Source organism: Reticulibacter mediterranei (genome assembly GCF_016587455.1).
On sequence record NZ_BNJK01000002.1, the window covers coordinates 1,149,849 to 1,265,191 of the forward strand.

Annotated in this window: 111 protein-coding genes and 3 pseudogenes (2 of these 114 cut by a window edge); 50 read left to right on the forward strand and 64 right to left on the reverse strand. The window is 50.6% G+C overall.

The window, feature by feature from the left end:
* The 11 genes from K3T83_RS43515 to K3T83_RS57455 form a co-directional block, all read right to left on the reverse strand.
* Window positions 1-474, reverse strand: partial view of a tetratricopeptide repeat protein gene (locus K3T83_RS43515; protein WP_220209399.1) — the beginning only. The gene continues 657 nt to the left of window position 1, outside the view; 474 of the gene's 1,131 nt are visible here — the first part of the coding sequence; its start codon is at window positions 472-474; its stop codon lies off the left edge, out of view.
* A gap of 20 nt (window positions 475-494) precedes the next feature.
* Window positions 495-821, reverse strand: coding sequence for a hypothetical protein (locus tag K3T83_RS43520; protein WP_220209400.1), 327 nt, complete (start codon window positions 819-821; stop codon window positions 495-497).
* Between the two features lie 89 nt (window positions 822-910).
* Window positions 911-2,302, reverse strand: a complete 1,392-nt coding sequence (locus K3T83_RS43525; RefSeq protein WP_220209401.1) for an MFS transporter — start codon at window positions 2,300-2,302, stop codon at window positions 911-913.
* A gap of 67 nt (window positions 2,303-2,369) precedes the next feature.
* A complete protein-coding gene (locus K3T83_RS43530; RefSeq protein ID WP_220209402.1) occupies window positions 2,370-3,425 on the reverse strand; it encodes a DUF2332 domain-containing protein in 1,056 nt (351 codons plus the stop codon).
* A 23-nt stretch (window positions 3,426-3,448) separates the two neighbouring features.
* Window positions 3,449-4,615, reverse strand: coding sequence for a hypothetical protein (locus K3T83_RS43535; protein WP_220209403.1), 1,167 nt, complete (start codon window positions 4,613-4,615; stop codon window positions 3,449-3,451).
* Between the two features lie 13 nt (window positions 4,616-4,628).
* Complete coding sequence (locus K3T83_RS43540) at window positions 4,629-5,144, reverse strand: hypothetical protein (protein ID WP_220209404.1); 516 nt, start codon at window positions 5,142-5,144, stop codon at window positions 4,629-4,631.
* 57 nt (window positions 5,145-5,201) lie between these two features.
* Window positions 5,202-6,065 carry a class I SAM-dependent methyltransferase gene (locus K3T83_RS43545; protein ID WP_220209405.1) on the reverse strand — a complete coding sequence of 288 codons (864 nt, stop codon included), beginning with the start codon at window positions 6,063-6,065 and terminating at the stop codon, window positions 5,202-5,204.
* A gap of 35 nt (window positions 6,066-6,100) precedes the next feature.
* Complete coding sequence (locus K3T83_RS43550; RefSeq protein WP_236065202.1) at window positions 6,101-7,027, reverse strand: radical SAM protein; 927 nt, start codon at window positions 7,025-7,027, stop codon at window positions 6,101-6,103.
* On the reverse strand, window positions 7,027-8,049 hold the full coding sequence (locus tag K3T83_RS43555; RefSeq protein ID WP_220209407.1) for a sugar-binding transcriptional regulator: 1,023 nt from the start codon (window positions 8,047-8,049) through the stop codon (window positions 7,027-7,029). The genes K3T83_RS43550 and K3T83_RS43555 overlap by 1 nt, the downstream gene beginning before the upstream one ends.
* A gap of 44 nt (window positions 8,050-8,093) precedes the next feature.
* Window positions 8,094-8,987, reverse strand: a complete 894-nt coding sequence (locus tag K3T83_RS43560; protein ID WP_220209408.1) for a class I SAM-dependent methyltransferase — start codon at window positions 8,985-8,987, stop codon at window positions 8,094-8,096.
* 118 nt (window positions 8,988-9,105) lie between these two features.
* A complete protein-coding gene (locus tag K3T83_RS57455; RefSeq protein ID WP_268963566.1) occupies window positions 9,106-9,240 on the reverse strand; it encodes a hypothetical protein in 135 nt (44 codons plus the stop codon).
* A 178-nt stretch (window positions 9,241-9,418) separates the two neighbouring features.
* On the opposite strand from K3T83_RS57455, the gene K3T83_RS43565 reads away from it, so the two are divergent.
* From K3T83_RS43565 to K3T83_RS43575, 3 genes are all read left to right on the forward strand, one after another.
* The gene (locus tag K3T83_RS43565) at window positions 9,419-9,625 is read left to right on the forward strand and encodes a helix-turn-helix domain-containing protein (protein ID WP_220209409.1); all 207 of its coding nucleotides are present in this window, start codon (window positions 9,419-9,421) and stop codon (window positions 9,623-9,625) included.
* Window positions 9,626-10,619: 994 nt separating this feature from the next.
* Window positions 10,620-12,014 (forward strand): helix-turn-helix domain-containing protein, encoded by a 1,395-nt coding sequence (locus tag K3T83_RS43570; RefSeq protein ID WP_220209410.1) that lies wholly within the window; start codon window positions 10,620-10,622, stop codon window positions 12,012-12,014.
* Between the two features lie 340 nt (window positions 12,015-12,354).
* Window positions 12,355-13,698, forward strand: coding sequence for a helix-turn-helix domain-containing protein (locus K3T83_RS43575; RefSeq protein ID WP_220209411.1), 1,344 nt, complete (start codon window positions 12,355-12,357; stop codon window positions 13,696-13,698).
* A gap of 25 nt (window positions 13,699-13,723) precedes the next feature.
* Here the strand turns inward: K3T83_RS43575 and K3T83_RS43580 are convergent, their stop codons facing one another.
* On the reverse strand, window positions 13,724-14,707 hold the full coding sequence (locus K3T83_RS43580) for an LLM class F420-dependent oxidoreductase (protein WP_308441722.1): 984 nt from the start codon (window positions 14,705-14,707) through the stop codon (window positions 13,724-13,726).
* A gap of 740 nt (window positions 14,708-15,447) precedes the next feature.
* Between K3T83_RS43580 and K3T83_RS43585 the strand changes: the two genes are divergently transcribed.
* From K3T83_RS43585 to K3T83_RS43605, 5 genes are all read left to right on the forward strand, one after another.
* Window positions 15,448-16,635, forward strand: a complete 1,188-nt coding sequence (locus tag K3T83_RS43585) for a hypothetical protein (RefSeq protein WP_220209412.1) — start codon at window positions 15,448-15,450, stop codon at window positions 16,633-16,635.
* Window positions 16,636-17,045: 410 nt separating this feature from the next.
* Window positions 17,046-17,540: a hypothetical protein gene (locus K3T83_RS43590; RefSeq protein WP_220209413.1), complete on the forward strand. Its 495-nt coding sequence runs from the start codon at window positions 17,046-17,048 to the stop codon at window positions 17,538-17,540.
* A gap of 643 nt (window positions 17,541-18,183) precedes the next feature.
* A complete protein-coding gene (locus K3T83_RS43595) occupies window positions 18,184-18,549 on the forward strand; it encodes a YciI family protein (RefSeq protein WP_220209414.1) in 366 nt (121 codons plus the stop codon).
* Between the two features lie 3 nt (window positions 18,550-18,552).
* Window positions 18,553-20,244, forward strand: coding sequence for an MFS transporter (locus K3T83_RS43600; RefSeq protein WP_220209415.1), 1,692 nt, complete (start codon window positions 18,553-18,555; stop codon window positions 20,242-20,244).
* Between the two features lie 95 nt (window positions 20,245-20,339).
* Window positions 20,340-20,726 (forward strand): VOC family protein, encoded by a 387-nt coding sequence (locus K3T83_RS43605; protein WP_220209416.1) that lies wholly within the window; start codon window positions 20,340-20,342, stop codon window positions 20,724-20,726.
* Between the two features lie 127 nt (window positions 20,727-20,853).
* Here K3T83_RS43605 and K3T83_RS43610 read toward each other — a convergent pair whose 3' ends face one another.
* Window positions 20,854-22,392: an AAA family ATPase gene (locus K3T83_RS43610; protein ID WP_220209417.1), complete on the reverse strand. Its 1,539-nt coding sequence runs from the start codon at window positions 22,390-22,392 to the stop codon at window positions 20,854-20,856.
* A complete protein-coding gene (locus K3T83_RS43615) occupies window positions 22,392-25,139 on the reverse strand; it encodes a TnsB C-terminal domain-containing protein (RefSeq protein WP_220209418.1) in 2,748 nt (915 codons plus the stop codon). Before K3T83_RS43615 ends, K3T83_RS43610 begins: the two co-directional genes overlap by 1 nt.
* Before the next feature lie 1,909 nt (window positions 25,140-27,048).
* Between K3T83_RS43615 and K3T83_RS43620 the strand changes: the two genes are divergently transcribed.
* Window positions 27,049-27,489, forward strand: a complete 441-nt coding sequence (locus K3T83_RS43620; protein ID WP_220209419.1) for a hypothetical protein — start codon at window positions 27,049-27,051, stop codon at window positions 27,487-27,489.
* Between the two features lie 9 nt (window positions 27,490-27,498).
* A complete protein-coding gene (locus K3T83_RS43625; protein WP_220209420.1) occupies window positions 27,499-27,795 on the forward strand; it encodes a hypothetical protein in 297 nt (98 codons plus the stop codon).
* Window positions 27,796-28,622: 827 nt separating this feature from the next.
* Here K3T83_RS43625 and K3T83_RS58230 read toward each other — a convergent pair.
* The 4 genes and pseudogenes from K3T83_RS58230 to K3T83_RS58235 all read right to left on the reverse strand — a co-directional run.
* Window positions 28,623-28,994 (reverse strand): annotated as a pseudogene (locus K3T83_RS58230) (transposase); the annotation flags it as partial.
* Window positions 28,995-29,031: 37 nt separating this feature from the next.
* A complete protein-coding gene (locus K3T83_RS43635; protein WP_444544570.1) occupies window positions 29,032-30,660 on the reverse strand; it encodes an ISL3 family transposase in 1,629 nt (542 codons plus the stop codon).
* Between the two features lie 259 nt (window positions 30,661-30,919).
* A pseudogene (locus K3T83_RS43640) lies at window positions 30,920-32,091 on the reverse strand (IS3 family transposase).
* Window positions 32,092-32,142: 51 nt separating this feature from the next.
* The gene (locus K3T83_RS58235; protein WP_373324682.1) at window positions 32,143-32,502 is read right to left on the reverse strand and encodes a transposase family protein; all 360 of its coding nucleotides are present in this window, start codon (window positions 32,500-32,502) and stop codon (window positions 32,143-32,145) included.
* Between the two features lie 254 nt (window positions 32,503-32,756).
* On the opposite strand from K3T83_RS58235, the pseudogene K3T83_RS43650 reads away from it, so the two are divergent.
* Window positions 32,757-32,951, forward strand: a pseudogene (locus tag K3T83_RS43650) (Hsp70 family protein); the annotation flags it as partial.
* A 115-nt stretch (window positions 32,952-33,066) separates the two neighbouring features.
* Here the strand turns inward: K3T83_RS43650 and fxsT (K3T83_RS43655) are convergent.
* The 4 genes from fxsT (K3T83_RS43655) to K3T83_RS43670 all read right to left on the reverse strand — a co-directional run bounded on the left by fxsT (K3T83_RS43655) (window position 33,067) and on the right by K3T83_RS43670 (window position 37,232).
* Window positions 33,067-35,583: an FxSxx-COOH system tetratricopeptide repeat protein gene (gene fxsT / locus K3T83_RS43655; RefSeq protein WP_220209424.1), complete on the reverse strand. Its 2,517-nt coding sequence runs from the start codon at window positions 35,581-35,583 to the stop codon at window positions 33,067-33,069.
* 118 nt (window positions 35,584-35,701) lie between these two features.
* Complete coding sequence (locus tag K3T83_RS43660; protein ID WP_220209425.1) at window positions 35,702-36,283, reverse strand: hypothetical protein; 582 nt, start codon at window positions 36,281-36,283, stop codon at window positions 35,702-35,704.
* Between the two features lie 61 nt (window positions 36,284-36,344).
* Window positions 36,345-36,785, reverse strand: a complete 441-nt coding sequence (locus K3T83_RS43665; protein WP_220209426.1) for a hypothetical protein — start codon at window positions 36,783-36,785, stop codon at window positions 36,345-36,347.
* A gap of 303 nt (window positions 36,786-37,088) precedes the next feature.
* Complete coding sequence (locus tag K3T83_RS43670; protein ID WP_220209427.1) at window positions 37,089-37,232, reverse strand: hypothetical protein; 144 nt, start codon at window positions 37,230-37,232, stop codon at window positions 37,089-37,091.
* A 273-nt stretch (window positions 37,233-37,505) separates the two neighbouring features.
* On the opposite strand from K3T83_RS43670, the gene K3T83_RS43675 reads away from it, so the two are divergent.
* Window positions 37,506-38,003, forward strand: coding sequence for a pentapeptide repeat-containing protein (locus K3T83_RS43675; protein ID WP_220209428.1), 498 nt, complete (start codon window positions 37,506-37,508; stop codon window positions 38,001-38,003).
* Window positions 38,004-38,181: 178 nt separating this feature from the next.
* On the opposite strand, the gene K3T83_RS43680 is transcribed toward K3T83_RS43675, so the two are convergent.
* The 3 genes from K3T83_RS43680 to K3T83_RS43690 all read right to left on the reverse strand — a co-directional run bounded on the left by K3T83_RS43680 (window position 38,182) and on the right by K3T83_RS43690 (window position 41,338).
* Window positions 38,182-38,340 (reverse strand): hypothetical protein, encoded by a 159-nt coding sequence (locus tag K3T83_RS43680; protein WP_220209429.1) that lies wholly within the window; start codon window positions 38,338-38,340, stop codon window positions 38,182-38,184.
* Between the two features lie 452 nt (window positions 38,341-38,792).
* Window positions 38,793-40,052 carry a beta-ketoacyl-[acyl-carrier-protein] synthase family protein gene (locus tag K3T83_RS43685; RefSeq protein WP_220209430.1) on the reverse strand — a complete coding sequence of 420 codons (1,260 nt, stop codon included), beginning with the start codon at window positions 40,050-40,052 and terminating at the stop codon, window positions 38,793-38,795.
* Complete coding sequence (locus K3T83_RS43690; protein ID WP_220209431.1) at window positions 40,049-41,338, reverse strand: beta-ketoacyl-[acyl-carrier-protein] synthase family protein; 1,290 nt, start codon at window positions 41,336-41,338, stop codon at window positions 40,049-40,051. Before K3T83_RS43690 ends, K3T83_RS43685 begins: the two co-directional genes overlap by 4 nt.
* A gap of 987 nt (window positions 41,339-42,325) precedes the next feature.
* Here K3T83_RS43690 and K3T83_RS43695 point away from each other — a divergent pair.
* The 5 genes from K3T83_RS43695 to K3T83_RS43715 all read left to right on the forward strand — a co-directional run bounded on the left by K3T83_RS43695 (window position 42,326) and on the right by K3T83_RS43715 (window position 48,419).
* On the forward strand, window positions 42,326-42,802 hold the full coding sequence (locus K3T83_RS43695; protein WP_505912370.1) for a hypothetical protein: 477 nt from the start codon (window positions 42,326-42,328) through the stop codon (window positions 42,800-42,802).
* Window positions 42,803-42,964: 162 nt separating this feature from the next.
* Window positions 42,965-44,020, forward strand: coding sequence for a hypothetical protein (locus K3T83_RS43700; protein ID WP_220209433.1), 1,056 nt, complete (start codon window positions 42,965-42,967; stop codon window positions 44,018-44,020).
* 1,884 nt (window positions 44,021-45,904) lie between these two features.
* Window positions 45,905-46,969, forward strand: a complete 1,065-nt coding sequence (locus K3T83_RS43705) for a WD40 repeat domain-containing protein (protein WP_220209434.1) — start codon at window positions 45,905-45,907, stop codon at window positions 46,967-46,969.
* A gap of 41 nt (window positions 46,970-47,010) precedes the next feature.
* On the forward strand, window positions 47,011-47,223 hold the full coding sequence (locus K3T83_RS43710; RefSeq protein ID WP_220209435.1) for a hypothetical protein: 213 nt from the start codon (window positions 47,011-47,013) through the stop codon (window positions 47,221-47,223).
* Between the two features lie 956 nt (window positions 47,224-48,179).
* Window positions 48,180-48,419, forward strand: a complete 240-nt coding sequence (locus K3T83_RS43715) for a hypothetical protein (protein ID WP_220209436.1) — start codon at window positions 48,180-48,182, stop codon at window positions 48,417-48,419.
* On the opposite strand, the gene K3T83_RS43720 is transcribed toward K3T83_RS43715, so the two are convergent.
* The 5 genes from K3T83_RS43720 to K3T83_RS43740 form a co-directional block, all read right to left on the reverse strand.
* The gene (locus tag K3T83_RS43720; RefSeq protein ID WP_220209437.1) at window positions 48,389-48,697 is read right to left on the reverse strand and encodes a hypothetical protein; all 309 of its coding nucleotides are present in this window, start codon (window positions 48,695-48,697) and stop codon (window positions 48,389-48,391) included. The two genes, K3T83_RS43715 and K3T83_RS43720, sit on opposite strands and share 31 nt — an antisense overlap.
* Before the next feature lie 34 nt (window positions 48,698-48,731).
* Window positions 48,732-50,063, reverse strand: coding sequence for a DUF4158 domain-containing protein (locus K3T83_RS43725; RefSeq protein ID WP_220209438.1), 1,332 nt, complete (start codon window positions 50,061-50,063; stop codon window positions 48,732-48,734).
* A 448-nt stretch (window positions 50,064-50,511) separates the two neighbouring features.
* A complete protein-coding gene (locus K3T83_RS43730) occupies window positions 50,512-51,675 on the reverse strand; it encodes a diacylglycerol/lipid kinase family protein (protein WP_220209439.1) in 1,164 nt (387 codons plus the stop codon).
* 416 nt (window positions 51,676-52,091) lie between these two features.
* Window positions 52,092-53,006, reverse strand: coding sequence for a cation diffusion facilitator family transporter (locus tag K3T83_RS43735; protein ID WP_220209440.1), 915 nt, complete (start codon window positions 53,004-53,006; stop codon window positions 52,092-52,094).
* A 49-nt stretch (window positions 53,007-53,055) separates the two neighbouring features.
* Window positions 53,056-55,884, reverse strand: a complete 2,829-nt coding sequence (locus K3T83_RS43740; protein WP_220209441.1) for a cation-translocating P-type ATPase — start codon at window positions 55,882-55,884, stop codon at window positions 53,056-53,058.
* 397 nt (window positions 55,885-56,281) lie between these two features.
* Between K3T83_RS43740 and K3T83_RS43745 the strand changes: the two genes are divergently transcribed.
* Both K3T83_RS43745 and K3T83_RS43750 read left to right on the forward strand, forming a co-directional pair.
* Complete coding sequence (locus K3T83_RS43745; RefSeq protein WP_220209442.1) at window positions 56,282-56,434, forward strand: hypothetical protein; 153 nt, start codon at window positions 56,282-56,284, stop codon at window positions 56,432-56,434.
* 13 nt (window positions 56,435-56,447) lie between these two features.
* Window positions 56,448-57,389 (forward strand): universal stress protein, encoded by a 942-nt coding sequence (locus tag K3T83_RS43750; RefSeq protein ID WP_220209443.1) that lies wholly within the window; start codon window positions 56,448-56,450, stop codon window positions 57,387-57,389.
* 197 nt (window positions 57,390-57,586) lie between these two features.
* On the opposite strand, the gene K3T83_RS43755 is transcribed toward K3T83_RS43750, so the two are convergent.
* Together K3T83_RS43755 and K3T83_RS43760 are read right to left on the reverse strand one after the other, a co-directional pair.
* Window positions 57,587-58,438 (reverse strand): MBL fold metallo-hydrolase, encoded by an 852-nt coding sequence (locus tag K3T83_RS43755; protein WP_220209444.1) that lies wholly within the window; start codon window positions 58,436-58,438, stop codon window positions 57,587-57,589.
* 180 nt (window positions 58,439-58,618) lie between these two features.
* Complete coding sequence (locus tag K3T83_RS43760) at window positions 58,619-59,296, reverse strand: hypothetical protein (protein ID WP_220209445.1); 678 nt, start codon at window positions 59,294-59,296, stop codon at window positions 58,619-58,621.
* A 372-nt stretch (window positions 59,297-59,668) separates the two neighbouring features.
* Here K3T83_RS43760 and K3T83_RS43765 point away from each other — a divergent pair, with 372 nt between their 5' ends.
* A complete protein-coding gene (locus K3T83_RS43765; protein ID WP_220209446.1) occupies window positions 59,669-60,613 on the forward strand; it encodes an alpha/beta hydrolase in 945 nt (314 codons plus the stop codon).
* A gap of 255 nt (window positions 60,614-60,868) precedes the next feature.
* Here the strand turns inward: K3T83_RS43765 and K3T83_RS43770 are convergent, their stop codons facing one another.
* The 4 genes from K3T83_RS43770 to K3T83_RS43785 all read right to left on the reverse strand — a co-directional run bounded on the left by K3T83_RS43770 (window position 60,869) and on the right by K3T83_RS43785 (window position 65,159).
* Window positions 60,869-61,219, reverse strand: a complete 351-nt coding sequence (locus K3T83_RS43770) for a hypothetical protein (protein WP_220209447.1) — start codon at window positions 61,217-61,219, stop codon at window positions 60,869-60,871.
* Window positions 61,220-61,639: 420 nt separating this feature from the next.
* Window positions 61,640-62,623 carry a universal stress protein gene (locus tag K3T83_RS43775; RefSeq protein ID WP_220209448.1) on the reverse strand — a complete coding sequence of 328 codons (984 nt, stop codon included), beginning with the start codon at window positions 62,621-62,623 and terminating at the stop codon, window positions 61,640-61,642.
* Window positions 62,624-63,007: 384 nt separating this feature from the next.
* Window positions 63,008-63,202, reverse strand: coding sequence for a tetratricopeptide repeat protein (locus K3T83_RS43780; protein WP_308441733.1), 195 nt, complete (start codon window positions 63,200-63,202; stop codon window positions 63,008-63,010).
* Between the two features lie 622 nt (window positions 63,203-63,824).
* Window positions 63,825-65,159: a pentapeptide repeat-containing protein gene (locus K3T83_RS43785; RefSeq protein ID WP_220209450.1), complete on the reverse strand. Its 1,335-nt coding sequence runs from the start codon at window positions 65,157-65,159 to the stop codon at window positions 63,825-63,827.
* 849 nt (window positions 65,160-66,008) lie between these two features.
* Here K3T83_RS43785 and K3T83_RS43790 point away from each other — a divergent pair.
* From K3T83_RS43790 to K3T83_RS43800, 3 genes are read left to right on the forward strand one after another with little or no spacing between them, the layout of a single operon-like run.
* Window positions 66,009-66,266 carry a hypothetical protein gene (locus K3T83_RS43790; protein ID WP_220209451.1) on the forward strand — a complete coding sequence of 86 codons (258 nt, stop codon included), beginning with the start codon at window positions 66,009-66,011 and terminating at the stop codon, window positions 66,264-66,266.
* Window positions 66,267-66,275: 9 nt separating this feature from the next.
* Window positions 66,276-66,683, forward strand: a complete 408-nt coding sequence (locus K3T83_RS58800) for a tyrosine-type recombinase/integrase (RefSeq protein ID WP_505912371.1) — start codon at window positions 66,276-66,278, stop codon at window positions 66,681-66,683.
* 6 nt (window positions 66,684-66,689) lie between these two features.
* The gene (locus K3T83_RS43800) at window positions 66,690-67,169 is read left to right on the forward strand and encodes a site-specific integrase (RefSeq protein WP_308441734.1); all 480 of its coding nucleotides are present in this window, start codon (window positions 66,690-66,692) and stop codon (window positions 67,167-67,169) included.
* Window positions 67,170-67,344: 175 nt separating this feature from the next.
* Here K3T83_RS43800 and K3T83_RS43805 read toward each other — a convergent pair whose 3' ends face one another.
* The 3 genes from K3T83_RS43805 to K3T83_RS43815 form a co-directional block, all read right to left on the reverse strand.
* Window positions 67,345-68,055: a hypothetical protein gene (locus K3T83_RS43805; RefSeq protein WP_220209454.1), complete on the reverse strand. Its 711-nt coding sequence runs from the start codon at window positions 68,053-68,055 to the stop codon at window positions 67,345-67,347.
* 700 nt (window positions 68,056-68,755) lie between these two features.
* Entirely contained in the window at window positions 68,756-68,995 is a 240-nt protein-coding gene (locus K3T83_RS43810; RefSeq protein WP_220209455.1) for a hypothetical protein, read from the reverse strand.
* A gap of 47 nt (window positions 68,996-69,042) precedes the next feature.
* Window positions 69,043-69,348 carry a hypothetical protein gene (locus tag K3T83_RS43815; RefSeq protein WP_220209456.1) on the reverse strand — a complete coding sequence of 102 codons (306 nt, stop codon included), beginning with the start codon at window positions 69,346-69,348 and terminating at the stop codon, window positions 69,043-69,045.
* A gap of 507 nt (window positions 69,349-69,855) precedes the next feature.
* Here K3T83_RS43815 and K3T83_RS43820 point away from each other — a divergent pair.
* The 4 genes from K3T83_RS43820 to K3T83_RS43835 all read left to right on the forward strand — a co-directional run bounded on the left by K3T83_RS43820 (window position 69,856) and on the right by K3T83_RS43835 (window position 74,649).
* On the forward strand, window positions 69,856-70,125 hold the full coding sequence (locus K3T83_RS43820) for a hypothetical protein (RefSeq protein WP_220209457.1): 270 nt from the start codon (window positions 69,856-69,858) through the stop codon (window positions 70,123-70,125).
* A gap of 149 nt (window positions 70,126-70,274) precedes the next feature.
* Window positions 70,275-70,889, forward strand: coding sequence for a hypothetical protein (locus K3T83_RS43825; RefSeq protein ID WP_220209458.1), 615 nt, complete (start codon window positions 70,275-70,277; stop codon window positions 70,887-70,889).
* A 645-nt stretch (window positions 70,890-71,534) separates the two neighbouring features.
* Window positions 71,535-72,038, forward strand: coding sequence for a toll/interleukin-1 receptor domain-containing protein (locus K3T83_RS58245; protein WP_220209459.1), 504 nt, complete (start codon window positions 71,535-71,537; stop codon window positions 72,036-72,038).
* A complete protein-coding gene (locus tag K3T83_RS43835; protein ID WP_220209460.1) occupies window positions 71,995-74,649 on the forward strand; it encodes a tetratricopeptide repeat protein in 2,655 nt (884 codons plus the stop codon). The genes K3T83_RS58245 and K3T83_RS43835 overlap by 44 nt, the downstream gene beginning before the upstream one ends.
* A gap of 349 nt (window positions 74,650-74,998) precedes the next feature.
* Here the strand turns inward: K3T83_RS43835 and K3T83_RS43840 are convergent, their stop codons facing one another.
* Complete coding sequence (locus tag K3T83_RS43840; protein ID WP_220209461.1) at window positions 74,999-75,814, reverse strand: alpha/beta fold hydrolase; 816 nt, start codon at window positions 75,812-75,814, stop codon at window positions 74,999-75,001.
* A gap of 143 nt (window positions 75,815-75,957) precedes the next feature.
* On the opposite strand from K3T83_RS43840, the gene K3T83_RS43845 reads away from it, so the two are divergent.
* The 4 genes from K3T83_RS43845 (at window position 75,958) to K3T83_RS58805 (ending at window position 78,729) form a co-directional block, all read left to right on the forward strand.
* Window positions 75,958-76,224: a hypothetical protein gene (locus K3T83_RS43845; protein ID WP_220209462.1), complete on the forward strand. Its 267-nt coding sequence runs from the start codon at window positions 75,958-75,960 to the stop codon at window positions 76,222-76,224.
* A 437-nt stretch (window positions 76,225-76,661) separates the two neighbouring features.
* Window positions 76,662-76,952 carry a hypothetical protein gene (locus K3T83_RS43850; RefSeq protein ID WP_220209463.1) on the forward strand — a complete coding sequence of 97 codons (291 nt, stop codon included), beginning with the start codon at window positions 76,662-76,664 and terminating at the stop codon, window positions 76,950-76,952.
* Window positions 76,953-77,297: 345 nt separating this feature from the next.
* Window positions 77,298-77,762 carry a hypothetical protein gene (locus tag K3T83_RS43855; RefSeq protein WP_220209464.1) on the forward strand — a complete coding sequence of 155 codons (465 nt, stop codon included), beginning with the start codon at window positions 77,298-77,300 and terminating at the stop codon, window positions 77,760-77,762.
* A gap of 595 nt (window positions 77,763-78,357) precedes the next feature.
* On the forward strand, window positions 78,358-78,729 hold the full coding sequence (locus tag K3T83_RS58805; RefSeq protein ID WP_505912372.1) for a pentapeptide repeat-containing protein: 372 nt from the start codon (window positions 78,358-78,360) through the stop codon (window positions 78,727-78,729).
* Window positions 78,730-78,949: 220 nt separating this feature from the next.
* Here K3T83_RS58805 and K3T83_RS43870 read toward each other — a convergent pair whose 3' ends face one another.
* Complete coding sequence (locus K3T83_RS43870; RefSeq protein ID WP_220209465.1) at window positions 78,950-80,134, reverse strand: IS256 family transposase; 1,185 nt, start codon at window positions 80,132-80,134, stop codon at window positions 78,950-78,952.
* A gap of 158 nt (window positions 80,135-80,292) precedes the next feature.
* Complete coding sequence (locus K3T83_RS43875) at window positions 80,293-80,841, reverse strand: hypothetical protein (protein ID WP_220209466.1); 549 nt, start codon at window positions 80,839-80,841, stop codon at window positions 80,293-80,295.
* A gap of 1,455 nt (window positions 80,842-82,296) precedes the next feature.
* On the opposite strand from K3T83_RS43875, the gene K3T83_RS43880 reads away from it, so the two are divergent.
* Genes K3T83_RS43880 through K3T83_RS43890 form a run of 3 tightly spaced genes read left to right on the forward strand, consistent with a single transcriptional unit; the run spans window position 82,297 to window position 84,756 of the window.
* Complete coding sequence (locus K3T83_RS43880) at window positions 82,297-82,956, forward strand: macro domain-containing protein (RefSeq protein ID WP_220209467.1); 660 nt, start codon at window positions 82,297-82,299, stop codon at window positions 82,954-82,956.
* A gap of 25 nt (window positions 82,957-82,981) precedes the next feature.
* Window positions 82,982-84,022, forward strand: coding sequence for a toll/interleukin-1 receptor domain-containing protein (locus K3T83_RS43885; protein ID WP_220209468.1), 1,041 nt, complete (start codon window positions 82,982-82,984; stop codon window positions 84,020-84,022).
* Entirely contained in the window at window positions 84,019-84,756 is a 738-nt protein-coding gene (locus K3T83_RS43890; RefSeq protein ID WP_220209469.1) for a hypothetical protein, read from the forward strand. Before K3T83_RS43885 ends, K3T83_RS43890 begins: the two co-directional genes overlap by 4 nt.
* 615 nt (window positions 84,757-85,371) lie before the next feature.
* Here K3T83_RS43890 and K3T83_RS43895 read toward each other — a convergent pair.
* The 7 genes from K3T83_RS43895 to K3T83_RS43930 all read right to left on the reverse strand — a co-directional run bounded on the left by K3T83_RS43895 (window position 85,372) and on the right by K3T83_RS43930 (window position 91,513).
* On the reverse strand, window positions 85,372-85,566 hold the full coding sequence (locus tag K3T83_RS43895) for a hypothetical protein (protein WP_220209470.1): 195 nt from the start codon (window positions 85,564-85,566) through the stop codon (window positions 85,372-85,374).
* A 242-nt stretch (window positions 85,567-85,808) separates the two neighbouring features.
* Window positions 85,809-86,282 carry a serine/threonine protein kinase gene (locus tag K3T83_RS43900; protein ID WP_220209471.1) on the reverse strand — a complete coding sequence of 158 codons (474 nt, stop codon included), beginning with the start codon at window positions 86,280-86,282 and terminating at the stop codon, window positions 85,809-85,811.
* Window positions 86,263-87,162: a protein kinase domain-containing protein gene (locus tag K3T83_RS43905; protein WP_220209472.1), complete on the reverse strand. Its 900-nt coding sequence runs from the start codon at window positions 87,160-87,162 to the stop codon at window positions 86,263-86,265. Before K3T83_RS43905 ends, K3T83_RS43900 begins: the two co-directional genes overlap by 20 nt.
* Window positions 87,163-87,248: 86 nt before the next feature.
* A protein-coding gene (locus K3T83_RS43910) for an IS3 family transposase (protein ID WP_373324744.1) occupies window positions 87,249-88,366 on the reverse strand; the annotation gives its coding sequence in 2 pieces (ribosomal slippage) (window positions 87,249-88,097 and window positions 88,100-88,366; 1,116 coding nt in all).
* 240 nt (window positions 88,367-88,606) lie between these two features.
* Window positions 88,607-89,071, reverse strand: a complete 465-nt coding sequence (locus tag K3T83_RS43920; protein WP_220209474.1) for a hypothetical protein — start codon at window positions 89,069-89,071, stop codon at window positions 88,607-88,609.
* Between the two features lie 725 nt (window positions 89,072-89,796).
* A complete protein-coding gene (locus tag K3T83_RS43925; protein ID WP_220209475.1) occupies window positions 89,797-90,075 on the reverse strand; it encodes a toll/interleukin-1 receptor domain-containing protein in 279 nt (92 codons plus the stop codon).
* Window positions 90,076-90,616: 541 nt separating this feature from the next.
* On the reverse strand, window positions 90,617-91,513 hold the full coding sequence (locus tag K3T83_RS43930; protein ID WP_220209476.1) for a LysR family transcriptional regulator: 897 nt from the start codon (window positions 91,511-91,513) through the stop codon (window positions 90,617-90,619).
* 157 nt (window positions 91,514-91,670) lie between these two features.
* Between K3T83_RS43930 and K3T83_RS43935 the strand changes: the two genes are divergently transcribed.
* A complete protein-coding gene (locus K3T83_RS43935; protein WP_220209477.1) occupies window positions 91,671-92,300 on the forward strand; it encodes an LUD domain-containing protein in 630 nt (209 codons plus the stop codon).
* Between the two features lie 443 nt (window positions 92,301-92,743).
* On the opposite strand, the gene K3T83_RS43940 is transcribed toward K3T83_RS43935, so the two are convergent.
* The 5 genes from K3T83_RS43940 to K3T83_RS43960 form a co-directional block, all read right to left on the reverse strand.
* Window positions 92,744-92,974 carry a hypothetical protein gene (locus K3T83_RS43940; RefSeq protein WP_220209478.1) on the reverse strand — a complete coding sequence of 77 codons (231 nt, stop codon included), beginning with the start codon at window positions 92,972-92,974 and terminating at the stop codon, window positions 92,744-92,746.
* A 41-nt stretch (window positions 92,975-93,015) separates the two neighbouring features.
* Window positions 93,016-93,234, reverse strand: a complete 219-nt coding sequence (locus K3T83_RS43945; RefSeq protein ID WP_220209479.1) for a phosphotransferase — start codon at window positions 93,232-93,234, stop codon at window positions 93,016-93,018.
* A 203-nt stretch (window positions 93,235-93,437) separates the two neighbouring features.
* The gene (locus tag K3T83_RS58255) at window positions 93,438-93,593 is read right to left on the reverse strand and encodes a pentapeptide repeat-containing protein (protein WP_220209480.1); all 156 of its coding nucleotides are present in this window, start codon (window positions 93,591-93,593) and stop codon (window positions 93,438-93,440) included.
* 46 nt (window positions 93,594-93,639) lie between these two features.
* Window positions 93,640-93,876, reverse strand: a complete 237-nt coding sequence (locus K3T83_RS43955; protein ID WP_220209481.1) for a pentapeptide repeat-containing protein — start codon at window positions 93,874-93,876, stop codon at window positions 93,640-93,642.
* Window positions 93,877-94,164: 288 nt separating this feature from the next.
* Window positions 94,165-94,479, reverse strand: coding sequence for a toll/interleukin-1 receptor domain-containing protein (locus tag K3T83_RS43960; protein ID WP_220209482.1), 315 nt, complete (start codon window positions 94,477-94,479; stop codon window positions 94,165-94,167).
* A gap of 545 nt (window positions 94,480-95,024) precedes the next feature.
* Here K3T83_RS43960 and K3T83_RS43965 point away from each other — a divergent pair.
* Window positions 95,025-95,279 carry a hypothetical protein gene (locus K3T83_RS43965; RefSeq protein WP_220209483.1) on the forward strand — a complete coding sequence of 85 codons (255 nt, stop codon included), beginning with the start codon at window positions 95,025-95,027 and terminating at the stop codon, window positions 95,277-95,279.
* 504 nt (window positions 95,280-95,783) lie between these two features.
* On the forward strand, window positions 95,784-96,053 hold the full coding sequence (locus K3T83_RS43970; protein ID WP_220209484.1) for a hypothetical protein: 270 nt from the start codon (window positions 95,784-95,786) through the stop codon (window positions 96,051-96,053).
* Between the two features lie 100 nt (window positions 96,054-96,153).
* Here the strand turns inward: K3T83_RS43970 and K3T83_RS43975 are convergent, their stop codons facing one another.
* The gene (locus K3T83_RS43975) at window positions 96,154-96,558 is read right to left on the reverse strand and encodes a tetratricopeptide repeat protein (protein WP_220209485.1); all 405 of its coding nucleotides are present in this window, start codon (window positions 96,556-96,558) and stop codon (window positions 96,154-96,156) included.
* A gap of 84 nt (window positions 96,559-96,642) precedes the next feature.
* Between K3T83_RS43975 and K3T83_RS43980 the strand changes: the two genes are divergently transcribed.
* On the forward strand, window positions 96,643-97,011 hold the full coding sequence (locus K3T83_RS43980) for a hypothetical protein (protein ID WP_220209486.1): 369 nt from the start codon (window positions 96,643-96,645) through the stop codon (window positions 97,009-97,011).
* Between the two features lie 281 nt (window positions 97,012-97,292).
* Here K3T83_RS43980 and K3T83_RS43985 read toward each other — a convergent pair whose 3' ends face one another.
* The 4 genes from K3T83_RS43985 to K3T83_RS44000 form a co-directional block, all read right to left on the reverse strand.
* Window positions 97,293-98,444, reverse strand: coding sequence for a hypothetical protein (locus K3T83_RS43985; protein WP_220209487.1), 1,152 nt, complete (start codon window positions 98,442-98,444; stop codon window positions 97,293-97,295).
* Between the two features lie 39 nt (window positions 98,445-98,483).
* Window positions 98,484-99,548, reverse strand: coding sequence for an IS630 family transposase (locus K3T83_RS43990; protein WP_220209488.1), 1,065 nt, complete (start codon window positions 99,546-99,548; stop codon window positions 98,484-98,486).
* Window positions 99,549-99,620: 72 nt separating this feature from the next.
* Entirely contained in the window at window positions 99,621-99,863 is a 243-nt protein-coding gene (locus K3T83_RS43995) for a hypothetical protein (protein WP_220209489.1), read from the reverse strand.
* A gap of 240 nt (window positions 99,864-100,103) precedes the next feature.
* The gene (locus tag K3T83_RS44000) at window positions 100,104-100,790 is read right to left on the reverse strand and encodes an endonuclease/exonuclease/phosphatase family protein (RefSeq protein ID WP_373324683.1); all 687 of its coding nucleotides are present in this window, start codon (window positions 100,788-100,790) and stop codon (window positions 100,104-100,106) included.
* Window positions 100,791-101,341: 551 nt separating this feature from the next.
* On the opposite strand from K3T83_RS44000, the gene K3T83_RS44005 reads away from it, so the two are divergent.
* From K3T83_RS44005 to K3T83_RS44015, 3 genes are all read left to right on the forward strand, one after another.
* Window positions 101,342-101,503 (forward strand): hypothetical protein, encoded by a 162-nt coding sequence (locus K3T83_RS44005; protein WP_220209491.1) that lies wholly within the window; start codon window positions 101,342-101,344, stop codon window positions 101,501-101,503.
* Window positions 101,504-101,912: 409 nt separating this feature from the next.
* Window positions 101,913-102,314, forward strand: coding sequence for a Het-E N-terminal domain-containing protein (locus K3T83_RS44010; RefSeq protein WP_220209492.1), 402 nt, complete (start codon window positions 101,913-101,915; stop codon window positions 102,312-102,314).
* Between the two features lie 99 nt (window positions 102,315-102,413).
* Window positions 102,414-103,328: a hypothetical protein gene (locus K3T83_RS44015; RefSeq protein WP_220209493.1), complete on the forward strand. Its 915-nt coding sequence runs from the start codon at window positions 102,414-102,416 to the stop codon at window positions 103,326-103,328.
* Between the two features lie 48 nt (window positions 103,329-103,376).
* On the opposite strand, the gene K3T83_RS44020 is transcribed toward K3T83_RS44015, so the two are convergent.
* Entirely contained in the window at window positions 103,377-103,916 is a 540-nt protein-coding gene (locus K3T83_RS44020; RefSeq protein ID WP_220209494.1) for an LITAF-like zinc ribbon domain-containing protein, read from the reverse strand.
* Window positions 103,917-104,179: 263 nt separating this feature from the next.
* Between K3T83_RS44020 and K3T83_RS44025 the strand changes: the two genes are divergently transcribed.
* The 7 genes from K3T83_RS44025 to K3T83_RS44055 all read left to right on the forward strand — a co-directional run bounded on the left by K3T83_RS44025 (window position 104,180) and on the right by K3T83_RS44055 (window position 110,429).
* Window positions 104,180-104,671, forward strand: a complete 492-nt coding sequence (locus K3T83_RS44025; RefSeq protein ID WP_220209495.1) for a DUF3761 domain-containing protein — start codon at window positions 104,180-104,182, stop codon at window positions 104,669-104,671.
* Between the two features lie 228 nt (window positions 104,672-104,899).
* The gene (locus K3T83_RS44030; protein ID WP_220209496.1) at window positions 104,900-105,712 is read left to right on the forward strand and encodes a YccF domain-containing protein; all 813 of its coding nucleotides are present in this window, start codon (window positions 104,900-104,902) and stop codon (window positions 105,710-105,712) included.
* A gap of 70 nt (window positions 105,713-105,782) precedes the next feature.
* Window positions 105,783-106,058 carry a hypothetical protein gene (locus K3T83_RS44035; RefSeq protein ID WP_220209497.1) on the forward strand — a complete coding sequence of 92 codons (276 nt, stop codon included), beginning with the start codon at window positions 105,783-105,785 and terminating at the stop codon, window positions 106,056-106,058.
* A 201-nt stretch (window positions 106,059-106,259) separates the two neighbouring features.
* Window positions 106,260-106,703, forward strand: a complete 444-nt coding sequence (locus K3T83_RS44040) for a helix-turn-helix domain-containing protein (RefSeq protein WP_220209498.1) — start codon at window positions 106,260-106,262, stop codon at window positions 106,701-106,703.
* Window positions 106,704-106,830: 127 nt separating this feature from the next.
* On the forward strand, window positions 106,831-107,196 hold the full coding sequence (locus K3T83_RS58260; RefSeq protein ID WP_220209499.1) for a transposase: 366 nt from the start codon (window positions 106,831-106,833) through the stop codon (window positions 107,194-107,196).
* Window positions 107,157-107,393, forward strand: coding sequence for a hypothetical protein (locus K3T83_RS44050; RefSeq protein ID WP_373324745.1), 237 nt, complete (start codon window positions 107,157-107,159; stop codon window positions 107,391-107,393). The genes K3T83_RS58260 and K3T83_RS44050 overlap by 40 nt, the downstream gene beginning before the upstream one ends.
* A 288-nt stretch (window positions 107,394-107,681) precedes the next feature.
* Window positions 107,682-110,429, forward strand: a complete 2,748-nt coding sequence (locus K3T83_RS44055; RefSeq protein WP_220209500.1) for a COR domain-containing protein — start codon at window positions 107,682-107,684, stop codon at window positions 110,427-110,429.
* A 9-nt stretch (window positions 110,430-110,438) separates the two neighbouring features.
* Here the strand turns inward: K3T83_RS44055 and K3T83_RS44060 are convergent, their stop codons facing one another.
* From K3T83_RS44060 to K3T83_RS44070, 3 genes are all read right to left on the reverse strand, one after another.
* Window positions 110,439-110,657 (reverse strand): hypothetical protein, encoded by a 219-nt coding sequence (locus tag K3T83_RS44060; protein WP_220209501.1) that lies wholly within the window; start codon window positions 110,655-110,657, stop codon window positions 110,439-110,441.
* Window positions 110,658-110,805: 148 nt separating this feature from the next.
* Window positions 110,806-111,021, reverse strand: coding sequence for a hypothetical protein (locus K3T83_RS44065; protein WP_220209502.1), 216 nt, complete (start codon window positions 111,019-111,021; stop codon window positions 110,806-110,808).
* 124 nt (window positions 111,022-111,145) lie between these two features.
* Window positions 111,146-111,316 carry a hypothetical protein gene (locus K3T83_RS44070; protein WP_220209270.1) on the reverse strand — a complete coding sequence of 57 codons (171 nt, stop codon included), beginning with the start codon at window positions 111,314-111,316 and terminating at the stop codon, window positions 111,146-111,148.
* 297 nt (window positions 111,317-111,613) lie between these two features.
* Between K3T83_RS44070 and K3T83_RS44075 the strand changes: the two genes are divergently transcribed.
* Window positions 111,614-112,159 carry a DUF262 domain-containing protein gene (locus tag K3T83_RS44075; protein ID WP_220209503.1) on the forward strand — a complete coding sequence of 182 codons (546 nt, stop codon included), beginning with the start codon at window positions 111,614-111,616 and terminating at the stop codon, window positions 112,157-112,159.
* The gene (locus K3T83_RS44080) at window positions 112,156-113,682 is read left to right on the forward strand and encodes a hypothetical protein (RefSeq protein ID WP_220209504.1); all 1,527 of its coding nucleotides are present in this window, start codon (window positions 112,156-112,158) and stop codon (window positions 113,680-113,682) included. The genes K3T83_RS44075 and K3T83_RS44080 overlap by 4 nt, the downstream gene beginning before the upstream one ends.
* 192 nt (window positions 113,683-113,874) lie before the next feature.
* Here K3T83_RS44080 and fxsT (K3T83_RS44085) read toward each other — a convergent pair whose 3' ends face one another.
* A protein-coding gene (gene fxsT, locus K3T83_RS44085) for an FxSxx-COOH system tetratricopeptide repeat protein (RefSeq protein WP_220209505.1) crosses the window boundary here: on the reverse strand, window positions 113,875-115,343 show its end. Its footprint extends 1,825 nt past the window's final position; the window shows 1,469 of its 3,294 coding nt (coding positions 1,826-3,294); its start codon lies off the right edge, out of view; the stop codon is at window positions 113,875-113,877.

Genomic DNA, 115,343 nt, shown 5'->3' on the forward strand with positions numbered 1-115,343 from the left:
ATTATTGAGCAAAGAACCGCTCTGAGGATGGTCTCCCGTTGCATCCTGTTGATAGATGAGTAGCGCACGCTCATAGAGTCCCTGCGCTTCCTGGTAACGGACCTGTTCCGTATAGAGAAAGCCCAAATTGTTGAGGCTCTGAGCCACAAGGACATGCCCAGCACCCAATGTCTGCTCGCGCATGACTAGGGCGCGGCCATACACCTCTTCTGCCTGTGGGTAATTTCCCTGCTCCTTATACAGTAATCCAAGCGCATTGAGGGTTCGAGCCGTCTCGGGGTGAGCAGCACCTTTCACTTGCTCATAGAGATGGAGAGCAGAAATGAGATAGCTTTCTGCCTGAACATAATATGCAGAGTTATAGCAGGCGACTCCTTGCTGATGGAGGGCTACGGCAGCCAGAAACACATCCTGTGGCCTCGGCCAGCACAGCAAACCGCTGCCGAGTAAGAGTAAAACTGAACGACGATTCATCTACGTTCCTTCCGTTTTGACTAGGAGCTTTTCTCAACGACAAGATTCACCAACCATCCAGGGCGAGATGTCAGGCTCCGTTTTGCCAGATCAAAGGTCAATGTCAAATCACCAGGCCACTCGAATATGCCTGAGTGAGCAGGTGCATCTCTCTTCCTATAAAAATAGGTACTCCAGATGAGGTCTCCAGCTTGCAAATGCTGATCAGCATACAGAAGATCCACTTCCAATCCTTTCGCTGTTCGTTGGAGTCTCTGGATACGTCCTACCCGAACCTGCTCAGTAGGTCGGTCAAAACAGACAACCACCATGCCTTCCGCTGGTGTATGCACGGGCTTGAGAGCCATTGTTCTTCTCCAACTACTGCATGTCGTGTCGCTCTCACGCAGAGATGAGAGCGATAGAGCAAATGAACAGACTGATGAGATAGCTCACATCAATGTGGTGGCAGAGATACCTGCTCGTTATGACCCGCCTTCACTGGCAAGAGCGCGGCTCCCGCCAGCAGACTTGCCGCCGCCCCTGCTGCAAAAACGAGAGCGAATTGTCGGGGAAAGGTAGTCAAGATCCCACCTCCAATCTGAGGAGAGACAATCAGCGCCAGGAAAATAGCATCTTGCAAGACGCCCAGAAATTTGCCGCTCTCTTTGGTCGTCGGCAATACTGTCACTGCCAACGTCACATTGACGCCTGCATGCATGCCAAAGCCTGTGCCGAAAACTGCTGCCGCCACCAACATCACAGGCCAGCCAGGAGCCAGCGCCAGAATCCCTACACCAATCGCCATGATGACTGTTCCGCTGATGCCACACCACTTGCGCTGCTTCATTCCTTTGCACCACCAGCCTACAATGAGTGCGGTCGTCAATAAGAGCGTAGTGGAGAGCAGTTGAAAGAAGCCCAACCGTGAGGCCGCTATTCCCTCGCCCACGTGCAATCCATCGCGCAAATAGCTGAGGAAAAACGATCCAAGCAGGGTATAGGCGAGAAAGGCGAACAAGCGAGAGGCGAGAGGCCAGACAAACGCCCTGGTGCGTAATGGCTCCAGCATCCCCACGAGAAAGCGTCCCAGACGCAATGGAGGTGGAGGCTGGATCAGAGGTTCTTCTCTCAAGATGCACAAAAACAGGATGGTAAATAGCATTGAGAGGCCGATCAGTAGTAGATAGCCCTGTGACACTACTCGCGTATCAGTGACATGGGCCACCAGATTGACGCCCAGCACACCACCCACCATTGGAGCCATCCCATTGATCGTCGAAGCAAAACGACGCAATCGAGGAGCCATCTCAGGGATTAGGGCTGTAGAAACAGCAAAGACCGTATCCACCCCTACTTGAGAGAGTATCTGACCCAGGCATAGCATAAGAATGCGGCTCGCCAGTGCCATTATGCCCCAACCGATCACTGCACTGATCCCCCCGATGATCATCCAGGTGCGTCGTCTGCCCAGCCTCCACGTCGTTCGATCAGAAATGGCCCCGAACAACGGGGTCGCGATGAGTCCTGCCACTGCTCCTGCCGATGCCACCAGCGCAAAGGACGTATAGAAATGTACAGGATCAAGTTGTTTGACGTGTAACGGTAAGATCAATTGCTTAATGCAAATGGAAGAGAGGCCACCCACCATACAAATCAGCGCATAACACAGCAGATACCCCTTGCTGGTTCGCGGCCCCTGTGTTCTGACGTGCTCATGCGGTTCAGCGCTCCCGGTTCCTTGCATCTTCTGGTCTGCTTCGGGCGGCACGGTTGCCTCTTGCCTACTGGATTGTGCAGCGGTCTGTTCTGCCTCTTCCTCTGACGGATCACGCAAACGTTCGGCCATGATCACTATTCCCTTTCATCCTCTGCCAGCAGTGGGAACGGGTCTCCACCGCTGGCACGCCTTCTTCTTACCCCAATTGCTCCACCGGAACCCGCCAGCACATGGAATCCCCATGCACTTCGCAGGTCGCCAGCCACCGATGAAAAAAGAGGTCACCTCCCCGGTAGATGAAGAGTTCCAGCCTCGGCTTGTCCCATTTGTCTTTCTCAATTTCCAGAGAGATCTGAGAAATGGTGCGTTCCTTTGAGGCCGCTTTCAAAACATCCTCAACACGTGGCAATACAGAAGGGTCGTCTTGTCGGAGCGCATAACTATGGAGAATACACGTTGTTTGCTTTTGAGGGATCTGCTCGATGATATCTGGCAAGCAGGTGGCTGCATCTCCTTGCAGGATGGAAACGGCTGGCAATTGCTGGGCTTGAGCAATCGCTTCTTTGAGGATCACATAGCGCCCTCGTTCTTCCGGCCAGATCGCACCCAGGAGCGTGCGCACATGTGCAGGAGAAGCAATATCGATGGGAAACAGATCAATGCCAAACCGCTGTGCAATGACTGGCATCTTTGTTGGAAGAGGAGGGAGCAATCCCCCTGTCAGTGTACAGGCAATTTCCACAGATGAGTTGCCGATACACGCTTCATTCCCAGGTCCCTCAGCAATGCGATACCGATAGCTGTAGTGATCTGCCAGCAGGTTGAGTCCTGCACTACACCCCAGTTCCACCAGGGAGATCGGCTTTCTCCCGAACCAGCGAAAGACCATATCAAGCGCTGGCAGCCAGTTCGCACAGCGCGTAATTTCATTGGTTTGCAAGCGGAAATGAGGCAAGATTGCCCGTAGCTCTTGCTGATGCATCAGGCAAAAATGCCGAAAGGCTGGATACGCGTCGTGTGCTGGTTGGGCAACATCGGTCATATAGGGGTAATACTTGGCGAGTGGATGCTGCCGATCACGCAGCAACAGCGCATTGACCGCCGCAAAAAAGGTAATAGGGCAGGGCTGATGCCGTTGCACTAATGCCTCAAATGCCATAATGTCCGGGTCTTGTTCCATCTGCTTGCTCAGATGATCGTAGAGAGGGGAAAGTTGCTCCATCATCTCTACGATAAAGGAATTCCACGACATCGGCTAGTTCCTTCTTTCTCAGGTTATTTGAATAGGGACGCGTTCTGAAGTGTCTTGCCATTGAGGATGCGTTGAAGCGACTCTAGAGGGGTGCCTCCGCCGAGTATCAGGCGTATTGGCTTGCCCTCCTTCTCTGCCGCTTCGATGACCTGAAGAGTTGAATCTATTTCTTTTCTCAGTCTCGCGAGGTGATGCAATTGCAAGCGTACCTCTTCTTCCCGTTCTTGGTAAGCACGAAGTTGCTTTTCAACTTCTTGGCTGCGTTGAAGCTGACCAATCAAGGCATTGAGAGGACCAGCAAGCTGCATCAATGATGATTCAAATTCAACAGGCATGCGTACAGAGAAATCGCCTTTGTTCGCTTGAATAATGACGTGAGCAGTTTTCTCTAATTGCTGTGCCTGCTTCTTTGCCTTCTCTTTCTCTTCTTGCTCCCTTAGAACCATGTTATGTTCAAATTGCACCATTTTTGCTGTATAATTCGCACGATCCTGACTCTCTCGCGTCGTGAAGGCAAGTGAAAGAATATTTGCCAGCGGAAAGGAATGAGATTGCACAATCCGAATAAGGACTATCCACAGACTCGACGCCAGTAAAGTGTTTAGCTCTGGAGTATGGTGTCCAAAGAAGATCTGAAAAAACGAAAAGGCAAGATTGCATATCAAGGGAACGAGAATCCAGGGAGCCGGGAGAGCGATCCCAAATATCATTTCCGAAAAAAAGAGCATATACAGAATATCTTTATCATCCAGGCTCATTCCATGCGGCGCTTTTAAGATAGAAAGATACATCCCTATATTGATGGAGACAGCCAGCGTAATGCCGCTGACATTCACCCCCCAATAGGCACCTTTTTTTGTTTTGCCCAGATGATTCATGAAAATACATGCGACAACGACCGCTGATACCTCAATCGCTGTCCAAAAAATCTGGGGATTGGTTCCGATCTGACCCATGATCCCAACGCCAACCATGATCGGAAGTAAGAAGAGAAGAAGAAGACTGAGAGATCTTCCTCTCTGTGCAGCATTGCGTTGGCGATCCGTTGCCTCTGCACCTGCATCGGGCGGAGCAGCAAAGCGAAACCACCAGGCGAAAAACTGCTCATACCTCCGAAATCGATGCTCTCCTATACGCTCATGCGCCCATTGGGCGGTTGAGCGAGATGTTGGCTTATGTACCGTGTTCATCTACATTTCCTTCTTATTCAACTAACCCATGGTTTCGCAAATCATGCAAAATAGCTTCAGCTTCCTCTGATCGCAAATTCCTGAGTTGCGCGATCTTCCAAATGCTCCTCTTTCCATCGATAAGTTGAAATACATTGATGTTTTTACGAGAAAGCATCAGGCTTTCTTCCAGGGTCAGATTTCTTACTTTGCGAGGTGCAAAAGACGCTGAAAGAGGAGCATTCTTGTTCTCAGATCTATCAAACGGTGTTGGCTCTCTCGATTCAGCACTGCCAAATCCAAGCGTCCATGTAATTTCTTGTCGAAGCTGGTAGAGAAGATTGAGGGCTTGCTGGCCCTCAATCTTCATCCCCAGTTCTTGATTGCTCAGCAAACAAGATTGAATGATTCCTTCCTTCATCTGAACTTGAGCAATACATCGTCCTCGGAATGCTCGTTGTTGAAGCATGAAAGTCGCTTCAAGCGTTCCCGTTTTTTTTTGCTCGGTGAGCAAATCAATGAGATCATGGAGTGGAAGTGAACTCTCCATCGAGTTGCCAGCAGCCTCATCCCTCACATGGACTGTCCTCCTTTTCCTTTCATTTCTCTATTCAGGGCGCATGGCAGTGACCATCAGCCCATAGGTAAGACACCCGAAAGCGGTCGCGTTGATGTCGGCAAGCATGTGTTCAATGACCAGGGGAACCGTTTCGCCCTCAGCCAGCGCCATGTCGTCGAGCAAGCCCTGCTGCAACGCGAGGTAATAGGTGAACTCGCAGAGCCGCAAACAGGTCATCCATGCCCCATTGGGCTGCGACCCATCAAAGACAAAGGGCGTGAGACGAATCTGCTGAAACCCAGCCTCACGCAGCAGATGAGGCAAGACCGGCGTGATCCCTAATGTCTGCCCACCATCGGACGAAAAACCATAGCCGCGCTCATGCATCTTGCGGTTCAAGCTCTGCTGAAGACGGGCGAGGCTCTGGCAGGTGGAGATGACCAGCCCATCGCTTTCCACCAGACGGATCATGCCGCCAGGCCGCAGCAGTCGCACACCTTCGGCCAGCAACGCCTCCCATTGCGACCGGCCCTTGAGGATGCCAACTAGAAAGCGAGCGTTGATCGCATCGAAGGCTCCATCAGCAAATGTTAAGGGTTGGGTAATATCCATCACCTCAAAAGAGGCATTGGTGCGCAATTGGGTACGAGCAAGGGCATTGGCATACTCGATCATTGGGGTGCTGATATCGACGCCAGCCACCTCCACCTCCCGCTTACGTAAGGCAAAGGCCGCATCTAACGCCCATCCCCCAGGACCACAGGCCAAATCTAGCATGTTCTTGAGCGGCTGTATCTCAGCAATGCCACCTGCCAGTGGACCACCCATACTGGCAGTGATGGCTCGGTCCAGGTTGAGAAGCCGAACCAACTCACTTGGATCTTCAGGGTCAAGAATATAGCCATTCTTCATGACAACCTCCTACGTTACTCCATTGCTCTACCTTCTCAAGAAGTGCCTCTCGCATCAAAAAAAGCTTGCATACCACCTGGCCCTTGATACAGGGCGATCCCACCAACCAGCCGGTCTGGATCTGAACCAGCTGGTCTTTTTTCCAGCAGTGTCTCTTGCTTGGAGAGACTCGCAACAGCAAGAGCAGACGACCAGAAGACGTGTCCACCTTTACTTGTAGCAAGAGCCGCAAGGCATTGCATACGTGCCTCGTCTTCATAGCGCGTCCAGGTGGGGGCATGTGCCGACCAGGGAACGACGACCAGACGCCCCGGCGTTGTGCTCAATGCTTCCTTCGGCACGAACCGGACGAAGCGTTCCTCTGCATCAGAGTAGAGAGGACCGAAAATAAAACCCTCACAGCCTGCTTGTATGGCCTCATCAAAGAGCCGTTCGTACTCAGCATCGGGAATATGTGGCAGCACCGGACGCACAGCGACAAGCGAAGGCACGCCAATGCGCTTGAGGCTGCGTATGGTGAGCATCCGTTGGGCAGGCGTCGGCGTGTGTGGCTCGACAGTGGGTGCCGACTCCCAACAACTCAAAGAGACCAATGCGCTCAGGACCAGATGTGAGGCCAGATGTGTGCGTACCTCTGCCAGTCCTCTCAGCGCCTCTCCTTCGATGCAGGCTTTGGTACTGAGATTGAGATGCTTGCCCAGCGCACACAGGCCGTGCAGTAGCTCGATCCCGCGCTCTGGATAGGCAAACGGATCGCTATCGTAACCCAGTTGAATCGTGTGAAACGCGGCATGATGCAGGAGCGCGAACGCTTGAAACTGCCGCAAGATCTCCTGGGGGGTGACGCGTGGCGGTCCCACTTCCCCACTGCGGGTATAACAATACTTGCAACCGAATGGACAGGGAATCCCAACGGGAACCAGTACCCGTCCCTTTTCCACGCGAAATTGAAGCGTTCCCATTAGCATCCTCCTCTTTCGTTCAAAAAGAAAGCCGTCATTTGATCGGTAATGAAAACATCCACGAAGCCTGTATTGATGATCGCTTGAATTGCTGATAAGCACGCTCGACTTGCTCCTGCAACGAGGATGGTGAGAGGGTGGCGTGTGAGATGCGGGATCTCTAGCCCTGTCACCGCATAGGGAAGCAGTTCATGGAGAGAGCGTCCCGCTGCATCAAAAAGCCAGTGATTCACTTCGGCCACTGGATGAGCCTGCTGCAAGGCCATGATCTGCTCTGAAGACAGCATGGCTTGTTTCACCAGATCATGGTCCAGATCGACCGGACCAACTTCCATCAAGAGCAGGGTGGCTTGCTCCAGAACGGCCAGCACGTCTCTCACCAATGGCAGGTGGTGGACCTGTTCCCGTTGCGCTTGAGTATGGACAAGCGCAGGAATAGGCAGCCAGGCAGAGCGGCCTCTATAGGCATTGCCAATGATGTCGGCAATGACATTGGCATCTGCTTTGGGCAAAGCACGAGTCTCTGTAAAGCCCGTGGTAGAGACCACCCGGACATCAGGGAGGTATTTGCTCGGCATGAGACGGTGATGGAACTGCTTCAAGATGCGCTTCCCGTTGGTGACAGCCAGCACATCCCCGTGCTGCAACTGGTCATCCAGATAGAGGGCGGTCGCATCGGCGAGGGCCGTCACGACCTCCTCGTTGGCCTCTGCGTTCTCAACGTAGCTGCCTGGCACCAGAATGACCTCCTGACAGCCAAGACGAAAACGCAGATCACGGGCCAGGGCATGAAGATAGCCGACCCGCTCTTCTGGCTGCACAGCAATACGCACGATCCCTCGATCTTCTGCTTTGTGCAGCGCTTGGCTGATAGTCTGTCGCGAGCAAGACAGAAGGCTGGCAATGTTCTCCTGGGTCTTGCCCTCGATGTAGTAGAAGGTAGCGACTTGGCGCAGAAAGCGCTCATCAACCAACAGACTCCCTTCAGACAGATTTCCCAGTCTCGCTCTGTGCTCGTGCATACCTTTCTCTCCTCTTTCTGATTGAGATGCAGTGGTGAGAACTGTCAGAGAGCGATCAGTTCTCGCCTTTCCGCCTCAGCAGATGTCGTGGCGCGAGCAGGAGCAGACCCCCACACCTGTAAGCCAAAGGCCATCTGCGCAAAGTGTTCGTTTCTCATATCGAGTTGGATCTGCTCATGCAACGCTTCATATTCGGTCTCCTCCATGATCCCAGTGCGCAGCAAAGCGGGCTTGAGCAAGGCTAAGCGTATTTCTAGATCCTGGCACAGGGCCAGGTGCAACGGAGCGTGTGCCGAGCTATCCAGATGGAAGGATCGACTGGCAACGTCACAGAACCCGGCTTGCTTCAGCAGCCCAGGGAGCACCGGACAGATCCCTACCGAGTACCGATCCACTGCATAGGTGTGCCGTTCATCGGCCCGCAGACGATAGAGACTCCTGTAGATCTGTTGCAGGGCCAGGCTGTTAGAAACAGATACCTCCTCCTCCGCGAGACAGAGCACCCCACCTGGGCGCAAGAGACGCCTGCACTCGACAAGCACCTGGGGCCAGGAGGCACGATCGAGCAGTTCAGAGAGGAACCTGCCGCTGATCAGGTCGAACGTGCCATCAGGAAACGCGAGTGGAGGATGCAGCACATCCATCATGGTAAAGGTGACGTTAGCGAGCATCTGAACCCGTGCGCATTCACGCGCATACTGGACCCGCTCCCTCAATGAGTCTACCCCGATCACGCGGATCTCAGGATGCTCAAAGGCGACGGTGGTGGCCCATTGTCCCGGACCACATCCCAGATCCAGCACCATCTTGATGGGGGATGTCTCAATCACATTGGGCCACAAGCCGCCTATCACCTCTCTCAACACCTCCTCCCAATTGATGCAGCGGGCCATCTCAGCCACATTCTCAGGATCGATCAGTCGTGTGCGTTCTTTCATACATTCCCTCTGCTACATGGACGAGATGAAATAATCGTCAGGAGGTTTCCCCCCGTTACTTGTGTCAACCGTTGTTGGAAACGGATGAGCCGCTCCAGTTTGGCAGTAAAGTGCTTCATTACCTTACATTATTGTCGATAGGACTGATCAAGCTCTCCACATCCTTCCACTCCTCTTTCGGAGCAGCAATGGTGATGGCCTTTTTGCTGTGTTGTTTCTCGCCGTTTGCTTCCTTTTTCTCTTGCGGCTTCATCTCACCCTTTCCACTTATTGCGATAGGGCCTCTGTTCGCTTCTCCTCAACCAACCGATCAGATCAATGAACGAGAACCATTCAAGATTGCTTAGTCAAATGAGATTACTTAGATTTGCTTAATTTTGTCACTACCCTATTTTTGCTAGAATGAGCGCGAGAAATGAGAGAGCAAAAGCATGATTCGTTTAAGAGTGAAAGAAGTGGCCGAAGCGCATGGCCTGAATATGAGCCAACTGTCGCGCAGATCAGATGTGAGCTTTAGCACAGTGAAACGCCTCTGGCGTAATCCCCACCGATCAGCCAGTACAGAGATCTTAGAGAAGCTCGCAGCGGCTATAGGCGTCAGTATCCACGATTTGATCGAGGAGCTTCCAGACCCATAATGCTTCCTGGGTTCACTCCCAAAATAGAGAGACAGAAGAAGCTCATCCGCTTGGTATTCCCCGACGAGATCGATCAATTGCTCCCGATACAGTTCAATCTGGTGATATTGCTGCCTCCAGATCTCGTGGCGCGCGCTGACATAGAGATGTGAACATCTGTTATTGATTCTCTGGTATTCACGTATGATAGCTTCCTGCAACTCATCAGGAATGCAAGAACTCTGTTGCACGTCTTGTTTTATCACCCCGATTGCGAGGTGGAGCATCCAAAGAAGGAGGGATCGCCAATCCTTGCAGCAGCACTCTCCCCCTGTCCGATTACATCTTTTTTGCCCAGGAAATGATGCACTTGTAGATAAAGCATGACACGTTTCCATGTTACTCTTGCCCTTTTCATAATAGCTCTTACTCAACAGAGAGATTTTTCTTCGTTTTGCATAGCATCCTGCGATTAGGAAATGATGAAACCAATGCAAGATTCACAGGGAAAAAGATAATTCTCTATCTCTGTCTCTGGTGCAAGCATAGCATCTTTTTCTTCATAGAAAGCGTATTTTTTCTCTAACTGAACTTACAAGTTCATTATTGTTGGTTAAGGATAACCCTTCAAAAAAGCGATCACTGGTATTGCACGAATATCCAAGAAATGTTTGTACCGTCCGTTGTCTCAAGCTGTGCAAATATGATGCTGTACATCGTATTGAAAGCGCGGCCAGGCAGCGAACAGGTGTGAAGCCCACGCCTGGCTATGCAGTCGTAGGAAAGCAATACGGTTCTATGGGGATAGAGAACCGAACACATCACTCTCCTTGTCGCTTGCGCCTACAGAAGCGACAAGACCCATGAAGTATAGTACTTTACCTTCAATGGGAAATACAGAGCAAAACCGTGCATTTTTATTACAACCATGCAAAACCGCGCAAAAATCTTGTAAACCAATGTCAATGATGGTACGATGTTCTTGACGCAACCAAGTAGAGAAGAGAGGTTGGTTATGCTACGGGCAAAGTTGATTGAGGCACGCGAAAAAAAAAGGCTGACACAAGATCAGCTTGCAGAACAGTGCAACGTGGATGTTGCCACCATACGACGCTGGGAACATGGTGAATCGATGCCGCAAGGACGGAACAAGTGGCGACTCATGGAAGTTCTAGGAGCATCGTCAGAGGACGATTTAGGTTTAGCTCGCCGTCGTCAGGAGAAAAAACAGGACCAGGACAACCATACCGCGCTCGCTTCGCTCTCAAGACAGGGGGTGACTATTCGCCTTATAGCGTTAGTAAATGGAAGAACAACGATATCAAGCCGGGAAATCATTGATCTTGGCTCAAAGATAGAGCAAGAACTAGAAACCATGAATAATAAGATTTCACGCCGGGAAGCAATGCAGGAAGCGGTATTCGCGCTCATCGGTCTGCCGCTGGCATTGCATCACCTCTCGCCAACCAACATTGTCGAAGAACCAACCGAGGAGATTCTCAGGCAATGCACTGCTGGCATCACTGCATGTCAGCAACTCATCAAAGGCAATGCGACGGAAATTGCAGAAGCATCCCGAGCGCTTTCTTCCTATCTGCCATCATTGAAAGCTATCGTGAAGAACTCATCGAAGCATAGGACGGTTGCAGCTCGTCTCGTGACACAGGCATACATCCAAAAAGCAGGCATTGCCATCCACCTGTATGATTCTAGGCAAGCCGTGAAGTACGCAGAACAAGCCATGTTCTATGCTGGGCAAAGCAATGATAAGATCATGGAGATTGCAGCCTCGTCCAGACTCACCTGGATGCTTTTTGGAAACCAGCAGCATCGGCTGGCGATGCATCAAGCACTCGCAACGGTGCATCTCTCAAAAGAGGCAGAGCAAGCAAAGATCAAGATACCGGCCTTGATGCAAAGCGCTCTTTATGGTGATGCAGCTCTCTATCAAGCAGTTAATGGCGAACGAGCCAACGCTGAACGTGATGTCCATCTAGCGAGTTTATATTATCAGTACGCTCGGAAAGATGAACCAATTTATTTAGCGTGGGACAAGGATCTTTTGGTCCTTTTTGAAGGGCGAACACGTTACTTCAATGGAGATGCAAAAGCCGCCTACGAGACGATCTCGCAGGTGATCGACCCGGACACATTCCAGCTCAAGACAACATCGTTCTCGAAGGACACGCGCCCCCAAGCAATCAACTTTTTGACTCAGGCTTCGCTGAAACTGCCAAAGAAAGATAAGGAACATTCGGCAAAGCTCTGGGAAGCAGGATTAGAGGCAACGCTGACGCTCAAGAGTGAGCAGCGATTTGGCGAGGTACTCACTGCCTATGAGATGATGAGTACCCTTTGGCCCGACGACAAATACATAGCAGAACTCAGACAACGCATTATTCATTGGTAAGCTACTGGATACAAAGAGGAGCGGCCTCTTCTCGATGATTGAATGAGCAGTGCGCTGGTATCCTTCTACTCGTAGGTGTTGTAAACATAGTTCAGTGTCACGAGAACGTTTCCACTTTTTGCTACTATCAAAATGCATCACTTCCTTATATAGAGCGGCAAACAATAGTCTTTTGTTTTTGTAATCTCGGCACTCCTTCAGTGCATGAGTATAATGCTTTGTCTTTTCCCCTGAACCTGCAAGTTCACTTGTCGTCGAAAAGATAACTTCAGGCATTCTTTTCCTGTATACTAAAAGGCAGTAAGAGCAAGAGCATGGCGAATGGCATGTGGAGGATATAATGACAAGTGAGATGATCTTTTGGGGAGAACAGGGAGCATATGGTCCTTTTCCCATGCAAGCAGATGGCTGGCCGCACGCAGGTGAGGTGATTCGACATTACCGGCGTAGGAAGAACATGAGCGCCGAAACACTGGCTCAACGCTATGGGCAAGCCATTCACACACCTATTACTGCCAGATGGATTTTCAAAATGGAACGGCAAAACAAAGTCCCAACAGATATTACTAGGCGTCGCATCCTGGCTGAGCTTCTTGAGATTCCTGCCTGCCTGCTTGGTCTGGCGTCACTCAACATCGTGCTTTACCGCCCCCCTACCGCCACTCAGACGCCTCCCCTACTCACTTACACCCATCTTGACCTGGAACGCCATCAGAAAGATGCCCAGTTGTTCTGGAAATTGCATTATGCACAAACCGCCCATGATGTCCTTCCTGATCTCAAGGAGGCGATTAGTACATTGGAAGTCATTCAACAAACGGCAAAAGGGGACCTGCGCCGGCAAGTGAGCGAGATCCTCAATAGTTACTACCGCCTGGCTGCCACGCTTGAGCGAGATCGAGGCAATTTTGAGCAAGCATATCTGTTTGCCAACGAAAGCGTGCGCTGCGCAAAAATCGTGGGTACAATCATGGGGAATGATCCATCTGCGCGGTATTTGCTCGCTGCCTCGCACTATACTCGTGGCATTGTCAATCTTGCCTGGGGAGCCTTTGGCAATCACATTAAACAGGGAAGAGTCTTTCTTTCCCAAGAAAAGCTCGACGCAGCCCTCATGGACTTTGAGCGTACTCTCCCTCAAGCCAGTCCATCCCTCAAAGGTATTCTCTACTGCGAGATGGCGCGTGCCAAAGCACTGAGTCGGAGCACGCCAATGGATGAAATGATCGCTCTCAAGCTGATAGAACAGGCAGAACCCTTTGTGGGTGTGCAGAGCCGTGACGATTTCTATACTCAGGTTCTGCTTCATGGTGACGTGCAAGGGATGGATGCCCGTCGTCTGCACTTAGGTCGAGCAAAAATCTTTCTCGCGTTGCAGCGACCGGAAAAGGCCATCGACGAACTTGATGACCTGGAACAACTCAAGCCTGGAGTAATGCATACCCGAAGACGAGGCTGGGCACATATTTTTTACGCACAAGCCGCTTTCGACCAGGGAGATTATCACACAGCCACCGAGAATGCCCTCGGTGCCTTCTGCGAGTGTCAGCAAGTACATGCCACTGCCCATCTGGGACGGGTCAATGCACTCTATAACAAATTGCGCCTGAGTCCCTACAGCAAACACATAGAAGTCAAGCAGTTAGGAAAACTCCTTGCCCAGGTCTTTCCTCCGCAATCTTAATTGAAGGATTGCCTCCACTTACGTCTCATCTCTGTGTGGATGGCAGATGGTGAACACCCTTTTCCAGGTGAGCAGCTTGTGCCAGCAGGTGTAACGATTCCAGATCGTGAGCATCACGCAGGAACACAATCACTTCTTGCACTCCCATTTGCTCCAACTCCTCAAGTCGCCCACGAACCGTTTGAGGGCTGCCCAGGAGCCCTCGTGTACGCACATGCTCGACAGAAAACTTGCTGTGAGCGCGGGAGACCTGCTCTTCAGCTTCGGCGTCAGTAGGTGCCAGAAACCCATTGACATAGATGGTGCGTTGAATCTGGTGATACTCTCGGCCAATGGCATTGCAATATGCTTTGAGGAGAGCGAATTTGTGTGCCAGCTCTTCGGACGAAGGATGCGTGAAATTACAGGCATCGGCATAACGAGCGATCAGCTTGAGTGTGACCTGTTCCCCCTTGCCGCCAACAAGAAGCGGAATATGCGGGCGTTGCACTCCTTTGGGCTGGTTGATCGCTCCTCGGATCTGATAGTAGTTGCCTTCAAATGTCGCCTCTTGTTGCCTCCACATAGCTTGAAGAATCTGGAGGGTCTCTCGAAGCTGGCGCAGGCGCGTAGGAGGATCCGGGTGGGGATAGCCATAGGCATGATACTCCCGTTCGTACCAACCTGCTCCAATCCCACAGACAAGTCGGCCATGACTTAACACATCGACGGTACTTGCCATCTTTGCCAACAGAGCCGGAGGGCGAAAACTATTGCAGGTCACAAGTTGCCCAATGTGGATGCGGCTGGTATCGCGAGCGAGTGCGGCGGTGGTGGTCCAACACTCAAAATAGAGGCGTTCCTCTGGATGAGGTGCGGCATCCGAGAAGAGGTGATCGCTGAGCCAAACTGATGTAAAGCCTAACTTTTCTGCTTCCTGGGCCACCCGCGTCATCGTCTCATAGGCGACTATCGCGTCGATCTGCTCGATTTGCCATTCTTGTGGGAGTTTGATGCCAATTTGCAACACGCCTCTGTTCCTCCATGAAACGAAACGCTGATTTTCTAGTAAAGAAAATCGGTAGTTTTTCGATGGTATCCTTGTCACTTTCTTGCCTTGTCCATGTGTAGTATAACATGTATAGTCGTCAATAGAGCAATGGCGCATCCATGAGGACAAAGGCACTCATCACCCAGATCTCCACCTTCTTCTTGACTGCCACATATGGTACAAGTAGAACTCAATCAAGTGATCTCTCATTTCGTTGGAAGGGACCACAAAGCAGAAAAGATCAGCGTCTCCTAGCAGAAGCAATTGGTACGTAGCTGCACGCGTTTGTTCAACAGGAGTGCATCTCTTCCCATCCTTCAAGCGCATATTCTGTGTTGCCGAGCGAGCAGAAACACGTGAATCCGCTGCGATGAGGGGGAGAGCAGAGAACATCTTGCTGTCTCTCGTCTGAGGCTTGCCGCTCTCCCTCTGAAGCGTGTTTCAGGCGTCACCATCAGAAACGTTGCCGTCAGCCCGGAGCTACTGATGGCGTAGCCGTTGTGCATGGAGGTGTTAGTCACCACCACATTGCCGCACTCCCCTCGCTTCATCCCAGATCCAGTTCTCGACTCCACAGACGAAACGTGCCCGCTGTGGAGAGAAATACTGTGATTGTCGTCGGGATCTGCGTGACATCAGGGGGCTTTTGTGCTATGATTTCCAGAATTGAGGTGATACAGATGAATATATCAAATATTATGTAGTAGGAGGATTACAGTATGCCAATCGAACAAGTCGGATACCGTAGACTGTATGATGCGATGGGTTGCTCAATTCAAGGGCGCGATGAAATACACATCACGTTTCCTTTTGAGGGAATCTTCCAGGTAGAAATCTATATAGGTTCTACACCAAGATTTGGCATTAGCACTGAAACAAATGATGACTACTATGCTTATCCTGGAATTGTAAACCATAAAAATCCCCCTTCATACTATGAGGATGTAACACAATCATCGTATCCTCGCCACTTCTTTACTGAAATTTGCTGCTTTCGCGATATAGAAATAAGCGAGGCACTTTCCAAAGCATTTCATTGCCAGAATAAGAGAGCAAGAGCTGAAGTCCTCAAAATTGTAGAGAATGATGCTGCTGTCTATCGTCGTATTGCTGATCTTGTCGGTGGTATCATTGGCCTCAAATTTCATCGGCAATTTGTCATGGAACTATTAAATGAAAACTTTGTGGCTATCCTCGATGATAGTTTTGTGATGTCTATCATTGGTACTACGGTCGAACGTTTAGCACCCGTTCAGATGAGTGCTCAAGGAATTGAGCAGATGGAGCATTTCTCATCACTGCTTACTAAGAGCGGTGTCAAAAATGAATTGGCGCAGCAGTGGAAGGAAACGATTTTAGGATGGTTGATGAGAGCATGGGCAGAACGAGACACTATTTCAAAATTTAATGCTCTCTTTACTGCGCTTGAAATGCTTCTTAAAGGTGTAAAAAGTAAAATGCCTTTGGACATGAGGCAAAATGCCAAAGAGATACGAAGTTTAATTACTAAGCATGGTGGAGAGAAACAGGAACAATTGCTTGTTTTTTTTGACCAGCTTATGAGCAAGCAAAGTCCACCGCTCATGAAGCGATTTGAAACACTTGCTACTCAAGCAAATATGACCACAAAGAATATCGATATAAAAGCGATTTCTCACTTCAGAGAAATGAGAAACAATTCAGTTCATGACGGGGAAAACAACACACAGGTAATAGTAACAAATCCATCCATTGGAGATGAAGAAATACACGCATTTGAGGATATTGTTGAAAAATATATAAATTATGTGCTATTTGAAGATTCAAATATCTATCAGAGCCATTGGCGGACGAAACCACTCGAACCTAAATGGGAAAGAGCACACCTAATAGTAAACCCTCGCAAAAGCGGAGATATGCTAAGTTGAAGCGGTAATAGCGCTAATCCTCTGGCTTCACCACAAAAGCAATTGAAAAATTTTTTTGACCGTGATTTAGCTAAGATATTAGATGAAGTTGAGAAGATTTGCAGTAAAAATAAGGGAATTGATTAGTGCCTCATGCATAATAGAGACGAGGGGTATGAATATTTCTAATGAAAGAATAGAAGCTTCGAGGGTAGGCCGCATGAGTATTTTGCAGAAATAATACCATTCTTTGTTGATGTCCTTATCAATTACCTAAATGCATATAGATTTTCTGATACTTCAATACCTCAATAGATTTCATTGATAAACTTTCTACTGAAATCCAGCTAATTGCTCTTAATAACAGATTATCTAGATGAGATTACGGTGCAAAGCGTTGGCTCTTTGCAAACAGAAAGGGAAACCTTCATATGCGAGATGATTTTTCACCAAGGACCAAAGATGTTTTGTTCAAACGGGCGCGAGGCAATTGTTCCAATCCCTCATGTCAAAAAGAAACATCTATGGCCCATTCTGATGAGAACAAGGCGGTAAATATCGGCTTTGCCGCCCACATAACTGCTGCGGCTCCAGGAGGCGAGAGGTATGATCCGACTTTATCCGCTCAGGAAAGAGGATCAGCTCACAACGGCATTTGGCTTTGCGGAACGTGCGCCAAACTCATTGACTCAGACTCACAGAAATACACAATTGAGCTACTGCGAGCATGGAAAATCATTGCAGAAACGGGTAATGAACATGAGGCAGCAAAGTTGGCGGTTTTTAGCAAAATAGAAAAGATGATGCCAGAGTTGCTAGAAGAGATGCGTAACGACTTAAAGGGCTATCCATTGAAGAGAGAATTTATTTTGATGCGCAACAAGAGGCAGGGATATGTGCAAATTTACCCATACAGTGGCAAATAAGGACCCACATATGCTTCAAAATGGAAGCGGCATAATATCCTTCACAGAGGGATTTAAGTTAAAAGGAAAAAGCTCTCGCCAGTTCGGTCGGCTTGGGAAGAGCGATCATACCTACGTGGCGGCTTGACGTGTACCATTTGCGCGAGTAGAAACATCATCGCATCATTCATACTTCCTCCCTCATAAACATCGAAGAAGGAACTGCCAATTTATCCTTCACGAAACAATCTGAGTAAGGAGTAGAAGGATCTTTCTCTCGCCTATCAACTCAAAATGGTCTGTGAAGGATATTTTGTCACACTCATGCGGAGTGTTTGGTAGAGGTAGGACGAGGATCACTGGAAAAATCTATCGATTGCGAGATGGAACTCCTCTTTTTCTCTTCGGCGTGCGTTACTGTTTCTCTCCATCAGGTTAGCAGAGAAGAATGCTCGGAGGCGAGGCCCATTTGTCTGCGGATGTCGAGCTTCATGGGACAGATCATGCTTCTCCTCGTGTCTCCTACGTTCTCCAGTTTGCCACGCGACATCCATCTTCGGAGCATTCATGTCCTTTTCAGACCGTGTCTGTTCGTCGTTATGTATAAAGGCGGAATGCTTCACATCCTTTGAAAAGCCATTTCAAGAACGGAAAGAAAGAGACGATGAAATACCTTTTGTTGTTTTGTGCCAATCAAGAAGAGTTGGCAGCATGGCAGGCGTTCTCTGAGGAGGAGCGCATCCAGTCACGAGCCAAGACCCGTCAGTGGATGCAAGAGCATGGCCCTTCCCAGGTCCGATGGATCTATGGACTCCATCTGCCCCATACTGTCACCAGTGTTCATGCTGACGCGAAAGGCAAACCACTCGTGACTGATGGCCCGTTCCTTGAGGGAACGGAAGTGATTGGCGGGGTGGCTGAGATCGAGGTAGCCAACCTGGATGAGGCGTTGCAATTCGCCAGGGCATGGGCAGTTGCTCACGCACCGGACCATCCTGTGATCGAGATCTGGCCCATAGTAGAGGAGTAACCAGTGCCTGACGAGCAAAAAGGCATGCTTCCTCCCGTCAAATACTGGGAGTTTCTGCCCACGCTCAACGCTGTGTTCCGCGAAGAGGCGGGGAGAATAGTAGGATGGAAGTCTCTGCCAGAAGAAAGTGAGAAACCAATGAAGCGTGCTTCGGTTCAAGAAAACCGTTTTGAGCAACAAGAGCTGCGAGCAACGTGGGGAGCCTGGGTGGCACTCGTCATTGTAAGCATGGCGGTCTTCCTGGACGCAGTTGACGTGTCTATCGTGAATGTGGCCCTGCCCGCGATCAAGCTCGATCTCCAGTTGACAACGATAGAACTTCAATGGGTTCCAGGAGCCTATATCCTGACTTATGGCGGCTTTATGTTGCTGGGAGGACGTGCTGCTGATCTGTTTGGTCGTCGGCGCATATTTCTGCTTGGCGCGGCCCTCTTTGGCTTCGCCTCACTGGTAGGTGGACTGGCTCACGGCGGGTGGGTGTTGATTCTGGCACGTGGAGGGCAGGGTATAGGCGCAGCCCTGACAATGCCAGCGGCAATATCTATCATTACCACCACATTTCCAGAAGGGAAGGCACGCAACCAGGCGTTGGGCATCTTTATCGCCACAGGAGGGGCGGGCTTTGCCGGTGGGTTAATCCTGGGTGGGATATTCACCACATTCATCAGTTGGCATTGGGTGTTCTTTGTCAATGTCCCTGTCTCCCTTTTGATCCTTTTGCTCTCCCCCGTTGTGATACATGAGGGGAAACAGCAAACAGGGACGCGCTCCTACGATCTAGGAGGCGCTCTCACGGTCACGGCAGGGTTGCTGCTGCTAGTCTATGCAATGACTCAGGCCAATGAGGAGGGATCAACTCCATTGAAAACGACAGGGCTGTTCGCTCTGGCACTCGCCTTCCTGGTGGTTTTTCTTCTCATTGAATGGAGGTCCAAAGCTCCCCTGCTGCCCTTGCGGCTCTTCCGGTCTCGGACATTGGGCGCGGCGTGTATAGTCTCGTTTACGATGGGCTCGTACTTTAGCTTCTTGTTCATCTACACGCTCTACCTGCAAAATGTGCTGCACGTCTCTCCCCTTGACACGAGTCTGACGTTGTTACCAGCGGCCATCGCTGCCATTCCAGTTTCCCAGTTTGTCGCCCCCTGGTTCATGAATCGGCTGGGCATGAAGCTCACTGCGGGACTGGGCATGCTCGGGTTGGTGAGCGGCATCGTGCTCTTTTTGAGAGCGGGAGAAACCTTCGACTACGTGGGACTCATCTTGCCAGCCACACTGCTCACTATGCCCTGTGGCATGGCACTGTGCCTGCCCACACTGCCAGCAGCAGCCACAAGCTCCGTGAAGCAGACGGAACAGGGTCTTGCCTCTGGTCTGCAAGGAACATTGGGACAGGCGGGTGCGGGGTTCTTCCTGGCACTCGCGGCAACGGTGGTCACTGCCTGGACACCTTCAGTACATCGTGTTGGAGGGCCTTCAGCTTTATCGGTAACGGCTCAACTGAGTGGTTTACACGCCGGGATACTCGTGATAGCAGCAGGTGCAGCACTGGGGGCCATCGTTGCCATCGTTGGCATTCGGTCGCAACCTGTCATAACACTGGATGCGCCTGATGAGGAACACGGTAGCATCCCTGGCTTACTCGAAACGTGTGAGGAGGAATGTGGAAGTCAATCCGTTTGTACTCAAGAATCTTGATTTCCTCTTTGTCTGGACACAGAGAACCCTGTAGGCGGATTCTGAAGCATCATGCAGAGGCGTCGGCTATCGGCGCGCAACAGAAAGGACACATCATGGGACAACCAGTAGTACATTTCGAGATTATCGGGAAAGACCCGGAGAAGCTCCGTCGCTACTACGGAGACCTCTTCGGATGGACGTTCGACATGCGCACACCGGTCTCGGAGGCGGTCTCCGAGCCAGGAAACTACGGCTGTGTGGACCACAATACGACGAGCGATGGCGTCGGCATTCCAGGCGGCATCGGTGGGGGAAGGGATTACGAAGCGCATGTTATCTTCTACGTCGGCGTTCCTGACGTAGAGGCTGCGCTCCAAAGAGCCGAGAGCCTCGGCGGGACGCGTCGGATGGGTCCTAAAAAGAACCCGGAGGGCACCCTTGCCGTAGGTCACTTCACGGACCCGGAGGGCAATTTGATTGCCGTAGCCGGGCCGATGTAGCCATCGAGAAGGCACCCGTCCCTGATGTCATCGTAGGGACGGATGCCTGGTTTGATTGATGTGGACCACCTGTCGATCTCGACGAGAGAAATGATCAGCTCGACGTCAGAGCAGAAGGCTCCCTTTCTCATGGGGAATGATCTTTTGCTACGTCTCCGACAGCATATCGTTTAGGAGATGGTTCTCCAACGGATCTTCTGCGCTTTGGCTTCGGTTTTGAGGGAGCTTCTTCGGTCTCATCCTGTTTTGCCTTAGCCTTGTTCTCGACCGTAGCCGGTGCGATGGTCTGCGCCTCGCCTGATGTCACTTCCGCTTCCGCACTCTTCTTGCGCCGCCCGCGTTTAGGCGGGGCAGGGACAGGTGAAACATCTGGGGAAGCCTCTTGTGTGCTTTCCTGCTCTGCAGGAGTGATGAGCGTATTCGTTTCGCTCTTCTTGCGCGATCTCGTCTTTTTAACTGGCGGCTCTGCAACCTCCGGTGTGGGAGTTGGCGCGTCAGATGTTCGAGGTCCACTACGTTTCTGTGGCTCTGGCGGATCAACTGGCATTGATGATGGAGAGGACTTGCATGGAGGAAGGGGTGGGATAGGAGCAATCAGTTCACCCCCTTGCAAGATTCGCCACAGATGCTCCCGATTGCTTTCCGTTTGTTCGAGCTTCTGCTCTCCTTCCGAGGCGTCAAGGGCCATTTGCCGTAAGATGTCCGTTGGCAGCATATGATCGTGCAGACAATCTAACGTGAGAGTCTCCCGGCCTTCATCGAAGGCGGCGGAGACCGCACGCGTCAACCAATCCTTCAAGACCCCGATAGCGCCAATACAGCCCTCGTAGAAATACACCCAATATGATCCGACAAAGGCTTCCACATCACAGAGCAGCGGCACTTGTTCTAACAGTGAGACCAGGGCAGACTGGAACTCCAAACAATCTGCTTCCCGTTCAAGCCGATAGCGCGAAAAGTGGACCGGCAAACAGCGTCTGCCGATCTGCCCATTGAGTTTTCCAGCATTGAGCAAATCGTAGGTTCCCACCAGGATGTGGATAATCTGTGCAGTAGAACTGAGTGATTTGAGCCACTCTAACTGTTCCTGGAGCGTGGCACCATTTGCCCCACTGCCCCCGGAGAGCATCTGATGCGCTTCATCGATCATCACCACTTGTACCCCATGTCGGGGCATGGCCTCTTTCGTTGCCGCTTTTAGTTCAGGCAAATCATTGGACTCCGCCGCTTTGCCGCGCAAGGGTCGCCGTTTGACTGGCTGCGCCTCGCCGTGAATATCCATATGCAGGCGCTGCTGATAGGTTGGTTCTCCCATGAGCGTGAGTGCTGCGCGATAATAGTCGCCGCGATCAAAGACGGATCTATCTGGTTGGTCTGCCTCGATTACCAGGATCGGTGTGGGTACAGGTGGCCGAGGGCGAAGAAACGCCGGAGTGGACGGGACTCGTAGCTCCTCACCCAGCTGCCGGACCACGGTTTCAATCATTTTGCTTTTCCCTACCCCGGTGGGACCATACACGAGCACGAAGGTAAACCCGGCTGGCTCACGTACCGCCCGCATAATCTTGCGGTGGGTCTGTTCCAACAGATGATGCGTGACAGTGACCTGTCGGAACCGGGCTTTTCTCTCTTCAATGGAAAGATGGTGAATATCGCGTAGGTCCATTAGCGATACTCCCCCAAACGTTTCAAGCGTGACACATCGACTGGTTGAGAGAGGGCAGCGAGTTTAGCTACCTCTTTGACCGCTTCTGGCGGAACTACCGGCAGCGGTATCATCCCACCGAGTGTTTGCGGGTGCCCAGATTGACCAGCAATGAGAGCGAACACCTTTTTCCCTTCCAAATCGCTCCAGCGCTGCCGGAGCAATTCCTCATGAGTTCCTGCTTTGCTCATATGCTCCGCCAAGCGAGCAGCAGAGATTTCTGCACGTTTGCCATCTCGTCTGGCGCTTTGACGCAGTTCTTGCGTGGCAAGAAAGAGTTCCCGCTCCGTGTGTCCTTCCAATGTCACATACGACGAGCGACAGGTGAGCCACTGGCCCTGGACCTGCGCGTAGACCGTAGAGATATCAAAGGGGTCGAATCTGATCGGAACAGAGGTTTTCACGACTTCTCCACTGCGAAACGCATTGTTCCAGTAGTAAAAATGGTTCACCTTGATCCCACTGCCCTTCTGGATCATAGCTGTCCCTTTGGCCGTTGTGGGACAGGTTTCTTTCAAAAAGCGATCAGTGTAGGCTACGCGAACATGCTCTCGCTCACCGCCCTGCCGCATACCCCACAGGTACGCCGCCTGGGGAGACATCCCCAGACTGCTGTGCTCATTCTGGTCATAGATCACATAGAGATATTCGACCAGGTACGTGTAGAGATCAGGGAGCGTCCAGAGGGCGTGCTCGCGTGGGTCAACAGCCCTGGTCATCAGGCGTGCGCGTTTGGCCGCCTGTGTGTTGCCAAGCAGCGAGTAGACGAATTGTTCGTTCGTCGTGTTGAAGAGTCTCTCGATGACCGACCCAAAGTGTGGCTGTGCCCACGGGCGGTACTTCTTGGTGCAACGATATTGCGCCAGCAAGCTCTCAAAGTAGACGCTGTGAAATTCCTTTCCTCCATCAACGATGATGGACTGAGGAAAACGCTCAAAGCGCTGCACGCAAATGCGCAGTACCATCATCACGGAGCGATAGGAGGGAGGGTCGAAGGTCAGGTAGGCGGCAAGGAGGCGCCGGGAGTAGGCATCCATCATGAACGTGACCCAGGGCTTGCCCAGAAGTTGACCAGTGGAGGAAGAGCGTACCTCAATATCTAATTCGGTATGATCGATGTGGACAATTTCGAACGGGCGACGGCCATGCCGGGGTGTATCGTGTTGGAGTTCCCAATACCAGGGCCGTTCGCGGTACGCAGCACGCGCACCCTCCCTGGCTTCCGTTTGCTCAGGCCCGGATCGCTCTTTGATGCGGTCATAGAAGGCACGAGCAGAAAGCGCCGTGAAGTTGCGCTTCTTGCATTCTTGTTCGTAGGCGCGATACACGGCGGCAGCGGGAGCCTTCCGGGGCGTCTCAAAAAGCTCAGTAATGAACGTATCCATCAATTCACGCGGTTCGGTTGGGGCTTTGGGCGTCCGATTGCCCTGGGCTGCCTTGCGCGAGAGCAAGCCAACATACCCACAGCCCAGCGTTGCTTCTGCCGAACGCCAGCGCGCTACCCAACGATGCAAGGTGCGAGGCGGCGTCTTTGCATAGGTCTCCTTCTCCCCCTGTAGATAGGCGACAACCTGGGCATATCGCTCATTGGCTTGGCGCAGATCCTCAGGACTAGCCAGGGATAAGCGACGATCTACTTCGGGAGACGTAATGGGAAGCTCAGAGGTAACGCCCAGGGGCTTGATCTCCCCGGTATCCAGTGCACGGAAAAAGAGGGAAGAAGGAATCTGGGCTGGCTGCCCTTTTTCTGATAACAAGGTCGTGGTCGTCTCGCCTGGATTGATGAGGGTCCAGCACAGTCCGTCCCACAAGAGCGGGGTGTTGGGGATCAAGGGAGGCGTCACTTCTGGCAACGGGCTACCCACCCGGGAAGCGAGGGTGGCGGGTAAGCGGTGCGCGTAGGCTCGTGCCTGGTCAGCAGAGAGATAGAGACGGACGTGCCGATGTTCAATCAGGGGAGCCGCATACAAATCAGCATACAGCAAGTTCTGGGCCAGCAGAGCGTAGATATCATGAGGGCGGGCTCCTGACCCATCGCCAACCAGAGCCGCAAGTGGCAGCCCGGGGATCTCCTGGATACGTTGCAAGACGTATGCATGCACTTGCGCAGGGACAGTGAGAGGAACACTCAAGTAGTCCTCTAAAAAGATGAGGTTGTCGATGTAGGTCGGGTCCAGTTCCGCTGAAGATCGCACCTGAAAGGGGAGTCCCAGAGGGATAGTGGCCTCTTCTGCTGGAGGACAGCGCCAACCTCCTCCTTCCACTGGTTGATAGCGGGTGGGGGAACGCTGGGCTAAACGGTGTAAATCGGACTCGCTTTTCCATTCTTCGAAACAGACAGATCCCTTACGCAAAACCAGAAAATCGGGTGTGTAGTAGTGCCCCTGCATCTTTCCTGTGTGTGTGCCTGGATAGCACAGTTTGAAGGTGTCTGGCTGGTCAAAAAATTCGAGCACCTCTGGGTCTTGATCCATAACGAGGATAGCCCACAACTCCACTTTGTGGCTCTCAAATTGGATGGTGACGCCCATTTTTCGAGACGGATAGGTCCCGCTCACATTGCCCGCACGCGAACTGACACGACGAACAGGAAGTCTGCCACGAATGGTGGCGAGATAGTCGTGGGTGGCTGACGGAAGTGCGAGCGCACGACACCACAGCTCAAAGGCTTCTGGCGTCATCCTCGTGGTAAGCTTCTGGTGGGTCAACGGTGCCTCTCTCTGGCGTCCTGTCAAATACCATTTCGCGCTACGTTTGGGGCAAGGTACAGGGCTCGACCTACGAGATGGACACATTCGAGAGAGTGAATACATCACAAGCATAGCGTATTTTGGAGAGAAAAACAATCCCTGTGAAGCATATGATGGCAATATGAAGCATATTGTGGCTGCGAAAACGAGATGCCGTATGATGGTTTGGAGAGAAAAATATCACACAACGACCCACTGCCATGATATGCCGCGTAAATCAGAATCACTGTCACGCTATCCTACAAATTGTCGAGAGATTGTATGCAGACCGCTTGCTCTCAATTGGCCTCTGGTCTAGATCTGCCGCCACTATATGCCTCACAGGTAGTGCCTAAAATTCAAATTAAGGGTAAAATCGCAATATGGAATGGAGGGCGGCTATCAACCTCTAAGGTATCATTATGAAGAACATGATAACCTGGATGATAAAATCACAATCCTATGCAACCATAACCTTATTACAAGGATTTGGGATAACACCAATGTTAAAAGATACAATTTTACAGAAGACCTAGTAGATTATCTCATTCGGATCGGTTGATCCTACTTTCATTGAAACATAGGTACTGGATAAAGTAATGCATGATACACTGAACTTACTACTATCGTTACCCACACAAAGCTGCTTTACTATTGCCTGTTGGCTCCATACAAAATATTAGCGCTCTCATAGCGGGAAAACGCAGAATGCCATAGATTATATGTCCTTTGATGTACGGATAGCAAGGAGCCTAGAATCGTTCACGAAAGGCGACCACTGCTGCTCGATGTGGGAAGCCGAGAGCGGCAAGCGCAGACGCACCTGTTCGGGCGCGGCTGGTCGATCATCACCTCTTCTCCTGCCTTTCTCTTTCTTCTCTTATCATACAGAAGAAGAGAACGCTTCGGCAAATTTTGAAAATTTCAAAATTTGCCGAAGTGCTTGGGGCAAGAGGCGTGTTGGGTGGTCTCAACACGGTGAGGAGAACATGATCAGCGTTGGTCATGCGTCCAAAGTTACAATTATTTTAACTTTGCTCTGCACAACAAACCGTTTCCCGATGAGCACTGAGGGATGAGCCATGTGTGCTGCCGCTGCTTGTGGTATGCGCCTTCACCAGAGAGTCATGTGAAGACCCCAATCGGACGCAATGTTTGCGCAAGCCGAATCCTTCTCACGTTTTGGTACACGTACTCCTTTTCTTTACGGCAAGCACCCACTATACTTTTAAGGAGATCCGCATCACATGGGACGTGCAGAGATAACTGAAGGGGTGGGTCGTGTGTGCTTCGAGCGCACGTGCCACTCCTCTCCCTCATCTTACTGTCAAGAGGGCGTCATGTCATACGGTTGTATAAAAGCTAAACGACAAAGAGGAGTGAGCATGGGCATACAGCTATCGATTCATCTTGTTTCCACCCAGCCCAGGGGAGGTCTCTCTCTCTCCAATGTAGTAGGTGCTGGGCAACCTGCTCCACTCCAGCCACGTCCTGTGTCAATTCCCGTCCCTGCGAGCGATTCACGATTGATCCATACGTGAGGGCTACGCCATCGGACTGTGCTCTTTCTTCTCTGAGAAATGACTTCTCACAAATGGAGAGACGTTTCTCTTTGTTTTGGGCAATTCATGTCTTCTCAAGCAGAAGAACGAGCCACTCTCCTGGCACTCGTGGAAAAGCTCTGTTGCTGGACAAGAGATCTGGGAGATATCGTGTGAGAAGCGTTCTGCATCCCGAAAAGAGAGCGAAGGGCATAATGCCTGCAAAGCGAGCAGGAGATCATCTTTAGAAACCGAAGTTGGAGAAGCTCTTCCGCTCACGTGCTTAGGAAAGCAAGCACAGATTACACCATGATGAAAGAACACACTGAAAAGGGAGGTATCATGACATGCAGCAAGACACATTCCCCCTTAGCATCGCTCCATCGCACAGGAGCTTCGCCACTCAAGAGAGGCACAATGGGAAGAAGAAGCCCTACGAGGCATTCGACACGGCAGACAAGCCATGCCCGTACACAGAATTCCGTTGCGTCTCCCAGCCCTCACAGTCTCCACAATCCCGGTTCTTCCTGGGGGCCGTGTTTCGTATCGATGAGGACACCGCTTTGACCCTTCTGTACAGCTTTCTGGCTGTTGAGATCAGAGGAAGAAACTTGAAAGCCGTCCGACAGGCCGTGCAGAATGGCTGTTGTTCGTTTCTCCAGGAGTTTGACGAAGCGACCTTTCATTTACCGCACAGTGACGAGCCTGTGATTGAATCTCTCCACTTTCTTACTGGTCAAAAACTTGATGGCATTCTCTCCGCGTACAAAGCGGGGGCGTCATCGTAGGAGAGCGCTATGGGTGATGATCTCTTTGTATGGCTTGACCCGCTGTTTGCTTTCATTGATCCACTCGTTGGGCTGACCAAGGAGGATGTTTCCCTGTTTCTTGCCCAGAGTGATACTGTTCTGGCATCCCCGCAAGGGGGCGCGAGGCTACCAATGGCGACCCTGCGTCCCTTGACTGAGGAAACCTATAAGGAGATGTGCATGTTGCGCTACAAACACCATCTGGGACAGATAACGTTCCTAGAATTGCTGGAGCAGTACGAGGAGATCTTAGGCATCTCTTCCCACTCCATATCAGAACAATGAATCGCTCGCACGTGCATGGAAACTGTATCTGTGCGGTCGCTGTTTTCGTGGGACCGGGTGAATGTTACATTCACAGGTATCTCGTTCTTTAAGATACGTTGTCGAGGGATTAGCGGGAGAAAATGCGCCAATCTCTGGTGGGAGTCCGAACAATATGAGAGGAGGAGATGAGGAGCCTCGTTGGGCTCGCTTTCCCTCTGCTGTGATGGATGAGCGTGAAGTGAGACCTGCTGAAAGGAGAAAGAGACAAGTCGGAGTGTCGAACGAGAAGCGAGGCCTCTTTTCGGCAGAAGGAAAGTGGATGTGAAGCTGCGAACCGGTGGAGGCAGCGTGAGCGGAAAGGAGGGCCGCTCTCAGTGAAGCGAGCAAATGAAGAGGAATAACCTGTTCCTCTTGTAGCAGGCTTTGTCACAGGGAGCATCGTCAAGGCGACCAAGGTGACAAGGGCTGAAAAAAGATCAAGTCCCTGTTTGTTATTCGTATAGCCATAGAATGCATCAACAAATTTGGGTCGTTATACACAAGCGTTCTTATCCACTTATGAGTTATATGGTTATCTCTGTAGTCACAAGTAAGGAAGAGGAATCTAAGGAGCGCTCCCCATCGCTGCCCACGTGTTCTCGACGCGTCACTAGCCCTCTTGCGCGACTTCCTACCTGCTGCAAGCACGTGGCGAGAAGTGGTCTGTGACCTTGACCCGTTTTCGTAGAGCCTCCAACGATTTGGAGCTGAGAGGATGGAAGACGTTTTGACGTGACGTCACGTTGACGTTGCTATTCTACCAGAGTAAATATACTACGTCAAACAGTACGTCATGTACGCTGATCTCAAATTTGCTCGTATATGAGCGGACTTACATAGCCGAGAGTGGAATGTCGTCTTTGCCGATTATAGTAGACTTCCAAGTACACAAAGAGCGAGCGTCTAGCTTGCTCTTGAGACGAATAAATGCTGCTGCCCATGCATTCCTCTTTAAGTGAACCGAAGAAGGATTCCATCGCTGCGTTATCCCAACAATTGCCTTTCCGAGACATACTTACTACCATTCCCATTTGCTCAAGTTGTCGGCGATAGGCCCGGCTCGTGTATTGGCACCCTCGATCACTGTGATGCAGCAGCCCCGCTTTGGGGCGGCGTCGGAGCACAGCCATCTTCAATGCGTTTGCTACCAACTCTTCATCACAACAGGTTGACCTTGACCCGTTTTTGTGGATCTCCCGCAACTTTCGTGCTCGGTTAGGCAGCTTGTAAAAATCGTTGGTGTAACAAGGCAAACTTTTCACGGCCATACATGCTGCGCTTGACGTATTTAAGTTTATTGACCTGCCCTTCAACAGGTCCATTACTGTAAGAAAATTGAAGAGCGCCTTTCATCGCAGAATATTCTCTTTTCAAGCCTTCAGCAAAGGTCTGCAGATCAGGGACCTTGCTCTTCTCACATGCTTGTAGCCAGTTATCCAAGAGATCAGCTTGTTGTTCTCGTACCATCTCGAAAAACCGTTGTACCAGTTCATAAGTGGTATTGAGAGCTTCTACCTCACGAAGAAAGGCAAGCTTCTGTTGTTCTTGCACATTGAGACTGCCAGGATCACGTAACAGCAGCCAAGTGAGATGTCGAGGAGACTCTAATGGCTCAACCACCAGAGACAGGCTCTCTCCTTGTGCTGTTTCCATCATCTCTTCTGTCGAGAAAACCACTCCTTGTTCTGCCTGCACAACATCGAAGAATGCCTGACGTTTAGCTATTTCCTGTTGCGAAGAGTTGCGTCCCGGTTTCTCCAGATACTCTCGCAGCCAGGTGTTGACCACTTTGTATCCATGAGTAAATCCTTGTTGGCAAATCTCCTGCCAGAGCAAGCTGGCATTCTCACATCCTTCCTGCACACGTTGTTCTAGATACGGAAGGTACGGCTCCAGTCGAACGATGCGCCGACTTCTGTGAGCCGATCGTTCTGGGAAGGCTCCCGCGTAGACGAATTTGCGGACGGTCGTTGGACTCATCTGGAGTTGCTGCGCAATGGCGGCAATACTATTGCCTTGTCGGTAAAGTTCCACCACCTCTTCATACCATGCTTGACGCCGTAAGCGAGCTACCTGGGAAGCGGCAATTTCGCTGCTACTACGCTTTTTCTTGTACCGCGCACGAACAATGACTCCAGCGTCTTTTTGGCGCTGCTTCAAGCTGGCATGATTTCGGTTGACAATGCGCTGGACTACTTCGCGGACATTTTTGAGCACGTGCCACCGATCGAGCACTTGTTGGGCCTGTGGAGCGCCTTCTGTTGCCCCGCGCATATATTCACTGGATCGATCTCGACTGATAAATTCGATGCCGGGATGCTCTACCAGCCACTGGGAAAGGGTTTCAGCCGTGCGCTCGGGGAGCAGATCGATTGGACGATGCGTGGACAGATCAACGATGATCGTGCCATACGTTTGCCCACGGCGGAGCGCAAAATCATCCACGCCAATGGCCTTGGGTGTCTTTGTAATGGGCAGTTGGCCGCCTTTGACCAGCCGTAAAAGGGTATCAGGACTAGTGAGTATTCCAGCATCTAAGAGCAGACGAGCCCCTGCTTCCCCGCTCAGAGCGAGAGAGAAGGCATACAGGAGCCGAGTCAGCCTCACCGTTCGCTGGGCTGAGACTGCAACCAGTTCCGGCAACCGTTCCACAAACGTCTGACGAGGACAGTCTTCATTCTGACAGCGAAAGCGCCTGACGGAGAGTTGGAGGTGTACTGAGAGACCACTACTCGGGAGATCATAAGGTGAACGCATGTAAGAGCTATGAAGACGCTTGCTCGTCTTCCCACAAGAAGGACAAATGGCAGTTTGACTAGTAGAGACAGCAGTAATGGTCAGCATGCCCTCAATATGAGTGGTTTGCTGGATCTCAAAACCTGGAAGCAGAAAGGGAATATGGGACAAGATAACCACCTTGAAGCAATGTTTGATCGAAAATGTTCCTCTATCTTTTTTACGAATCAGGGTTGTATTGGAAGCACGAAAGTTGCGGGAGATCCGTTTTTGTAGAGTCTCCACTGATTTGGAGCTGAGAGGATGGAAGACGTTTCTACGTCACGTCACGTTAACGTTTCTATTCTATCCTAGTAAATATATTACGTCAAATGTTTCGTTTCGTTTGCTGATTTCCGAGTTGCTCATACATGAGCGGACTTACATAGCCGAGAGTGGAATGGCGTCTTTGCCGGTTATAGTAGATTTCCAGATACTCGAAAAGCGCTTGCCGAGCCTGTTCATGGGATGAATAGACGTCACTCCCCATGCATTCCTCTTTGAGAGAACCGAAGAAGGACTCCATCGCCGCATTATCCCAGCAATTGCCTTTGCGCGACATGCTGGCCATGATCCCAGATTGCTCTAACCTCAGACGATAAGCTCGTGAAGTATATTGGCTGCCTCGATCACTGTGATGCAGCAGTCCCGCTTTGGGGCGGCGTCGGAGCACAGCCATCTTCAAAGCATTTTCTACCAGTTCTTCATCACAACAGCCCGACATGGACCATCCCACCACAGCCCGCGAATACAGGTCCAAGATGACAGCAAGGTAGAGCCAACCTTGCATCGTAGGAATATACGTGATATCTGTTGTCCATTTGGTGTTCGGTTCTATTGCTGTAAACTCACGATTTAAGACATTGGGAGCAACTGGATGAGAAGTATCTCTCCTGGTAGTGAGCACGCGGTGCCGTTTGCGCCTAGCACTTATTCCTGCCTCACGCATGAGTCGGGCCACTCGTTTGCGAGAGATTCTTCGCCCCTGGTCCTTCAATTCAACATGGATGCGTGGACTCCCATATCTGCCTCGATGGGTCACAAAGACCTGCCAAACCTCTTGAATCAGCTGAGCATCTTCTCGTTGGCGCTGACAGGTGGAACGCTTGCGCCAGGCATAAAAGCCGCTTTCCGAGATTCCAAGCACTTGACACATGACCACGATGGGAAATTCTTGCTTGTGTTGTTCGATGAACTGATATTTTATTTGGATTCCCGCGAAAAGATGCTCACTGATTTTTTTAATATATCCCGCTCCTGCTGGACCCTTTCGAGTTCGCGTTTGAGGCGGCGATTTTCCTCTTCTAACGGCGTTTGATGTCCACTCCCTGGAAACGCATCTTTCCCGTGATGAGTCAATTCCTTGCGCCATTGGTGAATCGAGGTGTCCGAGATACCCAGCTCGCGGGCGACTTGCGTGATGGGCTTGCCACTGGTTTGAGCAAGCCGCACAGCCTCCTCTTTGAACTCTCGCGTGTAGGTTTTTTGAACTTTTGCCATGCTGATCCCTTTCCTTCTTTGATAAAGTATATCTCAGCTTTGTTGACTCTATCAATTCGGGGTAGGATCATAGCAAACAATTTGAGGACGGTTCGTAGTCGTTTCGCCTGCCTTCCATAACGTGGAACTACTTCTGGCAAGGGTTCCACAAACGTTTGCTGCCGACAGGTGAGATTCTGGCAGCGAAACTTGTAAAAACAAGCGAACTGTTTGTCCGCTAATAGGCAGATCGGCAGGGCAACGAGTGTAATAGCTATGAATCCGGTGGGACTCTTGTCCACAGGTGGGACAGCATGCTGTTGGAGCGGTAGCGCAAGCTGTAATAGTGAGGATGGTCTCGCTATCGGAGATCTCTTGCACCTCAACGCCAGGTAAAGAAAAAGGAAGCATAAGAAAAAAGGAGAACTCCATTTCAGTGAGTGTTTATCGAGCATTTTGCTCTTCTCCTTTTTCTACGAACCAGGATTGCAAAATCCCTGGCACGAAAAGTGGCGATGAACCAAATTTCTGGTTCTCCGTCATCTTCTGTGCAGGATGAGCTTATGAGAACTTTCTCTCTTTCGCCGTCCGCTTCCAGAGCAGATCCGTTTTTTTCAGCATACTGTTGATGAGATTTTTGCACAGAAGATGACGGAGAACCAAATTTCTGGGTCCAGTATAGTATTTTGCCAGCACCACGAGGTGTACCACAAATCGAAGTAACTTTTGATATAGATCTCAATGGCATCTTCACTATCGTTGTCAAGGACAAAGGTACTGGGAGAGAACAAGGGAGACAAATAGGATTATATACGCAACACGCATTATCCCATGATTTTCCACCGCTTATTGAAGAAATCAGAATGAAATTAGAAGAAAACCAAAAAACGCGTTCATTCTCTGCTTATCCGCATTATGAGATTGAGGAGAAAAAAAGAAAGTTCAAGATAGGTAAAGGTATCAAAAGTTGGCTCTTACAAATGGAGTCAAGGTCATTTATGGATTCTTGCCTGCCTCCCGTTGCTTCAATGCTTGTTGCAGCTCATCCAGATGCTTTAACGTACTCAGTGTCGTGGGATGGTCAGGACCGAACAATTTTTCCCTGTGAGCAAGAACCTGTTTGTAAAGGGTTTCTGCTTGCTCATACTTGCCCTGATCCTGATAGAGAAGCGCTAAGTTGTTCAAACTCATAGTCGTGTTAGGGTGATCCGGTCCAAGTGTATGTTCTCCGTAGAGGATTTCAGCCTGCTCATAGATCCGCAAGGCGCGTTGGAAAAGTGATTCAGCCTGCTCGTACTTACCCTGATCTTGATAGAGCCTTGCTAAGTTGTTCAAGCTCATAGCAGTATTCAAGTGAGTTGGGCCAAGTGCCTGTTCGTAGATGTGCAAGGCAAGCCGGAAGAGTGGTTCAGCCTGCTCGTACTTACCCTGATCTTGGTAGAGAAGCGCCAGATTGTTCAGCCCCATAGCGGTGTTGGGGTGATCCGGCCCAAGTGTCTGCTCATAGAGATGTAAAGCTCGTTGGAGAAGCGATCTGGCTTGCTCGTACTTGCTCTGATCCTGGTAGAGAAGCGCCAGGTTGTTCAAAATGGTAGCGGTATCAAGATGATCCAGGCCAAATGTGTGTTCGTAGATCAGCAAGGCACGCTGGAAGAGTGACTCGGCCTGCTCATACTTGCCTTGGTCCTGGTAGAGCAGGGCCAGATTGTTCAAGCCACTGGCTGTGTTGGGATGATCAGGAGCAAGTGCGTGTTCCTTGATGTGAATAGCTCTTTGGTAGAGGAGATCAGCTTGCTCATATCTACCACGAGCATAGTAGGGACCTGCCAAGTTTTTCGTGCTTGTGGTGGGATCGAGGTGGTCGAGGATAAGCAGGTGTTCATAGGTGTATAAAGCGCGTTGGAGGAGTGATTCGGCTTCAGCGTATTGAGCGCGATCATTTAAGTACCTCCCTGTTGTATGGAGAAGCCATGCTCCTTCAATAGATTCTATCTGCCACTGCTTGATCAGTTCTGCGCAGACAAGAGCATGTGGCAGATAGCGTTGACATTGCGGCCATGTCGTCGGCTCCACCACAGGAAAAACATAACTGACGGTTTGTATGGCCCACTCTGCCCAGTGGCGTTGCTCATCCTGACTCATCGTACTCTTGAGAACCGCCTGCACCAGCCGATGCATAGAGAGGGTATGATGATCAGGACTCCGTCGTATCAGTGAAAACCGGCTGAGTTCTCCAACGACTTCACGCAGCAACGTTGGGTCGTGGGCAAGTGGTTGCAGTGCGGGACCAAGCTTGATGGCTCCTTTCACAATCATGTCCTCGGGAATATCATCGGGTGCAAGAAAAGCACAGAAACGCAGCAGTGAAGAAGCTAAAGCATTGTTCTGCTCAACTTTCTCGAACGAGAGGGACCAACTCGTTGCTACCGGGTCTGGATGATCGCTTCCATATCTTCCTCGCCGCCGTAACAAATCGGCTTGCCTGTGCTCAAAAGCTTCCAGATATTCGGCGAGCGTGCATGCATTCTCCTCAATGTATGCTCCTGCTTGATCCAGTGCCAGTGGCAGTCCCCCCATCATCAGGACAATATTTCTCGCTTGCTCTCGTTCCTGCTGGTTGGCTTGGTCAAGGGAGGCATCGCGAGCAAGTAATTTGGTTCGCCGCAATAACATAACGGCTCCCTCTTCAATGTCCATCTCTTTCACTTCAATGCTTCTGGCAAGCGGTCCCGCTGCCTGCTCGCGGGTGGTGAGGAGAATATGACCGGTCCCCGTTGTGGGCAAAAAGGTGTAAGCCATATTCAAATCATCGGCGTTATCCAGGATGAGAAGCCAAAGATCGTGTTCAGCCAACCAGCCTTTGACGCGTTCAATGACCCTGGCTTGTTCTGGCTCTCCTGACTCTGGCAACTTCAAGAGAGCAGCAATGGTCACATAATCGGCGATGAACGTCTCGCGGCTGGCTGCATTCACCCAGAAAACATAGCGATACTCCTGGCGATGACGATAGGCATACTCTACTGCACACTGCGTTTTTCCTACACCACCAAGCCCATTGATCGTTTGCGGTTGAGCCAATGCAGTGGTCTTCCCTGATGTGAGATTGTCGTAGATCTGCTTGAGCAAGCTTTCTCGTCCTGTGAAAAAGGGAGATTGGTGATACGGAACATTCCATACCTCAGGGGAGTGTTTCTTTTGTTTGTCAATCTCTCGCAGTGAGGAGGCCATTGGTGGAGTTTCTGTTTGCGGTGGCGACGAAGAGTGTTTTTCTTCAGAGAAGTCTTTGTGCCATCGCAGTAAAAAACCATATAGCGGGGCAATAATGGCAATTAAGGCTCCAATAGTGCCTACTGCCGTAGACAACAGACTGAGCCCCCAGAGCTGCCAGAGCCAATAGCTCACCAGCACAACAACAATCGTCAAAACAGCAATGGCTCCATAGATCAAGATAGAAAGCCGGACTCGTCTGTTTTTAGATTGAGGTTGTTGCGATGCCATTTGTTGCTTGCTCATGCTGGTTGCCTTGCGTCTTAGATTAAGAAATATTTTCTGTAAAATGATGCAGGAAGTATGCAAAATACCCTTCACAGGACAAAATAGAATTGATACCTCAGCATCTCATGCAAATCACTTACACAGGTAAAGGGGAAAATGGCAGCGCACCATAGTGCTTGTACTTTGCGTGATTATCCACGTAGGTCAACAGCCTATCAATAGGATCCAGACGTATCCAACCTCTACGCTTTTTCCAAGATTGAGATAATGGTCGGTATCTTTTTGGATAAAGACGCTGCCGTTCTGCATTAACCATATCCTCAATTGGAACGGCAGGTTGTGGTATGTACGAGCGATCCATATCTGCAATAAGACTAAAATGTTCGGGAACTGCATGATAATATGCATAATGTCCTTTTTCCCCTTTTACAAAATGGTGTTTTGCAAAGGGAAAAGTCGCTCTTGCTACGCTTAATGGTCTTTTATCGCCTATGTAAAAGACAAGGGAGCAGCAAAATTGTCCTCCTACTCGTGTCACACCTAGAATGACTATGTCTGATGGATGATTACATTTCTGGATATACCTCCCAGTAATCATGTTCATATGACAAAAGCTTAATATGTAGGGATTGTGCCATATAAATGGATCATATTGGAAATAATCAGTAGCGTAGCCTTGAACCTTCCTATGAAAGTGGAACAAAAGATACCCACGCATAATTAGGCCCTCCCTCGCTTGAAAAATAAGTCTCCACTACAGATCACCAGCCAAGAAATGACTATACCGTTTGTGGTATCCCACAGATACTCTCCTCATGTGGGAGGTTGGACTTCTGGTTCACCAACAGCATATCGTTTGGGCTTTGGTTCCCCGACGCGTCTTTGCGCTTCGGTGGAGGCTTTGGGATGAGACTTTCAGCATCCATCTGTCTTGCTGCTGTCTCGCCGTCCCGTGCCTCTACTTCCACACTCTTCTTGAGCCGCCCACGTTTGGGAGGTGCAGGTGCAGCTTCTCCTCCTGATTCAGCCTGGGACACACTTCCTTGTTCCGTAGGGGTGGCAGGCGTCTTCGTTTCGCTCTTCTTGCGCGATCTCGTCTTTTTGACTGGCGGCGATGCCTCCTCTGGTGTGGGAGCAGGCTGTCCATAGACCCCGACCACGACGGCGAGCCGTTTCCCTGTTTGCTCCCCTTGTGACGATCCTGTCACTTCATCACCCATTGATCCTGCTCACTCCTTCGTTCCGGCACAGGGTATTCCATTCCCCTTCTGAAGTTGTTTGCCTGAAGCACTCGGCTTCCAGAGAAACGCCCTTCCTTCTTGATGTTGCCTAGTATACTACATCAATAGAGGATTCGCATATACTGGGATACTCATAGTCATAGACGAAGAGATGTCACGCTTCCCAAACGGCAACAAGCGCGTGCAGGGCATGAAGATGAATCGAGAGCATCGTGTTTCCTAGAGCAGCAGTGGTTCACCTCTTCCCGCTCTTGCCACGCCTCTTGCTTCTTGCCCCCGATTTCAAGGCACTTGCAACACAATACTCCGTTTTATTTTCTCGCTCGCAGTGGAAACGGCTGGAGGATGAATCTCGATCTGATGACGCTGGGCCAGCAGACTCCCATCGAGGGGAGCGAAGAACAGGAGGCCACATAGGAAGTCCATGATCGACCTCATTCCACCCTGATGCATCTTGGGGTGATCCATCCGACAGCGAGCAAGTGCCATCGTCGCCCATGCAAAACATCCACGAATTGCAAACTCACCTCAAGGAACTGCTTGCCATGGAGCAGAAAGAGGCTCTGGGAGTGGAACCTCCTCTTTCCCGGCTTCGAGAGGCTGCCAACGCTCATACTTTAGCAACTCAGGCCCTCCCAGCTTGCCTTGCAGCGAAGGTGCCAGTATACTACGGGCATATATGCTGCAAGGAGGGAACCGATGGGCAATCAGGAGCATGTTGATCGACTCAGGGAGGGAATCACGTCGTGGAACCGCTGGCGAAGGCGAGATCGGGATGTACGCCCTGATCTGAGTCATGCCGATTTGATCCAAGCCAATCTGAGCCATGCCGATTTGATCCAAGCCAATCTGAGCCATGCCAATCTGCGCGAGGCCAACTTGGAGAGTGCCGACCTGCTCGCCGCCAACTTGCGCTGTATAGATCTGTTGAGAGCGAACCTGAGCCATGCTAACCTGTATAAAGCCAATCTGAGCCATGCCAATCTGCTCAGTGCGAACCTGAGCAAGGCAGATCTGCGCTATGCCTCACTTCTTGAAGCAGCCTTGCAGGGGGCCGACCTGACAGGAACCTTTGTTTTCGCTACCAACTTCCAGGGGGCTGACCTACGGAATATCCCCTGGCTGCTCATCATGGAACTCACACTCCAACAGGGCACAAACTTCGCTAGCATCCAGTGGGACCGCCCACCTGACTAAACAAGCAGGCTCTCACAACAGAGGGCCTGCACCATTCATCTGGCTCTTGTTGCTTCCCTCGCTCTGCTTCTTGGACATACTCATCCATCCATGCGTCACACGCATACATCAGCTCGCCAGCACGCACCATCACGGTAGCGGCCCGTTGGCTCTAGCAGGCGGAGCGGAGCGCTCCTTCTTATCTGCGCCTCCGACGCTTGCGTGCAGGTATCTGCCCTTCCACCTTGATCGTGCTTTTTGAAGTCTCCTGGGTTGCGGTCGTCAGATACCAGGTACGATACTTGAGGGCCAATTTGAGTGCAGCATCGGTCTGGGGAAGATCGGCGGCTTCGATCACAGCAACTTGCCGTCGATCTCAGTAGCCAATAACCTGAAATCTGTACATTCGCCTCAATTCTGCACATCGGAACAAACTTTCCTGAAAAAGCTGCTCCTCATCGAGGGTGAAGCAGAACGTGTCAGACATGGAACTGCTTGTGACCTCAACAACCAAAGCGAAGTAATCCGCTCTCGTCGTCGGGAAGTCATCAAAGACTCCATCCCTCGTCGTGACAATCATGTCTAGTGCCTGGAATTCTGGATCTCCCGCAGAAATCGTACTCAGCCATTGACATGTTCTGCCATGAAATGTGCCCTGAAGAGGAACATACGTGTATTCCTCTTCAGATACGGCTTGCTCATAAGGACCGCCCTTCGTTCCCTTCTTACGAGAGTTCCGCGTTCATTATTTGTATTGTTGAGCATCATTTCTGCGGAGAACCATCAAACCGGGGGAAGATCAACGAGAGATCATTGCTCAGGTTTGCTTATCAGCAGATTGCCATGCATTCCTCCTAATCCACTGGCAAAGATCAGCGCATGGTGGAGAGGAGATGCGGCGCGTTTCCCGATGCTCGCCTTCTCAGAAGAAGAGCGTATGTCATCAGTGAGAGGAAGCATCTGGCGATCACAGGCCAACACTGCAATGGCGACATCGGTTGCTGTGGCAGCCCCTTGCAAGTGGCCCAGGATCGTCTTAGGCATGAGCATGGGAAGAGGACGGTCAAAAATCTTCTTGACAGCAGCCTCTTCTGCGCTATCCTCTTCTGGCAGAGCGGGACCGGCAGGCAAGAGGAGATCAACAGCTTCCGGGTGAATATCGGCCTGTGCTAAACACGCACGAATGGCCCGTATACGTCCCATTTCTAGCTGTTTGCTTGCTTCACCGAGAGGAGACGGGTCTGTGCCTCTCCTCCATCCACGAATCTCAGCCAGGATAGGAACTCCTCGCTGCTTGGCATGCTTGCGCTCTTCCAGGACAAGAAAGGTACTCCCTTCGCCAATCAGCATCCGGGAGTGGTGGTGAGCTGAGAGGTGAGCGGCCTGAGCTGCGTTCTCGCGCTGAGTCGTTGGTTGCAACATCTGAGCCGAGTGATACGCCGCCCATACCAGAGGGGTGAGTGGAGCTTCCGTTCCACCAGCAATGACGATTTCTGCATCTCCCCGCACTATCGCTTTGGCCCCTTCTATCAGCGCATGCGCACCACTGGCCCGTTCAGAGACAAATGTGCGCATGCGTCCTTGCACTCCAAAGAAGATGCCGATGTGCCCTTGAGGACCAGCCGGGAAGCTCGCCGTCATGCCATACCGATTCAGTGTCTCCACTCCTTGTGTCCACATCTTTTGCATTTCGCGCTCGGCATAGGTCCATCCTGCTGCGATGGAGGCGACGGTGAGGGAGACACGTTCTGGGGAGACAGGTGAGTTTGCTGCTCGAAAATCGCCTGGCAACTTCGCCATATCAAGAGCATCAAGCACAGCAACTAAGGCCATTTGAGAGCAGCGATCCGTTTGTTCGAGCAGCGAGTCCGTCAGCACACGTGGCTCACTGAAGACAGGCACCTGACCAGCTACCTGACAGGCAAAGCCGGATGGATCAAAATACGTTTCCGGGTCAATGGGAGCAAGGTAGCTGTGACCGGAAGAGATGCCTTTCCAGAGGGCATCCGTTCCTCTTCCCGCCGGGGTTAGTGTTCCAATTCCGGTGATAGCAACGCTTCGTTGGCTCATACAGACCTCTCTGCTTTTTGCATGACTAACGTGGCGTGGGTGCCAGAAAATCCACTAGTGATGACGAGCGCATTTGTTCCAGTAAAGGGGCGAGCATGATTGGGGACATAATCGAGATCGCAGAGGGGATCAGGCTCTTCGTAGTTGATGGTTGGATGGATCATTCCTCTTGTCAGGCTGAGTGTAGCGACTATCGCCCCAAAGAAACCTGCCGCTGAGAGACCATGACCAAGCTCTGATTTGGTTGAACTCAGAGGAACCTCATAGGCATGGTGTCCAAGCGCACCTTTGATGGCACGCGTCTCTGTTTGATCGTTCTGGTTTGTTGAACTGGCGTGAGGGTTGATATAATGGATTGCTTCTGGAGTGATTCCGGCCTCGTTCATCGCCTGGTGAATTGCTCTGGTTAAGTGTGGAGAGGTGGTTGGCTTGAGGCTAATCATATGAGTTGCATTGCTGGTCAGGCCAAAGCCGGTAATTTCGGCGTAAATAGGCGCTCCACGAGCAATAGCGTGGTCTCGCTCCTCAAGGAGAAAGGCTCCCGCCCCTTCCCCCATCACAAAGCCGCTTCGCATCTTATCAAATGGGCGTGAAGCGCGGTGTGGTTGATCGTTGAAGCCCCGGGCTAGGCAACGAATAATGTCACAGCCCCCATACCGCGTTGGAGACATGGGAGCTTCGCTGGCGACGGCAAGCATGAGGGTCGCCTCATCATCTTGTATCATTTCATAGGCATGTCCAATGACATCTACCCCGCTCGCACAAGCTGCGGTGATGGTGTCACATGGTCCATGCACCTCTAAGAGGTGCGCCAGCATCATTGCCGGTGTATGGTAGAGCCAGTCAAGATAGAATGCAGGTGGGATCTTCTCTGGATCAAGCGCCTGGGTTCCATTGTGCGTTGCCAGACAATAGCTTGCCTCAGTCGTATGTGCAGCTCCTATCGCGGTGGTAAAGGCGATGCCCCAATTATCACGCATGATTGCTGATGCTCCCTCAAGCTGTGCATCATGGACAGCTTGTAATGCTGCACTCACTGCAAACTGCACGCAACGATCACGTTGACGGATCGGCTCAGGCAACTGCTGCGCTTCATCGAACTGCTCCACTTCTGCAATGACCTGAGAGGCAAACTCACTCCCAAGATGCTCGAAGAGGTCACTGTGCGTGATATCCTTGAGCGACTTGACGCCAGAACGCCCAGCAACCAGTCCCTCCCAAAAATCGTCCACCGTGTTGCCAAGCGGACTCACGACACCCATACCTGTGATAACGACGCGGCGCATTGGTTTTTCTCTTTCTCCTGGCTCCAACCAGGCTCGCCTTGTGCTTCGGTCTCTAGTCTTCGACGGTGAGAGCATTCTACAAGGGACGTTACAACTGGTTATGTGGTACGAGAGAAACAGCGACGCACAAAGGTCATACCAACATGTCTACTCTACGGCAGGTAGACAGGACGTACGACGAAGCTACAGAAAAACGTCCTACGTTGACACACGCTCTTCCAGGAAAGAAGCCAGCGTTTCTCAAAAAAGGAGAGAAGAGAAAAGAGGATTTCATCTGCATATGATCCGTTTCGGTCGAAAAATATTCCTTTTCCTGATTTATTACCGCAACGGCTTGCGTTCTGCTTTCCCCCTCTCCAAGTATACCCATAGACGAGCTTTAAAGTCAATTGCTCAAACACTGCTCAGGAGACGCCTCCTGGAGTAAAACTATAGAAATTATGTCATTTTGTATCATTGTTTTTTATGCCAGGAGAGCAGCTTCCTCCTGGCATGAAATGGTGCCTTTTCCTGGTCAAAACATGCTCTTTGCTACATTGAATGCTTGCTCGACTGCTAGTGAAAATGGTTCTTCTGTGCGAGTGAAAAGCTCTAAATTCCTTCGTGAGAATAAACTTGTTATAGTGTATTCTGAGAACAAGCGAGAGTGAACACAGTATCTCAGCAGTATTTTTTTAATATAATCTTTATAGATGTTTGTCTCTTTCCTCTGTTATTATAAAGGCAGAATCGTTGCTAAACCTATTCAAGTGCAACTACAGACACGCTCTAGAGTACAGTTATCTACAGTTCTCAATGAAAAGATGACGAGATTGTTGTCATTGGTGAAATCTTCTCGATAGCAAGAGATACGGCGAGGATTCCTCAATAGCAACAAGAGACGTGAGAGGGGAAATGGAGACTGTGACTGTACTCTCTTTGTGAAATTTTCTCTATCACCATCTTTTGAATGGAGAGCGAGGAGTGTACACGCTCGATCTGAAAACAATGCGGCAAATCATGCAAAAGCATAAACAAACGGGACATCTCCACACTGATCTGCCGTCAGGAGTTCCTGGCCTACGCGGTCCTTGCCACGTCGATATCATGCTGGAAGCTGGAGCTGTGGTCTCCTGTACGATTAAGAGTCTTCGCGGTGTTCTTCTCACAGGAGACAAAGCGTATCAGGAACTAGCGCGTCTGGGACGACTCCACTGGACCTTTGTTCCATCAGTGTCTCCTGTTGGGCGTCCTGGCTTTGCTTCCCAGACGATGGGAAGACACACGACGCCTCGCCCACGCAGGGCGATGGTGGTGGAGCAATGGCAGATGCAATCCTGGCAACGTTTGCATACATTGGTCTATGGATTAGTCGATGGGGCAAGAAGCGCGGCAGAAATAGCGGATGTGCTCATGGTCCCTTCTGAAACTATCGAAGGCATTCTGCGTGATTTACAGGCGATGAAGGTAATTATAATGGAATAGCACCGAAAACGGGGAGAGCGACAGGAAGAGGGGAGAAGATCCGGTCTTTGCAAGAACAGGAATATGCATTGATCCTCTTCTTCTCTTTGTCTTTCTGCCTTCTTCATGAGATGGCACCTCTCTCTAGCAGTGAAAAATATGTTTCAATACAGAGGTTCAAGTATGAATAACATGCCCACTTTTCCTGGGGAGGTTTCACAAGAAGAGCCACAAGCCGCTTCTTCTTTCCCTTCCCGGGAAATGAGCGACGAAGGGATCGCTCGACTGCTTCACGTGTGGTATCGGATGACCTCCCCTCCTGAGCCAGGGGAGTCGGCATCGTTTGAAGAGCGGGAGGTATTTCGTCGTGGACGAACTGGCAGTCAGATTAGTATTGTCCTGTTCATTCTGGTCTTCATTTCCTATCCGGCGGCCTTTGCTGGATCGAACTCGTTGCTGGCGATGATCCTGACTATCGATCTCTTTATCCTCGCATTGGCACTGTTCCTCAATCACCTGGGAAGATGCAATCTGGCGGGAATCCTGGTGGTCCTTGCGTTCACTGCAAGCCCTACTGTCAATATTATCACGACTCCAGGGGGAGTGAACACGAGCGCTCTCCCTATTTTTGGCCTTCTGGTGTTTCCATTAATGTGCGCGGTTTCCTTTCTGCCGTCATGGTGGGTGTTTGTGATTGCTACGGGAAATTGCCTTTTTGCATTCTCTGTCTTGAGGTTTTTGCCGAGTTCAGGAGAGTTACACGAAGTCCTCAAAGTCGCCTTTCCTGGTATCGTCACTCCAATTGTGCTCAGCCAGGTCATTGTCTCACTAGTGGCTTTTCTGTGGGTGCATGGAGCGACACAAGCGCTGCTTCGAGCAGAGCGTGCCGAAGAGATTGCCAAACTCGAACATGATTTGGTGCTCCAGAATGCAGAAACGGTTGCGGAACAAAAGCAGCAGTTAGATCTGAGCATTCAAAGTATTGTGGAAACCCATGCACGCGTGGCAAATGGAGACTTCAATGCACGTGTTCCTCTGACCCAAGAGAATGCACTGTGGCAGATCTCAGGCTCTCTTAATAACTTGCTGTCTCGTCTCCAGCGCTTGCGGCAAGAAGCCGAAGAGATACAACACATGCAAAGAGCGCTGAAAGAGGCAAGAGAAGAGGTTGCTCTGTTGAGACGACTTGTTGGCAAGGAAGCTCCCTCAAACGAAGCAGGTTGGAACCGTATCGAGTAACACAGACGTGCTGTCTCTCGCATTGCTATGCCATTGGGTGGGTCATGTTCTCGGCATTGAGAGGAGGCGTGCATGGTTGTTTCTCCTCGTTGTGTCCATAAACAGCTTTCTATCATTTCATGGGCGTAATGAACGAGGTGTCTATCGAGATGGGTCGTATCGTTGCCCCACAGTGGTCTTGGCCTATGTTCGTGGAGTGGCCTGCCCGACGCAGGGAGCGCACGAGACAGGATAGCTCGTGGTGGACACTGGCACAGGAGGTCACTCCAGAAAAAAACAGCAGGAAGAGCACAGAGAGAGCAAACCGATCAGCACGAAGCAAGAGGAATGCTCAGGATGGCTCACTCCCGCTGGAAGATCACGCAAGAGATTGCTGAAGCGTGGAGCAACAAATTTTGAAATTTTCTAAATTTGCCAGGTTTCGCTTCATCCTATGTACCAACGTTTGATCTTTCAGGAGGAATGTGTCACCTCTCTTCGACGTTGACGGCCTTTGACGAGAGGTGAGCGGCAAGGGCGATGCGACTTCCTACAGCACCTCTGAATGAAACGATGATGCTGGCTGAGGCCCTGGCTCGCAGAGAGACAGCTCTGCTCCGTTTGGCGTGCCACCTCTGAGAGGTGTCGCTCTTGAGAGAATCCGGCAAAACCGTTACACTTAATAAAAAAGGTAGGAAAAGCAGAGAGAGCGCAAAACGATCATCACGAAGGAAGAGGGATGCTCAGGATAGCTCACTCCCGCTGACCACTAGCTCTCGACCCATCACTAGCCCTCCTGCGCGACTTCCGACCTACGACAAGCAGGTGGTGAGGAGCGGTCTGTCTTGATAGTGAGGAATGTTGAGATGGTGTTTTGAGGAGGAACATGCGTCTCATCTGACTCAGCCGGAAGTCGCTAGATACCTGATTGAGACGACGAAGGAACTGGCTCATCTGCTTGGGATCTCCCTCGTTGAAGGGAGAGGCGAGAGCGAAGATTGAGCCGAGAGCGAGGAGGGCGTGTCTGGCGCTCTCCTCGTCACCTTTATCTGAGTGCTTCTTTCTGAGCAAGCGTTCCCAGCCAAATGCCGTTCATTAAGACCCTCCACGATCCTGCCTGAATTGGAGAGGCTGTTCAGCAGGGAGGCTCTCCAGTTGGTCACAGGTCACTAGGAGCAAGGGAGGGCAAGCCGAAGCGGGAGAGGATCTGAAGCATAAGCTCCACTGGTTGCGATGGGGAGGGTGCTGCCGGACCTGCTGCGTCTGTTGGTTGGGGAGCAACGGTCGGTCCTGTTTGGGGAAGCTTTCTTTGATGGAATCGTGTTTGTGGCGAGACACAAGATGTCCCGTCGTATGAGCCTATGTGCTGCGAGACTTTCAGCCCTGTTCTTCTCGCGCTTGCCACACCTCTTCCTTCTTGCCCCCGATTTCAAGACAGATGCAACCCAATACTCCATTTTATTTTCTCGCCCGTAGTGGAAACGGCTGGAGGATCAACCTCGATCTAATGACGCTGGGCCAGCGGTCCACTATCGAGAGGAGCCAAGAGCAGGAGATCATATCAAATCCGTTTAGATAGTGTAGAATGAAGGCATGGCAAAACGAGTGACAGTGACAACCGAATAACGAAATCAGGGACTGGACTGATGACAACAATAGCCCATACACCCGCCAATGCTAACAACTGAGGCAAATACAACATCCTTTCATTCAAACAAATTCAAAGAACATAATCCAACATTGGGGGTATGAGCAGCAAAAAGATTACTCCACGAGTCCCATTATACACAGGGAAATAGCGCGAATGAACCATTTAATTCTGTGATTGACACTTCTTGGCAGGTGTGGAAGAAGAATGTAGTGTACGAATGTTTCAAATCTACAACTATTGAGAGGAGAAGATCCATGCTCTTCTATTTGCATCCCACGTGCCACGAAGCGCTTACCCTGGTCCACTCCCATGCGGGTGGCTCTCATAGGCTCACGCGCTGGTCCCTGGCGACAACTCCTGCCACTCCACTTTTCCAACGCTTCATTTCCTGGGGCGAATGCAGCTATAGGGCCAATGGTCAACTTTTCGTCGCTTCAGCAGGACTCTCCGCGCCGCTGGACGATGGAACCTTTGCCCTTGTCCATATTGATCCTCGTGATTATCTCGATGAACCTATCCTTGAACTATGCCAGTGGCATGATTTCTCAACCGTCCGCACGATCACTTTCCCCACGAAATTTTGCGCGGTCTGTAACCCTGCATGTTCTCCCGATGGTTGCTGGCTGGTTGCTAACACAGCAGAACATCTCATCCTTTTTGATCGCTTGAGCGGTGAAGTGATGAGTAGTTGCCGGGCCGCCGACTACCGGGGCAGCGGCGACAGCATTTCCGCTCTCGCCTTTGATGCCGCCTCCCGCTTCGTGGCAGGGATCATTATGTTTGAGGGCGGGGGAGCACTCTCGCTATGGCAGCTTGATCCTGGCGAGCATCCCTGCCCACCACCCGAGGAATCCGACGCCACCCTCCCTGATCAGTTCAGGAGAACTGTAACGCTTTCCATGCTCCATAGAGATCTGGATCAGGGCGACAGTCCAATTCCCAGTGATTTAACGGGATATGTGGCGTTCAGCCCAGATAGCCGCATCGTCGTCTTTCATCTCGCCCTAGAGAAAAATGCACTTCTGATGGCTTATGAAGTGGTTTCGGGCAAACGGCTCTGGTCGGCATATCAGGAAACCTCCTATCTCTATCCCTTCGTTTTCGCTCCCGGTGGGAAATCATTGATAGCGATCGATGAGAAGAATAAACTGCGGCTCTATTGTTGCGAGGATGGAAGCGTGCTAGACCAGGTGTCTACTGGTCTCGTCCAACCCATCGAGGCTCTCGCCTTCAATCACGATGGAACAGCGCTCTGGTTGGCAACAAGAGAGACGCTGGTTCGTTATCAGCTCCCTGTTGCTCTCACCTTTTTCTTTTAAAAAGTGATGAACGAAGAAAATGCAGCAATGAAATGCAGACGATGGCAAACCAGGAGCATATCATAAACTCAGGACTCGGCTCGATCCCCAGCTCAAAGAGGTGGCAGAGCGGTGGAATGCTGGTTGTCACAATATTGCGCAGTTGCATCGGGAACTGGCTCATGCGACCGGAGATAGCCCATGACGTGATCCAAACCGCCCAGGAACTAGCCGAGCTGCTCGGCATCAGCCTGGCGCAAGTGAACGAACCCTAAGAGGTCATGGGAGCCAGACGTTCATGCATCTGGCTTCCGTTCTCTTGTTGACGGTATGCGGTGAGTAGATGAACCAGATTGCTTTCGTTTGAATGAGAGGAAGCAAATGAAGAGCCTTGCGACGTGCGACAAACGTGAATGACAGTGAGCTTCTTCCTATCAGTCGGCAAGCAGGTGAAGGAACACGGCCCAGGAACATCATCGTTTGCTTCCTTCCCATGCCTGGCATCAGCACTTCGACCAAAAGCAATGCTCACCGAAAATACACAAGAGATAGCAAGGCTGTATCGAGATCTCAAGGAACTCCTAGAGGGAAACGAGACAGAACGCTCACCAGAGGAAGCAGCCAGGATACCCAGATAAGCAAGACATAACATCACAAAAGAGAGGGGGAGCAATTGATGTGTTGAGAGGAAGCCGCTTCTCCCCTCTTTCCTGCATGAGGTCCGTCCATGATGAATCATCGCGCTCTGCCGCCGGGAAGAAGTGTTTTACTTTTCCTCATCTCATCCGTTTATTCCATTAAGGGATGCAATCCCTATCCCATCATGGAGCAAGAGAGTATGTATGCATTTGATCCTGGCCCTGCACTCGACATCACCGGTCACATTTTGCGCGACCCTATCTGGAACAGTATTGGGGTCTTGTGTTCTCTCCTCATGGGCCTGTCCCCCTGGTTCCTCCATCGCTCTGCCCATTCTTCAACCAGTTCCCACCATCGGCAGATCCACCACTCTTCTTCCCCCCATTTTAAAAAAACTTGCGCTACGGGCATTTCTTCAGTTCGCGCTTAAACCTTCACAACGCGATATTATAGGATTTCGGTAGCGTATTAATGGAAATGAGGTCATCGAGTTTCAAGGTTCTTCTGCTCTTGAGCTTGCATATCTGAGCGCAAGTTTCCCACGTTTGCCCGATCTCGATCCCTGGTTCTTTCCTGGCAAAAAGCCACCTGGATGATCTGGGCGCCCTACATGAGAGCGTGTGGGCCAGCTGCCCGGAGAACGAAACGATCCCCGGATGCAACGCTCTGGCGTGCCGATCTAGCCTGCTGGCATCGAGAACTGACGCGTATTGCGTCACAGACAATTTTCAGTGACTATCAGGATCGCCGTTCAGCCAACACTTTGCGGCGACAGCGCAACGACCTCCAACTGTTTTGCCACTATTTGAGCGAAGCCAGGGTTGGTAAATGAACTGAAGGATGGAACGTGACGTGCGGGTGCAATTCTTTTTTTGCGAGCTTTCGGGCGGTCAGAGAATGACGCCCCTCCCCTCTAGTGGACGTCACATCGTTCGGCTTTTTTGCCATAAAGCGTTCAAATGATGTGAGGGCCGTGGTCAACTGCGTTTTGAGGGAAGCGACAAACTCATCAGCCGAGAGCGGTAGATTGAGATCGGTGTAATAGGGTTGCCCGATGCTGGTCAAAATCACGCGGGAGGTCATCTTCCGGGTTGCGAAATTGGGCGGCACCAGAGACCCAAATCTCCTTGCTGCGCACACGATCTCATAAGGTTTGCAACACACTTAACTCGTAAGTCAGACGATTCACACGGGTTTCTCCTGTGCTATCTTTCTCGGTGACAATGTTTTCCCAGGAGGCGGGAACCACTCCCTCAAGGGGAGGGCTGACCTCAAGGGGATACCAAGCAACCCGGCTGCTCACATACTCACGAACGACTGCAAGCGCCTCAACCACTGGCTGATACGCCGTGTTGTTGGAATGAAAATCGAGCACCTCCAGCAGGGCCGGGAGAATCTGGCGATAATGATGGCGATAAGAGGAACGCATGACCTCTTGCACCTTTTGCCGGTACACTCCTCCTTGGGCTTTGTACTCAGCCACCAGGTCGCGCAAGGTTTGTTCGTTCACGACCGGAAAAACCACTTCTCGAACGGGTTTGTCAGGATGTTCGAGCGCAGCATCGGCGATCTGATACAGAAGACGTGTTTTTCCTGCCACTCGTTTGAGATCATTGATATAAGCCATTTCCACACGTTTTTCTGCTCGTTTGCCGATACGATGCACAATCTGGATGAGCAACGTGACCAGGGCATTGGTCACTTCCTGGGTCCGCTGAAAGACCAGGGACGCAAGCAGCGTCATACGAATGGCTTGGGGATGCTGGCGTATACGGGAAGGAGACTCAGCAGCAATGCGCCGCCGCAAGCGCTCCACCAGCTTTGGTGTATATCCTTGAAAGAGGTCTGCTGGCAAGCCAGTAGTACGCAGCGAGCGCAACTTGGCGATCTCCGAGAAGGCACTCTCCACACCAACTGAGCCGGGGCCCAGGCGTAACAGGTTCAGCGGAAGTTCTTCCTCCTCTTCTCCCTCAGTCACTGGAGGAGACACCAGGAGGGCGTCCAGGCGGCTTTGTACCTCTGGGGTAAGACGGGCCATGACCACGGCATAGATCTGCGTTTCATAGGAAGCGAATCCCGTTTCAATCAGCGTGGCCAGATCATCAGGAACATCAACTGTGCGTGTTCGACATTTGGTACGGATGAGTTCGCGGAGACGTTCGGGGTGGTGTTCATGCGGAATAATGGAAGTCGCAAGCCAGGTGAGCAAGGAATCTTCATCGGCGCGACGGAATTCGCGTATCTTCGTGATCTCGCGTATCTGCGCTCGGTGGGCTTCAATGGTGCGCCCCTCCCAGGCATACTGAGCAAAGAGCGCATCCTGCCGCCCACATTGGTCCAAACGGAAAAGTTGATCTGGATCGTCCTGCGCCTGGCGGAAGATCACCTGTATACTGTACTCACAGCACAACTCACACCAGAGCAGAAGCAGCGGCTGGATGCTCTCTTGCAGAACGAGACTCGACTTGGGGGGCATACCCGATTAGCCTAGCTGAGAGCAACTACGGGAGATCCTTCCCCAAAGAGCATCAACAAAATCGTTGAGCGTCTTCTTTTCATTCGGGAACTGGACCTACCCTCAGTGTCCACCACGCTGCATCAGAATCGTGTGCTGCATCTGGACACGCAAATGCAGCAAGCTTTCCGCACAGCCTTTTAGCGGTAGTTTGTTGGCTCGGGATTTTATCTCGTTTTAAACCCATCCGACAGTGTTCATCTGAGCTCAAACTGTTCAGAATATACACTCGAAATCAGGAGCGATTTCCCGAGCTAACAAACTATCGGTAGATGACCGTTTCGCTCATACACATTTTCGTCATGATCCTGGCTCTACCCCTTCTGTCAGCATTCCCTTAAAGACGGAACCCGTCACGTAGAGCCCGCTTGCTCTCACTGCAAACAAAGAAAAGGGATGAGAGATGCATTTAGAGGCCGCGCAGGATGAGCCGGAGACGTGCGGTCCACATCGCTTGAGCCTTGGTGCTTGCGGCACTCCCACTCGCGTCTTGCGGCACGAGCAGTTCAAGTTGTTCATCGGCCACGCACGCCTCCACAGGGGTCTGTGTCGAGACTTCCCCGTCCAATGTCACAGGCTGCGGTTCGTTCTCGGTGAAAATCGTCATGCTTCGCGCTTGCAGATGATGGATACCAGGGAGAGCGGTCAACTCTGCTGGCAGCAGATCGGGATAGCGCGCATGCCAACTCTGCTTGTCTGGTAAGCGTTGGTCCCGGCTCAGAAAGAAGTGCAGCATCCGTCGGGCCAATTGGGATCGGCTTGTCTGCTCAATGACCACAATATCGAGGCGACGATCAGTGAAACTGACGCTGGGGACGCTTCCCTCGAAGACTCCCCAGAAAATGGGGGCATTGACGGCAGTGACCTGGGCAATCTGGCTGCGCAGGACCAGGTGATCTTGCGCTTGGGCGGGAAGCAATGAGGACGACGGCGTGCTGCGGAGGGCAACGTCCTGCAAGTGGATTTCCACGTCGAGAGGATGATACGCCTGGAAGGCTTGCCAGAGGGCAAAGGGATAGGTCAAGCGTCCGTAGCGCTGACGGATCGCTTTGTTGGTCGCCACTTGCGCAAACTGCACGCTCAGGCCAACGGTCAAGGCGTGCGTGAACAGCCGAGGCTCTTGAGAACGGGGAGATGGACAGGAAGCGGAGGGCGAGCTTTGTTGAGGTGAACGGGAAAGGCCAAGGTCGATTCTGCGAGAGGCTCCAGATGCCATCACCTGGGCGGCAGCGGCCAGATCATGCGGAATCCCAACCGAACGTGCGAGATCGTTGGCCGTACCCAGGGGAAAGATACCCAGAGGCAATTGCCCCTCCACGGCATACTTCGCCACGCTTCCCACCAACCCATCGCCGCCTGCTGCCACTATCAGATTGATCCCTCTGGCTTTCCAGAGCCCCACCACCCCATTAGCCTCTTCAACCTTGGAAATGGGCAGGACCAGGGCTATGTCGATTCCCACATGCTCCAGTGCCGCAAGTGCGAGGGAGAGCAACGCTGATCTTCCGGCATGGGGGCTATGGATCACCACCGCCCTTCGTCCTGCAAAATATGCTCTTTCACCAGGGCACATGCCACGCTCCTTGTTTTCATGAGAGATGGGCCGCCACTGCTGCTCGACACCCATTTTCCTTTCTGCTTGTTGCCAGAGATGTGACCTCTCTTCATTCATCAGAGGATAACACACTGACCTTCGAGGACCAATCACAGCAAGATGTTGGGGGTCACAGTATCATCACATCTTCCTCAGATCAAGGAAGAGCTTCCAGATCAGAGCCATCGGCACATCTTCGCAACGATCCGCCGCAGATATCATTTCCTCTTCCATATCACGAGGGGATGCACGAGAGGATGACTGTCCTCGACGGAGAGGACCGTCTTCGATCAGGGACGAGAGAACGCTGTGTGTTTGACTAGCTCTGACCAGATCGTCCTGCTTGCCTGGACGGTTCCGCCACACGCCTGCAAGAGCATGCTCTTGCAGGTCGCTTATGGTGGCAGTAAGGTGCGATCCAGTTGCGTATCGTCAAAGCTCGCCGGGTTCTCTCTGGGTTCCAAATGGGTGAAGATCGTACTGTCTGGTAGCGCACTGTGCAGCGCCAGTTCAATCTCTTCACAGAGCGCATGCCCTTTGAGGACCGTCCATGCCCCTGGCACAATCACATGGAAGGAGACGAACCGGCGTCTGCCTGCCATACGTGTTCGCATGGCATGAAAATCAATCCCGTGCTGCCGGTAGGGATCGAGCACGCTGCTCACTACCTCCCGATCCTCTTTTGGAAGTACGGTATCCAACAAGCCTAATCCGGTCTGTCGGAGTAATTTCACGCCTGTCCAGATAATATTGCCCGCAACCAGGAGCGCCACCAGCGGATCGAGGAGATACCATTTGGTGAGGACAACCAGCAGCACGCCAACCAGAACGCCAGCGGTGGTCACGACATCGGTGAACAAATGGTGGGCATCGGCCTGTAGGCTCATTGAGCGTTGCTTTTTCCCTTCGCGCAGCATAAACCAGGCCAAGACCCCGTTGATCAGAGCGCCGATGACGGAAAAGGTTAAACCGAGGGAGGCTTGCTCGATGGGTTCTGGATGCAGCAGGCGAGGAATGGCCTCACTGGCAATCACGAGGGCAGCCACCAGAATTAACGCGCCCTCAACGCCAGAAGAAAAGTATTCGGCCTTGGTATGTCCATAGGTGTGATCCTCGTCGGCAGGGCGTGCGGAAAGCGTTACTGCCCAGAGTCCTACCAGGGCCGCCACCAGGTTGACCACCGATTCAGCAGCATCGGAAAACAAGCCGACGGAACCAGTCAGCAGATAGCCAAGAAATTTGATGACCATCGTCACCACAGCGGCAGCGATGGATAAAAACATATACAAACGCAGTGAAGGCTGTTTCATGTCATCCTCTCGGAGCCGAAGGTTATATGCTTCTCACGAGACGTGTCTGTCAATTCGTCCTCCTCCTCTTCAGCAGGCGCGCGAGGAGTTTCGTCAGTTCTCGCCCCCAGAGCACGATACTAGCAACAACAAGACAGAAGAGCCAATCGGTAATGCTCAGTGGAACCGTCCCAAAGGCCATTGATAGGGGCGGGAGGTAGATGACCAACACCTGTAAGAACAGCGACAGGAGGATCGCCAGCCAGGCCCAGCGATTCATCAGAAGGGAGCGGAATGCACTGGTCTCATCGGAACGTGCGTTAAAGACATTGAAGAGTTGCGCCAGCACCAGGGTGGTGAATGCCATCGTCTGCGCGTAACGCAACGTCCCAGCGCCAACCAGCAGTCCTTGAGGCAGGCTCCAGTCCAACACGAGCAGCGTCGCGAGCGCCACCAGTACGCCAATAACGCTAATGCTGCTCCACATGCTGGCCGAGATGACGTGCGTTTTGGGATCGCGAGGAGGCTTGCGCATCTGTGCGGGATCGCGGGGATCAACGCCTAGCGCCAGCGCAGGCCCCGAGTCTGTCAGCAGATTGATCCACAGAATTTGCGTTGACAACAATGGGACGACTAGCCCCGTTCCGGCTTCGCTAATGAGCCCGATGCTGCTCGCCAGGATGACGCCAAAGAACATAGTGAGTACTTCGCCGATATTCGAGGAGAGCAGGTAGCGTAAGAACTTCTGAATGTTGGCAAAAATCGCACGCCCCTCTTCAATCGCGGCGACCAGCGAGGCGAAGTTGTCATCAGTGAGCACCATATCGGCAGCTTCTTTGGCTACATCCGTGCCCGTCTTGCCCATTGCCACCCCGATGTCGGCCACCTTGAGCGCGGGTGCATCGTTGACCCCGTCACCCGTCATCGCGACGATTTCTCCATTGGCTTTGAGCGCCTGCACAATGTGCAACTTGTGTTCTGGAGCCACACGTGCATAGACGGAGACGGTGCGCACCATAGCTTGGAACTCCTCATCGCTTGCCTGTTCCAATTCCAGCCCACTCATGGCCCGCTCGCCCTCTTTGAGGATTCCTAGTTCGCGCGCTATCGCGACCGCTGTGACCGGGTGATCCCCTGTGATCATGATCACTCTCACCCCCGCCTGCTGCGCTCGTTGTACCGATAAGGCCGCCTCTGGTCGCGGTGGATCGATCATACCGATCACACCCAGCCAGACCAACTCTTGCTCCACCCACTCGTCCAATTCTCCTATCTCATCGATCTTCTCGCGCTCAAGAGCACGTGAGGCCACACCAAGCGTACGTAACGCTTCCGTTGCCAGACACGCGACCTGCGCGAGGATTTCTGTCCTTCGCTCCTCAGTCAGCGGAATGATCTGTCCTCTGCCACCAACCCGTTCGAACGCGCACCGAGCCAGCAGTACATCAGGGGCACCTTTGGAATAGATGAGGATCTGCTCACCATGCACCGCGTCGTGATGAGCGGTGCTCATCAACTTGCGCTCAGAAGAGAAGGGAACCTCGGAGAGGCGCGGGAACCGTCCTTGCAGATTCTCTTCTTCCAAACCTATCTTATGCGCTGCTATTAGTAAGGCCCCTTCCGTTGGATCTCCCTGAACAACCCAGGAGCCGTCAAGCAAGAGTAGGGAGGCGTTGTTGACCAGATAGGCCGCCCGTAACGCCGCCTTCACCTCTTCCTTCAGGGGCTGATCAGCGAGCGGCTGCCCTGCTTGCAAGACGGCCCCTTGCGGAGTATACCCCGTTCCCGTGAAGTCAACCCGTCCGCTGGCGGTTACTATGGCCCGTACCGTCATTTCATTCTGCGTCAGGGTGCCCGTCTTGTCGGTGCAGATCACGGTGGTGGAGCCAAGCGTTTCCACTGCTGAGAGTTTGCGCACGATCACATGCCGTCGGGCCATCCGCTGCATCCCAAGAGAAAGGACAATGGTGGTGATGGCTGTCAGTCCCTCTGGCACAGCAGCGACTGCCAGTGAGACGGCAAGCAGGAAGATATCGACGAGTTCGTTCAGTGCTCCTACCCGGTCCACCAGCAAGATCGTCGCACTCATCACGATGGCGATGAGGATCACGACAAGACCCAGCCATTTGCCTACATGATCGAGTTCCCGCTGTAGTGGCGTCTCTTTCTCCACGGTTTGCTCAAGTGAGCCAGCGATGCGTCCGATCTGGGTGGCTGTTCCCGTCGCGGTCACGATGGCCCGCCCCCGCCCGGCAGCGACTGTCGTGCCACCAAAGAGCATATTTGTCTGATCAGCGATGCCCACCTCCTGCTCAATCGACGCGCTCTTTTTGGAGACGGGGGCACTCTCCCCGGTCAGTGCGGCCTCAGCTACGCGCAGGGCAATGGCATCGAGCACGCGTGCATCAGCGGCAATCGTATCGCCTTCCTCGATCACGAGAATGTCACCAGGCACCACCTCGGCAGTAGGACGCGTTTGCACCGTGCCAGCGCGCACCACGCGGGCGGTCGCAACTGTCATGGCTTGCAGTGCAGCAGCCGCTTGCTCAGCACGGTGTTCTTGCACATACCCCAGGAGACCATTGAGCAACACAATGGCAAAGATGGTTAGCGCCTCGTAGGGGAAAGGACTCTCGTGCTCGATCCACCAGACAACCAGGGAGATGATAGCCGCAGCGAGCAGCAATATGGTGAGTGGGTTTACAAATTGAGCCAGGAATTGGAGCCAGGCCGGTCTTGGAGGCGCACTTGGCAATGTATTTTGCCCGTAGCGTTGCAAACGGGTATGGGCCTCTTCTGAGATTAATCCTTCTCTGACATCACTTCCCAGCGCGTCAACCACAGCAGCGGAAGAACAGCGATAGGCCGGGGACTGCTCCAGATTTTCATAGTCCATCATGTGATCTCTCTCCCAGATACGCCTTCCTCAAATCATACGTGCTCCTTGAGGAAGGATAGAAAAGCCATATCTCAGATACCTCACAAAGCAGAGAGGAACTCTCTCAATATGCTTACAATGCAATGGCAATGCAAGAGAGATGATACCAAATCGTCTTCGTTTTTCGGCCCAGAAGACAAAGTCGCCACATCACGCTTGCTGCCCGAACATGCTCTAACTGCTTTATGCCAACACCTGTTGCTGGCAAGAAAGATGAGCAAGGGATAATTTACCCTCTTGTCAAAAACGTGTGACCTTCCTGTGACGCCTCAAGACGAGATGGTGATGCCTCCGAGAGGAAGGTACTTTATAATTGGGAACGGAGAGAACGCCTGTGAGGGAATGCAAGGGGGCGATCATGACACAGAAAATGACGGCACGAGCAAGATGTGCGTTTGGAATACCTTCTGTGGCAATTGCTGGTTCGGGTTATCGGATCACGCTCGGTGCGGAGATCGTGGATGGGGACAGGACACAGGATGCACATCCGAATTGTTTTGCAGGCAGATGAATTGGAGGTATACATGATGTTTCAACGTCTTCTGATACCACTGGATGAATCTGAGTTGGCGGAACAAGCATTGGCAGTCGCAGCATCGATTGCACGCCATTGTGAGGGGAGGATCGTTCTCCTGGAGTGTGTTGTTCCTCCCATCGAGTTAGGGCCCTATATCGGAGAGCCTCCCATCCTCGTCAAGCAGGCTATTGAGATCGATACGCAGATGGCCGCGTCCTATCTCAAACAGGTAACACAGACGAAAACTTTGGCTGGCCTTGTGACAGAGGCCAAGATCGAGTATGGGTGGCCCGCTCAGCGTATTCTTGCCTATGTCGAGCAACAACAGTGCGACCTGATCGTTATCAGTAGTCATGGACGCAGTGGCCTCTCTCGCTGGATTCTTGGCAGTGTGGCACAAAAGGTGATCAGGCATGCTACGATCCCCGTCCTGGTCTTACGAGATCCCCACAAGAGTGAGGCTCTTCTCGATAGTACGCGTTCTCTTCATGCCCTGATCCCGCTTGATGGTTCTTCAGCCTCGGAAACCGTGCTTCTGCCAGCAATTGAAATGCTCTCTCTCTTTGCTACACAAAAGCAGGGAACCTTGCATCTTGTGCACGTAATAAGTGAAGCATCTGGCGGGCACGAGAGACTGGCTTTTGTCCAACAACAGGCAGATGTCTATCTCAATACAATCGAACACCACTTGCAAGATCGTATTGCCAAGGCCGGGAACCTCACTGTGAGCAAGTCTATCATTATGGCCTCCGACATAACCAGCGCGTTGCTGCAAGAAGCTGAAGGGAGCAGGGACTCGAAAGGCAATGAGCCAACTCATCCTTACGACCTTATCATGATGAGTACGCATGGGCAAGGTGGACTCCAACGCTGGGCGCTTGGGAGTGTCGCAGAGCGAGTGCTGCATGGCACAAAACTTCCGCTCTTGATGGTGCGGGCGCACGAGTAAAGAGCACTTCCTGAGGCTAGAAGCGCCCTCAATGCTTGTTATCTTGCGATCTTTTCCCTCCTTGGGTGGCAATCAACGCTTGTCGCCAGGATTTCATATTTGGCATATGGTATACTCATCCAACGCGATGAGTACACAACGTTCCGATAGCTGTGCCCAGAGCCAGTCCACAAAAGATCGGGGAGAGATTACCCTTCTTAGAGGTTGCTCTGTTGTCCGCCATGTTCTTCCTCTATGGTGAGCGTCTCACCCACCTTCAACGGATGGTAGTCATCGCCAAAGGCTTCCTCGAAAGCGCGCAGGCTCCAATCACAGGTGTCGTGTGCTGATGGCGCGATGTAATGGATGTCTCTGGCTTTGAGATAGGCAATGGTCTGCTTGACCGCCTGCTTGCTAAGCGGCTGCCACGGTAGGGTGGGTGAGCCGAGCAATTGCTGGAATCTGAACGGGCCAACATGAGCGCGGTCGTCGGTGACTGGGAAGTGTAACCCGCCAATCACGCCATAGACAGGCGTGGCAAAGAGGTGTTCTGCGCGCTCAATGAGCGCCTCGATACCAGGATGGCCGCATCCCACCAGCAACACCAGACCTTTTCCCTTGACATTGACCGCCAGCGCCTGCTCCTGAACATAGCCCATCAGGAACAACGCACGCGAGAGCGGCCCTGTTGTCGCAATGCCAGGAGCGAGAAGGCGAGGTGCCTGGATCAGGATACTACGGCCTTGCGTGAGCCTGAGGGGAATTGTTGTATAGACCGGTTTGCCAGCGAGAGGATCGTGCTGCTGTCGAACAATGGCCTGGCGGGCAAACTGATTCTTGAAGCCTCCTATGTGGTCTCCGTGAGGATGAGACCACATCACAAAATCGATCTCAGCAGGGTCTATGTCCAATCGTGCCATATTGCGCAAAAGAGGCGGGTCCTGTGTTCCTTTGCGGTTGAGACCCAGATCGAAGAGGATGGTAGTGGCATCTGCGCGTATCAGGTAGGACACCCCGCTTTCCGTTTCCAGGTCCCCTCGTGCCGCATACCAATCGATCAGTGGCAGCACCTCAAGAGTTCTCACAGGAGAGAGCGTAAGTCGCGTGCCATCGTCTTGTAGATGCCCACAAGCATCATAGAAGCGTGATGCTCTCCTGCGATTACGCCAATAGGTCAGCAGAATATATCCGAAAAGAGAGAGCAGCAGGAAAAGGCTGCTCAGAGCTGTTATGGTCAGCTTTTTCCTGCTCTATTCGCTTTCTTTTCTTTGCAAACGAAGCGGTTGCCCTGTGATTTCACTGAGCAAATCGTGTTCATACCATCTGATCGTGAGGTGTCTGCGCCTCAACTGACGCTGGAGCGCAGCGATGAAGAGTCCTTCTCCTGCACTGAGACACCCGGCAACAGCCTCTTCATTGATTACGCGCCTATCGAGTCGAGCGAGCGGACACCTTGCGACGACCTCAAGGGAACGACGCAGATCGAGGCTGCTACATACACCGCACGAGGGTGAGCCTCCCACTCCCACGATACCCGCGACCTCAAACCCCGAGCGCACATAGTCCTCGATGTCCCTCACCACTTCTTTTGCCAGGCTCCGGTATCTCCATTGGGTGTAGCGGAGGAAGAGAGGTAACAGCAGATGACGCAGCCAATAGAGCAACGTTCCCTTTGAACCATAGAGAGGCAACAGAGAGCGTTTGAGCACACCACCCCAGGCGCGCTGTTCTGGACAGTGCATCTGGCAGAGACCCAGGCCCTCCTGCTGCAAGCCATCTACGATCTCGTCCACGCATCCCCGCTGAAATGCTCCACCCAGATAACGGGTATTCTCGTTGAGCAAGCAGTGTGACACGAAGATCACGCGCTTGCTGCGCTCGTCTTGCACTTGTTCGAGCAGCCGTTGGCTTGTAGACAGCTTCTTCATACCTGTCTCCCTCCTTCGTTCTCCCCTCGCTTGATGGTCCATGCATCCTTCATGTATTCAAGAGAAAGACAATATTTCGGCCTCTATCATATATGACGAGTATCACTCTCACATCACAAGAACAGATGATGCCATCAGAAAACTATCACAACAGGCTTAATCATCTGTCCATTTGCAACATGTCTATCTCAGGGCTTCTTGTATACTCATCGTCTGGGCTCTTCCTGAGCCAACGCTGCCTCCTGCGATAATGCACCATCTATTGTGATGAGAGTGGAAGGATTCTTGCTGCACCTGTGACAAACATGTCACCTGGAGATGCAAGAATGCTTCCGTGATGCGTTGTTTTCTGCTTGAAAGGAGACGGAAAAGATGAACAACATGAAGCCAACGGAAGTTCACTTTCCTTCTGGGAGTGCGTCATGTGCTGCCTCATTCTACTTGCCGATTCAGCAGCAAGGGCACGTTCCCTGCGTGGTGATGGGACATGGAACCTCGGGAACCAGGGATCTGGGACTGGCTGCGTATGCAGAGCGCTTTGCTGCCGCTGGGATGGCTGTCCTCGCGTTCGACTATCGCCACTTCGGAACCAGTGGAGGATACCCACGCCAGGTGATCAAGGTTGCTCATCAGCTAGAGGACTATCGGGCGGCCATCCGCTTCGCGCGCAGTGTCCCGAGTGTGGGCCCAGAGCGAATTGCCCTATGGGGAACGTCACTAAGCGGAGGGCACGTCCTCGCCGTTGCAGCGACCGATCCACGTCTTGCAGCCGTGGTCTCGCAGGTTCCGTGGATGGGGGTAGAGTTCAGCAGGGCCGATCCACGATCACGGCAAGAAACACGCCAGCTTTTTGGTGCTGCATACACTGATGCAATGCATGCGCTCTTGCGAAGACCTCCCTCTCTCATCAAAGTTGTCGGTCATCCTGGAGAGTTGGCGGCCTTTACCGACGAGGATGCAAGAAAATGGATGGATGCGTTGGCTCCCATGGCTCCCACCTGGCGCAACGCCATCGCTGCTCGTGTGCTGCTCTCGCTGCTGATGTACCGACCTGGGACGAAAGCAAAGCACGTGGTTATGCCACTGTTGATCTGTATCGCCGACCAGGACACGGCGAGTTCGACCACGCTTGCGCTACGGGCTGCGGATCTTGCCCCACGTGCCGAGGTCCGGCATTACCCGCTAACCCACTTTGCTGCCTACCTCGGCGCGGGCTTTGAGCAGATGGTTGCTGATCAGGTCCAGTTCTTGCGTACCCATCTCTTCGCGGCAGATCAAGCAAACGAGCATCCTGAGAGCCATAGTGATAAAAAATGAGCCGTCTTCCATGAAGGGCGCACGACGTGTGTTGGAGAAGGGAGTCCAACTTGGCACACCGCCGAACAGAAGAGAGTCGGGGTCACGTGGAGTCATGTGCCTACTCGACTCCCACAAGCGTCAACCATGAGAGCGATCGGCCTTGCATGAGAGAACCCTCAGCGGGTTGAACACTGTCGCTGCTCGGATAGGTGGAGCCGAGCAAATGGATCATCATCAGGGGTCATGAACACAGTAGGCTGAGTCGCTGTGTTCTTAATCCAGAAAAATATGGAAGGGAAATTTGGGAGAGTGGACAACCACAGAAAGGGCAAGAACCAGAAAGACAGGAAGGAAGCCGTGGTCCAGGAAATGGTTGCGCGTATAGGTGTGGTCACTGGTAAGGGGCCGGTCCACCTGATCCGTGAACGCTTTGGGGAGGCGGGCGACATTCTGGAGTATGATGCTCTTGTTGGTCCCCAATACCGCGACGACGGTGGCCGAATTTGCCGGAATTGCAGGCGCAGTGGATATTTCCGGCGTCAGTCCTTTCGTCGCTGTGTCACTCTCCGCCATCATCATTTGATTGCTGGCCGTGTGAGGGGAGTACAAATATGTCGAACGCATCTTGCTCGCGTTATGTGTCATCTATCTGAGCTACGTGGGCAGTGGGCGGGTTGTTGGTCCATCCTGATTGGGGGCAGGTCTTGTATCAGACGATGGTGCCGCCCTTGCAACTCACCCAAGGCCACCTACTCACCCTGTCGAACACCTCCATAGCTCTGTGGTCCCTCCCACGTCTCAAGCATGACCTTGAGTTGTGAAATGCTATGGCCGCTCCAGAACTCTTAGCCTCTCGACTGGCAGACGATCCCGAAGTCTCGCCACTATCTCGTTTCTCCGCCTGTAGTCTCCCCGCGCTCGGTTTCCTGTTCATTCCAGGGAGATTGAGAGGAGTGCTGCTAGCCTGAGCAATTGTTAGCACAATACTTCACACGCTCTGCTCCTTCGCTTCTTTGGCTGCTGAAGCGTCCGTATGACGTGCGTCTATGATTTCTGCTCTTGCACAGCTTGAGGACGTATGATCAGCAAAGGGAGATGTGCATGAGCGAGGACTCGTTCGGTGATGCTTCCCATCAACCAACGCTGCCATCCACTACGCCCATGGGTCGTCAAGGCCATGGCATCATAGGGGCGCTCACGTGTTATTCTCTCACTCACTTCGGCCATGTTCAGGAGCATTTCTGCCACATCTCTGCCTTCTTTGATGGACCAAGAAATGCCGATGCCAAGGCCATCTGCGAGTTCTCGTGTGACCTTTTCGCTGACCACCTGGAGATAGCTTGCGGCGTCAGAGAGGAGGGCGAGCCTCATCTCAAGGCTGATGTGGTAGCGTTGATAGATCACTTCTTCTTCCCTCGTCAGCAGTGGGACAACCCTCAGGAGATGAACCTGCCCTCGTTGAGGAGACGCTAATGCCGCCGCGAGATGCACTGCTGATACCAGTACCGTTTCTGCCAGCGAAGAGCCATCTAATGCAACAAGTAAACGGATGTCGCTAGTTTCGTCTGGACACAATGGTTTCGCTTGCTGGCTCTCTTCTGGCAGCACAAGGATTGGTGCAGGACTCTCTCTGATCACTTTCTGGGCCACGCTACCCAGCGCCCAGCGCTTCAGGCCAGTAGATCCATGACGGCAGAGCACGATCAGATCTACTCCTTGCGTTTTTGCGTAGGAAAGAATCATCTGGTGAGCAATTCCTGAAAGAGATACCCTGTGAACTTTGATGTCTGTGAACGCTTCCAATCGTACAGTACTCTCAAGATACTGCCTCGCCTGAGCAAGCTCTGCTTCGAGAAGAGCATAGGAAGAGGACAGAGTGTGTGAGGGAACATAGAAAAATTCAAGGCTAGCGGCATGGAGGAGCGTCACACTCCCTTTGGTTGCCCGAGCAATACGTGTCGCCACAGGGATGGCTTGCTCTGCACGTTCGGAGCCATCCAGCGGGACGAGAATGTGTTCAAACATCATCTTCTCCTTTGAAATGCAGCAGGCTTGCCACTTTCCACCTCTTCTTCTATTTATTGCTTAACTCCCTATAGAGAAACACGGAGAGAAAAGGTTTCAAAAAAAAATATAGAAGAACGTTCTCACAAGTTGGTAACACTGAGAGCCAGAGAATCACATGAAAGTCACAATGCCACTGGTCGTTCTGCTGGCGAGCAATTCCACTAGCGCTCTGCATCCCTGGCAGCATCGCTCACCCCCACTACTTGCGAGATCCAGCAGTTGTTGCCGGAAGTGAAACGCCTGCTGAGTAGGGAAGGAGAATGAGACAGAGAAAACGGTGGTTTCATTCCTTTGTAGTTGGATGGCCTGCTGAGGTTTTCATGTCTGAAACAGGTAGGGAGCGTGTCAAATCAGACAACATGAGTCATGCTCCACTCCGAAAGACACCTGGCAAATCATGACCGCCCGCTGCAAGAGCGGTTCGGCCTCCGCGTAGCGGCTCTGGTCTCGATAGAGCATCCCCAGATTGTTCAGGCTGGTGGCCGTGTCAGGATTGGGAACTCCCACCTGCGCTTCTTGAATGGCAAGAGATGATGAGATGGGTTCTCCATTGCGCTAGCTGGCTCATGCGCCCCGAGATAGCTCATTATGTGGTCCAAACGGCCCAGGAGCTAGCCGATCTGCTCGGCATTAGCCTCGCGCAAGTGCACGAAGAAAAGAAGACGCCTAACCAGCAGGCGTCCTTCTTCCCCTTCTTCTGTTCTTTTTCGAGCATCAGGTAGAACGGCAAGAACCTGATGCAGTGCAAGCGTTCCTTGAACTGCTGCCTCATCTCAAAGAACTGCTCACCACATAGCACAGGGAGGCATCTGGCCCTCTTCTTCGTCCTGGTCATAGCCCCAGCATGTCGTTCCCTGTCGTCTGGCCCTCCCCTCCTTGGATACCCGTGAAGTTCACGTTTTCGCTGATACAGCCTAAAGGGGATTCAGAAGAGCAGACAGCGCTGCTCATACGGGAGTTCTCCCTCTTTTGAGGAAGTGAGCGAGCCGACAGACAAACGACTTTGGAGAAATCCAGATAATCAAGAGCGCTCTTCCACCTCTTTGCAGGGTATTGGGCTGCCACCACCTTAAAAGATGGTGATGAGTTTTCCAGGTGGCAGGAACAGGGAAACAGCAACCAACAAGATCACCCACGATTGCCTCTCATGAAGTTGGCTCTTTTACTGAGGGTCAGCCTCAAGATACTTCAAGATCACATTTGGCTGCTGATGAGTTTGCTTCTCATTGGTCACATTCATGACGAGGGTTCGTCCTTCTCGCTTGAGAAAGATGGCGTGAGACAGGTTCCTGCTCACAGGAACAGTACTCATCAATGCCTTCATCTGCTTGTTAAGGGTATCTGGATCAGCGATCCATTGCCGTGTATTGCTCTTGTGCACCAGACAAATATCCGTGATGTCTTTTTCAGAGGAAACGCGCGGATGTCCTTGTCGTTTTTGCTCCTGTTGCCTTCTCCATTGCTCTTCAGTGGCACGAAGTCCCTGGATGATCGCAGGCAGGGCCGCTTCTCCCACCAGGAGATCATTCCCTTCTTCCTTGACAAGCATGCGCCAATCCAAGCACGATGAAGCTTGATTCGCTGGACCCATTGCAGAACCTTGAAGGTAACTGAGGAAGGTCTCACGTTGATCATTGCCGCTCTCTTGTAGCACATTCGCTTTCACCTCGTCACCATTTCTTTTGACAAAAACGGCATGAAGAGGCCAGAGAGATGCATCCGGCTTTTGAAAGGCATCAAGGTAGCCTTTCAAGCGGTCTGGATCAGTGAGCCATTCCACACATTCGTGATCTGAGCCTGCTGCCATCCAAAGGCGAATAGCTACAATATCTGTGGCTGAAGAGGGGGAAATCTCTGGCGGAAAAGAACCCTGCTGCTTAGGAACACCCTGTGTTGTTTTGCCTGCGATCCACCACTGTCTCACGACCTCAATCCCCTGAGCAAGAGAGGAGACCGTGACTAACACCCCAACGACGCCTGCTCCAAGAACGAACGCTTGCCCAGCCCAGTCAAGAGGAAGGAGGGCACCCGCTCTTGTATGGCTCAGATCGACATCTCCCAGATCGGCTCCGTCGAGACTCGCTCCGCTGAGATCAGCGTCGTCGAGGCTGGCACCTCTCAAACTCACCCCTCTGAGACTGGCACCTCTGAGATCGGCTCTTCTCAAATCGGTGCCTCTCAGATCAGCACCTCTGAGATCGGTGCTTCTCAAATCGGCATCGCTGAGCAGAGCCTCACCCAGATCAGCTCCACCCAGATCAGCTCCGTCGAGACTCGCGCCTCTGAGATCGGCTCTTCTCAAATCGGCACCTCTGCAATTGGTTCTGGTGAGACTGGCGTGGCTCAGATCGACTCCGATGAGATCAGCACCTCTGAGATCGACCCCGTCGAGGATGGCTCTGCTGAGATCAACCAACTGAAAATAGGGCGCTTGCTTCCACACATTCCATTCCTGAATGCTGCGCTTGAGACGTGCTACCTGTTCTGGATCTGCCATTGCAGTGCCTTTCTCCCTCTCTTTTTATCGTGCTCTTCTTCTCTAAAGACGACGAAAGGAGAACACAAGCAAAACACGAATGCGGTCATGTCCTCATAGTCAGAGACGAAGAAGTTTTGCGCTTCTCAAATGAGAACGGGCAAGTGTGGAGCATGAAGATGGATCGAGAGGATGGCACTTCTCAAAGTAGGTGGTGGCCCACCGCCTCCCGCACCTGCCACGCCTCTTCCTTCTTGCCCCCGATTTCAAGGCATGTGCAACACAATACTCCCTTTTATTTTCTCGCTCGTAGTAGGAAAGGGTGGAGGATGAATCTCGATCTGATGACGGTGGACCAGTAGACCTGCATCAAGGGGAGCTAAGAGCCGGAGCCACATGAGGAGTCCATAATCGATCCAATCCTGCTCTGATGACTCACGGGGCGGGTGCTCTACAGCAGAGCAAGCTACATCGTAGCCCATGCAGGAGATCGACGGGATCTTGCCTTCCCTCAAGGAACTGTTCACTCTGTAGCATAGAGAGGCATCAGGCGATCTTCTGTTCATTTCGTGCCAGGAGCGTTTTTGCCGCATCCGAGGATCGCCTTCACTGCCTCGATCCGTTGGGTGAAGTACACCATCTGTCTAGCATCACGCTTTCTGTTGAGAAGTTCTTGCCAGCGCAAAACCCTGTTCTTCAAATAATAGCTATCTCTGCTCGATCTCTCTGCCTCTGTTGATAGTATCATAGGGGGGTTACAGCAGACACCACACCAATGCTGAGTATCCATCTCCTCTTCCAAGGCATCATGGCGAAGGTTCATCCTCCTGGGGATCATCTTGCTGTGTTGAGCGAGCAGGGGAAGCAGTAGTGGGGCGTTTCATTAGAGAAGGATATTCTCTGGCAAAAAGTAAACGCCGTACGAACGGTGAAGGTAGAGTCACTCGGCGCAAAGATGGGTGCTGGGCGGCTAGCTTCTATGATGCTGAGCGGAAACGTTGTTTTGTCTATGAGACACTTGAGAAGCTGCGTAAGGCTCAACGTGAGTATGAGCAAGGTATGCTTGTCGATGGATCGAAAGTGAAGCTAGGAGCGTTTCTGGACCAGTGGTTAGATGAGATCCAGTAGTTAGAAGAGATAAAGCGGCCCGATCTGCGCATGAGTAGCTATGTCAAGTACAAGAAAACAATCAAGTCATATATTCTCCCTGCATTGAGAGAGGTCCAGGTACAGAAGTTGATACCTCAGAGTGTTCAATCATTATACACAAAGATGCGAAAGTGGGGGCCAGCTCCAAAGACTATTCAGTCTGTTCATAGTGTTTTGCATGGGGCAATGGAGCATGCGGTGAAGTGGAATCTGGTTGCGAGAAATGTGATCGACCAGGTTACTTGTCCATCCGTAGAGCAATATGAGATGCAACCTCTTGACCTGGAGCAAGCGCGACATTTGTTAGCGGTGGTGCGTGGTAGTCGGTTGGATGCGGTTTTGACGTTGGCTCTTGCAACTGGTATGCGTCGTGGTGAAGTGCTGGCCTTGCGTTGATCTGATATTGATTTCTCGTCCGGGGTGCTTACAGTGCGTCGTACAGTCGATTTTATTCCTCATTATGGCTATGTTGAGACGAAACCGAAGACGAAGAAGGGCTTTCGTAAAATTCTACTTCCTCTTTTTGCGATAGAGAAGTTAGAATTACATCGACTGAGCCAGTTAGAGCAACGGGAAAAGGTCGGTGATGGTTGGTCTGACCTGGGCCTGGTCTTTACTGGATTGACAGGAAACTACTTCAATCCTCGTTATATGCTCAAGCTGTTTGGTAAGGCGTTAGACCAGGCTGGCCTGGCGCATATTCGATTTCATGATCTGCGCCACAGTGTTGTTACGTTGTTGCTGGCTCTGGGCGTCGATGCTCGCTCTATACAAGAATTGGTGGACCATAAAGATATTGAAACGACGCTGGGGATCTATGGTCATGTCTTGCCATCGATGCAGGAAGCGATTGCTGAAAAATTAGGTGGGTTCTTTGGCTAATGATAAAATGTGGTCGTTAGATATTATAAAGCGAGTTGTTTTAATTGGCAACTAACCCAAGAATGAGAGAACTCCTGATTTATACATAGGAGTTCTCTCTTTTAATTCCATGATTTACATACGAATAATACTAAAAGCTGGTTATCCTGACTCACGGAAACAATGAAAGATATCATTAAGGCTCTTCCTTAATCGCGTAGATTTGCCTTCCATATATCTTTGCGATCCTTCTAATGACTTTATCATCTATTGGCTTGTAAGCAAACAGGCAGATAGAACACAGATCCTTATTATCTTCTGTAACAAAGCGTGTTTGGGCCTGAACAAAATCCAAGTCTTCTTTGATATGATCTAAAACTACTTGATTATCATTCCTGGTTCCATAAAGACGTATTAAATATTTATACACGTCTTTTATGCTCGGCATCCGTTTGCTATTCTCTTGCATGAATTTTGTTCCCCTTGAGGTTATCTTGTAAGCAGGTGCTTCAGTTTCCCTTTTCTCTAGTGAGTCATATGTAGGCGCATTAACATGCTTTATTATTCCTTTATCCTCTAAGCTGGATAAAATAGATGTTACCTGTGACGCTGTGTAGCCACGATAGGTTAACTGTTGGTGTAGAGGGTAAAGCCATGCACCCCTTGTCTTAGCCTGTTGATCAGTATTGATGTAGGCCAGTGCAAAGAGTTCATCGCTATTTAAATCAAGCTCTATTCTTGCTCTCCTAATGGTGTCTATAAACACAGGAATTGTTGCAAGAAGAACTACGTATGGATCAAACTTATGAGGTTCATAAATCGCCCAGATAATTGTCACAATAAAACCGCAAGCTACTACGGCAGCCTCCAGTTTAACCACAGTACCATAAGTCTTTAATTCCTTCATTGGATCACCTCTCGGACTGGCTTATTCCAAGAATCCCACCATGAGATATTCAACTAATCGAACTCCAAGATAGGAAGAGCTGGCTTTGCATGAGATGAGCAAAACAGGGTTATGTTCTTGCATCATTTTAATTGCATCTATTTAAATATTAAATATCATAATCTCAAATCAATCACATAATGAAGATTTATTATCACTAAATAATCACGCTAATTATTGATAATCTTAAATTTATAGTATTATATAAAGAGAATCTTCAGGGAGTTATGTAACGATATAGAAGTGGAAAGATGTATTGCTGGTCTTATCTCTATTTTGGATGTCAAAATGGATGTCAATTGCTCTGCTTGGTTGGTTGTAGGTGAAAAGGTGAGGCATATAAACAAAGGCGAGAAGCAGGTTCATGACCCTTGCTTCTCGCCTTTTCGTTGGTGGAGATGAGGGAGAGTTGAACTCCGCAATGGGCTTGTTTTCGCTGGCTTGGATGCCGTATTGATGGGCATTCTGAGCTTGAGCCGTTGTTATTTTGTCGAATCTTGTCTAACTTTTTCAAGCTGTGTCTAGTGGTTTTGCTCCCAGTTTTGCTCCCATTTGTGGTTACTGAATAAATGCTTGTCCAAGTTTAATGGCTTGCCGTTTAGATATTCCCAGATATGTTTAATTACATATCTGGGAGATTGTATAGTGACTATTGTTTGTGCTAAGAGAGCAGTATCTTTAAAGGGATGCGGAATACTGTTTTTCCTTCTTTATCCTGTAGCTCTACAGTAAAATCAGGATCAACTTGGGTAAACCAGTCGTATAATTTAAGTGCGTCACGAACAACCTCTGCTTTTGTAGATGCTTCAAGGCGTTCCTGCATTGTTTCCAATCGTTTAAGGGCTTCTGGCGAAAAGTCGAATTGAACGCGTTGTTTGCTGTTTGTCTTTGCTGTGTTCATAGTTTCTCCTGTGCAAACAGGTATCTTTGGATACGGTTGGTTGTCGCCTAACCTCCCTTGAAGTAAAATTTCAGGATGATGTATACTGGTGCGGTAAAAAGTGCTGGTGGGATGATAAGGGTGAGATTCCCCGTGATATACATCTTAATAGCACTCACTACTATAGCGATAATCCAGATTGATATGAAGAGAATGGTGAGGTAGGGACGTATCTTTGCTTTTTCTAAAAATTCTCGTTGTTGCCATGTTTCTACTTCACCAGCGTAAATTGTTTCGTCTGTTTCTTCATCTGAAATTTCTGTTACTTCTGTTACATCAAAATCTTCAGGTAGATTGGGAATATACTCTTCCATAGGAAAAGTCCTTCTAAACCTGCCCTATTTCTCTTACATAAATTTATAAATGGATACCCAGGAAATCTGTTGTTGCGAAAAGAGAAATAGGGCAGGTTTATTTTTGGTATTTTCTTATTCTCCATCGCATTTCTCTTTCTTTCTCTCTTGATTTACCGGTTTATATGATAATAACATACATCTAGTAAAATATCAAGTTTTCATGAGTGTTTTTTACTCATATATTAAGCAGATGGGTGAGGGGAGGGTGAAGTAAGCAGTTTGTTTGTAGTAGAGCATATACTAGGATGTTTGACTTGGGGATGATTTGCTGATCTTTGAAGAAGAGAACGAATATAGCCATAATAGAGAATGGCTTCTCAAGTCGGTTTATGTGTGTCTAAAAGAGGTTCTTACAAACTACTGTGATTGTTGCCTTATGAGATGTGGAAAAGTATATAGGATGATGTTATGGCTTCTTCATTGCTGTAAGCTCAGAGGCGATTGCTGTTTGGAAAAACCTCTTGTTTGGGTGGCATGCTTCCCCATGAGGAGAAGCACGCTGCTCACGATGGGAGGAAAGAAGATCATCCCCCAGAAGAGAAGAGGGTGTTTGCTGATCCCTGGACCCAAGAGATCGCACCGCTTTCCATTGAAGCGTTCTCTGCTCACGACTCGCCTTCCCTCTCCGCGATAATGCCTCGCAATGCCTCGATTCGTTCCCTCATGCTCGACGCTTCTGGCTTTCTCTCCGTAAGCGCCTGTCTTTGCCAGCGCAAAACCTGTTTCCTCAAATAGCCCCGCGTCTGCTTAATCTCTCTTCCTCTGGTGATGGCATCAGAGGGTGGTGTGTTGACAGCAGCAGGCATCCCGCTGTAATGTGAGTATCCATCTCCCCGTCCAAAGCATCATGAAGAAAGTTCATCCTTCTGGGAGTCATTCTGCTTTTGTTGGACAAGCCGGTGAAGCAGCGCTTCGATCTCTCCGTTGGGATGCAAGTGGGCCAGGAGGGTCTTGTAATGATCTCGAAACTGCTGGGTTTGAGGATGCTCGGTGCCGAGAGAGGCGAGTGTAATCGCTGCTGCTCGCCGCAAGAGCAACCATTGTCTCGCTCGCGGATGGGCCACATTCCTTCTTGTTGCCAGATACAAAAACGACGAGATTGGTCGTGCCAACTATCGCAATATGGTCCCGCTGGTCAAGTGTCGAGCATTGAGACGCTCGAAGCCAGTGGAGCGCTCATTGGCTTCATCGAGGCCGAACTTGAAAAGCGGGAAGCCACACGCCAGGCACGGGAGCGGGCTGAACGGGCAGCCAGGCTTATTCACCTTACCTGTCCAGCAGGACATGACGTTGGCTATGACCCTACTGACGACCAATTCTTCACGCTTGAGGGACAGACACAACCAATCTGCAAAGAGTGTGGAGAGATTCTCAGCCTGGAAGCGCTACAACGGCACCATCAACAGCGCATCGATACCTTACAAAAGGCTCTCCAGGGGGAACAGGAACGGCTTCGTCTTGTGAGAACATTACAGATGCAGCGCAAAGAAGGTCTGTAAGTGTTTTTGGTATATAGCAAGGATTGCTTCTCACGACAGCCATATCGGCCCGTATGTAAATGTGATTACTGGATGGCGGCAAAATTTGATAATTATCTGGCGTAATACCAGTATGGCCTTTTTCTTCCTGAAGCTCTGGAGAGACCAAAGCTCGGCTGGTCCAGGTACTCTTCCATTGAGAAAGCTGTCTGTGATAAGCGTCACATAATTATCAAAAAACTACGCCATCCAGTAATCACATTTACAACTCACCATCAGGACGTTTGAGGAATCTTCCTCTACTTTGGAGGCCGTTCTTTCATGAGTTGTTGTCACTCTGCAATTTCCGAAGCACCAAATCTGTCCTTCATGTGAGAGAGGCGACACGAACGACTTCGACGACAGAAGGATCAGGAAACACGAAGACCTCTTTAAGGAGAGCTCATCCATCCATTGGTGGGTTCGGGGACAAGGTGGCACTATTGCTCAAGCTATGCTCTGCTTTTGACCTCTGGGAGAGGATCTCTCACGTTCAGACAATTTGCTGTGGAAAAAGCTGTGTTCTCGTGCGTCTATTGTGGTAGATACCCTTTGAAATGACGTATTTCCGATACCTTTCTCTCTCAATCGGGAGTCACTCTCGTTGAGTGGAAGAGAGAAGATGCGATGACAGGATCACCTGACCGACCATCTGTGTTTCTCTCCTACGCACGCTCTGACCAAGGTGTTGCCATGAACCTCCGTGCTCATCTTCCTCACCAGGGGAGAGATGTTTGGGTGGAGAGAGAGACGGCACTCGTTTTCTCTGATCCATGGGAACACGTTCTGCTCAAAGCACCTCCAGAGGCTCATGCGGTGAGAGCCTTGTGGCCCCCCTCTGCACATGCTTCTCATTCTGTCCGTGCTGAACTTTCCATGCCTACACGAGACCAATGCCCTCTCTCTCCCATCTGGATGGGAGGTGAGGACCTTGTTGCGTCAGTTCCTCCAGGGTATGCAGCTCTCCCACCTCTTGACGCTCGCACAGCGGAGTATTCCGAGAGGGCTTTTGTGGATCTTCAGGAATCAAACATGATTTGCCTCAGGCCGTCGAGACCATCGCCTGGGGCTGAAGGGGAGACAGGATATGCAGGACAACCTTATCGTTTTTCCAGAGCCACCTCCACGTGACACTGTCCAGTTCATCACGCCTGCCCTCCCCAGGCCGCTCACTCCACTGATTGGCCGCGAGCAGGCCGTGAAGGCTACCCAGACGTTCCTCTCGCGCCCACAGGTGCGCCTGCTCACGCTCACCGGCACTCCAGGGGTGGGCAAAACGCGCCTGGGCTTGCAGGTAGCAAGCGAGCTTCGCCACACGTTTGCTGATGGAGTCTGCTTTGTCTCACTGGCCCCCCTCCGTGACCCTGATCTGGTTCTCCCGACGCTGGCCCAAGCGCTCAGCCTCCCCGAAGCCAGAGACAGATCTCCGCTGGAGCATCTGCAAGCCTGCCTGCACGACAAACACTTGCTCCTGCTGCTCGACAACTTCGAGCAGGTCACCAGTGCCGCTGTGCTCCTGGTGGAGTTGCTGCAAACCTGTTCGGACCTCAAGGCTCTGGTCACCAGTCGTGCCTTGCTCCACGTCCGGGGCGAGTATGAGGTCCAGGTCTCACCATTGGACCTGCCCGACCCGAAGCAGGATGCAGACGTCGAACTGCTCAGAGGCAATGCCGCCATGACGCTCTTCACCCAACGTGCACAAGCTCTTGTCCCTGACTTCGCGCCGACTGGAACGAACGCTCAGATTATTGCTGCGATCTGCACACGGTTGGATGGCTTACCGTTGGCCATTGAACTGGCCGCCGCACGCGTCAAGCTGCTCTCACCTCAGCAGCTTCTGAGCCGTCTGCAGCATCGGTTCGACCTCTTGACGAACGGGGCACAGGATCTCCCGGTCCGGCAGCAGACCCTGCGGGCCACCCTCCAGTGGAGCTATGAACTGTTGAGCCCAGAGGAGCAGCGGCTCTTCCAGTTGCTCTCGGTCTTCGTGGGTGGCTGCACCCTGGAGGCCGTAGAAGCCGTCTGTGCCATTCTTGACAAGAAAGACGCGGCACATTCGGTCATGGAGGGAGTTGCTTCGCTCGTCGACAAGAGCTTGCTTCAACAGCATGAGCAAGAAGGAGGAGAGTCACGCCTGCTCATGCTAGAAACCATCCGTGAGTATGGATGGGAACGCTTGGCAGAAAGTGGGCAGACTGAAGTGACACAACAAGCGCACGTTGATTACTATCTGCTTCTTGCAGAGAAGAAGCATTCCGAACGTGAAGGCTTCCGGCAAACCCTGTGGTTGGACCAAACCACTTGGATGCAGCGGCTCGATCAGGAGTACCAGAACCTGCGTGCCACACTGAGTTGGACCCAAACGCAAAAAGCGTTGGAGCAACTCTTACGCTTGGCAAGCGCGCTCAGTCACTACTGGGTGAAACATTGTGCCTGGAGCGAGGGGCGCCAATGGCTGGAGCGAGCACTTGCCGGGACGGAAGGGGTCATGACGACTGAGCGCGGTGAAGCTCTCGCGGCCCTGGGAATGATGATCCTCAATCTCGACAATCTTGATCGTGCTGAGGAGTGCTTCAAGGAGAGCCTGGCTCTTTTTCAGAGACTGGGGGATCTGAAAGGAATCATGTTCCGCCTCGATGAGTTAGGGATCCTTGCCAATGCTCGGGGCGACTATGCAGCAGCATGCTCCTTGTTGGAGGAAAGTCTGACACTCTGCAGGAAGCTAGGAGACCAGCACAGTTGTGCTGGCATTCTCCTCGATTTGATGATCGTCGCTATCCATCAGGGGAGGTATACCGAGGCCCGCACCCTGGCCGAGGAAAGCCAAACCCTTTGTCGGGAACGAGGAAACAAGGGACTCGAAGCAGAGAGAGTGCTTCGTTTAGGAGAGGTGGCTTTCGCAGAAGGAAACGTATTGCAGGCGGGTCTTCTCCTCGAAGAGAGCCTCCAGTGCTTTCGAACAGAAAGGGCAACGTATTCAGTAGGGGTTGCGGAAGTGCTCTTTCTGCAGGGCAAAGTTGCGCTTGAGCAAGGGGATCTCTCCAAAGCGCTTCGGCTGACCGAAGAGAGCCTGAAGCTCTTCAAAGAGCACGGTGATTGGGATGGGATCACCTGGGTGCTCTCTTTCTTGGGGAAAATTGCCCTTGCAGAAGGGAATCTGACGAGAGCACGCAGCTATTACGAGCAGAGTCTTTCTGCAGCCAGCGCGCGCAGGACGCAGTTGGAGCTCGGGATTGGTTTGGAAGGTCTGGCCTCAGTCGTCCTTGTGCAGGGAGATGCTGCCTGGGCGGTTCGCTTGTGGGGAGCAGCGGAAGTGCTCCGTGAAGCCATTGGGGCGCCACTCTCACTAGTTGAGCGTCCAGGCTATGAACAGGCTGTTGCAACAGCACGAAACCAGCTGGGTGAGCAGGCCTTTACAGTCGCCTGGGCTCAGGGACGTACCATGACTCTCGAGCAAGTGCTGACCACACAGGGAGCAGTGACCATTCCGAAGGCAACACCAACAGAACCGTCCTCCGTTCCACGCATAGGGAACGTCTCGTCTCCTTTCGACGGACTCACGCCCCGGGAGGTTGAGGTGCTGTGTCTTCTCGCACAAGGCTTGACCAGCGCGCAGATGGCCAAGCAGCTTGTCATTGGCGTGGTCACGGTCAATTTCCATGTGCGCTCAATCTATAGCAAGCTGGGTGTGTCCTCCCGCAGTGCGGCGACGCGCTATGCCATCGAACACCACCTGTTGTGAGACCTTCCCATCCCCAGGGATGTTTGTCGTTTGACGGAATTCCGTTTGCTTTTTGACTCAAATCCGTTCGAGCATTCTAGCATGTGAGATGCAGAAGCGGTGCAGTTTCGGCTCTGTCTGACGCAATTCTTTTCGAGACTGCAAACTAATTGGTTTAGGCTCTCATGAATGGCTTCAAACGGCCTTTTTCACACTGGTGCGAAAAGTTACGAGTCAGAAATGACGCCGTTTGATATCGGCTTGATGAGCGCGTTCATGGCACTGCATGAACGCTTATGCGGAAGACCACAGTCTGTTTCTCTTTTGCTCGGCTGCCGATCACTTTGTCAATGTTTTCGCTTCAGGCTAGTTATTGGGTATCTTCAGTGCTGGCCACAAGGCCACATCCGGCGGCTGCGGTGATGAGGGCGGTGACCGCGGCCGGGTTGTCGCCCATTGGGATGTGTCCACAGCCTGCCAGCGTCACCAGATGCGTCCCGGCCGGCAGTTCGTCCAGGTGGCGAGACTGCCACGGGAGCAACACGAGATCACGGGAGCCGAAGGCTACGGAGACCGGGGCGTTGATCGGAGGACCTGCCCGGTAGCGACGGGTCATGGTGGCGGCCAGGGTGGCGTCGAAGCCGGGGCAGGTCCGCATGGCATCCACCTCCACGTGGGCTTGGTCGGCGCTCATCTTGGAGGGCCGGCCGTGTGCCTGGCCGAAGACCCGGGTGCGTCCCAGCCTGCGTTTCACCAGCCAGTACAGTAGGCCTGTGGCGTGTTGGGTGACCCATCTGGTGGCTCGCAGGCTAGCCAGGTCGTACAGCGGGGTATTCCCCCTCCACAGTCCGGCCGGGGCGAGCAGGGTCAAGGAGGCCGTCGGACGGAGGTGCGCCAATTCGAGGGCTATCCACCCGCCCAGGGAATTGCCGACGAGGTGCGGCGAGCGGATGCCCAGCGCGTCGAGCAGGTCAGCAACGCTTGCCGCCAGCGCTGCGGGAGACGGTTCCACCTGCGGGGGCAGTGGTGCGGACTCCCCAAAGCCAGGCAGGTCGAGGGCCAGCACGTCGAAGTGCTCGGCGAGCGCCGGGATCACCGGATCCCAGGCGCGACGGGACAGCCCAAGCGCATGGAGCAGCACCAGCGGCGGGCCGCTACCCACCCGGGTGAAAGCCAATCGAGTCATGTCATCCTCCTTGCGAGAACTTGACGCCGCACCGAGCAAACGGACCCCGGTGCCAATAGGACGATGCAGTCGCTTCTGGCGCGGCAGGCATCGATCACCATACATTACGGGAGCAAGTTACGCCGTGCGTCTTAGCGGCCTTCTTGCACCTCGATGATTTCGTCGGCTTCCAGGCCGTGGGCCTCGCGGTGGACCTTTACTGCTGCCTCCTTGCTGAGAACCTCGACCAGGCGGGAACGGGAGACCAGATGGCTACGTGGGTGAGGCTGGTGGAACTTGGTCGCAAGCAACGGATCATGCTGGTTGTGCGGCTCGCCAATTTTGATATGAAGATCGCATCAAAGGCCATTTTTGCCAGAATCACGAAAAGTATTGGTAGCAGAAACAACGCTGGGACTTTCGCTCTCTGAGAGAGCCTAACGAAAGGAATTGCGTCAGAAAACGATATGTTTTCCTTTTGCTTGGTCAGCCAAGGTTCGCGAAAAACGGTTCACTGTTGCCTGGAAAAGATTTGTGGCAGAGCCACTCTGCGGCAAACTATCATAAATAAGCTTCTCATGTTCCTCCAGGCGAATCACGAAAAATTTATATGAGTCAGACCAGCGAAGTGATATTCGACGGACGACAATGTTGCTTGATGCAGCTTGACTCACAGCAACTGCAAGAGCCTCCTTCTCTTCATATGCGCCTGCTCTCTCCCCCTCAAAACTGACGGGTATCCTAAGCCGAAGAGCTACAAGAAACCTCAGCGCTGATGGCCTCTCTCCCCCTCAAAACTAACGGGTATCCCTTCCAGGAAAAACCCTCAGTTCTGACGGTGTATTCTCAGCCATCACAGAGTAGACTTATGAGGAGAACGACGGCGGGCGAGATGGAGGAGACAGGGCGCACGAGAGCCAGGGAAGAACGCGAAGGCAAAGCCGCAGGCAGGCACGGAGCCGCTCACTCATCTCGGCAAGCACCTGCGCTCAGGATCGGATTAGGAACCGATAACCAGATGGATCACAAGGTCTGGGATGGCCAATGGCTTCCTTCCCCAACTGATTGGGAAGCGCTGGGAGGCGTGTTCCATACGCTCTCATCGGACTGGTTTAAGAGGAGACCATTCAAAACCAACCATTGGTTAGCCAGCACCTGATTTTGAATGGTCTCCAGTGGGCAGGTGAATATTGGCAGGTTATTTAACACCTTTCTCTGATGATATCCTGGATGTGAAGCGTTTTTCCGGGAAATTTTGGACCAGTGCTCACATGGGAAGGCAAGTGTTCACGTCGGAGGGCAAAACCCGCTCACTTCGGACGTCATTTCCCAATCGTAGTTTTTAGTGACCCTAGGCAAGCTGAAAAGTGACAAAGGAGCACGCTCCTGGAGAAGAATATACTCCCTTTGGAGTAATATGGTCTGCGTGTGTTTGTTGTCCTTTTCATGTTGAATGTTGAGAAGAGTAGTTGGAAAGTAGCTTGTTTCTGAGGAGGAAACTAACATGAACGTGGTTAGAGCAACTCTGCAATGTCTGGGAGACTTTAAGAATCTAGAGCATCAGTTTCTCGATGGAAATACCTCTACTGGGATTGTCGGCCTTGCACCGAATACGCAGGAGCCTTTCACCGGAACCATGTGGGAAATTACTGGTCCATTGGAGAATGGTTTTTTTACATTTCGGTGTCTTGGACACATTCAGAATCCAGATCATCGGTTTCTCGATGGCCGGACCCAGGATGGTCTCGTCAGTCTTGTTCATACTACGGAGGAGCCTTTCACCGGAACCATGTGGGAACAGATTGAGATTTCAAGTGGCGTCTTCATATTAAAGTGCCAGGGACACATTCATAATCAAGAGCATCAGTTTCTCGATGGCCGGACCCAGGATGGTTTCGTCAGTCTTGCTCCTACTACGGGGGAGCCTTTCACTGGAACAAGATGGAGTATCAAGGCTTTCCCATTCTAAAAAAGCTGATCAATAAGTGAGAAGAAGGGAAAGATAGCCTTTTTGGCCTTGAGAGACAACAAAAGAGAGCTTCTTGTAAACTTCAAAAAACCAAACCACAAGAAAAACTCTCTATGGATTATTCTCTCTTAACGCAGCCTCCTGATCCCAGACGTGGGGCGGGCAAACGCTATCCGATCCCAGTCCTGCTTTGCTTGCTGCGTTTGGCAAAAATGGCAGGACAAACCACCCTCAAAGAAGCCACGGAGTGGGTGCGGCTATTGTCAGGATACCCGTTGTGCGCAGATAGCTCCAAGAACCCAGATGGATGTTGGACGAAGCTTGTAGAGTCCTAAATGGACTTGGCGGACTTTTTCGGAGGAGGTAAACTTTGTCGGCAAAGCACGAATGGAATCTTTGCTAACTCTGATTGTAAATGTGATTACTGAATGGCGGCAAAATTTGATAATTATCTGGCGTAATACCAGTATGGCCTTTTTCTTCCTGAAGCTCTGGAGAGACCAAAGCTCGGCTGGTCCAGGTACTCTTCCATTGAGAAAGCTGTCTGTGATAAGCGTCACATAATTATCAAAAAACTACGCCATCCAGTAATCACATTTACACTAACCTCCGTGGCGTTAACTGGAGAGAAGCCGATCTCAGAGGAGCTAATCTCAGAGGAGCTAATCTCAGCGCAGCCCTTCTCTACGGAGCTAATCTCATCTTTGCCATTCTCAGGGAGGCCATTCTCAGCGAGTCCGATCTCCACTTTGCCGAATACTTTGACACAGCGAAGATCAATAAAGCAGATTTGCGCGGTGTCACAGGATTGACATCAGTGCAGCTCGCAACGTGCAAGGCACGCGGCGCTATCATTGATGAAACGGTGACGTCACCAGCGTTGGTATCACAAGACAATGCCGGGGTCGCTGTGCCTTCCCAGGAGGACACGCTACAAGCCTCGGACACCATGTCGATTCGTGTGTAAAGATCAGCAAGAAAGAAACAAGCAGAGATGCAAGATCAGGATCCTCTGTCCAAAGAATCCGAGAGAACAGAAAAAAAGACGCTCTTGATAGCTCACCAGTCCAGAGGAAAGAGGCTGGAGGTGTTCTTGTTACACAGGGAATAACTGCACAAGAAATCTCTTCCTGAACCACCCTTTTTGGCTGGTTGTGCATGACCAGACAGCGATCAGAATACTGATCTTACGAGACAGGTATTCTGGGCAAATGGATATCGCTCATGACAGCCCAGACAATGGTCAGACACGATGTTTCTGTCGTGAACGCATCAATTTGGTCAGTACGCTGTCGCACGTTACTGAAGAAGCTTTCAATAGCATTGGTGGTGCGAATATAGCGATGCATCACCTGTGGAAATGAGTAAAAAGTAAGAAGATACTCTTCATCTTCACAGAGGCTGCGGATCGCTTCGGGATAGCGCTTCTGGTATTTCGCTTTGAAAGCCGTCAAATTGAGCAATGCATCGTCTTTCTGCTCCTGCTTAAAGATCCCTGCTAGTTCGGCACCGACCTCTTTGCGTTCCCGATGAGGGATGGCATTGAGCACATTGCGCTGCTTATGCACCACGCAGTGTTGCCGAGGGGTCGCGGAAAAGAGGGCAGAGACAGCCGCAAGCAGTCCCTCATGCCCATCTGTCACAATCAGATCCAGCTGGGTCGCCCCACGAGTGCGCAGATCTTGTAACAGGCAACACCAGCCATCTTTGTCTTCTTCGGCACACACCCGCAAGGCCAATACCTCCTTGTTCCCTTGCAGATCGACGCCAAGCGCGGTCAGGAGAATGGTCGAGTCAGTCTGAGTTCCATGTCGAATCGTAAAATGAACGCCGTCCAGGTAGAGAATGCGGTAATGAGCCTGCAGGGGACGCACGCGCCAAGCCTCAAACTGTTCGGTGAGGGTGCGGTTGAGACGACTGACTGCGCTAGCGGAAGGGGCAACTCCCGTGAGGGTTTGAGCAACAGTGCCTACTTTATGCGTACTCACCCCGCTCACGAACATCTCAGTGAGTGCTTCGGCCACCTCTGGAGCATGACGCTGGTAGCTCTCAAACACTTGCGTCTGGAACGCTCCTTCCCGATCTCTGGGCACTTTCAAATCCTCAATGCGTCCAGTTGGAGTGACGAGATCGCGCGTGTAGGAGCCATTCCGGTAGCCACGGCGTGTCAGGGTGCACTCTCCCCATGACGCTCCGATGCACTGCTCTAGCTCCTCACGCATCACTTGTTCGAGCAAGACTTGGACTGCGCTGATAGCCAGGCGACGGAGGTACGCACGAAATTCCTCTTGTTCTGGTAGTGCGTGTAACGATGACTCTCCCGTTACATTCCCAGGAGCCGATGTGGTAGGATTTTTCTTGGGTACAGGCATAACACCCTCCTTTTGGGGTAATGTGAAAAATGTCCTTAAAGACCAGTCTATGCCTGTATTATTATCTCCAAATTCCTTCTTTGAAAAGCTTTTTCCTTAGTAGCACAACTATCGGCATGGCTTCCCTTGTTTTTCTCCTCATCTTTTGTGGGTCGGGTTCAAGAGTTGCCTTTGTCTATTTCCTCTCCCTGCTCCGTCGCATCATCCGCCACTGCGATGAAAACATTGTGGCGATCTCCTCGCGCCAGGAAGATGCCCAGCGCCAATAGACCAATGACAAACAGACAGACACAGAGCAGCAATCCAAGGACTGCGCTAAGCAATATGAAGATGAGTTGTTGATCGGGTAAGAGGTTCAACCCGCCCCCCAGTGCTATGACCAGCAAACTCAAGATCGCTATCGCTATGAATTGGTTTCTGATGTTGAGTGAGCCGGTCCAGGGGATAACTCGTGCTTTCCTCTGTGGAGCTGGTGCGCTTGACCTTCGGCCGGGCATCCATTGCGGCAAGACCCGCACGCAATAAATGATGCTTCCCAGCAGGCCAGCCAGGAGAGCCGGCGTGATATTGCGATGAAGGATACTGAGTAGGATGCTGAGAAAGAGGGAGATGATACCCCCGATTGCGAACGCTGCCAGTACGTTCAAGGCGATATTGGCATCAGAAAACGCTCGAGAATCCTTCACAGGATTTGGTTGTTCGCTCATTGTTCTCTCCAGTTGTTCCAGGCTGATACACCTCACCGCTCAATCCCGCCTCCATATACTATAGTAGACGCCTGGCTCCCCCATTATCAAATCAACTGGGTCGCCACGCGGTTTTTTGCCTTTCCGTCTTCCCCCTCGATTGTTAATTTGGGAATTCTGCGGCTCTCCTTCACTTTCTGTAAAAGATGAGCTTATCAAGGAACTTCTCTCTTTCACCCCCCCTTCTGGAGGCATCCAAGCCTTTGCCCACTCCTCTTCTTGCAAACCTTCTCACGGAAAGTGAGGGAGAGCCGCAGAATCCTGGAACTAATAGAGATCCCAGTGCCCGTTCTCCTTCGACTTTGTTGGTGAATAGCACTACGGGTAAAAGATGCGCATGAAATAACTTGTTTTCTGCTCATATACATCCCATAACTGGCTATTTGTTGCTCCAATGATCAAGGAGAAGGAGTAAAAAAGGTCCTACACAAGTAGAAGCGTGCCCGATCTACCGGTTTTGCCATTCGCCAACAGGGTCTACTTCTGCACGGGTTTCATCATAACTTGTCAGTACACAAAATCCGGGATGGTGTCAAGCCTCGCCCTTCCCAAACCAGGTTCCGACTTCAGCCCTTGCTCAGGAAACCACATCATCGGCATCATCCACACAAGGGAATGCCCTCATTGAGGAAGAGGCTCCAGCGCCAACGCCGTCACAACGCACGGACGTAGCCCCAACAACTTCTCAGGATGGCACAGCAGAGGTATAGCCATCGCAAGACAAAACCGCTGTCTCTTCGCCCTCTGAGAACACTGCTTTCTGATGCCTAATGAGATCTGCAAACATCCTTAGCGTAGGTTTTTCCCGATTTGATCTAGTGACCCCCAATTGTTCGATGACCTCTCCTTGCCGAACCGGAGAAGTGAGTGAGGCAGAGTGTAGAAGAGGAGTGATGAGCGGGATAACTTGGAGCAAACCCATTTTACGGCAATATGGGTTCACTCCTACAATACCCCGTTCTATTTTCTCGCCTGTAGTGGAAAAGGTTGGAGGATGAATCTCGATCTGATGACGTTGGGCCAACAGACCCATATTGAGGGGAGCTAAGAGCAGTCAAGCACATCGGGAGTCCATCATCCCCATGATCGTCTGTGGTCCATCAGCACGAAGGAAAAGGAGGATTGACTTCGCTCATGATCCTGCTGCGATATCGGGAGAGAGGTGCTTGCTCGTGACCTCTTTTTCTCGGCAATGTTCTAGCAGCCACTTCCTTGCCCATTCACTTCTGTCCAGTGGAGGTAACGTAATGCGTGACTCGTGAGTGAATCTTCTCTATCCATGTATCCATCGGGCGGCGTTGGTCTGGCGATGAAAAGAAAATAGCCTGCGATGAGAATCAGAACCAGTACAGCGAACAAGAGAACGCGTCCTATCCGAAACGACGACGTGTAGGCATATCACTTGTAGGCTCTCTTTTGACTTTACGTCCTAAAAAAGCAATTTCTCATCAATTATCAGTGCCAGACACCAAGATTACTATTAAAGTGGGAGATTTATTTCAAGAAGATTCCAACCTCGTCATTGGTGTAAGTGATGCCTTTGACACTGAATTAGGAGATATCATCAAGCCCACTTCGATCCAGGGACAATGCTTAACGAGCATTTATCAGAATGACAGAATTCGCTTGGATCAAGATATTAACACAGCACTCCAGGGAATTTCTGGCAAGATAGATAAACAAAAGACAAGAGGGAAAAATAAACGCTATCCCATCGGGACTGTTGCAACTTTATCAGTGGGGACAAAAAAGTACTTTTACTCGGCCTATAGCTATATGGGAAACAATCTGAAATGTGAGTCAGACATCAAACGACTCTTGGTCAGTTTGGAAAAGTTGTGGGAGGAAATTCGAGTAAAAGGGCAACATGACAAAGTAGCAATGGCTGTGATCGGTTCTGATTTGGCTCGTATCGGAAATGCCTCGCATGCCGATTTGATAAAACTTATAGTTCTCTCATTTATCCTTGCTTCTCGCGAAAAGTTAGTCACACCAGAGCTAACTATTGTTATTCATCCGAACAACCTGGGAAAAGTAAATATGTGGGAATTGGAAGATTTCTTGAGAAGCTTCTAATCAGCGCAGAGGAAGGTGAAGAGCAATGGCAAACCAAGAACATTTGCATATTCTCCAGCAAGCAGTTGAGATATGGAATAAGTGGAGGAAGGAATATTCAGACATATCCCCTGATCTTACCGGAGTTGATCTCTGTGACTCTAATCTCGCTGGCATTAATCTCAGTAATGTTAACCTTACTGAGGCTAGGCTTTGTAGGACAGACCTGAGAGACTCTGATCTTAGAAGAGCATTATTAGATGGCACTGACTTAAGCGAAGCCAACCTCATGCGAGCAGTTCTTAGCCAGGCAAACATCAGCAATACTAATCTTCAGAGCGCAAATCTTTTTGGAGCTACTCTTATAGGGACAACTTTTCAAAATGTAAACCTTAAAGATGTAGATCTGAGTTACTCCGAGTTAGCATTTGCCATGTTTGGAGATGTGAATCTGAGCAGTGCAAAAGGACTTGAAAGCATTCGTCATGTTGGTTCTTCATCAATTGGTATTGATACAATCTATCGTTCTAGCGGCGATATCCCAGAGGTTTTTCTTCGTAGCGCTGGAGTGCCTGATAATTTCATTAGTTACGCCCGGTCACTGGTTAAGCCACCTATTGAATATTATAGTTGTTTTATTAACTATTCTAGTCAAGATCAGGCATTCGCAGAAAAACTTCGCCAAGATCTCCAAACAGTCGGAATCCGGTGTTGGTTTGCGCCGGAAGATTTGCGGATTGGCGAGAAGTTCTGGCATAGGATTGATGAGGGAATTCAACTCTACGATAAGCTCCTTCTCATTATATCAAAGCATTCTCTATCGAGCAACTGGGTAGCAAAAGAAGTGGAAGAGGCACTTTTTAAAGAAAAAAAACAGAAAACAACTATTTTATTCCCGATACGTCTTGATAACACAGTTCTGGAAAATCCTCCACAAAGGTTAGAGCCTCTACTACAGACAAGACACATTGGTAATTTTCAACATTGGCAAGATCACGATGCATATCAACAGGCTTTTACTCGTTTGATGAGAGACTTAACACTGAGTATTGCCCAAGAAACTGATAAGCAGGAGCGCACAGTATGAGAGGGAGTCTTGCTGCGTATGATATGTACCAAGTTTTTTTAAATCATCCTTTCGATGAGGAGTTTGAGCCATTTGCGCAGGCTCTACATTTTTCAGTTGTTGCGGCTGGCCTCATCCCTGTCTGTGCAAATGATTTAAATGCTCCTGATAGACCACGTTTAGAAATGTTGGTGGATGCGATCACCCATTGTCATTATTCGATTCATGATTTTTCGAGAAGCCGAGGTGAAGGAAGCAATAATTTTGCACGTTTTAATATGCCCATTGAGATGGGTATGGCGCTATTTCATGCACTCAACACGCAGCGAAATCGACATCGTTGTGCGTTCTTTGTAGCGACCCCATATGATTATCAAGTATTTGCCTCAGATTTGTCTGGATTAGATCCAAAACACTATGATAAAGACGACGATCTTTCATTAGCAGCCAGTGTTTATGATTGGTTGCGGGGTTTAGGTAATCCTTTGATCAAGCAACTCCCGACAGCCGAGGTGAAAAAGAAGTACAGATTCTTTAAGGAGCAGCTAAAAAAAATTGAAGGGGGGGGAAAGGACGATTATCCTAGCCATGATGAAGTGCAGGAACTTATGTTTAGAATATGCTCCGACTGCAAATGGTGGACATTACGGGATGGAACTCACGATCTGCCCACCCTTCCTCTTTCCTGGAAAGATGCAAGCAGTCATAGTTTGCATTCTCCTATTGATGTTGTTCCAAAGCTTGGCAGCACATAACTACTCACTGCTCTTCGCTCACATAATAAGCCTCTAATATCCTAATTTAAGAGTTATTGGTATCTATATGTAAACGAAGCGGCTATTTTGAGAGATGAAAGTTGGATAGCTCTTTTCCCAATCAAGGCTTCTAAACTCAAGAGTCATCTACGGCTTTATGATCATCTGTTGTTGGCAACTCTTTCTCCTGATTAGGATAGAGGTCGTGACGAAGAGGATCCGAGAGGCAGTCAGTAAGCTCCTCTCGCTGTTCACGTAACCCTTGCCATTTGGGAGGGAAGAGACCTTCTTCCCTCCTGCCTCGTGGAACATTCCTGTCGTCCGTATCCTCTCACTCGTTTGGAGAAGGGGAGCGAGCCTGCTTCTGATCTTTTCTGCTGGTTGAGGGCACCCCTCCTGTTTCCGAGATGATGGCTCGCAACGCCTCAATACGCTCCCTCACACTGGCTTCTTCTGGCTTTCTCTCTGTAAGTGGCTGCCTTTGCCAGCGCAAAACCCGTTTCCTCAAATACCGCCCGTGTCTGCTCGATCTCTCTATCCTGATGATGGCGGAACCATGACCTGTTTACAGCAGCAGACATTAACTGATGAGTGTCCTTCTCCTTGTCCAAAGCATCAGGAGAAAGAGTCTTCCTTATTGAGGTCATTTTGCTCTTGTTGGGCAAGACGTTGAAGTAGGGCTTCGGCATCTCTGTTGGTGTACAGGAGTGCCAGCGGCGTCAAGTGATTCTTCATTCGTTTATCCCAGCGTTTATAAACGCGTTCCCTGGCGGTGTACAGGAGTGCCAGCGGCGTCAAGTGATTCTTCATAAACTGCTGAGTCAGAGAATATTCTCTCCTAAAGACACAAGGTAAATCCTTGCTATTCGCTGCAAGAGAGGTTCGGCCTCAGTGCAGCGCAGCCTTGATGCTCATAGAGAAGAGAAGGACGGGATTGTTCAGGTTTTGAGCTATACTAGGATAAGAAGACTCCCTTTTGTTGGAATTTGTCCAGAGCTGAAACAAAAAATTTGGAAGAGGCAAACAGGAAGGAAGTGCTGAAGAGCCTCATATCATCCAAATAGAGCACGCCGAAATGCGGTAACATCGTCGTACCGATCTTCGGGAGAGAGCGATGCAGCCTTCTCCAGCACACGTGCAACTCGAGAAGAGATAGCAGAATTGTATGAGCGCACGTTTTTTAAGCCAAAACCATTTTCGGACAATGTGTTGGTCAACAGCATAAAGAGAGTGATAGCAAGCGAATAGATATCTGAGCGCTCATCAGTTTGTGCCGTACCATATTGTTCTGGTGGTGCGAAACCAGGAGTACCAAGCAACTGAGTATCCTGCGCGTGTTTCGGATGGAAAAAGCGTGAAATACTGAAGTCGATCAACTTGATATGCTCGTTCCGTGTTAGTATAATATTTCCTGGCTTCATATCACGATAAATAACGGGGGGATTTTGCGAGTGCAAATGTTCCAGAATATCACAGAGATGGCGCGTCCAATCTAATACCTGTTCTTCAGGAAAAAGGGGCATCATTACGTTCTAACACATCTTCAAGCGGCGAACCATCTATATACTCCATTGCTATAAAATAGCGCTGGTTTTCAAAGAAAAAACCATGAAATGCGGGTAGGTTAGGATGACTCAATCTCGACAGTATTTTTGCTTCTCTCTGGAAAATTTGGATAGCTTGCGGACGTTCATCTACGGATACCCACGCAAGATTCATCTCCTTGATAGCACAAATTGTATGACGCTGCATATCGCGTGCTCGGTAGACAACCGCCATGCCTCCTCTCCCAACAGTGCGCAGAATCATATAGCGATTATGGAGTACAGTGCGACGGGCGAGATTTCCTTGCTCAGTATTGTACATGCCTTTGGTAGGCTGCTTAGGGATACCTGTTTCTATAGGAACGGATAAGCGAGAAGGATCTTTTACTCTTTTGGCGCCTTGTGAAATATAATTAGACAATCCTGGGAAGTCTCCCGTACTTTGTCGAGGCTGTCCCCGATTGTTGTTTATAGGGTGTTGTCCTCCAATATACCCAAAGAGGAGGACTTCTACCACCTGATCGATCCCCTGTGCGATATTCTCAAATGCTTCATCATGATTGGTCCATGTCGTGACAGGTTTTCCTTCTGTTGGTAAGAGTTGAAACTTACTCACGGTAGTCCCTTTCCAAAGGACTGGACGTAAAAGAATAGAGATAACATATGCCTCTCCTGCAAGGTGTCTTTCATAAGCTCGTTTCATTTCTTTCCCGTAGCAATAGTCAGATGCCATAAAATCAGGGCTAATAAGTAAGATGATAATATCAGCAGTATCGATTTCTTCACTAATCTTCCGTTCCCACTCAGTTCCAGGCAAAATTGCGCGATCGCACCAAGTTACAATTTTGCCAATACGTTTCAATGGAGTAAGGTGAGCTTCTCAGAGTTTTTCGGAGGCAGAAAAGTTGAGAATTAGCACATCAAATCTTCATAAGCGGTCGGACTCACCTAATTGAGCGTGGAATGACGACGCTCCCGATTATAAAAACATTCGATGTATTCAAAGATGTCTTGTCTGGCCTGGGATCGGCTTTCGAAGGAAGAACGCTCAATGCATTCGCCCTTGAGAGTCGAAAAAAAGCTCTCCATGACGGCATTATCATAACAGTCGCCCGCAGCTGACATACTGACCACAATGCCTAAGGAGGCGAGCCTGGTGAGATACCCAGTAGCTGTGTAGGTGCTGCCCTGATCGGAGTGGACAAGCAGTTCTCTGGGAGGAGAGCGGCGCAGCAGGGCCATCTCGAAGGCGTTGCGAACCAGTTCCTCATCATTGTGTGGTCCCATCGCCCATCCAACAACGAGGCGCGAAAAGAGATCCAAGACAACGGCGACATACAACCAGCCTTCTCCTGTCCAGACGTAGGTGGTGTCGCTCACCCATTTGCTATTGGGGCGCTCAGCCTGGAAATTCCGATTGAGGAGGTTGGGAGCGGCAGTGACTCCCTTGCGCCGCTTGGTCCCCACAGGGGAACGTCGTTTGGGTTTGGCTACCAGATCCATCTCACGCATCAGGCGAGCCGTCCGTTCACGCGAACAGCGCAAGCCGAGATCGTGCAGCTCCATCTGAATGCGAGGGCTTCCATACACTCCTCGCTTCGCATGAAAAATGCGCAGGATGTGGGTGGAGAGAATGCCATCTTCTCGCTCGTGTGCGCTTGGCTCTCGCCCCAGCCAGGCATAATAGCCACTGACACTCACCCCAAGCACTCGGCACATGATACTCACCGGATAGAGCTGAGCATGGTCCTTAATGAAGGGATAACTTAACTCTGGTTGCGCGAAAAGATGGCTACTGCTTTTTTTAATATATCACGCTCCTGTCGGGTGACTTCCAACTCTCGCTTGAGACGACGCAGTTCTTCCTCATGCGCTGGAGGATTTCCGCTGCCTGGAAAGGCTTTTTCCCCAGCCTGGGCAAATTCCTTGCACCAATGATGCAAGGTGCTGTCGGCAATCCCAAGATCACGGGCAATGTGGAGCATGGGTTTTCCACTCGTCCTCGCTAAGCGAACCGCTTCCAGCTTGAATTCCTTCGTGAACGTTCTTTGCTCTTTTGGCATGATACTCTCCTGGCGGATGCTCTCTCAAGTTTACATCCTCCAAGAAAGTCCGTCAAGCCCAAGGTGTTTCTCAAGCTCATCTCGTAAGGATTTATCTTCATGAGCATAACAATAGAAAACTCTGATGTACTTTGCTGATTGTATTCCCATGCTTTGTATCTCTCATTTATGATGATCTGAGCAATAGAGAAAGGAATGACGCAGTTATACCTACGCAATTTTCTCCACATCCTGTTGGAGATCTTACTTGATCCAGTGAATATAGAGCATGGTGGTATCGAGCGAGCATGCCTCATAATTCGGGTGAGCCAGTGCAGAGAAACCACCTCTGCCATGCGATGGCGTAGGCCATGAGGAACGGAGATCAGCGAACAGTGCCTGTCTCGCATATTTCATTCCCAGATGCCATAGCGCCCATACAGTGTACCCACAGCGCATTTTTCCCGAAGGAAAGAGGTACTGACTCTTTGGTGGAAGCACCTCCAGATACACGTTCAAAGCAGATCGATTGGTGGTATTGAGCAGAGCCTCACGCACATTCTTGCAGTTCCAAGTAAGCCGTAACATCCCAGTTCGTTTGTCCAAGTGAATTTGCTGACGTATCAAGGCATACAATTTTTGTGCATGTATGCCTGTATGGAGCAGGAGTGTGATCACGGGTTTGATCTCGTAGCGTTCCAATCGCGTTGACAGCACCCACCAGTGCATCTTCTTCCTCATCGTCCAAATGTCGGAGGGAAGATGTCTCTTTGGGAAGAAATAGAATGGAACTTGCTGGATTGAACTGAATGAGGTGCATTTTTTCCCCAGACAAAATAGCATTTCAGGCTCAGTAGGGTTCGCTTCACAGTGGATGGTTTCAAACTGAGAGTCATCTGGAGGTAGTTCCGATAGCGCATTAACAACTCCGGAACAACTGCTCGTGAAGTAAAGACATGATCTCTTTTGTCTCATACTTGATGTGAAGACTCTTGGCATAAGACAAAAGAGATCACTCAGATAGTTGCGAATGGCGAGAGGGGAGAGATATTCAAGGCGTTGGAGTACCTGCCTATATTGGTATCGAGCGAGCATGCCGTCTTCTGAGATCTCCTGTTGTGTATTCCAATTCATGGTTCCTGCTCCCTGCCAGTATGAACAGAAGGGCTTTTTGCTTGATCTTGTCAAGTATGGGTAGACATGAGACCTATATTTCATGATTAGGTTTGCGTTGTTGATGTCTGCTCAACTATTTTAGCAGAAGGGCATGCAAATGTATAGTGTATTTGTGGGAAGCGTGGAAAGAGGATCTTGTGTACGCCAGTTGATTTTTTGACTGATGAACAACGTCAGCGTTATGGATGTTCTATTGGAGGGCCATCCCCTGCATGGTTTGCTTTGTACTTTCACATCGATGATTGCGACTGTGATTTATTGGAGTCTCGGCGTTATGCCTATATTCTGACACGAGGCATTTGCGTGGAAGAGGAGAGATGAGCGTGTTGGCTTTTAAACCCCTGCATCAGCAATGCACACTCAGCACACATTGCTGCATCGCCCATTGCTTTGACGACGTTGGATCTAGGGTGTACATCCCAGCCCTGAAAGTGAACGCGATACCCTGCTTGCTCTAGCTCCCAGGCGATCCACTCCGCCCACGCCTGATCCTTGCCAGTGCTGCGAGAGCTGATGAAGAAATCGATCCCCTGCTCGCCCTGTTGCTGCTCGTCCATGCTGATGCTGCTCCTCACGTCACGCGATGCTTGATACCGCCTAGTATACTCCATCAAGAGAGGATTTGCATCGACTCGCGCCCTCATAGTCAGAGACGAAGGAGGTTCATGCCTCCCAAAATGGAGCGAGCAAGGAGAGAGAATGTGGGTGAGCTGAGAGCATGGAGCAGCTTTCAAGTGAGGCGCGTGGCCCTCTTCTTCGTCCTGGTTACAACCTCAGCATCTCATCTCTGGTGCCTGGTCCTTAGATCCTTGGACACCTGTGCCGTTTACGTTTTCTTTGAAGGAGCCAGAAGGGGACGGTGAGGAACAAGAAGAGCTTCTCGTCCGCTCGTTCTTCCTCTTTTGAGCGAGTGGAGAAAGCAGTGTGCAGTGCCTCCAGGAGGAGATCTCTTGGCACCATACCGAGAATTGTGTATGAAGAGCCTTTCTCTTCAAAGAGGCTGGAAAAAGTAGAGAAGATAGGCAGAGGCTCTGCGTGGAGGTAAGTTGTCTGGTCACTGCACAGGGAGCCGTGCTGCTGTTCACCAGACTCGGCAGCTCAACGAGCGCTCAGGGGCAGAGCGACCTGCTCCTGGACCCACATGACTGCTGTTTGCACAAACAACCTGGCTGCCGGAGATGCCGAAGCAATCGACCTGACCGCAAGCCCGATCTGCAACGTTTGTGGAGGATCAAGTGGAATGCTCGTGATTCCTTCTAGCTTGTCAGGAAGCATCTTGCGCGGCATAATGGTGATGCCGAGTCCTTCACGGACCATAGCGAGAATGGTAGTACCTTCGCTGACTCGATAGCGAATGGATGGATTATGCTTCCCGTGTTTCTGATCAAAGATCTCTGGCAAGTCGCATCCTGTCCTCGGCATAATCAGGCTTTCTTCGCGCAGGTCGTCTGCCATGACGGATGCATACGTATGCAGGCGGTGTTCGTTCGCCACGAAGACGTGCAGTGTATCGTTCGCCAAGTAGATACTCTCCATTCCTTTGGTCGGATGATGCAAGAAGCCGATATCAATCACATTGGAGTCAAGCCACTCCTCGACTTCATGAAAGGAGCCTTCAAAGAGCACCACGTCGATGTCGGGATACTGCTGGTGAAAATGAGCGAGCACCCCGGCGAGCAAAGGCGAAGAGACGAGAGGAATGCTTCCCAGTCGCAGATTGCCCTTAACCAGCCCGCGTGCCGCCCGTGCTCCCTGCTCAATGGCTTCGGCGTGGACCAACAAGGCCCGCGCGTGAGGAAGGAGTGAACGTCCAATTTCAGTCAGTGCAACCACGCCCCGGTTGTTGCGTTCAAGCAGGGTGACCCCTAATTCGCGTTCAAGTGCTGCGAGGGCATGACTCACTGCCGATTGCGTCAGGTGGGTCGTGTAGGCCGTCTCCGTGAAACTGCCGGTGTCGGCAAGCGCTACAAAACAGTGCAGTTGAGAAAAGTTCATGATGTCTTTCCTTCATAGTGCTATGACGAATATGATTTGTGTTCATCATCCTCTTTCCAGTATACTTCTGATAAACGGGAGAGACAAGTGCTCTCGTGCACTGTATTCATAGCGTCGGTTCCGCTCCTATGGCGGGCCGGAAAGTGAGGATATCTTAATGACGACACTGGTTCCTAATACGGAGTTTGCTCGCCTGGCCAGCGATGAAGATATCACAACGGTTGTTGCCGCTCTGACGGCGAAAGGGATAGCTGCCGAAGTTTTCGAGAATCGCGCCGAAGTCCGCATCCGCATGCTTGACTTGTTGCCCGAAGGAGCAGAAGTCTATACGGCATTATCCCAGACGCTTGAGGTTCTCGGTTTGCACGAGGAGATCAATACCTCTTCTCGCTACATCTCGCTGCGCTCCCAGGTAGAGAAGCTCGGTCGCGAAGGGCGCATGTCACGTACCGGGCGCAAGCTCATGGCAAGCCCCGAGTATGTGATTGGTAGCGTCCATGCTATCACGCACCAAGGGCAGGTCCTGATTGCTTCAGGGAGCGGCAGCCAGCTTGCGGGCTATACCTTTGGGGCGAGTCATGTGATCTGGGTGGTAGGAGCACAAAAAATCGTGCGCGACCTGGACGAAGGACTGCGCCGTATCTGGGAATATAGTTATCCCCTGGAGAACGAGCGCATGCAGACCCGCTATGGGATGGACAGCTTCCCAGCGAAGATTCTCCTCGTCGAGGGGGAAATGCCAGGCCGCATCTCAGTTTTGCTGGTGAAAGAAGCATTGGGGTTCTAGGAAGTCGCCTCCTGTGCAGCTATCTTAGGGTTCGACGGTTCGGGCGGAAGAACCAGGAAGCGCTCAATGCCCTCTGTAGAGGCATCATCTGTTTGCAACCTGTCACCGCATTGTTCTTCTTTGCGGTGACGGAGCATCCTTCTTGTGTCGTCGTCCTCCTGACAAAAGGATTGGAGAGAACACAAATGCCCCTTTTTTTTGCTCACGCACGTCACCCCGGAAATTGTGTAAATGAGGAGGCGTTTGTTCCTTGCCAAACAAAGGGGCTACTTTGCTTCAAAAAGAGATAAGCGGCCATGCCCCTCAGGCAGCATGAAGAGGAAGCAACCTCCTCTTGACTGCGTGCCATCTCCTCGCACGCAAGGAAGATGCATCAGATGGTCAAGGGAAGGTGAGCGCGCATCCTGCCTGCATACGCAACCCCATTTCCCTGATGCCAATTCTCACCAGGTCATGGCATACTCACGCAGCGTTTTGCCATGAGTGCGCAGCCAAGCTTCTCTCCAGAGTGCCTGTTCCACCTGTGCCTTGATCCTGGCATCCGTCTCCATCCCAGCAAAGTAGCGTTGCATGTGATGGATGAGTCCACCCGCTTCTCGCAATCGCAGCACATCTGGAATAGCACGTCTTTCTTCTTCGCTCAAATGGAGGCCGGTTGCATAGGCCACCGGCAAATGCGTCGATCACTGCCCACTCTTTCCCTGTTCCCATCAAGTTAAAGGGCCACGCACACATCCATGATCCGCAGGTCGATGCCAGCAAATTCAAAATCCAAGACCGCCGTGACTCGTTGATCTTTCATTAAGAGATTTGACGGGTCATAATCCCGATGCACCAGTTGTTGCGGCAGATGTCCATACAACTCCTCGCTCTTCTCTGCTACCCCAGCGAACAGGCTTTGGAGTGGCTTTGAGTTGGTGCGCGAGATCGGCAACGCAAAACCCGTTTCCTCTCATAACGCCCACATCTGCCCGATCTCTTTCTGTGGAGATGGTATCAGAGTAGGATGTGCTTGCAGCAGCAGACATATATCCAATGCTGAGTATCCATCACCTCGTCCAAAGCGTCATGGCGAAGGTTCATCCTTCTGGTTGTCAACGGTGATAGCAGGCTGACTTTCGTGAGTGATAATTAAATTCACCTGTACTGTTCCCCCGGTTGGAGATCCCAAGCAGATATTCCATAGATCTGGCATCCTGTAAGGTCGGCTTGAGTTAAATTCGCTTTCTTCAGCGTCACTTCGCCAAGATTGACCCCACAAAGGAGAGATTTGCTCAGATTAGCTTGTCTCAAGCTGGCGTAATAGAGACGTGTACTGCTCCAGTTAGCAACTTCAAAATTAACTGGCTAAGTTCAGCAGCCTCGCAGTTGGCGTACTCAAATCCACCTCGCTGAGATTGGTTTCAAAGAGATTGGCATTACAGAGGTCAGCGCTACTCAGGTTGATTTTCCTGAAATTGCATCGGCTCACATCAGTTCTACTTTGGTCGGGGACAATTTCAGGACGTTTCTCTCTCCACTTGTTCCACATTTCATCTTCTTGTTTTGAGGATGTCAAAGTATCTTGATTTGCCATATGGAGTCCTCTCCTATCACGTTCTTTTATGGAACTATGTCCTCGCTATGTGCGATAAAATGAGGTGGAGATAAACTGCTTCTGCCTTCTCTGCCTATGATGGTAAGCTCTATTCACCCGTTCTAGATGATCGTGACCCGATTTGGTGGAGGCTGTGAAGAGAAGCCAGATGTCACCCAAACGCGTGAAGTTCAACAATACTCTTGCCTCTCCTGGCCTTCACCCGAGCAGGCTCAAAGTTGCCCACAAACTAGCTCTTGCTGTGCTCACTCTCTTCATTCTCCGACTTCACAAAAACGGGTGAATTCCACAGGCCGTTCCTGCTTGATGCCGTTCTAGTGCTTTTGTCATCTCAATGCAATAGCAGTAGTCAGAGGCTAAAAAAGAGGCACTCACCAGTAACAGGATGATATGTGCTGTATTGAGTTGCGTATCGATCTCTTTTTCCCACTTGGCGCCGGGGAGAATGTCACGGTCGTACCAACTGGTGATCTGGGATTGACGCTTGAGGAGGCTAAGGTGATTGTCTAACTCATCTCGTAAGGTTTTATCTTCATGTGCATAGCAGTAGAAGAGTTTTAATGGTGTTGTTGATACTGTCATCTATCAATACCTCTATCTACACTTTATCACTGCAATCTCATCTTACCATATAAATACTTCTATCGCTAGTTTTCGATCAAGCTAGTAGAGCATATACTAGCGGCAGGACTGTTTCAGCACGAACAAGAGGTTCGTTCAGCTATTTCTTGCAGATTTTGACAGCACTGCAAAAACGGCAAAAACTGGGGGACAATGGGGAAGGCAAAAGGTAGTAAAAAAGACAACTCGGAACTATACTAGAGGTGAGTGTATCGGGCGTCACAACGAAGTTGGTTTCGGCTGACTAAGTGACCGGGTTCTGGTTCATCCCGTACGTTCTTGCGTGGGTCTTGCTCGCTGAGCATGCTCGCGGAGAGATTGCCGGAAGAATGAGAGCACGACTGGCCCTCGTCTCGCTATGAACCACTTCCGCCGAATGTAAGGAGATGTAGATCCAATTGCATGACGAGGAAGACAGAGGCCATAACCTGATGACTCAGTGCAAGATCTCATTTCGCGAGGATGGTTCGTAGGAACATTCTCGCCTGACCGAAAGTGAGACCGTCATGATGGAAACGCCGGACGAGCAGCCAGAGTTCTCCAACTTCGAGCTGGAAGCTGCCTTGTTGATGGCCAAGCACGGCAATTCCATGCAGCTTCGAGGACTCATCGAGAAGAGGACCGAGGCGGAGTATGCGAGGTTGCTGCGCGAGTGTGGGATCTCCGACTTCGAGTGGAGAGTCGCCTTGTCTGTGTGTATGGCTGGCGATACCACGCCGCTGAAAGCCCTCCTCAAGAAGTGTCAAAGACCTGCTGCCTGAGTGAAGGTTCTTTTCCCTCCAAAAGGTCGTGACGATGTACTGAGCATATCGGATCTGGGAGGCTGCGCTTGCGCGGCCCCCGACCCTTTTTTCATGTAGATTCTCCCCTGTAGTTGATATACATTACGTTCTAGAGATGGACTAAATGGCTTGGATGCTCGCTGGAATTTGAAAATGAAACGGGTGTAAAGAGATGAACTCTATATATCTGTTTTTTCATGTCGTCTGGGGTTGCAGAAAGATCGAAGTATGCTAGGTAGCTAGCTAGTAGAGCATATACTAGGATGTTTGACTTGGGGGTGATTTGCTGATCTTTGAAGAAGAGAACGAATATAGTCATAATAGAGAATGGCTTCTCAAGTCGGTTTATGTGTGTCTAAAAGAGGTTCTTACAAACTACTGTGATTGTTGCCTTATGAGATGTGGAAAAGTATATAGGATGATGTTATGGCTTCTTCATTGCTGTAAGCTCAGAGGCGATTGCCGTGTGGAAAAACCTCTTGTTTGGGTGGCATGCTTCCCCATGAGGAGAAGCATGCTGCTCACGATGTGGGGGAAGAAGATTATCCCCAGGAAGAGAAGAGGGTGCTTGCTGATCCCTGGACCCAAGAGACCGCACCGCTTTCCATTGAAGCGTTCTCTGCTCACGACTCGCCTTCCCTCTCCGCGATGATGCCTCGCAATGCCTCGATCCGTTCTCTCATGCTCGACGCTTCTGGCTTTCTCTCCACAAGCGGCTGTGCTGGGCAGGGCAAAACCCGTTTCCTCAAATAGCACCCGTGTCTGCTCGATCTCTCTGCCTCTGTTGATGGCATCATGGGGGGTACAGCAGATACCACGCCAATGCTGAGTATCCATCACCTCGTCCAAAGCGTCATGGCGAAGGTTCATCCTCCTGGGGGTTATCCTGCTCGTGTTGGGCCAGGAGTTGAAGCAGCGCTTCGACATCTCCGTTGGTATGCAGGTCGGCCAGCAGGAGGATGGAATTCTTCAAGAGCAGTTGAGTCTGAGGATGCTCTGAGCCTAAAGACGCTAGGGAAATCGCTACTGCACGCTGGTAAAGCGGTTCGGCTTCAGCGTAGCGGCCCTGTTCCCAATACAGTTCTGCCAGATTATTCAGACCGCCTATCGTGTTGGGATGATCGGCTCCCAACTGTGCTTCTATGATGGTAAGCGCTCGCTGCAAAAGCGGTTTCGTCTCCTCGTAGCGCTTCTGTATATGATAAAGTTCTGCTAGATTATTCAGGCTACCTGCCGTATTGGGATGAGTGGCTCCCAACTGCTCCTCACAGATGGCAGTAATAGCGTAAACATTCAGATCAGAAGAAATATTGCCCGTGAAGGGAGAAGAGTCGATCTATTGATGATCAACCCACAGGATCTTGTTGACTACTGGTCGAGCAATACGGTTATTCAACCAGCAGCAGCAAATGAGCCAATAAGTGGACTTGGCAAGGCCTTAGAAATTGCTAGACACAAAGAAAAGTTTTTAGATCCTACAATATTACCAGAAGAATTTGATGGTGTTATTCGACTTGTCAGAAATAATTTGGTCCATTTGTCTGGTGAGGCCCTCAATACACATTTACGAATGTTTGATTATAGAAGCGCCGAAAAGCATTACACGTTACAGAATTTCCTCAGCGATCAAGAACTGGTGTTTGATTTTATTAGAAATGTACCTCGGTTCATTACAGATCCATATAACAAACTATGCAGAAATAATATCTAGTATTAACATAGACGAATATAACAGCATTTATGTGCACTGATAGCTTCTGAATTGGAAAGCGATAGATTAACTTAGCTATTTCTTCCCAGTCATATCACACTAATACCACATCATCTGCAAGCTGGTTCCAAAGTGCTCCACTATCTCCTCACGGGTCATGCCACGCTAAATAAACCGACGAAATAATTACGGGAAACGTGAGAGACGGGAGCTAAATATTTCCTTTCTTTCTCTCCCAATAGTTCTTAAGTTCTATCTCCAGATTCTTTGCCCAAAGCAACCTAACGAAACGCTGGATATAGCTCCATTTCCTCGGTCTCAGGCCAGAGAGAACGGAGTTGGGTTGCAAGTGCTCTCATCGTGGCGCCAATGGCTTCCAGATATCCAAATTGCTCGCTTGTTTGAGCAAGCATTTCCAGACGTGTCAAGAGACGTTGGCGATCAGAAGCAGCGATAATCATCCGATCACTTTCAAGGAGCCTGCCCAGTGGCATCCAGCGAAGCCAGTCAAGGACCCAGAACGAGCAAGCTTCGACAAGCGCACGATAAAACAGGGCATCATTCGTTGCAGCAGGGCATCCTTTAACCAGTTCGGCACGATACACCGTCTCCATACGCACTAGAATGTGCTCTGGCAGCCGGTAGACACACCAGCAGGTGGGAAAATGCATGCGCCCATAGCATCCTTCTAAAAGAGCATGTGCAAATCTGCCTCCCTCAAAGTCCACGAGATAGAGCGCAGAACCGACGTAGAGACAATTGTCGGGACAACTATCTCCTTGAATAAAGGCAAGGAATGGTCCAGGATTTCTCATAGAAGTCGCCAGTGCAAATAACTCACGGTCTACACCGGGTGCAGGTGGAATACCAACCATCTCAATGGAACGATGAAAGGTAGATGTCAACCATCCAAGTGTTACATCCTCATCCTCATCTACCAACGAGCCAAGCGGCCCACGAATAGCGTCATAGCTTGTTTGCCTCCCAATGGTCAGGGCGTGGAGGCGACCATGGGCGATTGCGTATTCAATGAGAGCAGCTTCGGTGGCAACCGGATCATTACCCAGCAACAACTGATCCAGGCGTTGACCACTTCCTAAGTCCTCGATGATACATATTCCTTCGACCGGATTACCAGCATAGAAACGAGGTGCAAAGAACAGATCAGCAGAGATTACCTGATTCAGGAACTGGAGACTAGCCCAATCGTTGAAAAACGTCCACGGTGGAAATTTGCGCACCTGTTTGACGATCACGCTGGCTGGTGCATGAGCCGGGCCAGCAAGAACATGAAAACGATAGATTCCTGTCCGTCCGCTAGCAGTTAGATCGTCTCCCTCCCCAAGACGAACAGCCCCTTCAAACCTCTCCGTGAGCAGTTGCTCAGCTATCGCTATCATTTCTGGTGAGGGAGGAATTTTTGATGGTTGCATATTGATATGTGGCTTCCTTGCTAAATGAACTGACGAAATTTACGCGGCTAACCCAGCGACACTGCTAACGAGATCAGGAGCAGCCGCCATATCCTGAAAAAAGGAGGTCACAGCATCCATGAGTTGCTCCATGCTCTGGAAGAAGTGGTTATGAGTGACTTGGCGACGCAGGTGTTTCCAAAAGCATTCAACAGGGTTCAACTTGGGCGAATAGGTTGGCAGGCAAACCAGTTCGATCTCGTCCTGATGCTCCGCTAAAAAGGCCTGGACGGGTTTGGCAAAGTGGATGCGATAAGTATCCACCACGACATACTTTTTGCGAACCGACTGCCGGATATCTGGCTCGATGACCTGTGAGAGCACCGAGCGAAACAATGCATTATTCTTGTGGTCGCTTGTTGCCCAGTACAACCTGCCGCTGACCCAATGGATGAGTCCAGCCCCATACTGCTTTTTGTTCTGACGAGGCGTCTCGATTTTGCGTTGATATCCCTGCTTGCTCCAACAGCGCATGACACCTGGCAAGAGGGCAAGATCGACCTCATCTTCATAGTATAGGTCAATTTCACCTGCCAGGGCCCGTTGTTGCAACTGTTGCAAGCGAGTGTACTTCTGCTCATAGTCTGGGTCGGGACTACTCACCGAGAGCACTGGACGCTGCACACTGTAGCCATGCCGATGCAAGCTACGACGAACACTCCTTTCGCTGACCTCCAGATCCATCTGTTCCTTCAATGCCAACGCCAGCAACTCTGCTGTCCAGGTGGAAAACGGATAGTGCAAGTCTCGGGGATCACATTCGACCAGTTCCAGCAATTTTTTGAGGAATTCCTCCGTGATTTTGGGTGGGCGTCCCACGCGTTCCTGAGGCAAGATTCCTTGCAGACCAGATCGATGAAAGTCGTGAATACAGCGGGCGACGGTGTCTTCACTGGTGAAGAGCAATGTTGCAATCTGGGGTACACTGTAATGCTGAGTCGAGAGCAATATGATATGACATCGGCTTTTCAAGCCGGCATGGCTGGTCTGTTGATAGAGGCGATGGACCCATTGCTTTTCTTCAGTCGACAATAGGCGCACGTACACCTCGCTTGGTCTACTCATCCTGGATTCCTCGTTTGGCTTGGCTATTTTGTCCTTCTATTGTACCAGATTTCCCGTAGTTGTTTTGCCGGTTTATTTAGAACACCAAATCGAGACTTCTGGCCGGTATTTGCAGATAACGGACCAGGCACTTGGCTTCCTTCTCATCTGCGACACGATGTTCGCTCCACTGAGATCAGTTCCACTCAGGTCAGTGTACACAGGCTTGTGCCATCCCTGTTCGTCCCGCGCCGCTGTCATCTGTATCAGTCGCCATTGGTTCCACGACTCTACCCCTCTCTGAGTTGAGAAAGGTAGGTGGATCGGATTCGCCATCTGATCCCTCCTTGTCGTCTTCTCTGTCCGTAGTATACTGAAGCGCGACGGCAGCAATGTCGCTTCCGCAAGAACCCTCTCGCTTACCTGGCTCGTATCGAAGCTCGCTTGCTCCAGACATGATTGCCGTTCATGGGGAAAAACCAGGGCCGCATTTTTCTATGGGATGACTACTCAACAGGGATGATGAGAAGCTTACAAGCACATCCTTGTTAAAGTTCTGGAAAAGAACATTGCACATTAGAGTGAAAGCGTCAGAAGAAGTGGCATGTGGTCACTCGTATGGAGCCATTTGTCTGGTTCTCCAATGTGTAACCCACATGACCGACTGAGCATATGTGAAATAAAAGCATAATCGAGGTGGTAGGGTTGGGCGAGATGACGGTACATGAACTGTGTTGGGGTGGCCTCTTGTCCTTGTTTTTCTCCGCGTAGAGTATGGTAGGCGCTCACCAGTCCTAAGTCTGCCAGCTTTGCGACAAGTGCACTATGAGAGTGTTCACGGTAGAGCCGATCCCAGATCGCGTTACTGTTAAAATCTCCTATGACGATCATGTGTGACACTGATAAAAACTGCGCATAATGCTCTATCGCTTGATGCGTGACACGAACATAGCGCAGGCGTTGATCTTTTACACAGGCCCATAGCCCCAGGATATGCAGTGGCACCTCCTCTACACGGACGGGAAGAAACCAGGGCCACTCCTCGGTATAGGAACGATCAAGGGCGTAGGTATAGTTGGCGAAACCAATCATGGCCATCCCTTTGTGAGGATTGGACCCTACCCAATATTTAAAAGGAGCATCTGTCCTGGCAATATCTTTTTCTGAACACTCTTGTAGCACAAGGATATCCGGATGGAGGCCCATCACTACATCGCGCTTTTTTTCAAATCCCATATTGCAGTTCCAGGAGATAATACGCATAGGTCCTCGACTCGCAAGCTCTCAAAATGAATAGGATAAAAATTCCCTCACGTAATGACCGTAATACCCAGGGGTTGCGCGTTTGACGCTTTATGGTTTCAACTCTCACCTAGAGGGGTGCAAGTAATTCATTTCTAGAAAAATCAGCTTCTTGGCGGCATCCTCACTGGAGTAGGTAGTTGATTGCTCAACCTCTTCCTCTATCTCCACAAGAGCAACTTATCCATTTCTCGATTGAGGCTTCCTTTCGCCAGCAACCCTTACCTCCTCCGACTTAGACCAGCGCATTCTGAAGACTATGCTTTGCCTGCTTCTCATTTTGAGAGCGCCTCTCCTCTTTTTTACCCGCATTCATTGAAAGCCAACAAGAAAATACTCTCTCTCAACTGCAAACGATCTCTGCTCAGCGCCAAATTCAGTTTTTATACACTTCGATAAATGAATTACTTGTACCCCTCTGATGGGCTTTTTCTTTGCACTGCTCTCACTGTAGCATGACACGCTATAAAAAAGCAATAATTCAGTATCCTTTGCCTATTTCGAGAAGCCAGATGTCGCAGAGAGAATTCCCGCTGCTATGCCTGCTCATACTATCAGGCCGCTATCGCAACGACCGCGAGTTGCCGCGAATCACCCGTGAGACTGTCTATGAATGCGGTAGCTGCCAGGATGCCTATTTCGCAACAGTAGAGCAGACGCTTCCCACACGATAACAGCCTTCTCGCTGATCGTATACTGTACCTAGAGGTTGTGCCTTACACCTTATCAAATTCCAACACGAACGCTCTCACTGCTCAGGGAGCGTTTTTAATTTGCTCAAGCTAGAGTGAGAACAACATCAAAGTATCTACTCGCAGTCACTCGTACCTGTGGAGGAAAGAAGAGCATGTCTGGCTTGCGGGACGACATCTGAAAGAGCTTAGTCCTCTCAGGCTCGTTCATCTCGAAACTCAGGATATGACGAGCATTTTTTTCATAGAGCTTTTCAGCTTCCTTTTCATGTTAAAGATGAATACGAGAAATACATTGACAAAAAATCTGCATCAGTGCGTTTATCTAAAGGCAAACGTAATCTGATAGCGCTGAGTGTTTATTTTAACATGCCCTTCAGGAGGCGCGCATATGGACTCTCTTGCACTTATTCTCGCTGCACTCGCAGCAGGGGCGGCAACTGGTGGACAGGCTATTGCTGGCGATGCTCTCAAAGATAGCTACGCAGGTCTCAAAGCGCTCATCAAGCGCAAATTTGCAGGTAAACCAAAGGCGGAAATGGTTCTGACAGAACACGAAAGCAACCCTAAAATCTGGGAAGCTCCTCTCAAAGAAGCGCTAGTACAGGAACATATTGATCAGGATCAGCAGATTATGGAAGCGGCACAAAGAGTCATGCAACTTGTACAGCCTCGACAGGCAGCAAAGGGCAGATATAACGTACAAATTACAGGCGATGTTCACGGCTTCGCTCAAGGTGATGGTCAGAACGTGACCATGCACTTTGGAGGAGAACCTAAAGAGAAAAAGTAAACACAGATGGGTATGAATGTTTCTTGAGGAAAGGCGTTAATCCAGTAGTCATTTACGTAGAAGAAAATGGAAGAGAGCCGCAGATATGGAGGCAAACAGGTGGGATATGAAACTGTAAGAAAGCCAAAAATAGAGATATCTGAAGCTTCTACAGATCAACAGCAGCTTGAAAGGTCTCATCAGAGGGATACCGCCAAGTCTCGTGAAACTGAAATAAGGCAAAGTCAGCTTGAAATGCCTTATAAGAGAAAGTCTGTTAATTCTGGTAAACCGGGAATAGAATTATTGAAGAGCATCATAGCCGATAGCAATCAAGGTCAACTTGAAATACCTTACGAGAGAAAATCTGATGATTCTGATAAATCGGGGATAAAGGGTGAAACTGAAAAAGAACTATTGCGGGAACTAGTAAATCAGAATAGGGAAACTCAACAGGAACAAGGAGCATCTGACGCTTTTTTTGAAGGATTTACAGCAACGGTTGATGCGGCAGTTAACCCTAAAAAGCTTGTCTCTGCTTTTGTGGATGGCTTGGCATCTTTCTTCTCTGGGGGGATGGCAGAGGGAGAGATGGCCCAATCAGAGGCAGACATGCATGCATTCACTCAAGAGAAGCAGAACCAACTTGGTCTTGACCTGCAAGATCGAACTAGAGATATGCTTGTCAAAGCATATGACAATCAACCACTTGACCGGGAAAAAAGACAAGAGGTGATAGAAGAGAAAGTTCTCTCTGATAGAGAGGCAAATAAAGATCTGGAAAAGGCCTTTGTTGTTCTGCAACCGATTATCCGCGAGAAAGCACCTGACAACATACATATTCAAGGAGATGTCTATGGCCTTGTTGTAGGCGACCATAACAAGGTTCATCTGACTTTTCAGGAATTTTTGAAGGATGGTGGCGGTTCCCCGAAGATGAAGCCAGGAGCAAGTTCAATGAAAAGAGTGAAGGATATTCGACGGAGAACAAGACAAGATATTCTCAAGAGGAAGTCGCATCAGTCGTTAAGTTGACTGGAAAGAAACAGAGAGCCTCTGGCCACAATGACCAGAGGTGTTTTGTTAGTGGGCATCTGTAATTTTTGATCCGCAGGAACCGCATATATAAATACGCTTGTGGATGAGGAGCATGCCAACAATACCGACGCCTAAAAAGAAAAAGGCGGCTATTTCCATATTTTTCATGTTGTCAGCTGTCGTTGGCGCCCACAGAAAGCATAGAAATATCATAAAGAATACAGCGAACCACACCCAACCTCCAGTTGAGATTCTGGACTTGATGCGTGCTGGTGTTCGTTGCTGGCAGTATGGGCAAAGCAGCGTTGGTCCGATTGGATCTGCTGTATATGCTCCTTGTATCTTTTGTTTGTGCAGCGTCTCCAGTTGTGCAAGTTGTGGATGATAGGGTTGCAAGTTCCTGATCATGTCAATCATCTCTCGTGCCTCAACGGGATTGGGCGTGGTAGTAGCGATGGCAAAGAGAATTTCAATATCTGAATTATGACTCCGTAATTCGCGAAACATCTGAAGTGCAAGGGACATCTGACCGCTGTTCGCAAGCGCCTGCGCGTGCCGATAGACATTAAGATCTACATCGTTCATCGTCGTTTCTCCAAATATCAATTCATAAAATAATATGCTATCTATCATACAAGCATTTCTATTTTCATTTAAATCTAAAGAAAGTAACACTATGAAGATTGATAAGTTCTTGATAAGTTCGTGCTAAGCATAAGTTTACCTTCTCATCCCGCTCTAGATGCGCTTTCGCTAGTTATATCTTTGCTTGGTTGATAGCGTTTTACTCTCTTCTTTTTCGCCCGTTGATGTAAATGGCGTATAAAAAGAAGAAAGAAGAATTTTCCATGTATCAACCACCAGGCTATCCACCAGAGCGAAAGAAGCAAGGTCTCTTTATCCTCTTGCTCTTCCTGGTAGGTGTGCTATTTCTTGTGCTGTGGGCAAGCTCCCATCAACCACCTGCTACAAACTATACCTATACCGTCGTGACACCTGACGATAGCAATGAATCTTACTCAGGCGGCTCTGGTAGCTCCACCAACACGCTCTATGCTCGCCATACCCCGCTGCCAACAATGGCACCAACCGCAAAACTACACTATGGCGTCAATCATAACCCGTGGGGGTATGACTTTGACGCAACTGGCGGCCAGCTGCTCTATAGTCCTGTCCCTGGCTTCTGTGCCGGACAGTATTTTCAGTGTGTTGGCGACTTCTGGGAGCGCTCGAATGGCTATGTAGTCGAATGTCACAGCGGCTATTATAGTCATTCAGGTGGCGTGCAAGGAGCTTGTTCTCAGCATGGCGGCGTCTGGCGAGCATTGTATAGCCATTAAAACGAAAGACCGGAGTTACACAAGCTTTCCGCATCGAAACGTTCTTCGATGTATTGAATTTCACTGGTCATGTACAACGGATAGAGAAGCGAATAACGAATATATATTTTATCACAGATATATCAAACAAACGGTGTTATATCAAATATATTCGTTCGTTGCATGAATCAGATATCTCTCAATAGTTTATATGCTATGGGTTAAACAAGAAATGAAGGATGTACCAATATGTATCAACCACCACAAGGACAACAACCATCACCAGAGATGTATCAACCGCAATTTCAACAGGGCTATCCTCAGTCGCAACCAGGCTTCGCACCCCAGCAACAGCCATACACGCAGCCACATCCAGAATATCCACCTATGCCAGTTCCCGGCCAGCCTGCGCCGAATTATCCACCGCAACAGATGATGTATCCGCAACAACCTATGGCATCACCACAGTCAGGCTATCTTCCGCCACAGCAACCGATGATACAGCAGGCAGGCTATCCGCAGCAGATGATGTATCCACAACAGCAACAAATGCCAATGCAACCAATGATGGCGATGCTGCCACAACAAATTATGCAGAACAACATCAATGTCAATGTCCAGCAAAAAGGTCCAGGTTTTCTCATGCGAGCGTTCTATTTTCTGTTTGTTGGCTGGTGGCTCGGCTATATTTGGCTCTGCATCGGATTCGGCCTCTGTTCGCTCATTATCACGTTGCCTCTCGGACTCATGATGCTCAACCGCTTACCACAGGTGATGACGCTCAAGCAGTCTGGCACCTCGACCAGCGTAAACGTCAGCACTGTCGCAGTGCAACAGGCTGGCGGACCATCAGTGATGGTACAAAATGTCAATGTGAATGTCGGTGGCACGCAGCAGCAGAATATGTTGATACGAGCGCTGTATTTCATCTTTGTTGGCTGGTGGGCTGGCTACATCTGGGCCAACCTTGCCTACTTCTGCTGCCTGACGCTCATCCTGTTGCCTGTTGGCGTGATGATGTTTGATCGGTTGCCGATGGTCTTAACATTGCGCCGCAATTAACAGCGAAAGGACAGATGAAATACTGATAGTATAATGACCAGCCGCTTTCTCGCCTTCGAGGAGGCGGTTTTTGTGCTATACTGCTTGTGTTGTAGGAGATCAGGCACGCATTGAGCGGAATGCGCTACCCTGGTCTTTTTGTTGCCAGGTGGTCCAGCATCATATATCGTATGGCAATCTCAGACGGCTTATCAGCCAACCAACTCTTACGAATTCTTGTCAGGGCTGTCTTGAGCAGGGACTATTGCACTGTTTTCATCGACATGGGAAGGTGGTCCATTTTCTTGAGGAGAGGGAGCCGATGGGGCTTGCTCGTCGTTGCTTTGCGATGACTGAGGAGGTGTAGCTGCTGACTGGGATATATTGGTTGTAGGCTCTTCATCAATGATGGCACCTTTTGCTTTGCAGGCTTCTTTCTGCTTGTTGCTTAGCCCTCTGGCTCTGCGTAAACTGACACCTTCTAGTACTCAGTCAATGTGGCCTTGAGGAGTGAAAGAAAAAGGAGTATCTTTGAACAACTCATCAATAAAAGTTCAAGGAGACTCCCATGAAAAAGTATATCGTGAGATTGACGCAGGCACAACGCCAGTTCTTATCCGATCTGGTCCACGCCACTGTAGCCTCGACGCGCATGATAGGACGAGCGAGGATTTTGTTGAAAGCCGATCAAGGTGAGCAGGGTCCAGGATGGTATGACCAGCAGATTATTGACGCGTTGGAGGTGGGGCATGCGACAGTGGAACGGACAAGGAAGCAGTTTGTGGAAGGAGGGCTCCAAGCGGCTCTGCTCCAGCCACAAGCAAGCCCAGCACGTCGTCGCAAATTGGATGGGGAACAAGAGGCGCATCTGATTGCGGTGTGCTGTAGTCCAGCACCCTGCGGCCGAAAACGCTGGAGCCTGCGCTTGCTGGCCTCCCGGCTAGTTGAGCTAGAAATCGTCGAGCAAATCAGCCATGAAACCGTGCGAGCGGTGTTAAAAAAAATCAGTTAAAGCCTTGGCAGAAGAAACAGTGGAGTATTCCCACCCTCGCAGAGTGCGGAGTTTGTTGCTCACATGGAGGACATTCTCGAAGTGTACAAGCGCCCCTATGATCCCAAGTATCCTCAAATCTGCATAGATGAGGTCAATACCCAACTGCTCCGGCGAGAAACGAGAGCCAATTGAGCACAAGCCGAGAAAGGTACGACGAGAAGATTACGAATACTCCCGAGAAGGGGTTTGCAACGTGTTTCTCGCTGTCGAGCCGTTATCAGGCAACCGCTTCGCCCAGGTGAGAAGCCAGCGGACCAGGCAAGATTGGGCTTATTTCATGAAGGAGGTGCTCGATGTCCATTACCAACACGCAGAGAAAGTGGTGCTGGTTCTCGACAATCTCAATACCCATACGCGGCTTCCTTCTATGAGGTCTTTGCCCCATCGGAAGCCAGACGGCTCACGGAAAAGCTGGAGATCCATTACACGCCAAAGCACGGGAGTTGGTTAAATATGGCTGAGATCGAGTTGAGTGTCCTGGATCGCCAGGTGCTCGACCAGCGTTTGGGGTCATTGCAACAGGCGGCACAAGAGGTGTTGGTATGGCAAGAGCGACGCAACCAACAGCGGGCGAAAATTTCCTGGCGTTTTACTACCCAGGATGCACGCATCAAGCTCCTGCGCCTCTACCCCTCTTTGCACCATTGACTGAGTACTAGGGGACAGTCGATTCTATTGACGTAGATCCAAACATTCTTTGTGGTGGCAACAGATGCTTTTCACATGCTCAAGGTTCTCAAGAGTGCTACTCTGTTCTCTGGTGCTTAGTCCGCGCACCATCGTTTGAGCCAGGTCAGACATCTCCTCCCCGAAAGAGGACACGATAGGCAACATCCTCCAGGGACCAGACAATCTTTCACCTTAAAAATGAGGGGTTTTCTTCGTCTATATAGATAACAACTATAGTGATGTGTTTAATAGTAAGTGAGCAAAGAGATGTCAATAGTAAGCAGAGATCGAGAGATCATCAGTGTGCTTGCAAAAATAATAAACATTGATCCTATCACAGCTACTTTTTACAATGAAAATAAACTGCTTCATCTTGATCTTTCTGGCCTCAGTTTAACTTACGTGCCTGCGGAGCTAAGACAGCTCACTAACTTACAGGTTCTTGATCTGAGCAACAATCAGTTAAGCGAGGTGCCCGCGGAATTAGGGCGGCTCACCAACTTGCAGAGCCTTGCTCTGTACCACAATCAGTTAAGTGAGGTGCCTGCGGAGCTAGGACAACTTACCAACTTGCAGAGGCTTACTCTGTACCACAATCAGTTAAGTGAGGTGCCTGCGGAACTAGGACAGCTTACCAACTTGCAGACTCTTTATTTGAATGATAACCAGTTGAGCCAGGTGCCTGTGGAGCTAGGACAGCTTACCAGCTTACAAGAGCTTAATCTGAGCAACAATCCTTCCTTACTCACTCCACCACCTGAAATCGTTTCACAAAGAACCTCCGCGATACTGACATTTTTGCGAGAACTCCAGAAGAACAGTACCATGCGCTATGAGGCAAAACTCTTAATTGTTGGTGAAGGAGGTACTGGGAAATCGTCATTATTGCGCTCTCTCCATAACGAGGTCTTTGATCCTCATCTTGCTACTACGCATGGCATCGCTATTCAACCGTTATCTCTTTCTTCTGGGGCCTACAACATGACACTGCACGTGTGGGACTTTGGAGGACAGCATATTTATCACGCAACACATCAGTTCTTTCTTACTGAACGCTCGTTGTATCTTGTTGTTTGGAATGCTCGTTTAGGAGCAGAGCAAGGAAGGCTTGATTATTGGCTAGATACCATTAAAACACTCGCTCCAAATGCTCCCGTGCTGCTTGTTGCTACACATATTGACGAACGCCCACCCGATCTCAATTATCCATTGTATCAGAACACGTATCCTCAACTGGTAGGCAATCTCAGTATTAGTAATCAGAATGGTATAGGTATTGATGCGCTTAAAGAAGCACTCTCCTTAGTGGCGCTCAAGCTTCCTCTCATGGGACAGCCGTGGCCCCAACAATGGCTTGATGCAGAGAATGTTCTTTCCGCACACACAGAATCCTATATCGATGCCTTCACTTATGTGCATAATTGTGCCAATTGTGGCGTTGAGGAGAATATTGCCAATGGGACACTGGGGAACTATTTACACGATCTCGGAAAGATTCTTTATTTTCGCGATGAAGATTTGTTGAGCGATCTTGTTGTCTTGCAACCCGAATGGGTCACACAGGCCATTGCACAGGTGCTTGATAATGATGTCATTCGTCAGGCTAAAGGGATTCTGCGACATGCCGATCTTCCACACATCTGGAAACAAGACGCCAGTGGGCGACCTTATGAACGACGGCTGTACCCCATCTTGTTTCGCCTCATGGAACGCTTTGAATTGAGCTACCAACTTGATAGCGACCTGCCAGAAAAAAGTGCGACTTTAAGCCTAATCCCTCTTTTGCTTCCACATCAACCTCCTATTCCCCTACTCCCCTGGCCCAACATCCCACCCAAAGATCAGACCCAAGTTGAGATGGTCTATCGTCTCAACTTCGTTCCAGCTGGTATTATGAGTCGCTTCATTGTACGCACACACCGTTACAATACGAAAGACCTGCATTGGCGCGAGGGTGTGATCTTGGAGTATGAGGGACACCAAGCACGAGTAGAACTTAACCCAATGCAGCGTGAAATTAAACTGCTTGCTCAGGGTGTACTGCCACAAAACTTCTTTACAGTCCTCATGAACACCATGGATGAAATCTTGGCCCGTTTTAAAGGGTTGACGATCAGACGAGAAATCCCCTGCATCTGTCATTGGCAGCGAAAAGCAGACGATCCCTGCTCACGCAACTATCGATATGAAGATCTCATACGTCGCATGGAAGCACAGAAGTATACTATAGAGTGTCCTGATACGCTGGTCGATGTATCTGTACCCAAACTGTTATATGGTATTCATAGTAGCACCAACGATCAAATCATCGCTGAAATTCAGCAAAACCGACAGGAAATCAAACGGCAACAGACAGAACTGCATAAACTCGATATCCTCTTAGAAAAGCTGGACCAACAGTCTGAATTAATTGGACGCAATTTTACTCGTCAGTGGAACCTCATGATGGCCCAGGCAGAAATTGAATGCCCAAATACCTTTATGCTCCTTCCAAGTAACAATCGACCTTTTAATCCAAAAAACTGGGTAAGTCAGCAATATCAACTCTTCTTGATATGTCAACATCCTCATCAGCCACACCCAATAGAACATGCCTACTCTCTTCGACAAGCGGAAGAATGGTGGGTAAGCATACATCCCTGGCTCAAACATCTTGTCACGTTCCTCAAATTTGGGGTGCCTATGGCAGGAAAGGTATTAGGTGTCGCCCTCGATGAAGTTGATTTCAAAAAAATGCAAAACGCTCTGGGCCTTGTAGAGGAAATCACAAAAAACATTCCTCAAGCATCTTCTCTCGATTCAATGGATCGTAGCACCACTATTCCTGTATTGCGCAGGGAACAAGAGGTGACTGGGACTGCACTTCGCGCTCTGCATAGTTATCTCAAGAGTGTTGACCCAAACAGAATATGGGGAGGTCTTGAGCAAATGGTTACCCCTGACGGCCACATTTTGTGGCTCTGTGCGAAACATCGTCAGCAGTATGAAGCCAAACCTCTCTCCCTACAACCATAGTTTTCGCGTTTAACAACTGAAACGACGGATAAAGTTCATGAGCACTAAATAGCAGGAATCCGCATCCATTGGCTCTGGCTCCTGCTGAGCCTGCTTCCCTACCAGATTGAGCGTCAGAAGACATGAAATCTGTCCTCGTTGACCCTGTTGGCATTGTTCTGGCAGTTCACGTTCACCCGTCAGAACAAGCAGTATCACTGGAGCTTTTCTCTGCCCTGGATCGAGCATCTAGAACGGCTCCAGAACGTACGAAGCATCTTCACTGGAGCTGTGACGAAGATGATCCAAGAGGCGGTGAGCAAGCACTTTTCGCTGTTCACGTAACCTTGCCATTTGGAGGGAAGAGAGCTTCTTCCCTCCAGCCGCCTGCATGTTCTCACTCGTTTGCAGAAAGATGCTGAGCCTGGTTGGTCATGACATGATGGGGTTCGCGATCCGGGAGTTGAGCCTGCTTCAGATCTTTTCTGCTGGCTGATGGCACACCTCCTGTTTCCGAGAGAATGTCTCGCAATGCCTCAATGCGCTCCCTCACGCTATGCTCTTGCGCCTGATGCGGCTTTCTCTCTGTAAGCTCCTGCCTTTGCCAGCGCAAAACCCGTTTCCTCAAATAGCACCCGTGTCTGCTCGACCTCATTGCCTCTGTTGATGGCATCATGGGAGGGGTACAGCAGCAGACACCACACCAATGCTGAGTATTCGTCACTTCGTCCAATGTGTCATGGCGAAGGTTCTTCCTCCTGGGGGCCATCCTGCTGTTTTTGAGCAAGCAGGTGAAGCAAGGCTTCGACATCCCCATTGGCGTGCAGGTCGGCCAGGAGAATTATATAATTCTTGAGAAGCTTGTGGGTCTGAAGATGCTCTACTCCTAAAGACACTAGGCAAATCATGACTGCCCACTGCACGAAAGCTTCAGCCTCCTAGAAGCACCCCTGACTCTTATAGAGCCTCGCCAGATTGTTCAGATTCATTGCCGTGTGGGGATGAGGAGCTCCTAACTGCTCCTCATAGATGGCAAGTGCTCTCTGATTTCAAAAAAAGATTAAGAACACATTTCAAAGGGAAATAGAGGAGAAGCAGACAAAGTGTTTTCACTCCTTTTCTGTTACTCAATTGCTCAAATAGCGTTTAATATAAATACAGCACTATCTGTATAGAATGAAGCAAACATGGAAAGGGAACGTATTGTGAATGATACTCAGAGTCAAACAGAGTCACTCCTTGAGATTGTGAGAAGCATTGAAAAGCAGACGATCATGCTACCAGAGTTTCAACGAGATTTTCGTTGGGAACTCGATCAAACCTATGATCTTTTCGATTCATTAATTCGCGAAATATTTATAGGGACGCTAATTTATGGGAAGCCTTCATTTGGCATGACAGTTCGTGAACTGGATACTCGCCCTCGTAAGGGAAAGGGGAGTATGACAAAGTTACACACCTACAGCTACTCCGCTGATGAAATGAAAATAAAGGCACAAACGCAAAATTTTCGTATTGTCCTCGATGGACAGCAACGGATCACATCAATTTATCGCGCAATTGTGGGCTTTGATACCGTATACATCATGCTTCATGAAGCTCTAGTTGACCAGGATGTTGACACGATTCGACAGCTCTCATTAGAGGAAATGGTCCAACACGTTGCAGGGGAAGAAAGTTCTTCTGCCATTTCCGTCAAACTCTCAGATGCCTATGACACTGAAAAAACTTGCTCGAAGAAGATGACTTGAATACTCGATTTGGGAAAACGCTCTATGGGCAGAGAATGTCTCTCGAACTCGACGAGAACCAACAAAAGAAGGCCAGAATTCTCTATCGCCTGGCAATCAAGCGACTTATCGATCTCTATAAACAACAGAAGTTAATTGCTTTCTATCTTCTCGATATGGGTTTAAATAAATTTTGTACCTTTTTTGAGCGGAGTAATAGCAGAGGTATTCAGCTCAACTTCACGGATATCTTGGCTGCAAAGCTCTATGATGGCTTCAATCTCCGCAAGAAGATCGAAGAATTTGAGAGCCAAAGTCCTTTCAAATTGAACCGGGAAATTATTATTCGAGCCATTGCTTATATCGTTGGTACTCAACAACGCAGTTCTATTTCTATTGACAAGGAATTTATTCTGAGGCATCTTGAGGCGAAAGATTTTCAAACCTATTGGGATACGACATGTGAATGCTATACTCGGAGTCTTCGTTATCTGGCAGACCAACATTATATCCTCTCTCAAGCCTGGATGCCTTCCGAGAATATGATTATTCCCCTCATGATGTTTCTTCGACAGATCAAGCACTTTCACTCGATGAGTGAGAACCAACGAAAATTTCTTGAGTATTGGTATTGGACATCCATCTTCTCCAACCGTTATAGTACGTCTTCCAATGAGATCATTATTATCGATAGTGGAGCGCTTCACCAAGTTGCGAGCGGAGAGCGGATCACTGCACGGAATTACTTTATGCGTATGCGCCCACTCATAACCGAACCAAGCGATTTATTCAGTTATACCAAACGATCAAGTACCATTTATCGAGGTATTCTCAACCTCTTGGGATATGCGGCTCAAGGGCTAAAAGACTGGAAAAGCACGCATAAAATCACCGTCTCAATGGATTTGGAAGACCATCACATTTACCCACGTGCGTACATTGCAAGTAAGCCGAAAATGGTAGGCATGAATCAGAACGAGGCCGATCAACTGGTTGATTGCGTCGTAAACCGAACCCTTATTCCTAAGATCCTCAATATTCAAATGGGCAAGAAGGCCCCCGTAGAGTATATGTCTGAACTTCAGCAGAAAGTGAATTCTCAACTGGCTGAGTGTTTACCATCTCATCTTATTCCTGTCGATATGATTACTGATGAAACGTGGAATTCACACTTTAAGCTTTTTCTTGAAGAAAGAGCAGAAACCATTTTCGATGCGATCAAACACTATACGACTGATGTAGCGACAGAGATGATGGCTCGCTATGGAAGTCAATCGGAAACGAGTCAAGAGATCCCATCATCTACAAAACCTCGTTTGAGAGACTTGATAGCTGAAGGGAAGGTCGTCGTCGGTGAGCGCGTTTTCACACGCAAACGCCCGGATCGCTTTGCCACAATTGTCGATGGTGATACTGTAGAATTTGAGGGAAAACGATTGCCAATTAACACATGGGGTCAGCAAATGACAGGATGGTCCTCCATTAGCATTTATAATTCCATGTTTCTAGAGCGTACAGGACAACCTCTAAGAAATCTCCGGTAATCAATCAAAAAAGTATGAAAAGAAGTGGTTAGATGGTTGCTTCGTCTAGGAGTTCGACTTGCTCAAGAAACAAAGGGAACGTGTGACAACGAGAGAACATCATCTTGAGGAAGATGGCAAAGGTGCGTTCATCTCAGTGCAAGGACGTGCCAAATACTTCTTCATTTTAGAGCCACTTCTTCATACAAAACATCATGGCGAAGGCTCCTCCTGTTCGTGTTGAGCGAGCAGGTAAAGCAGGGCTTCGACATCTCCATTGGTGTGCAGGTCGGCCAGCAGGACCATGTAATTCTTGACAATCCGCTGAGTCAGAGGATGCTCCATCCCGAAAGAAGCTTGGCAAATCGTTAGTGCCCGCTGCAAAAGCGATTCTGCTTCCTGGTAGCGGCCCTGTTTCACATAGAGCGTCGCGAGATTGTTCAGACTCGTTGCTGTGTTGGGATGCGTAGCTCCCAACAGTGCTTCCAAGATGGCGAGTGCTCGCTGATACAGCGATTCTGCCTCCTGGTAGCGACTTTGCTCCACGTAGAGTCCTGCCAGGTTGTTCAGACTCGTCGCCGTATCAGGATGGAAGGCTCCCACCTGCTTCTCTCGAATGGCGAGTGCTCGCTGCATGAGTGGTTCTGCCTCCTGGTAGCGACCTTGCTCCACGTAGAGTCCTGCCAGGTTGTTCAGACTTGCCGCCGTATCAGGATGGAAGGCTCCCACTTGTTCCATAAAGATGGTGAGCGCTCGCTGCATGAGTGGTTCTGCCTCCTGGTAGCGGCCCTGACTCTTATAAAGAGCTGCCAGATTGTTCAGGCTGGTCGCTGTGGAGGGATGAGCGGCTCCCAACTGTTCCTCCCGAATAGCGAGCGCTCGCTGATACAGCGGTTCTGCCTCCTGGTAGTGGCCCTGGTGCCAATAGAGACCTGCCAAGCTGTTCAGGCTGGTCGCTGTGTGAGGATGAGCGGCTCCCAACTGTTCCTCTCGAATGGCGAGCGCTCGCTGCAAGAGCGGTTTTGCCTCCTGGTAGCGGCCCTGCATCTGATAGAGTTCTGCCAGATTGTTCAGACTCCTCGCCATGTGAGGATGGGAGGCTCCCAACTGTTCCTCTCGAATGGCGAGTGCTCGCTGATACAGTGATTCCGCCTCCTGGTAGCGGCTCTGCTTCCTATAGAGTTCTGCCAGATTGTTCAGACTCCTCGCCATGTGAGGATGGGAGGCTCCCACTTGTTCTTCTCGAATGGCAAGTGCTCGCTGCAAGAGCGGTTCTGCCTCCTGATAGCGGCCCTGCTCCACATAGAGACCTGCCAGGCTATCCAGACTTGTCGCTGTGGAGGGATGAGCAGCTCCCACTTGTTCTTCTCGAATGGCAAGTGCTCGCTGCAAGAGCGGTTCTGCCTCCTGATAGCGGCCCTGCTCCACATAGAGACCTGCCAGATTGTTCAGGGTGATGGCTGTCTGGGGATGAGCAGCTCCCACTTGTTCTTCTCGAATGGCGAGTGCTCGCTGCAAGAGCAGTTCTGCTTCCGCGTAGCGGCCTTGTTCTCTATAAAGCTCTGCTAGATTGTTCAGGCTGATCGCCGTGTCGGGATGTGTGGCTCCCATCTGATCCTTAAAGATGGCTAGCACTCGCCGAAAAAGTGGTTCCGCCTCGGCATAGCGCCCCTGGCGCCAAT

What these genes read in the sequence shown, in the direction of transcription:
- K3T83_RS43520 (WP_220209400.1), bottom strand. Translation starts at nt 821, where the DNA reads ATGGCTCTCAAGCCCGTGCATACACCAGCGGAAGGCATGGTGGTTGTC.
- K3T83_RS43525 (WP_220209401.1), bottom strand. Translation starts at nt 2,302, where the DNA reads ATGGCCGAACGTTTGCGTGATCCGTCAGAGGAAGAGGCAGAACAGACC.
- K3T83_RS43530 (WP_220209402.1), bottom strand. Translation starts at nt 3,425, where the DNA reads ATGTCGTGGAATTCCTTTATCGTAGAGATGATGGAGCAACTTTCCCCT.
- K3T83_RS43535 (WP_220209403.1), bottom strand. Translation starts at nt 4,615, where the DNA reads ATGAACACGGTACATAAGCCAACATCTCGCTCAACCGCCCAATGGGCG.
- K3T83_RS43540 (WP_220209404.1), bottom strand. Translation starts at nt 5,144, where the DNA reads ATGGAGAGTTCACTTCCACTCCATGATCTCATTGATTTGCTCACCGAG.
- K3T83_RS43545 (WP_220209405.1), bottom strand. Translation starts at nt 6,065, where the DNA reads ATGAAGAATGGCTATATTCTTGACCCTGAAGATCCAAGTGAGTTGGTT.
- K3T83_RS43550 (WP_236065202.1), bottom strand. Translation starts at nt 7,027, where the DNA reads ATGGGAACGCTTCAATTTCGCGTGGAAAAGGGACGGGTACTGGTTCCC.
- K3T83_RS43555 (WP_220209407.1), bottom strand. Translation starts at nt 8,049, where the DNA reads ATGCACGAGCACAGAGCGAGACTGGGAAATCTGTCTGAAGGGAGTCTG.
- K3T83_RS43560 (WP_220209408.1), bottom strand. Translation starts at nt 8,987, where the DNA reads ATGAAAGAACGCACACGACTGATCGATCCTGAGAATGTGGCTGAGATG.
- K3T83_RS57455 (WP_268963566.1), bottom strand. Translation starts at nt 9,240, where the DNA reads ATGAAGCCGCAAGAGAAAAAGGAAGCAAACGGCGAGAAACAACACAGC.
- K3T83_RS43565 (WP_220209409.1), top strand. Translation starts at nt 9,419, where the DNA reads ATGATTCGTTTAAGAGTGAAAGAAGTGGCCGAAGCGCATGGCCTGAAT.
- K3T83_RS43570 (WP_220209410.1), top strand. Translation starts at nt 10,620, where the DNA reads ATGCTACGGGCAAAGTTGATTGAGGCACGCGAAAAAAAAAGGCTGACA.
- K3T83_RS43575 (WP_220209411.1), top strand. Translation starts at nt 12,355, where the DNA reads ATGACAAGTGAGATGATCTTTTGGGGAGAACAGGGAGCATATGGTCCT.
- K3T83_RS43585 (WP_220209412.1), top strand. Translation starts at nt 15,448, where the DNA reads ATGCCAATCGAACAAGTCGGATACCGTAGACTGTATGATGCGATGGGT.
- K3T83_RS43590 (WP_220209413.1), top strand. Translation starts at nt 17,046, where the DNA reads ATGCGAGATGATTTTTCACCAAGGACCAAAGATGTTTTGTTCAAACGG.
- K3T83_RS43595 (WP_220209414.1), top strand. Translation starts at nt 18,184, where the DNA reads ATGAAATACCTTTTGTTGTTTTGTGCCAATCAAGAAGAGTTGGCAGCA.
- K3T83_RS43605 (WP_220209416.1), top strand. Translation starts at nt 20,340, where the DNA reads ATGGGACAACCAGTAGTACATTTCGAGATTATCGGGAAAGACCCGGAG.
- K3T83_RS43610 (WP_220209417.1), bottom strand. Translation starts at nt 22,392, where the DNA reads ATGGACCTACGCGATATTCACCATCTTTCCATTGAAGAGAGAAAAGCC.
- K3T83_RS43620 (WP_220209419.1), top strand. Translation starts at nt 27,049, where the DNA reads ATGCAGCAAGACACATTCCCCCTTAGCATCGCTCCATCGCACAGGAGC.
- K3T83_RS43625 (WP_220209420.1), top strand. Translation starts at nt 27,499, where the DNA reads ATGGGTGATGATCTCTTTGTATGGCTTGACCCGCTGTTTGCTTTCATT.
- K3T83_RS43635 (WP_444544570.1), bottom strand. Translation starts at nt 30,660, where the DNA reads ATGCTGACCATTACTGCTGTCTCTACTAGTCAAACTGCCATTTGTCCT.
- K3T83_RS58235 (WP_373324682.1), bottom strand. Translation starts at nt 32,502, where the DNA reads ATGGAGTTCTCCTTTTTTCTTATGCTTCCTTTTTCTTTACCTGGCGTT.
- fxsT (WP_220209424.1), bottom strand. Translation starts at nt 35,583, where the DNA reads ATGAGCAAGCAACAAATGGCATCGCAACAACCTCAATCTAAAAACAGA.
- K3T83_RS43660 (WP_220209425.1), bottom strand. Translation starts at nt 36,283, where the DNA reads ATGCGTGGGTATCTTTTGTTCCACTTTCATAGGAAGGTTCAAGGCTAC.
- K3T83_RS43665 (WP_220209426.1), bottom strand. Translation starts at nt 36,785, where the DNA reads ATGGGTGATGAAGTGACAGGATCGTCACAAGGGGAGCAAACAGGGAAA.
- K3T83_RS43670 (WP_220209427.1), bottom strand. Translation starts at nt 37,232, where the DNA reads ATGGACTTCCTATGTGGCCTCCTGTTCTTCGCTCCCCTCGATGGGAGT.
- K3T83_RS43675 (WP_220209428.1), top strand. Translation starts at nt 37,506, where the DNA reads ATGGGCAATCAGGAGCATGTTGATCGACTCAGGGAGGGAATCACGTCG.
- K3T83_RS43685 (WP_220209430.1), bottom strand. Translation starts at nt 40,052, where the DNA reads ATGAGCCAACGAAGCGTTGCTATCACCGGAATTGGAACACTAACCCCG.
- K3T83_RS43690 (WP_220209431.1), bottom strand. Translation starts at nt 41,338, where the DNA reads ATGCGCCGCGTCGTTATCACAGGTATGGGTGTCGTGAGTCCGCTTGGC.
- K3T83_RS43695 (WP_505912370.1), top strand. Translation starts at nt 42,326, where the DNA reads ATGCGGCAAATCATGCAAAAGCATAAACAAACGGGACATCTCCACACT.
- K3T83_RS43700 (WP_220209433.1), top strand. Translation starts at nt 42,965, where the DNA reads ATGAATAACATGCCCACTTTTCCTGGGGAGGTTTCACAAGAAGAGCCA.
- K3T83_RS43705 (WP_220209434.1), top strand. Translation starts at nt 45,905, where the DNA reads ATGCTCTTCTATTTGCATCCCACGTGCCACGAAGCGCTTACCCTGGTC.
- K3T83_RS43710 (WP_220209435.1), top strand. Translation starts at nt 47,011, where the DNA reads ATGGCAAACCAGGAGCATATCATAAACTCAGGACTCGGCTCGATCCCC.
- K3T83_RS43715 (WP_220209436.1), top strand. Translation starts at nt 48,180, where the DNA reads ATGATCTGGGCGCCCTACATGAGAGCGTGTGGGCCAGCTGCCCGGAGA.
- K3T83_RS43725 (WP_220209438.1), bottom strand. Translation starts at nt 50,063, where the DNA reads ATGCCCCCCAAGTCGAGTCTCGTTCTGCAAGAGAGCATCCAGCCGCTG.
- K3T83_RS43730 (WP_220209439.1), bottom strand. Translation starts at nt 51,675, where the DNA reads ATGTGCCCTGGTGAAAGAGCATATTTTGCAGGACGAAGGGCGGTGGTG.
- K3T83_RS43735 (WP_220209440.1), bottom strand. Translation starts at nt 53,006, where the DNA reads ATGAAACAGCCTTCACTGCGTTTGTATATGTTTTTATCCATCGCTGCC.
- K3T83_RS43740 (WP_220209441.1), bottom strand. Translation starts at nt 55,884, where the DNA reads ATGATGGACTATGAAAATCTGGAGCAGTCCCCGGCCTATCGCTGTTCT.
- K3T83_RS43745 (WP_220209442.1), top strand. Translation starts at nt 56,282, where the DNA reads ATGACACAGAAAATGACGGCACGAGCAAGATGTGCGTTTGGAATACCT.
- K3T83_RS43750 (WP_220209443.1), top strand. Translation starts at nt 56,448, where the DNA reads ATGATGTTTCAACGTCTTCTGATACCACTGGATGAATCTGAGTTGGCG.
- K3T83_RS43760 (WP_220209445.1), bottom strand. Translation starts at nt 59,296, where the DNA reads ATGAAGAAGCTGTCTACAAGCCAACGGCTGCTCGAACAAGTGCAAGAC.
- K3T83_RS43765 (WP_220209446.1), top strand. Translation starts at nt 59,669, where the DNA reads ATGAACAACATGAAGCCAACGGAAGTTCACTTTCCTTCTGGGAGTGCG.
- K3T83_RS43770 (WP_220209447.1), bottom strand. Translation starts at nt 61,219, where the DNA reads ATGCGTTCGACATATTTGTACTCCCCTCACACGGCCAGCAATCAAATG.
- K3T83_RS43775 (WP_220209448.1), bottom strand. Translation starts at nt 62,623, where the DNA reads ATGATGTTTGAACACATTCTCGTCCCGCTGGATGGCTCCGAACGTGCA.
- K3T83_RS43785 (WP_220209450.1), bottom strand. Translation starts at nt 65,159, where the DNA reads ATGGCAGATCCAGAACAGGTAGCACGTCTCAAGCGCAGCATTCAGGAA.
- K3T83_RS43805 (WP_220209454.1), bottom strand. Translation starts at nt 68,055, where the DNA reads ATGAAGGAATTAAAGACTTATGGTACTGTGGTTAAACTGGAGGCTGCC.
- K3T83_RS43810 (WP_220209455.1), bottom strand. Translation starts at nt 68,995, where the DNA reads ATGAACACAGCAAAGACAAACAGCAAACAACGCGTTCAATTCGACTTT.
- K3T83_RS43815 (WP_220209456.1), bottom strand. Translation starts at nt 69,348, where the DNA reads ATGGAAGAGTATATTCCCAATCTACCTGAAGATTTTGATGTAACAGAA.
- K3T83_RS58245 (WP_220209459.1), top strand. Translation starts at nt 71,535, where the DNA reads ATGACAGGATCACCTGACCGACCATCTGTGTTTCTCTCCTACGCACGC.
- K3T83_RS43835 (WP_220209460.1), top strand. Translation starts at nt 71,995, where the DNA reads ATGCAGGACAACCTTATCGTTTTTCCAGAGCCACCTCCACGTGACACT.
- K3T83_RS43840 (WP_220209461.1), bottom strand. Translation starts at nt 75,814, where the DNA reads ATGACTCGATTGGCTTTCACCCGGGTGGGTAGCGGCCCGCCGCTGGTG.
- K3T83_RS43850 (WP_220209463.1), top strand. Translation starts at nt 76,662, where the DNA reads ATGAGGAGAACGACGGCGGGCGAGATGGAGGAGACAGGGCGCACGAGA.
- K3T83_RS43855 (WP_220209464.1), top strand. Translation starts at nt 77,298, where the DNA reads ATGAACGTGGTTAGAGCAACTCTGCAATGTCTGGGAGACTTTAAGAAT.
- K3T83_RS43870 (WP_220209465.1), bottom strand. Translation starts at nt 80,134, where the DNA reads ATGCCTGTACCCAAGAAAAATCCTACCACATCGGCTCCTGGGAATGTA.
- K3T83_RS43875 (WP_220209466.1), bottom strand. Translation starts at nt 80,841, where the DNA reads ATGAGCGAACAACCAAATCCTGTGAAGGATTCTCGAGCGTTTTCTGAT.
- K3T83_RS43885 (WP_220209468.1), top strand. Translation starts at nt 82,982, where the DNA reads ATGGCAAACCAAGAACATTTGCATATTCTCCAGCAAGCAGTTGAGATA.
- K3T83_RS43890 (WP_220209469.1), top strand. Translation starts at nt 84,019, where the DNA reads ATGAGAGGGAGTCTTGCTGCGTATGATATGTACCAAGTTTTTTTAAAT.
- K3T83_RS43895 (WP_220209470.1), bottom strand. Translation starts at nt 85,566, where the DNA reads ATGAAGAATCACTTGACGCCGCTGGCACTCCTGTACACCGCCAGGGAA.
- K3T83_RS43900 (WP_220209471.1), bottom strand. Translation starts at nt 86,282, where the DNA reads ATGATGCCCCTTTTTCCTGAAGAACAGGTATTAGATTGGACGCGCCAT.
- K3T83_RS43920 (WP_220209474.1), bottom strand. Translation starts at nt 89,071, where the DNA reads ATGCACTGGTGGGTGCTGTCAACGCGATTGGAACGCTACGAGATCAAA.
- K3T83_RS43925 (WP_220209475.1), bottom strand. Translation starts at nt 90,075, where the DNA reads ATGGACGAGCAGCAACAGGGCGAGCAGGGGATCGATTTCTTCATCAGC.
- K3T83_RS43930 (WP_220209476.1), bottom strand. Translation starts at nt 91,513, where the DNA reads ATGAACTTTTCTCAACTGCACTGTTTTGTAGCGCTTGCCGACACCGGC.
- K3T83_RS43935 (WP_220209477.1), top strand. Translation starts at nt 91,671, where the DNA reads ATGACGACACTGGTTCCTAATACGGAGTTTGCTCGCCTGGCCAGCGAT.
- K3T83_RS43955 (WP_220209481.1), bottom strand. Translation starts at nt 93,876, where the DNA reads ATGGCAAATCAAGATACTTTGACATCCTCAAAACAAGAAGATGAAATG.
- K3T83_RS43960 (WP_220209482.1), bottom strand. Translation starts at nt 94,479, where the DNA reads ATGACAGTATCAACAACACCATTAAAACTCTTCTACTGCTATGCACAT.
- K3T83_RS43965 (WP_220209483.1), top strand. Translation starts at nt 95,025, where the DNA reads ATGATGGAAACGCCGGACGAGCAGCCAGAGTTCTCCAACTTCGAGCTG.
- K3T83_RS43980 (WP_220209486.1), top strand. Translation starts at nt 96,643, where the DNA reads ATGATCAACCCACAGGATCTTGTTGACTACTGGTCGAGCAATACGGTT.
- K3T83_RS43985 (WP_220209487.1), bottom strand. Translation starts at nt 98,444, where the DNA reads ATGCAACCATCAAAAATTCCTCCCTCACCAGAAATGATAGCGATAGCT.
- K3T83_RS43990 (WP_220209488.1), bottom strand. Translation starts at nt 99,548, where the DNA reads ATGAGTAGACCAAGCGAGGTGTACGTGCGCCTATTGTCGACTGAAGAA.
- K3T83_RS43995 (WP_220209489.1), bottom strand. Translation starts at nt 99,863, where the DNA reads ATGGCGAATCCGATCCACCTACCTTTCTCAACTCAGAGAGGGGTAGAG.
- K3T83_RS44000 (WP_373324683.1), bottom strand. Translation starts at nt 100,790, where the DNA reads ATGCGTATTATCTCCTGGAACTGCAATATGGGATTTGAAAAAAAGCGC.
- K3T83_RS44005 (WP_220209491.1), top strand. Translation starts at nt 101,342, where the DNA reads ATGTCGCAGAGAGAATTCCCGCTGCTATGCCTGCTCATACTATCAGGC.
- K3T83_RS44010 (WP_220209492.1), top strand. Translation starts at nt 101,913, where the DNA reads ATGGACTCTCTTGCACTTATTCTCGCTGCACTCGCAGCAGGGGCGGCA.
- K3T83_RS44020 (WP_220209494.1), bottom strand. Translation starts at nt 103,916, where the DNA reads ATGAACGATGTAGATCTTAATGTCTATCGGCACGCGCAGGCGCTTGCG.
- K3T83_RS44025 (WP_220209495.1), top strand. Translation starts at nt 104,180, where the DNA reads ATGTATCAACCACCAGGCTATCCACCAGAGCGAAAGAAGCAAGGTCTC.
- K3T83_RS44030 (WP_220209496.1), top strand. Translation starts at nt 104,900, where the DNA reads ATGTATCAACCACCACAAGGACAACAACCATCACCAGAGATGTATCAA.
- K3T83_RS44040 (WP_220209498.1), top strand. Translation starts at nt 106,260, where the DNA reads ATGAAAAAGTATATCGTGAGATTGACGCAGGCACAACGCCAGTTCTTA.
- K3T83_RS58260 (WP_220209499.1), top strand. Translation starts at nt 106,831, where the DNA reads ATGAGGTCAATACCCAACTGCTCCGGCGAGAAACGAGAGCCAATTGAG.
- K3T83_RS44055 (WP_220209500.1), top strand. Translation starts at nt 107,682, where the DNA reads ATGTCAATAGTAAGCAGAGATCGAGAGATCATCAGTGTGCTTGCAAAA.
- K3T83_RS44060 (WP_220209501.1), bottom strand. Translation starts at nt 110,657, where the DNA reads ATGCTCGATCCAGGGCAGAGAAAAGCTCCAGTGATACTGCTTGTTCTG.
- K3T83_RS44070 (WP_220209270.1), bottom strand. Translation starts at nt 111,316, where the DNA reads ATGATTTGCCTAGTGTCTTTAGGAGTAGAGCATCTTCAGACCCACAAG.